Annotated in this window: 109 protein-coding genes (2 of these 109 only partly in view); 49 read left to right on the forward strand and 60 right to left on the reverse strand. The window is 63.0% G+C overall.

The window, feature by feature from the left end:
- Both xdhA and uraH read right to left on the reverse strand, forming a co-directional pair.
- Nucleotides 1-876, reverse strand: the 5' portion of a protein-coding gene (gene xdhA, locus KIT02_RS07750) for a xanthine dehydrogenase small subunit (protein ID WP_297584479.1). Its footprint begins 591 nt before the window's first position; the window shows 876 of its 1,467 coding nt (coding positions 1-876); the start codon lies at nt 874-876; its stop codon lies off the left edge, out of view.
- A 4-nt stretch (nt 877-880) separates the two neighbouring features.
- Entirely contained in the window at nt 881-1,231 is a 351-nt protein-coding gene (uraH, locus tag KIT02_RS07755; protein ID WP_297584483.1) for a hydroxyisourate hydrolase, read from the reverse strand.
- Nucleotides 1,232-1,386: 155 nt separating this feature from the next.
- Here uraH and puuE point away from each other — a divergent pair, with 155 nt between their 5' ends.
- Nucleotides 1,387-2,805: an allantoinase PuuE gene (puuE, locus tag KIT02_RS07760; RefSeq protein WP_297584486.1), complete on the forward strand. Its 1,419-nt coding sequence runs from the start codon at nt 1,387-1,389 to the stop codon at nt 2,803-2,805.
- On the opposite strand, the gene KIT02_RS07765 is transcribed toward puuE, so the two are convergent.
- From KIT02_RS07765 to KIT02_RS07775, 3 genes are read right to left on the reverse strand one after another with little or no spacing between them, the layout of a single operon-like run.
- Entirely contained in the window at nt 2,802-2,939 is a 138-nt protein-coding gene (locus KIT02_RS07765) for a hypothetical protein (protein WP_297584489.1), read from the reverse strand. The two genes, puuE and KIT02_RS07765, sit on opposite strands and share 4 nt — an antisense overlap.
- Before the next feature lie 40 nt (nt 2,940-2,979).
- Entirely contained in the window at nt 2,980-3,432 is a 453-nt protein-coding gene (locus tag KIT02_RS07770; protein WP_297584492.1) for an SRPBCC family protein, read from the reverse strand.
- Entirely contained in the window at nt 3,429-3,887 is a 459-nt protein-coding gene (locus KIT02_RS07775) for an SRPBCC domain-containing protein (RefSeq protein WP_297584495.1), read from the reverse strand. The genes KIT02_RS07770 and KIT02_RS07775 overlap by 4 nt, the downstream gene beginning before the upstream one ends.
- Nucleotides 3,888-3,937: 50 nt before the next feature.
- Between KIT02_RS07775 and KIT02_RS07780 the strand changes: the two genes are divergently transcribed.
- The 7 genes from KIT02_RS07780 (at nt 3,938) to KIT02_RS07810 (ending at nt 9,759) form a co-directional block, all read left to right on the forward strand.
- A complete protein-coding gene (locus KIT02_RS07780; RefSeq protein WP_297584498.1) occupies nt 3,938-4,270 on the forward strand; it encodes a metalloregulator ArsR/SmtB family transcription factor in 333 nt (110 codons plus the stop codon).
- A 69-nt stretch (nt 4,271-4,339) separates the two neighbouring features.
- Nucleotides 4,340-5,152: a bifunctional allantoicase/(S)-ureidoglycine aminohydrolase gene (locus KIT02_RS07785; RefSeq protein ID WP_297584545.1), complete on the forward strand. Its 813-nt coding sequence runs from the start codon at nt 4,340-4,342 to the stop codon at nt 5,150-5,152.
- A gap of 3 nt (nt 5,153-5,155) precedes the next feature.
- On the forward strand, nt 5,156-5,659 hold the full coding sequence (locus KIT02_RS07790; protein WP_297584547.1) for an ureidoglycolate lyase: 504 nt from the start codon (nt 5,156-5,158) through the stop codon (nt 5,657-5,659).
- A gap of 74 nt (nt 5,660-5,733) precedes the next feature.
- The gene (locus KIT02_RS07795; protein WP_297584550.1) at nt 5,734-6,528 is read left to right on the forward strand and encodes an META domain-containing protein; all 795 of its coding nucleotides are present in this window, start codon (nt 5,734-5,736) and stop codon (nt 6,526-6,528) included.
- Between the two features lie 60 nt (nt 6,529-6,588).
- On the forward strand, nt 6,589-7,152 hold the full coding sequence (locus tag KIT02_RS07800; RefSeq protein WP_297585154.1) for a nucleoside deaminase: 564 nt from the start codon (nt 6,589-6,591) through the stop codon (nt 7,150-7,152).
- Nucleotides 7,153-7,471: 319 nt separating this feature from the next.
- Complete coding sequence (otsB, locus tag KIT02_RS07805; RefSeq protein ID WP_297584552.1) at nt 7,472-8,266, forward strand: trehalose-phosphatase; 795 nt, start codon at nt 7,472-7,474, stop codon at nt 8,264-8,266.
- A gap of 77 nt (nt 8,267-8,343) precedes the next feature.
- Nucleotides 8,344-9,759, forward strand: coding sequence for a trehalose-6-phosphate synthase (locus KIT02_RS07810; RefSeq protein WP_297584556.1), 1,416 nt, complete (start codon nt 8,344-8,346; stop codon nt 9,757-9,759).
- A 146-nt stretch (nt 9,760-9,905) separates the two neighbouring features.
- On the opposite strand, the gene KIT02_RS07815 is transcribed toward KIT02_RS07810, so the two are convergent.
- From KIT02_RS07815 to KIT02_RS07835, 5 genes are all read right to left on the reverse strand, one after another.
- Entirely contained in the window at nt 9,906-10,799 is an 894-nt protein-coding gene (locus KIT02_RS07815; protein ID WP_297584560.1) for a 2-dehydropantoate 2-reductase, read from the reverse strand.
- Between the two features lie 187 nt (nt 10,800-10,986).
- Nucleotides 10,987-12,432 carry a DEAD/DEAH box helicase gene (locus KIT02_RS07820; protein ID WP_297584562.1) on the reverse strand — a complete coding sequence of 482 codons (1,446 nt, stop codon included), beginning with the start codon at nt 12,430-12,432 and terminating at the stop codon, nt 10,987-10,989.
- Between the two features lie 478 nt (nt 12,433-12,910).
- The gene (locus tag KIT02_RS07825) at nt 12,911-13,702 is read right to left on the reverse strand and encodes a molybdopterin-dependent oxidoreductase (RefSeq protein WP_297584566.1); all 792 of its coding nucleotides are present in this window, start codon (nt 13,700-13,702) and stop codon (nt 12,911-12,913) included.
- Complete coding sequence (locus KIT02_RS07830) at nt 13,699-14,547, reverse strand: cytochrome b/b6 domain-containing protein (protein WP_297584569.1); 849 nt, start codon at nt 14,545-14,547, stop codon at nt 13,699-13,701. The genes KIT02_RS07825 and KIT02_RS07830 overlap by 4 nt, the downstream gene beginning before the upstream one ends.
- An 80-nt stretch (nt 14,548-14,627) precedes the next feature.
- Nucleotides 14,628-14,999, reverse strand: a complete 372-nt coding sequence (locus KIT02_RS07835; protein WP_297584572.1) for a pentapeptide MXKDX repeat protein — start codon at nt 14,997-14,999, stop codon at nt 14,628-14,630.
- Between the two features lie 186 nt (nt 15,000-15,185).
- On the opposite strand from KIT02_RS07835, the gene KIT02_RS07840 reads away from it, so the two are divergent.
- Nucleotides 15,186-15,710, forward strand: coding sequence for a sigma-70 family RNA polymerase sigma factor (locus tag KIT02_RS07840; protein WP_297585158.1), 525 nt, complete (start codon nt 15,186-15,188; stop codon nt 15,708-15,710).
- The gene (locus tag KIT02_RS07845; RefSeq protein ID WP_297584574.1) at nt 15,707-16,345 is read left to right on the forward strand and encodes a DUF1109 domain-containing protein; all 639 of its coding nucleotides are present in this window, start codon (nt 15,707-15,709) and stop codon (nt 16,343-16,345) included. Before KIT02_RS07840 ends, KIT02_RS07845 begins: the two co-directional genes overlap by 4 nt.
- A gap of 3 nt (nt 16,346-16,348) precedes the next feature.
- Here KIT02_RS07845 and KIT02_RS07850 read toward each other — a convergent pair whose 3' ends face one another.
- The 3 genes from KIT02_RS07850 to KIT02_RS07860 form a co-directional block, all read right to left on the reverse strand.
- Nucleotides 16,349-16,996 carry a ThuA domain-containing protein gene (locus tag KIT02_RS07850; protein WP_297584577.1) on the reverse strand — a complete coding sequence of 216 codons (648 nt, stop codon included), beginning with the start codon at nt 16,994-16,996 and terminating at the stop codon, nt 16,349-16,351.
- Between the two features lie 121 nt (nt 16,997-17,117).
- Nucleotides 17,118-17,738, reverse strand: a complete 621-nt coding sequence (locus tag KIT02_RS07855) for a methyltransferase domain-containing protein (protein WP_297584580.1) — start codon at nt 17,736-17,738, stop codon at nt 17,118-17,120.
- Nucleotides 17,735-18,208, reverse strand: coding sequence for a GtrA family protein (locus tag KIT02_RS07860; RefSeq protein ID WP_297584583.1), 474 nt, complete (start codon nt 18,206-18,208; stop codon nt 17,735-17,737). Before KIT02_RS07860 ends, KIT02_RS07855 begins: the two co-directional genes overlap by 4 nt.
- Nucleotides 18,209-18,516: 308 nt before the next feature.
- Between KIT02_RS07860 and KIT02_RS07865 the strand changes: the two genes are divergently transcribed.
- Together KIT02_RS07865 and KIT02_RS07870 are read left to right on the forward strand one after the other, a co-directional pair.
- Nucleotides 18,517-20,118, forward strand: coding sequence for a bifunctional metallophosphatase/5'-nucleotidase (locus tag KIT02_RS07865; RefSeq protein ID WP_297584586.1), 1,602 nt, complete (start codon nt 18,517-18,519; stop codon nt 20,116-20,118).
- Between the two features lie 158 nt (nt 20,119-20,276).
- On the forward strand, nt 20,277-20,699 hold the full coding sequence (locus KIT02_RS07870) for a hypothetical protein (protein WP_297584589.1): 423 nt from the start codon (nt 20,277-20,279) through the stop codon (nt 20,697-20,699).
- Between the two features lie 87 nt (nt 20,700-20,786).
- On the opposite strand, the gene KIT02_RS07875 is transcribed toward KIT02_RS07870, so the two are convergent.
- Nucleotides 20,787-21,035, reverse strand: a complete 249-nt coding sequence (locus KIT02_RS07875) for a GlsB/YeaQ/YmgE family stress response membrane protein (protein WP_297584601.1) — start codon at nt 21,033-21,035, stop codon at nt 20,787-20,789.
- Nucleotides 21,036-21,200: 165 nt separating this feature from the next.
- On the opposite strand from KIT02_RS07875, the gene KIT02_RS07880 reads away from it, so the two are divergent.
- A complete protein-coding gene (locus tag KIT02_RS07880; RefSeq protein WP_297584604.1) occupies nt 21,201-21,701 on the forward strand; it encodes a hypothetical protein in 501 nt (166 codons plus the stop codon).
- Nucleotides 21,702-21,830: 129 nt separating this feature from the next.
- Here KIT02_RS07880 and KIT02_RS07885 read toward each other — a convergent pair whose 3' ends face one another.
- From KIT02_RS07885 to KIT02_RS07910, 6 genes are all read right to left on the reverse strand, one after another.
- The gene (locus KIT02_RS07885) at nt 21,831-22,877 is read right to left on the reverse strand and encodes a Gfo/Idh/MocA family oxidoreductase (protein ID WP_297584607.1); all 1,047 of its coding nucleotides are present in this window, start codon (nt 22,875-22,877) and stop codon (nt 21,831-21,833) included.
- A 175-nt stretch (nt 22,878-23,052) separates the two neighbouring features.
- A complete protein-coding gene (locus tag KIT02_RS07890; RefSeq protein WP_297584610.1) occupies nt 23,053-23,841 on the reverse strand; it encodes a ThuA domain-containing protein in 789 nt (262 codons plus the stop codon).
- Between the two features lie 169 nt (nt 23,842-24,010).
- Nucleotides 24,011-25,018 carry an ABC transporter ATP-binding protein gene (locus tag KIT02_RS07895; RefSeq protein WP_297584613.1) on the reverse strand — a complete coding sequence of 336 codons (1,008 nt, stop codon included), beginning with the start codon at nt 25,016-25,018 and terminating at the stop codon, nt 24,011-24,013.
- Between the two features lie 14 nt (nt 25,019-25,032).
- Nucleotides 25,033-25,878, reverse strand: a complete 846-nt coding sequence (locus KIT02_RS07900) for a carbohydrate ABC transporter permease (protein WP_297584616.1) — start codon at nt 25,876-25,878, stop codon at nt 25,033-25,035.
- Nucleotides 25,878-26,858 (reverse strand): sugar ABC transporter permease, encoded by a 981-nt coding sequence (locus KIT02_RS07905; protein WP_297584619.1) that lies wholly within the window; start codon nt 26,856-26,858, stop codon nt 25,878-25,880. Before KIT02_RS07905 ends, KIT02_RS07900 begins: the two co-directional genes overlap by 1 nt.
- A gap of 91 nt (nt 26,859-26,949) precedes the next feature.
- On the reverse strand, nt 26,950-28,218 hold the full coding sequence (locus tag KIT02_RS07910; protein WP_297584622.1) for an ABC transporter substrate-binding protein: 1,269 nt from the start codon (nt 28,216-28,218) through the stop codon (nt 26,950-26,952).
- Between the two features lie 494 nt (nt 28,219-28,712).
- On the opposite strand from KIT02_RS07910, the gene KIT02_RS07915 reads away from it, so the two are divergent.
- Together KIT02_RS07915 and sseA are read left to right on the forward strand one after the other, a co-directional pair.
- Complete coding sequence (locus KIT02_RS07915; protein WP_297584625.1) at nt 28,713-29,735, forward strand: substrate-binding domain-containing protein; 1,023 nt, start codon at nt 28,713-28,715, stop codon at nt 29,733-29,735.
- Between the two features lie 106 nt (nt 29,736-29,841).
- Entirely contained in the window at nt 29,842-30,675 is an 834-nt protein-coding gene (gene sseA / locus KIT02_RS07920; RefSeq protein ID WP_297584628.1) for a 3-mercaptopyruvate sulfurtransferase, read from the forward strand.
- 168 nt (nt 30,676-30,843) lie between these two features.
- On the opposite strand, the gene KIT02_RS07925 is transcribed toward sseA, so the two are convergent.
- Nucleotides 30,844-31,527 carry a class I SAM-dependent methyltransferase gene (locus KIT02_RS07925; protein ID WP_297584630.1) on the reverse strand — a complete coding sequence of 228 codons (684 nt, stop codon included), beginning with the start codon at nt 31,525-31,527 and terminating at the stop codon, nt 30,844-30,846.
- Nucleotides 31,528-31,633: 106 nt separating this feature from the next.
- Here KIT02_RS07925 and KIT02_RS07930 point away from each other — a divergent pair, with 106 nt between their 5' ends.
- The gene (locus tag KIT02_RS07930; protein WP_297584633.1) at nt 31,634-32,356 is read left to right on the forward strand and encodes a VWA domain-containing protein; all 723 of its coding nucleotides are present in this window, start codon (nt 31,634-31,636) and stop codon (nt 32,354-32,356) included.
- On the forward strand, nt 32,353-33,057 hold the full coding sequence (locus KIT02_RS07935; RefSeq protein ID WP_297584636.1) for a DnaJ domain-containing protein: 705 nt from the start codon (nt 32,353-32,355) through the stop codon (nt 33,055-33,057). Before KIT02_RS07930 ends, KIT02_RS07935 begins: the two co-directional genes overlap by 4 nt.
- Nucleotides 33,058-33,208: 151 nt before the next feature.
- On the opposite strand, the gene KIT02_RS07940 is transcribed toward KIT02_RS07935, so the two are convergent.
- Complete coding sequence (locus KIT02_RS07940; RefSeq protein ID WP_297584639.1) at nt 33,209-33,652, reverse strand: MarR family transcriptional regulator; 444 nt, start codon at nt 33,650-33,652, stop codon at nt 33,209-33,211.
- 65 nt (nt 33,653-33,717) lie between these two features.
- Between KIT02_RS07940 and KIT02_RS07945 the strand changes: the two genes are divergently transcribed.
- Both KIT02_RS07945 and KIT02_RS07950 read left to right on the forward strand, forming a co-directional pair.
- On the forward strand, nt 33,718-34,230 hold the full coding sequence (locus KIT02_RS07945) for an ester cyclase (RefSeq protein ID WP_297584642.1): 513 nt from the start codon (nt 33,718-33,720) through the stop codon (nt 34,228-34,230).
- A 178-nt stretch (nt 34,231-34,408) separates the two neighbouring features.
- Nucleotides 34,409-35,131, forward strand: coding sequence for a DNA helicase (locus KIT02_RS07950; RefSeq protein WP_297584645.1), 723 nt, complete (start codon nt 34,409-34,411; stop codon nt 35,129-35,131).
- 66 nt (nt 35,132-35,197) lie between these two features.
- Here the strand turns inward: KIT02_RS07950 and mmsB are convergent, their stop codons facing one another.
- The 3 genes from mmsB to chvE form a co-directional block, all read right to left on the reverse strand.
- Nucleotides 35,198-36,409, reverse strand: coding sequence for a multiple monosaccharide ABC transporter permease (gene mmsB, locus KIT02_RS07955; RefSeq protein WP_297585161.1), 1,212 nt, complete (start codon nt 36,407-36,409; stop codon nt 35,198-35,200).
- Nucleotides 36,410-36,468: 59 nt separating this feature from the next.
- Nucleotides 36,469-38,001 carry a multiple monosaccharide ABC transporter ATP-binding protein gene (gene mmsA / locus KIT02_RS07960; RefSeq protein ID WP_297584647.1) on the reverse strand — a complete coding sequence of 511 codons (1,533 nt, stop codon included), beginning with the start codon at nt 37,999-38,001 and terminating at the stop codon, nt 36,469-36,471.
- Nucleotides 38,002-38,189: 188 nt separating this feature from the next.
- Entirely contained in the window at nt 38,190-39,245 is a 1,056-nt protein-coding gene (chvE, locus tag KIT02_RS07965) for a multiple monosaccharide ABC transporter substrate-binding protein (protein WP_366520601.1), read from the reverse strand.
- A 405-nt stretch (nt 39,246-39,650) separates the two neighbouring features.
- Here chvE and KIT02_RS07970 point away from each other — a divergent pair, with 405 nt between their 5' ends.
- The 15 genes from KIT02_RS07970 (at nt 39,651) to KIT02_RS08040 (ending at nt 57,960) form a co-directional block, all read left to right on the forward strand.
- Nucleotides 39,651-40,409, forward strand: a complete 759-nt coding sequence (locus tag KIT02_RS07970; protein ID WP_297584653.1) for an FCD domain-containing protein — start codon at nt 39,651-39,653, stop codon at nt 40,407-40,409.
- 69 nt (nt 40,410-40,478) lie between these two features.
- Nucleotides 40,479-41,432, forward strand: coding sequence for a sugar-binding transcriptional regulator (locus KIT02_RS07975; protein WP_297584656.1), 954 nt, complete (start codon nt 40,479-40,481; stop codon nt 41,430-41,432).
- A gap of 211 nt (nt 41,433-41,643) precedes the next feature.
- Nucleotides 41,644-42,954 (forward strand): sugar ABC transporter substrate-binding protein, encoded by a 1,311-nt coding sequence (locus KIT02_RS07980; protein ID WP_297584659.1) that lies wholly within the window; start codon nt 41,644-41,646, stop codon nt 42,952-42,954.
- A gap of 220 nt (nt 42,955-43,174) precedes the next feature.
- A complete protein-coding gene (locus KIT02_RS07985; RefSeq protein ID WP_297584662.1) occupies nt 43,175-44,047 on the forward strand; it encodes a sugar ABC transporter permease in 873 nt (290 codons plus the stop codon).
- 185 nt (nt 44,048-44,232) lie between these two features.
- A complete protein-coding gene (locus tag KIT02_RS07990; protein ID WP_297584664.1) occupies nt 44,233-45,063 on the forward strand; it encodes a carbohydrate ABC transporter permease in 831 nt (276 codons plus the stop codon).
- 220 nt (nt 45,064-45,283) lie between these two features.
- The gene (locus tag KIT02_RS07995; protein WP_297584666.1) at nt 45,284-46,279 is read left to right on the forward strand and encodes an ABC transporter ATP-binding protein; all 996 of its coding nucleotides are present in this window, start codon (nt 45,284-45,286) and stop codon (nt 46,277-46,279) included.
- A 395-nt stretch (nt 46,280-46,674) separates the two neighbouring features.
- Nucleotides 46,675-48,147: a mannitol dehydrogenase family protein gene (locus KIT02_RS08000; RefSeq protein ID WP_297584668.1), complete on the forward strand. Its 1,473-nt coding sequence runs from the start codon at nt 46,675-46,677 to the stop codon at nt 48,145-48,147.
- Between the two features lie 54 nt (nt 48,148-48,201).
- Nucleotides 48,202-49,788 carry an FGGY-family carbohydrate kinase gene (locus KIT02_RS08005; RefSeq protein ID WP_297584670.1) on the forward strand — a complete coding sequence of 529 codons (1,587 nt, stop codon included), beginning with the start codon at nt 48,202-48,204 and terminating at the stop codon, nt 49,786-49,788.
- A gap of 126 nt (nt 49,789-49,914) precedes the next feature.
- Nucleotides 49,915-53,262, forward strand: coding sequence for a transglutaminase family protein (locus tag KIT02_RS08010; RefSeq protein WP_297584673.1), 3,348 nt, complete (start codon nt 49,915-49,917; stop codon nt 53,260-53,262).
- A gap of 3 nt (nt 53,263-53,265) precedes the next feature.
- On the forward strand, nt 53,266-55,677 hold the full coding sequence (locus KIT02_RS08015) for a circularly permuted type 2 ATP-grasp protein (protein ID WP_297584676.1): 2,412 nt from the start codon (nt 53,266-53,268) through the stop codon (nt 55,675-55,677).
- Between the two features lie 16 nt (nt 55,678-55,693).
- A complete protein-coding gene (locus KIT02_RS08020; RefSeq protein WP_297584679.1) occupies nt 55,694-56,572 on the forward strand; it encodes a transglutaminase family protein in 879 nt (292 codons plus the stop codon).
- 80 nt (nt 56,573-56,652) lie between these two features.
- Nucleotides 56,653-56,817, forward strand: coding sequence for a hypothetical protein (locus KIT02_RS08025; RefSeq protein WP_297584681.1), 165 nt, complete (start codon nt 56,653-56,655; stop codon nt 56,815-56,817).
- Between the two features lie 42 nt (nt 56,818-56,859).
- Complete coding sequence (locus KIT02_RS08030; RefSeq protein ID WP_297584684.1) at nt 56,860-57,018, forward strand: DUF3309 family protein; 159 nt, start codon at nt 56,860-56,862, stop codon at nt 57,016-57,018.
- Nucleotides 57,019-57,160: 142 nt separating this feature from the next.
- On the forward strand, nt 57,161-57,517 hold the full coding sequence (locus tag KIT02_RS08035) for a DNA gyrase subunit B (RefSeq protein ID WP_297584686.1): 357 nt from the start codon (nt 57,161-57,163) through the stop codon (nt 57,515-57,517).
- Nucleotides 57,518-57,519: 2 nt separating this feature from the next.
- Nucleotides 57,520-57,960: a hypothetical protein gene (locus tag KIT02_RS08040; protein ID WP_297584688.1), complete on the forward strand. Its 441-nt coding sequence runs from the start codon at nt 57,520-57,522 to the stop codon at nt 57,958-57,960.
- A 1-nt stretch (nt 57,961) separates the two neighbouring features.
- Here the strand turns inward: KIT02_RS08040 and KIT02_RS08045 are convergent, their stop codons facing one another.
- The 4 genes from KIT02_RS08045 to KIT02_RS08060 all read right to left on the reverse strand — a co-directional run bounded on the left by KIT02_RS08045 (nt 57,962) and on the right by KIT02_RS08060 (nt 62,710).
- Nucleotides 57,962-59,473, reverse strand: a complete 1,512-nt coding sequence (locus tag KIT02_RS08045) for an HWE histidine kinase domain-containing protein (RefSeq protein WP_297584690.1) — start codon at nt 59,471-59,473, stop codon at nt 57,962-57,964.
- Between the two features lie 49 nt (nt 59,474-59,522).
- Complete coding sequence (locus KIT02_RS08050) at nt 59,523-60,479, reverse strand: diacylglycerol kinase family protein (RefSeq protein WP_297584693.1); 957 nt, start codon at nt 60,477-60,479, stop codon at nt 59,523-59,525.
- On the reverse strand, nt 60,476-61,765 hold the full coding sequence (locus tag KIT02_RS08055) for a CHASE3 domain-containing protein (protein ID WP_297585163.1): 1,290 nt from the start codon (nt 61,763-61,765) through the stop codon (nt 60,476-60,478). Before KIT02_RS08055 ends, KIT02_RS08050 begins: the two co-directional genes overlap by 4 nt.
- 252 nt (nt 61,766-62,017) lie before the next feature.
- The gene (locus tag KIT02_RS08060; RefSeq protein WP_297585166.1) at nt 62,018-62,710 is read right to left on the reverse strand and encodes a Crp/Fnr family transcriptional regulator; all 693 of its coding nucleotides are present in this window, start codon (nt 62,708-62,710) and stop codon (nt 62,018-62,020) included.
- A gap of 139 nt (nt 62,711-62,849) precedes the next feature.
- Here KIT02_RS08060 and KIT02_RS08065 point away from each other — a divergent pair, with 139 nt between their 5' ends.
- Entirely contained in the window at nt 62,850-63,272 is a 423-nt protein-coding gene (locus tag KIT02_RS08065) for a hypothetical protein (protein WP_297584696.1), read from the forward strand.
- Here KIT02_RS08065 and KIT02_RS08070 read toward each other — a convergent pair.
- Together KIT02_RS08070 and KIT02_RS08075 are read right to left on the reverse strand one after the other, a co-directional pair.
- The gene (locus KIT02_RS08070; protein WP_297584698.1) at nt 63,269-63,820 is read right to left on the reverse strand and encodes an RNA polymerase sigma factor; all 552 of its coding nucleotides are present in this window, start codon (nt 63,818-63,820) and stop codon (nt 63,269-63,271) included. The two genes, KIT02_RS08065 and KIT02_RS08070, sit on opposite strands and share 4 nt — an antisense overlap.
- 3 nt (nt 63,821-63,823) lie before the next feature.
- Nucleotides 63,824-64,045, reverse strand: coding sequence for a NepR family anti-sigma factor (locus tag KIT02_RS08075; protein ID WP_297584702.1), 222 nt, complete (start codon nt 64,043-64,045; stop codon nt 63,824-63,826).
- A gap of 151 nt (nt 64,046-64,196) precedes the next feature.
- Here KIT02_RS08075 and KIT02_RS08080 point away from each other — a divergent pair, with 151 nt between their 5' ends.
- Together KIT02_RS08080 and KIT02_RS08085 are read left to right on the forward strand one after the other, a co-directional pair.
- A complete protein-coding gene (locus tag KIT02_RS08080) occupies nt 64,197-64,991 on the forward strand; it encodes a response regulator (RefSeq protein ID WP_297584705.1) in 795 nt (264 codons plus the stop codon).
- Nucleotides 64,992-65,104: 113 nt separating this feature from the next.
- Nucleotides 65,105-65,269, forward strand: a complete 165-nt coding sequence (locus KIT02_RS08085; RefSeq protein WP_035084044.1) for a DUF1328 domain-containing protein — start codon at nt 65,105-65,107, stop codon at nt 65,267-65,269.
- Nucleotides 65,270-65,318: 49 nt separating this feature from the next.
- On the opposite strand, the gene KIT02_RS08090 is transcribed toward KIT02_RS08085, so the two are convergent.
- The gene (locus tag KIT02_RS08090; protein WP_297584709.1) at nt 65,319-66,110 is read right to left on the reverse strand and encodes a YdcF family protein; all 792 of its coding nucleotides are present in this window, start codon (nt 66,108-66,110) and stop codon (nt 65,319-65,321) included.
- Between the two features lie 149 nt (nt 66,111-66,259).
- Between KIT02_RS08090 and KIT02_RS08095 the strand changes: the two genes are divergently transcribed.
- The 5 genes from KIT02_RS08095 to KIT02_RS08115 all read left to right on the forward strand — a co-directional run bounded on the left by KIT02_RS08095 (nt 66,260) and on the right by KIT02_RS08115 (nt 70,630).
- Nucleotides 66,260-67,057 carry an amino acid ABC transporter ATP-binding protein gene (locus KIT02_RS08095; RefSeq protein WP_297584711.1) on the forward strand — a complete coding sequence of 266 codons (798 nt, stop codon included), beginning with the start codon at nt 66,260-66,262 and terminating at the stop codon, nt 67,055-67,057.
- Nucleotides 67,058-67,123: 66 nt separating this feature from the next.
- Nucleotides 67,124-67,876 (forward strand): transporter substrate-binding domain-containing protein, encoded by a 753-nt coding sequence (locus KIT02_RS08100; protein WP_297584713.1) that lies wholly within the window; start codon nt 67,124-67,126, stop codon nt 67,874-67,876.
- 63 nt (nt 67,877-67,939) lie between these two features.
- Entirely contained in the window at nt 67,940-68,752 is an 813-nt protein-coding gene (locus KIT02_RS08105) for an ABC transporter permease subunit (protein WP_297584715.1), read from the forward strand.
- Nucleotides 68,752-69,486 carry an ABC transporter permease subunit gene (locus KIT02_RS08110; protein ID WP_297584718.1) on the forward strand — a complete coding sequence of 245 codons (735 nt, stop codon included), beginning with the start codon at nt 68,752-68,754 and terminating at the stop codon, nt 69,484-69,486. The genes KIT02_RS08105 and KIT02_RS08110 overlap by 1 nt, the downstream gene beginning before the upstream one ends.
- A gap of 4 nt (nt 69,487-69,490) precedes the next feature.
- The gene (locus tag KIT02_RS08115) at nt 69,491-70,630 is read left to right on the forward strand and encodes a succinylglutamate desuccinylase/aspartoacylase family protein (protein ID WP_297584720.1); all 1,140 of its coding nucleotides are present in this window, start codon (nt 69,491-69,493) and stop codon (nt 70,628-70,630) included.
- A 4-nt stretch (nt 70,631-70,634) separates the two neighbouring features.
- Here KIT02_RS08115 and KIT02_RS08120 read toward each other — a convergent pair whose 3' ends face one another.
- Nucleotides 70,635-72,995 carry a bifunctional diguanylate cyclase/phosphodiesterase gene (locus tag KIT02_RS08120; protein WP_297584723.1) on the reverse strand — a complete coding sequence of 787 codons (2,361 nt, stop codon included), beginning with the start codon at nt 72,993-72,995 and terminating at the stop codon, nt 70,635-70,637.
- Nucleotides 72,996-73,217: 222 nt separating this feature from the next.
- Here KIT02_RS08120 and KIT02_RS08125 point away from each other — a divergent pair, with 222 nt between their 5' ends.
- Together KIT02_RS08125 and KIT02_RS08130 are read left to right on the forward strand one after the other, a co-directional pair.
- Nucleotides 73,218-74,573 (forward strand): pyridoxal phosphate-dependent aminotransferase family protein, encoded by a 1,356-nt coding sequence (locus tag KIT02_RS08125; RefSeq protein WP_297584726.1) that lies wholly within the window; start codon nt 73,218-73,220, stop codon nt 74,571-74,573.
- Between the two features lie 8 nt (nt 74,574-74,581).
- Nucleotides 74,582-74,974: a response regulator gene (locus tag KIT02_RS08130; protein WP_297584729.1), complete on the forward strand. Its 393-nt coding sequence runs from the start codon at nt 74,582-74,584 to the stop codon at nt 74,972-74,974.
- Nucleotides 74,975-75,038: 64 nt separating this feature from the next.
- Here the strand turns inward: KIT02_RS08130 and KIT02_RS08135 are convergent, their stop codons facing one another.
- From KIT02_RS08135 to KIT02_RS08150, 4 genes are all read right to left on the reverse strand, one after another.
- Nucleotides 75,039-75,440 carry a response regulator gene (locus KIT02_RS08135; RefSeq protein WP_297584733.1) on the reverse strand — a complete coding sequence of 134 codons (402 nt, stop codon included), beginning with the start codon at nt 75,438-75,440 and terminating at the stop codon, nt 75,039-75,041.
- 13 nt (nt 75,441-75,453) lie between these two features.
- Complete coding sequence (locus tag KIT02_RS08140) at nt 75,454-77,370, reverse strand: ATP-binding protein (RefSeq protein ID WP_297584736.1); 1,917 nt, start codon at nt 77,368-77,370, stop codon at nt 75,454-75,456.
- Between the two features lie 66 nt (nt 77,371-77,436).
- Nucleotides 77,437-78,657: a mannonate dehydratase gene (uxuA, locus tag KIT02_RS08145; RefSeq protein WP_297584739.1), complete on the reverse strand. Its 1,221-nt coding sequence runs from the start codon at nt 78,655-78,657 to the stop codon at nt 77,437-77,439.
- A gap of 56 nt (nt 78,658-78,713) precedes the next feature.
- Nucleotides 78,714-79,331 carry a trimeric intracellular cation channel family protein gene (locus KIT02_RS08150; protein ID WP_297584742.1) on the reverse strand — a complete coding sequence of 206 codons (618 nt, stop codon included), beginning with the start codon at nt 79,329-79,331 and terminating at the stop codon, nt 78,714-78,716.
- An 88-nt stretch (nt 79,332-79,419) separates the two neighbouring features.
- On the opposite strand from KIT02_RS08150, the gene KIT02_RS08155 reads away from it, so the two are divergent.
- On the forward strand, nt 79,420-80,040 hold the full coding sequence (locus tag KIT02_RS08155) for a hypothetical protein (protein WP_297584745.1): 621 nt from the start codon (nt 79,420-79,422) through the stop codon (nt 80,038-80,040).
- Here KIT02_RS08155 and KIT02_RS08160 read toward each other — a convergent pair.
- From KIT02_RS08160 to KIT02_RS08260, 21 genes are all read right to left on the reverse strand, one after another.
- Nucleotides 80,037-80,372: a cupin domain-containing protein gene (locus KIT02_RS08160; RefSeq protein WP_297584748.1), complete on the reverse strand. Its 336-nt coding sequence runs from the start codon at nt 80,370-80,372 to the stop codon at nt 80,037-80,039. The two genes, KIT02_RS08155 and KIT02_RS08160, sit on opposite strands and share 4 nt — an antisense overlap.
- A gap of 4 nt (nt 80,373-80,376) precedes the next feature.
- Complete coding sequence (kduD, locus tag KIT02_RS08165) at nt 80,377-81,138, reverse strand: 2-dehydro-3-deoxy-D-gluconate 5-dehydrogenase KduD (RefSeq protein ID WP_297584751.1); 762 nt, start codon at nt 81,136-81,138, stop codon at nt 80,377-80,379.
- Nucleotides 81,138-81,968 carry a 5-dehydro-4-deoxy-D-glucuronate isomerase gene (gene kduI / locus KIT02_RS08170; protein ID WP_297584754.1) on the reverse strand — a complete coding sequence of 277 codons (831 nt, stop codon included), beginning with the start codon at nt 81,966-81,968 and terminating at the stop codon, nt 81,138-81,140. The genes kduD and kduI overlap by 1 nt, the downstream gene beginning before the upstream one ends.
- 2 nt (nt 81,969-81,970) lie before the next feature.
- Nucleotides 81,971-82,720, reverse strand: coding sequence for a FadR/GntR family transcriptional regulator (locus KIT02_RS08175; protein WP_297584758.1), 750 nt, complete (start codon nt 82,718-82,720; stop codon nt 81,971-81,973).
- A 4-nt stretch (nt 82,721-82,724) separates the two neighbouring features.
- Nucleotides 82,725-84,005, reverse strand: a complete 1,281-nt coding sequence (locus tag KIT02_RS08180; RefSeq protein WP_297584761.1) for a TRAP transporter large permease — start codon at nt 84,003-84,005, stop codon at nt 82,725-82,727.
- A gap of 5 nt (nt 84,006-84,010) precedes the next feature.
- Nucleotides 84,011-84,535, reverse strand: a complete 525-nt coding sequence (locus tag KIT02_RS08185) for a TRAP transporter small permease (RefSeq protein ID WP_297584764.1) — start codon at nt 84,533-84,535, stop codon at nt 84,011-84,013.
- A 67-nt stretch (nt 84,536-84,602) separates the two neighbouring features.
- A complete protein-coding gene (locus tag KIT02_RS08190; protein ID WP_297584767.1) occupies nt 84,603-85,583 on the reverse strand; it encodes a TRAP transporter substrate-binding protein in 981 nt (326 codons plus the stop codon).
- Nucleotides 85,584-85,925: 342 nt separating this feature from the next.
- Nucleotides 85,926-87,335 (reverse strand): dihydrolipoyl dehydrogenase, encoded by a 1,410-nt coding sequence (gene lpdA / locus KIT02_RS08195; protein WP_297584769.1) that lies wholly within the window; start codon nt 87,333-87,335, stop codon nt 85,926-85,928.
- Between the two features lie 22 nt (nt 87,336-87,357).
- On the reverse strand, nt 87,358-87,513 hold the full coding sequence (locus KIT02_RS08200; RefSeq protein WP_297584772.1) for a hypothetical protein: 156 nt from the start codon (nt 87,511-87,513) through the stop codon (nt 87,358-87,360).
- Between the two features lie 108 nt (nt 87,514-87,621).
- Entirely contained in the window at nt 87,622-88,011 is a 390-nt protein-coding gene (locus KIT02_RS08205) for an MAPEG family protein (protein WP_297584782.1), read from the reverse strand.
- A gap of 56 nt (nt 88,012-88,067) precedes the next feature.
- Nucleotides 88,068-88,562 (reverse strand): hypothetical protein, encoded by a 495-nt coding sequence (locus KIT02_RS08210; protein WP_297584792.1) that lies wholly within the window; start codon nt 88,560-88,562, stop codon nt 88,068-88,070.
- Nucleotides 88,563-88,633: 71 nt separating this feature from the next.
- Nucleotides 88,634-89,083 carry a hypothetical protein gene (locus tag KIT02_RS08215; protein WP_297584795.1) on the reverse strand — a complete coding sequence of 150 codons (450 nt, stop codon included), beginning with the start codon at nt 89,081-89,083 and terminating at the stop codon, nt 88,634-88,636.
- Between the two features lie 144 nt (nt 89,084-89,227).
- Nucleotides 89,228-90,502, reverse strand: a complete 1,275-nt coding sequence (odhB, locus tag KIT02_RS08220) for a 2-oxoglutarate dehydrogenase complex dihydrolipoyllysine-residue succinyltransferase (RefSeq protein ID WP_297584798.1) — start codon at nt 90,500-90,502, stop codon at nt 89,228-89,230.
- A gap of 80 nt (nt 90,503-90,582) precedes the next feature.
- Nucleotides 90,583-93,585 carry a 2-oxoglutarate dehydrogenase E1 component gene (locus tag KIT02_RS08225; protein ID WP_297584800.1) on the reverse strand — a complete coding sequence of 1,001 codons (3,003 nt, stop codon included), beginning with the start codon at nt 93,583-93,585 and terminating at the stop codon, nt 90,583-90,585.
- Between the two features lie 453 nt (nt 93,586-94,038).
- Entirely contained in the window at nt 94,039-94,944 is a 906-nt protein-coding gene (gene sucD, locus KIT02_RS08230; protein WP_297584802.1) for a succinate--CoA ligase subunit alpha, read from the reverse strand.
- 64 nt (nt 94,945-95,008) lie between these two features.
- Entirely contained in the window at nt 95,009-95,536 is a 528-nt protein-coding gene (locus KIT02_RS08235; protein ID WP_297584804.1) for a hypothetical protein, read from the reverse strand.
- Nucleotides 95,537-95,540: 4 nt separating this feature from the next.
- Nucleotides 95,541-96,734: an ADP-forming succinate--CoA ligase subunit beta gene (sucC, locus tag KIT02_RS08240; protein WP_297584806.1), complete on the reverse strand. Its 1,194-nt coding sequence runs from the start codon at nt 96,732-96,734 to the stop codon at nt 95,541-95,543.
- Nucleotides 96,735-96,875: 141 nt separating this feature from the next.
- Nucleotides 96,876-97,838 carry a malate dehydrogenase gene (gene mdh / locus KIT02_RS08245; protein WP_297584808.1) on the reverse strand — a complete coding sequence of 321 codons (963 nt, stop codon included), beginning with the start codon at nt 97,836-97,838 and terminating at the stop codon, nt 96,876-96,878.
- 326 nt (nt 97,839-98,164) lie between these two features.
- Nucleotides 98,165-99,361: a cell division protein ZapE gene (gene zapE, locus KIT02_RS08250; protein WP_297584810.1), complete on the reverse strand. Its 1,197-nt coding sequence runs from the start codon at nt 99,359-99,361 to the stop codon at nt 98,165-98,167.
- Between the two features lie 311 nt (nt 99,362-99,672).
- Nucleotides 99,673-100,263, reverse strand: a complete 591-nt coding sequence (locus tag KIT02_RS08255; protein WP_297584812.1) for an AprI/Inh family metalloprotease inhibitor — start codon at nt 100,261-100,263, stop codon at nt 99,673-99,675.
- Nucleotides 100,264-100,383: 120 nt separating this feature from the next.
- Nucleotides 100,384-100,623, reverse strand: coding sequence for a hypothetical protein (locus KIT02_RS08260; protein WP_297584814.1), 240 nt, complete (start codon nt 100,621-100,623; stop codon nt 100,384-100,386).
- Nucleotides 100,624-100,806: 183 nt separating this feature from the next.
- Between KIT02_RS08260 and KIT02_RS08265 the strand changes: the two genes are divergently transcribed.
- The 4 genes from KIT02_RS08265 to KIT02_RS08280 are packed head-to-tail and all read left to right on the forward strand — an operon-like array spanning nt 100,807 to nt 106,525.
- Nucleotides 100,807-101,895 (forward strand): microcin C ABC transporter permease YejB, encoded by a 1,089-nt coding sequence (locus KIT02_RS08265; RefSeq protein WP_297584816.1) that lies wholly within the window; start codon nt 100,807-100,809, stop codon nt 101,893-101,895.
- On the forward strand, nt 101,892-103,022 hold the full coding sequence (locus KIT02_RS08270) for an ABC transporter permease (protein ID WP_297584818.1): 1,131 nt from the start codon (nt 101,892-101,894) through the stop codon (nt 103,020-103,022). The genes KIT02_RS08265 and KIT02_RS08270 overlap by 4 nt, the downstream gene beginning before the upstream one ends.
- Nucleotides 103,019-104,638: an ABC transporter ATP-binding protein gene (locus KIT02_RS08275; RefSeq protein WP_297584820.1), complete on the forward strand. Its 1,620-nt coding sequence runs from the start codon at nt 103,019-103,021 to the stop codon at nt 104,636-104,638. Before KIT02_RS08270 ends, KIT02_RS08275 begins: the two co-directional genes overlap by 4 nt.
- A gap of 30 nt (nt 104,639-104,668) precedes the next feature.
- On the forward strand, nt 104,669-106,525 hold the full coding sequence (locus KIT02_RS08280) for an extracellular solute-binding protein (protein WP_297584823.1): 1,857 nt from the start codon (nt 104,669-104,671) through the stop codon (nt 106,523-106,525).
- A gap of 215 nt (nt 106,526-106,740) precedes the next feature.
- On the opposite strand, the gene KIT02_RS08285 is transcribed toward KIT02_RS08280, so the two are convergent.
- Entirely contained in the window at nt 106,741-111,084 is a 4,344-nt protein-coding gene (locus tag KIT02_RS08285) for a translocation/assembly module TamB domain-containing protein (RefSeq protein WP_297584825.1), read from the reverse strand.
- Nucleotides 111,084-112,386, reverse strand: the 3' portion of a protein-coding gene (locus KIT02_RS08290; protein ID WP_297584829.1) for an autotransporter assembly complex family protein. The gene runs 575 nt beyond the window's last position; the window shows 1,303 of its 1,878 coding nt (coding positions 576-1,878); the start codon falls outside the window, past its right edge; it ends in the stop codon at nt 111,084-111,086. The genes KIT02_RS08285 and KIT02_RS08290 overlap by 1 nt, the downstream gene beginning before the upstream one ends.

The raw sequence follows: 112,386 nt of genomic DNA on the forward strand, positions 1-112,386 counted from the left end.
CCGGTTCCAGAGCTCGCCCAATTGCGGGAAGTTCGCTTCGATGGCCGGCCGCGCTTCCGAATAGGTCACACCGGCATAAAGGCGCAACTCGCTGTCGTTTTCGGCAATGCGCTTCAATTCTTCCAGATGACCGATGAAGATCACCGGGCCGATGCTGCGCATGAATTTGGTGACCCACAGTCCCACATCGGTCGAACCAGCCACGATCCGCGCATCCGGATTGGCCTCATAAATGGCGGCAAAGTCGTCAAGGTTTGCGGGAATGAATATCCGGTTCTCACCCGAGCCAATTTCCACCCGCCGCCCATCCCGGATCGCCTTGATCTTGTCCTTGACGGCAATGCGCTCGGCCCAGAGCGGATCGCCCTGTGGTTGGCCATGTTCGGAAATCGACTGGCCTGCCCGGATGATCGGCGCGTAACCGGTGCAGCGGCAGAGATTGCCCTGTAGCGCTGTTTCGATGGCGGCGCGCGACGGATTGGGCTCGCGCATCCAAAGCCCATAGAGGCTCATCACGAAGCCCGGCGTGCAAAAGCCGCACTGCGAGCCGTGGTGGTCGACCATGGCCTGCTGCACCGGATGCAGCGCCCCGTTCTCGCCGCGCAAGTGCTCGATGGTCACCACATGGGTGCCATGGAGGCTCCCGACGAAGCGGATGCAGGCGGTCACCGAGTCATAAACGACGTCCTCGCCCATGAGCTTGCCCACCAGCACCGTGCAGGCCCCGCAATCGCCCTCGGCGCAGCCTTCCTTCGACCCCCGCAGCCGCCGCTCCAACCGCAACCAGTCGAGCAGCGTCAGGTCCGGCGCGACATCGGTGAGCGTCACCTCTTCGCCGTTGAGCAGGAACCGGATGGCATTGGTGATCTCGACCATCCGCTCAACTCCCCCGATAGGTCGAATAGGCGAACGGGCTCACCAGCAGCGGCACGTGATAGTGCTTGTCTTCGGAAATGGTGAAGCGGATCGGCACCACATCGAGAAACGGCGTCGAGATCTCGACGCCGACGCGCTCGAAATACTGCCCGACATGAAAGCGGATCTCGTATTCGCCGTGCTGGAATTCCTCGTCCAGCAAGGGCTGGTCCACGCGCCCATCCGCATTGGTGTAGCTATCGAGCAGGTGATGGGTGTGGTCGCCATGCACGAAGTGCAGTTCCAGCCGCATGCCGCGCGCCGGTGTGCCGTGCATGGTGTCGAGGACATGGGTGGTGAGGCGTCCGCCCGACATATGCTGCTCCGAATTCGTTCCCCTGAGGAATGAGACTATCGCAACACAGCCGGGGCGCAATGCACATTTTTTACCAACTGGTCCACTTTTGTGCATCTTGTGCGCGCTGGCCGGGCGGCTAAACTTCATCCGACAGGTTGAAAAAGGGCCCCGATATGAACCGCTATCCCCGTGACATGCATGGCTACGGCCAGACCCCGCCCCCGGCAAACTGGCCCGGCGGCGCGCATGTGGCGGTGCAGTTCGTGCTGAACTACGAAGAGGGCGGCGAGAACAATATCCTGCATGGCGATGCCGCTTCAGAGGCCTTCCTCGTCGATGTGCTCGGGGCCCAGCCCTGGCCGGACCAGCGTCATGCCAATGTGGAATCCATGTATGAATATGGTGCCCGCGCCGGTTTCTGGCGGCTGCATCGCCTGTTCACCGAGGCCGGCCTGCCGGTCACCGTCTATGGCGTCGCCACCGCCCTGATGCGCGCGCCGGCCCAGCTTGCGGCCATGCAGGAGGCAGGCTGGGAAATCGCCAGCCACGGCCTCAAATGGGTGCAGCACAAGGACATGCCCGCTTCCGAGGAGAGCGCCCAGATTGCCGAGGCCGTACGCCTGCACACCATCGCCACCGGCTCCCGCCCGCTGGGCTGGTACACCGGACGGTCCAGCCTCAACACCGTGGATCTGGTCGCCAACTATGGCGGCTTCGCCTATATTTCCGACACCTATGACGATGACCTGCCCTATTGGCGGCTCGTCGGCGGCAAGCCGCAACTGATCATCCCCTATACGCTCAGCGCCAACGACATGCGCTTCGTCACCGCGCCGGGTTTTGACAATGGCGAGGAATATTTCACCTTCCTCAAGGACAGTTTTGACTGCCTCTATGCCGAGGGCTTGGCCGGAAGCCCCAAGATGATGTCCATCGGCCTGCATTGCCGCCTGGTGGGCCAACCGGGCCGCTATCACGGGCTCAGAAAATTCGTCGATTACATCAGGGGTTTTGACAAAGTCTGGGTGCCGACACGCCTCGCCATTGCCGAGCACTGGGCCCAAGAACATCCCTATGTCGCCCCCGAAGTCATTCCCAGCCAGCTCGAGCGCGATGCTTTCGTCGCCCGCTATGGCTCGATCTTCGAGCACTCGCCATGGATCGCCGAGCGGGCCTGGGAAGCCGAAATGGGCCCGGCAAACGACACGGCCATCGGACTGCATTTCGCGCTGCGCAATCAGTTCCGCATGGCGAGCGAGGCCGAACGGCTGGGCGTCCTGCGCGCCCACCCCGACCTTGCCGGCAAGCTCGCGGCCGCAAAACGGCTCACCGCCGATTCCACGGCCGAGCAGGCCTCGGCCGGTCTCGACGCCCTCACCGACACCGAGCGCAATGACTTCACCGCGCTCAACAGCGCCTATGTCGAAAAGTTCGGCTTTCCGTTCATCATCGCCGTCCGCGACAATACCAAGGTTTCAATTCTGGAAGCCTTCCGTCACCGGCTCGACAACAGCGCCGATCAGGAATTTGCCACCGCCTGCGCCCAGGTCGAGCGCATCGCGCTATTGCGATTGCAGGCTGTGATGCCCTAACCGGTCTCGTCGCTATCGCGTTCGGCGGCGTCATCGGCCAGACCGAACAGGAGTGCGAGAACACCGAGCCACGGCAGGTGGTGTTGCATCCAATTGGGCCGCACGGCGCCGATACTCTGGAACAGGCTATTCATCCCGCCAGTATCGGCCCCAAAATGTTGAAATTCAGTAACCCTAACGCGGGCTTAAGGCCTGATCGATAGCCTCCAGCATCGAGGCCCAGGCCCGCCCTGTCTGCTCAAGATAGTCTGTCCATTCGTCACTCATCTCGTGACTGGCATAGACGATTGAGCCCGCGCCCTCCGGCTCGATACGCAGGGTCACGAGAGAATTGTCCTCCTGCTCCTCCGCCGGATCGACGAACCAGCTGAAGGCGATCCGGTGCGGTCTCTCCAGCTCCTTATAATAGCCCCAGGCCTCCGAGCCGTCGCGGCTATCGGCAAAGCAGTAGCGCCCGCCCACCACCGCATCGACCTGGATCCGGGTAACCTGCGCCTCGGGTTCAGTCTCGCGCAGGTGGACCACCATCCATTGTCGCAACAGCGCCGGGTCGGTCCAGGCTGCAAAGACCTGGTCCGGCGTCAGCGATGCAAACCTGTGTCTTGCCTCAGCGGTGACCGTGCTCACTTGTAAAAACCCTCGCGGAAGCGGATGCCGTGTTCCTTCCACACACGCATGGCGCAGAGCATCCCGGTCCAGCCCTCGCAATTGCCGAAAGACGCCTTGCGTCCGGCATCGCTCTCGCGAAAACCACCTTCATGGATGCGCACCAGCGTGCGGCCGTCATCCAGTCCCTCGAAGGTCATGGTCACCGTCGTCTGGTAGGTCCCCGCCGCGTCATCGTCCGGGGCCGCGTCCCAGCGCAGCACGATCCGGCTATCCGGCACCACCTCGACCACATGCACCGGAAAGGCGCCGGGAAAATCGTGAAAGTCCCAGCTTACGGTGGCGCCTGTTTCCAGCCGGCCCTTTGCGCCGCCCGTGGTGAAATAGGCCGACAACTCGCCCGGATCGGCGACGGCCTCGAACACCTCGTGCACCGGCTTGGCGATCCGCCCGCTCACTGTGAATTCATAGGCCATCTCGTGTCTCCTCGGTTGACCAGCCGCACAATATGTTATAGTTTCATAACATGTCAACCGACGACCACGACGACCTGATTTTCAAGGCTCTGGGGCACCGCGTCCGGCGCCGGATACTGGACGTTCTCAAAAAGGGGCCCGCCACGACCGGCGCCCTGTGCGAAAAATTCTCCGAGCTCGATCGCTGCACGGTCATGCAGCATCTCGGCGTCCTTGAAGACGCAGGCCTCGTCATCGCCGAAAGGCGTGGCCGCGAGCGCTGGAACCATCTCGACGCCCTGCCCGTCCACGCCATCCATGAACGCTGGATCGGTCCCTATGCCGCCTATGCGGCGACCATGCTGAGCCGCCTCAAGCACAGCGTCGAGACCGCGCAGAGCTGACGCTTAAGCCGTGACAAGTGCCAGTCACACCGACTAGCTTGGGTGACGTTTCGGGAACACAGGACCGCAATGCCCTACGCCACCCCCAAAGCCGGCCTGCCCGGACAGATGGACCTTCACACCGGCCGCGCCACCTTCACCGAGGCCTATGCCGTCATCCCGCACGGGGTCATGCGCGACATCGTGACCTCCTACCTGCCGCATTGGCGCGACACCCGGCTCTGGGTCATCGCCCGGCCGCTTTCCGGCTTTGCGGAAACCTTTTCCCAATACGTCGTGGAAGTGCAGCCCGGCGGCGGCAGCGAGCGTCCCGAGCCCAATGCCGAGGCCGAAGGGGTGATCTTTGTCGTATCCGGACAACTGACCCTGACGCTCGAGGGTAAGGCCCACCTGCTCGAAGAGGGCGGTTATGCCTTCCTGCCCCCCGGCTGCGTCTGGAGTCTTGTGAACAAGTCCACCGCGCCGGCCTCGTTTCACTGGGTGCGCAAGCGCTACGAGACGGTCGAGGGCATTTCTCCGCCCGAGGCCTTCGTCACCAACGAGAATGAAGTCGACATCCGCTGGATGCCGGGGACCAATGACACCTGGGGCACCACCCGCTTCGTCGAACCGGACGACCTGCGCCACGACATGCATGTCAATATCGTCACCCTCGAACCCGGTGCGGTCATTCCCTTCGAGGAAACTCATGTCATGGAGCACGGGCTCTATGTGCTTGAGGGCAAGGCCGTCTATCGGCTCAACCGCGATTGGGTCGAGGTGGAGGCCGGGGACTTCATGTGGTTGCGCGCTTTCTGCCCGCAGGCCTGTTATGCCGGCCCGCAACGGTTCCGCTACCTGCTCTACAAGGACGTCAACCGCCACGCGAAGCTGCCGTTCTGAGCCATGAGCGATCGCGCAATCACCATCGAGCCGCTGACCGCCGAGGCCTTTGCGCCCTTCGGACAGGTCATCGAAACCGCCGGGGCCCACCATTATCCCATCAATAACGGCAAGACTGAGCGCTATCACGACTTGGCCCGGGTCGAATTGGGTGGCGTCCATCCGCGCCCGCTGATTTCGATTTTTCGCGGCGAGCCCTATGCACTGCCGCTTTCCCTGAAACTCGTCGAGCGCCATCCGCTCGGCAGCCAGGCCTTCTACCCGCTGTCGAACACGCCCTGGCTGGTCATCGTTGCCGAGGACGCCGGGGGCACACCCACGAGCCTGCGCGCTTTCCGGCCTCAACCGGGTCAGGGCGTCAACATCGCCATGAACACCTGGCATGGTGTGCTGACCCCGCTCGAAATGCCGGCAGACTTTCTCGTCGTCGACCGCGGGGGCGACGGCAACAATCTCGAAGAACATCACTTCGACCGGCCCTATGTCATCTCCGCGCCGGCACAATAACCCTAAGTCGAAAGCGTGCTCGCCTGCCGCCTGACGCTGCGTTAATCTTCAGGTATCGGAAGGAGATCGCACTCATGTTCATGCGTCTGTTCTTGGGCCTGGCCATGCTCGCCCTGTCCGTCTTTCCCACCCTGGCGCAGCCGGTCTCGCTTTCCGGCACCGTAACCTATCGCGAGCGCATGGCCCTGCCGCCCGGCGCCAGCCTGACCATCGCCGTGGTCACCCTGGGCGGCAACAGCGTCATTGCCTCGGCTCATTCCGCTGTCGTTGCCGGCAGCCAGCCGCCGCTCGATTTCACCCTCAACCTGCGCAGCCAGTCGGTGCACAGCGCCGGAAAGGTCGGGTTGGTCGCCACCATCAGCCATGGCGGCACGCCGCTTTTCCGGAATGCCGTGCCGGTGCCGGTCGATCTCTCCCGCCCGGACGGCTATGCCATCATGGTGCAGCGCCTGCCCGCGCCGCCCCCGCCCGCCGAGCCGCCACCCGCACCGGAACCGGAACCGGAACCGGAGGATGACATGCCAATTGATGCGGAGCTTCTCGAAACCGTCTGGGTCGTCACCAGCATCGGCGGCCGGCCCGTATCCGCCGAACGGCCGGCCACGCTTTCTATTGCCCTTGATCGGCGTGCCGGCGGCACATCGGGCTGCAACAGCTATTTCTCCGAGGCCGTCATCGAAGCCGACACCATCGCCTTCAGCGCTGCAGCCGCGACACGCATGGCCTGCGCGCCCGAGTTGATGGAGCAGGAGAGCGCCTATTTCGCGGCTCTCGCCGCCGTCCGCTTCTACCAGGTCGAGGGCAACAGCCTGCGCCTGCTCGATGCTGCGCGCGTGCCCCTGGTGGGGCTGGTGCGACAGGAGCCCTGATTGGACAACCACAGCCTCATCACCCGCTTCTTCGACGTCATCGAGACCGACATCGCGGCCATGACGCAGGCAGGAGTCGGCAAGGGCAACAAGCTTTTCGGCGCCGCCATCCTGCGCAAGTCCGATCTGTCGGTGGTGATCGCCGAAACCAATAACGAAACCGAAAATCCGCTTTGGCATGGCGAAATGCACGCCATCAAGCGCTTCTACGAACTGCCCGCCGCGCAGCGGCCGGACCCACGGGACTGCCTGTTCCTGGCCACCCACGAACCCTGTTCGCTCTGCCTGTCGGGCATCACCTGGTCCGGCTTCGACAATTTCTATTATCTCTTCAGTTACGAGGACACGCGCGATAGCTTCGGCATCCCCCACGACATCGCTATCCTGCGCGAAGTCTATGCGGTTCCCGACCCTGATCGCTCCGCCGCGCCCGATGACCGGCCGCTCTACAACCGCTCCAACCGGTTCTGGACCAGCCATTCGATCATGGGCATGCTGGCCGGGCTCGACCGCAGCCATCGCGAAACGCTGCTGGCGCGTCTCGACGACATCAACGCCTTCTACAACGACGTGTCGGCCGCCTATCAGAGCAGCAAGGGGCACAAGGGCATTCCCCTGGCCTGAGGCCTATTCGGCCATGATCACAGCCGCCCGCTCGCTCCGCGGCACCTCCGCGAAAGAGGCAGCAAGGGCCAGAAAACTCAGCGAAAGCGCAAACAGCGCCGTAGTGAAAATCTGTGACATCGGAATCCCCCGATTGAATGACGCGCGGCCGATCTCTGTCAGCTCGCCATCCTTCTAATCCGGTCAGTTTGAACCCCGTGCGAATGCGCCGTTAAGATTTCGTTCATGTCCCGCTCAGCGCATGGCAGGCATGTGGGCAGAACCTTTTGGCTGCGGCTGCGTTGAAATCCCTATCCATCAATGCAACCAAGGAGCAGCCATGTCCGATCTGCTTGCTCATTCCGATGGCGCGGCGCCCCTGCTCGCCATCTTCACCGATTTCGACGGCACGCTTGTCGAGATCGCTGAGACCCCCGACGCCGTCGAGGTATCCTCCGCTCTCACCGATCAGCTCGATCGCGCGCTGGTCGATTTCGACCACGCCTTTGCCGTTCTGACCGGGCGCGAAATCGCCGATATCGACCGGTTTCTGGCGCCCTTGAACCTGCCGATTGCCGGCGCGCACGGTGCCGAACGCCGCCGCGCCGATGGCTCCATGGACCTGCCTGACGCAACGGTTGTCGAAAGCGCCAGGGATATCGCTGCCGCGCTCGAGCCGCTGGTGCAGTCGCATCCCGAGCTGTTGGTCGAGCCAAAACAGGCCGCCGTCGCGCTGCATTTCCGCCAGGCGCCCGATCTCGAAGGCGTCTGTCACCTGGCCGTGCAGGAAGCGGTGCTCCACCACGCCGATTTCACCCTGGTACCCGGCAAGATGGTGATCGAAGCCCGCCCGGCGGCCTTCGACAAGGGCGCTGCCCTCAAGGCCTTCATGCAGGAAGAACCCTTTGCCGGCCGCACGCCTATCTTCATCGGCGACGATCGCACCGATGAAGACGCCTTCCGCGCCGCCCAGGAACTGGGTGGCATGGGCATCAAGCTCGGGCCGGGCGAAACCAGTGCCCGCATGCGCATCGCCGATGTCAGCTCCGTCCATGCCCTGCTGCGCGGATTGGGCGACATGGCCACCCGCCAGCGCCCGGCAGAGCCGATCCTGGCCGATACGGTGGCACACTAAGCGCCTGGCGGAAAAGTGGACCCCGCTTTTCCGCCCGGAACAGCCGCCGCAAGATTGATCGAAGGAGAACGAACCAGATGAGCCGCATTGTCATTGTATCGAACCGCACCCCCGGCAAGGGCCCCGCAGCAGGCGGGCTGGCCGTGGCCCTGCGCAAGGTACTGGCCGATCGCGAGGGCTTCTGGTTCGGCTGGTCGGGCAAGCTGACCGATCAGCCCTCCACCGAGGCGCGGATCGAAGACATTGATGGCCTGGAGGTCGCCCAGATCGACCTCACCCGCGACGATCACCACGCCTACTATGCCGGTTTCTCCAATTCGATCCTGTGGCCCAGCTTTCACTTGCGGCTCGATCTCGCCACCATCGAAAGCCACTGGTACGAAGGCTATCGCCGCGTCAATGCACAGTTCGCCAAGGCCCTCGCGCCGCTGCTCAAGCCCGACGACATTGTCTGGGTGCACGATTATCACCTGATCCCCTTGGCACGCGAACTGCGCAATCTTGGCGCGAAAAACCGCATCGGCTTTTACCTCCACATTCCCTTCCCCACCGCCGATGCGCTCTACGCCATCCCGCACCACGAGGAACTCATGCGCGACCTGTCGCGCTATGACCTGGTTGGCTTCCAGGCCCGCCGCGACGTGGCGGCCTTCACCGAGTTTGCCGAGCACCAGGCGCCCTCGACCTTTGGTGGCCACAAGGCCAAGGCCATCGATTTCTCGGGCACCGCCGTCGAGGCCTTCCCCATCGGGTCGGACCCGGAGGCCTTTGCAAAGCTGTCGGTCAGCCCGGCCGCAACCAAGATGATCCATCGCATGCATCGTGCCCTGGGCGATCAGAGGCTCGTGCTCGGCGTCGACCGGCTCGACTATTCCAAGGGCCTGCCGCAGCGCGTTGAAGCCTATGAAAAGTTGTTGGCCAACAATTCCCGGCTGCGCAGGCAGGTGCACATGCTGCAGGTCGCCCCGCCCTCGCGCGATACGATCAAGGAATATCAGGAGACCAGCGACACGCTCGACGCCATTTGCGGGCGCGTCATGGGCCAGTTCGCCGAGCCGGACTGGCAGCCGCTGACCTATGTGAAACGCGCCTATGGACAGCCCAGCCTTGCCGGCCTCTACCGGCTCGCCCGTGTCTGCCTCGTCACACCCCTGCGCGATGGCATGAACCTGGTGGCGCACGAATTTATCGGCGCGCAGGATCCGGAAGATCCCGGCGTCCTGATCCTGTCGCGTTTTGCCGGCGCCGCCGAGATTTTCCCCGAGGCCCTGCTGGTCAACCCGTTCGACACCGATGAGACGGCCGAGGCCCTGCGCATCGCGCTGGACATGCCACTCGATGAGCGCCGCGACCGCTGGCGCGCCCTGATGGACGCCGCCATGGCCCATAATGTCGACGATTGGGCCGTGGAGTTTCTCGATGGCCTGGCCCCGGACGCCATGGCCGAAACCAGGCCCAGCCGCGACATGCTCTATCTCGCCTCGGTCGCCTAGGATTGGCCCAACGGTGAGTTAATGCACCGCCCTTCTATACCTCCCCCTGACCAGGGGGAGGTAGCGCCGCTAGGCCCGCAGGGCCGTAGCAAAGCTGGGTGGGGGTGGTTTCAGCCCAGGTCAAAACAAGAGCAGACTTGGCGCGGCTACGTGCCCCTGACCCACGGGCTTGCCGACGCCGCCAGCAATGTCACCAGCATGCGGTTGATCGGCGTGGGAATGCCGTGCTTTTCCCCCAGCCGCACGATGACGCCATTGCGCGCATCCACTTCCATGGGGTTTCCTGCCAGCCTGTCGGCATGAATAGACCCGCCAACCGCGCCTTCCGGCATGGACCGCAGGGTGTCGACGACCTTTTCCACCACGCTGTCCGGCACGTCTGCGCCCTCCGCCCGGCCGACCAGCGCGCATTCCTGCGCCAGGCCGCGCACCATGGCCTCGAGGTCCGCTGACCAGACCGGGCCTGTCGCTCGCAGGGTCAGCGAAGGAATGATCGAGCCGCAATTGCCGCAAAGCTTGACCCAGAGCTGGCTGAGGAAATCCTCATGCGTTGCCGCTTCGATCTCTGTATGGGCGAACAGGGCCACGAAATCATCGCCATCGGACCCGGCCGGCACGGCAATAATGCCATGGCCGCTCTGGACGATCCGGCCGGGCGCCTTCCGCGTCGCCGGCAGGTTGATCATGACCGGCAGGAGCCTGTCCGCTGGCACCAGATGTTCGAACAGCCTGACCTGTTCCACCCCGTTCTGCACGATGGCGACCCGGGTGCCCTCGCCCACCAGAAGGTCGAGCCAGGGCTTCGTATCGTCCGCAGAGTAGGTCTTGGTCGTGACCAGCACCCAGTCGACCACTTTCGCCTGGGCCGGGTCGGTCAGAACCTCGGGATTGGCGCTGATCGTGCCCAGTTGCGTCTCGATGACCAGGTCGGTCAGCGGCGAGCGCGCGCAAACGGCAATCTCGAGCGCCTCGTTCTGCGCCAGCCAGGCCGCAACAGTGCCCCCGATCGCGCCCGGTCCGACAATGGCAATTCTGGTCATGGCATGTCCCGACAAACTGGTTCCAGCCGTCTCTATAGCGTCGAACGGGTGAACTGATCCACCGGTTCAATCGTCCCCCCCGCCCCCCGTGGAGAGGGCCAGGGTGAGGGGTGGAATCGCCTTGAAAGTGGCACGACCAAGAAAAATGGGCGGCCCCAAGGCCGCCCATCTTCACATCTGGTTCGTCTTACGCGCTTGCCGAATTGCGACGGGCGCGCCCGGCATCGCGCTGGCCCTTGGTCCAGCGTGGCTTGCCCGACTTGCCGCCGGGCTTGCCCATAACCTTGCCGGTCTCGCCATCGCGACGCACGACCTTGCCCGCGCCGGTATTGACCCGCTCGCCGTTGGCCGGCGCCGCCGACTTGGTCCGCTCGCCACCGGGACGCGGCGAGTTGAACTTGCGCTGGCTATTGGCCTTTGGATTGCGCGGCGTGCGCGCGCCACCCGGCGCACCGGCCGCATTGCGCGGCTGGCGCGGGGCCGGTGCCACTTCCACCAGGTTCACATCGCCGGACACCGGCAGCGTGCGCCGGATCAGGCGCTCGACATCGCGCAGCTTGCTCTTTTCGGTGCCGTCGCACAGCGTGATGGCGATGCCAGAGGCGCCATTGCGGCCGGTCCGGCCGATGCGGTGCACATAGTTCTCCGGATCGTCCGGCAGTTCATAATTCACCACATGGGTGATGCCCTGCACGTCGATGCCGCGCGCCGCGATATCGGTCGCGACCAGGATGCGCACCGAACCGCTGGCAAAACCCTTGAGCGCCGCCTGGCGGGCATTCTGGCTCTTGTTGCCGTGAATGGCGGCAGCCTCGTGCCCGTCGATGGCCAGGTTCTTGGCCACGCGGTCGGCGCCATGCTTGGTGCGCGAAAAGATGATGACGCGCTCCATGCCTTCCTTCTCGTCGGCGAGCAGGTCGTTGAGAACGCCGCGCTTGGCCTTGGAGCCGGACATGATCACGCGCTGGTCGATCTTGACCACGGTGGAGCCCTGCGGCGCCGCCTCGACCTTGATCGGTTCCTTGAGCAGTGTCTTGGCCAGGTCTTCGACTTCTGCGGCCATGGTTGCCGAGAACAGCATGGTCTGGCGCCGCAGGCCGATGGCCTTGGCGATCGCCCGTACCGGGGCGATAAAGCCCATGTCGAGCATCCGGTCGGCCTCGTCCAGAACCAGCCAGCGCGTTTCGTTGAGGCGGATCTTGTTGTCGTCCAACAGGTCTTTCAGGCGTCCGGGGGTGGCGACGACCACGTCGACACCCTTGGCGATCTTCTGCACCTGGTGATAGCGCGACACCCCGCCCAGGACGAGCACGGTATCGAGCCTCATCTTGGACCCGGCGAACTTGCGCAGGTTTTCCTCGATCTGCACCGCCAGTTCACGCGTCGGCGCCAGGATCAGCGCGCGCGTCGTCATCGGCCGCGGGCGGCCGGTCAGGCCCATGATGCCGGCCAGGATCGGCAGGCCAAAGGCCGCCGTCTTGCCCGATCCGGTCTGGGCAATGCCCAGCATGTCCCGGCCTTCGAGCAGTTTCGGAATGGCCTGGTGCTGGATTTTCGTGGGCTCGGTGAAACCGCCCGCAGTCAGGCTGTCGGTGATCTGGGTCGGCAGACCGAGCGAAACAAAGTCGTTCAAATTCTTGTCTTTCATGGTGCGCGAAACCGCGCAGGCGCCCTGCCGCAAACACGACGAGCGCATCTTCAAATTGCAATCGGGCGATAGGGATATCGCGCGGGTGCTGGCTCAAACCCGGACCGATTGCCACTTGGCGATCTGGGTATCCGGGCTGACTTCGCCGCTCACCGCATGAGTAAGAAGAGAAGTCCATCAGCGGTCATTCTGCCGCGACGTGACGCTCATATGGGGGAGATGAGGGAAAAAGGCAAGCACGGGGAATGCAACCCTTCTCTGCACCGGCCTGTTCTTGGTGGCCTTCTCCCCTTGAGGGAGAAGAGCCTGCCCCCGGCTCGAACGGGGGTGCCCGAAGGGCGGATGAGGGGTGCCGCGCGGACCGCAAACCTAGAAGCTACTGGTTGGCGCAGCACCCCTCACCCGTCTCGGCCTTCGGCCGATCCACCCTCTCCCTCAAGGGGAGAGGGAGAAGCGCACCACATCAAATCCCGCCATACCAGTCATAGCCGGCGTCTTCCCAATACCCCCCCTTACCCTGGCCGAAGGGCGACAGGTCATCCACCAGTTCGATCGTGTGGAGATATTTGGGCTGCTTGTAGCCCAGCGCCCGTTCGACCCGCAGGCGGACCGGCGCCCCGTTACTGACCGGCAGGGTCTGATCGTTGAGCCCATAGGCAAGGATCGTCTGCGGGTGATAGGCATCCACGAGGTCCGAGCTGGTATAATAGAGAATGTCGCCGCTCAGCGTCCGCTGGATATTGTCGTAACAGTGATAGACCGCAAAGCGCGCGCCCGGCTTGACGCCGGCCTGGTCCAGCACGGGCCCAAGCGCAGTTCCGGTCCACTTGGCGATGCAGCTCCACCCTTCCACGCAATCGTGGCGGGTAATCTGCGTGCGGCTGGGCATATTGCGCAGTTCGGCCAGCGAGAAGCTGACTTCGCGCTCCACCATGCCCTTGATGGTCAGGCGATAGGGTTCAAAATTCATGCCGCGCAGGAACATGTATTCCGGCGTCGTCGGTTCGGTCGAGCCATTGGGCTTCATGCCCTGGCGGATTTCGCTCTCGGCATATTCGCGCGCCAGCACCTGGTCGCCGATCAGCGCGCGCTGCGCCTGATAGGTGAGCACATTGGCCTGTTCCATCGCATTGCGGATCGGATTGTCCCGCTGCCCGAGGAAATCGAAGGGCGAGCAACCCGACACCGCCAGACCAGAACCCACGGCAGCCGACCCGAGCAGGAAACGACGACGATTGACGATCAGCTTGCTCATGGCTTGTCGCCCTCCTGAGCTTCAGTGCCCGGGCTGGTGCGATACCAGCCGGTGATCATGGATCGCAATTCGTTCAGCGGTCCGGCCAGCAGCACCATGATGATGTGGACCACGAAGAACAGCACCAAAAGCACCATGACCACGAAATGGATGGTCCGCGCCGTCTGCCGCCCGCCGAAGACATCGAGCAGCCACGGCCAGGCCGCGTCCATGCCGGGGCTCATGGTCAGCCCGGTGAGGATGATCAGCGGAAATAGGATGAAGAACACCACGAAATAGCTGAGCTTCTGCAGCGGCGAATAGACCCGGCCATGGTGAAAGCGAAAGCGCGCATGGTCGACGATATCGCCGGGCAATCCGCGCACATCCTGACCCTTGGGCACGATATCGCGCCGCAGGTGCCCATTGATGAAGCTGGCCAGGAACCACACGAACAGCGCCCCGACGAATATCCAGCCAAAGAAGAAATGCACCACGCGCCCCGATGCCAGGTCGCGGAAGGAGGGGATGGTCACAGCGCCGGGAAAGGCCGTGTAGGTCGGGCTCGCTTCCGGGCCGCTCATGCCGAGCACGCCGGTCGTATCGAACGTGTTGCCGAACACCGTGGTGCGGCCGCGCGGTCCCTCAGGCGTGTTCACCGCACCGATGCGCAGCACCGCATTGTCGAACTCGAAGCCTGATTGCTGCCCCACATAGAGCGCCGGATGCGCGTTGAAAATCTGCAATCCCGACAGCAGCAGGAAGAACAGGCAGATCGCCCAGGTCCAGTGCGTCACGCGCGTCCAGATCGACTGGCGGTAGATCAACGGGCCCTTCTTGGAAGGCAGTCCCTCTTGTGTGCTCATGATTTTCCCCCGGCATCGGATCGACCATCTGCCCCTAACTACGGTAGCGCATCGGGCAGATGGTCGCCATCACGCTGATTTTACTGTTTGGGGGCCATGGCATCGCCGCCCATCGCATCGCCACCCATCGCATCCCCGCCCATCGCATCCCCGCCCATCGCATCGCCGCCCATGGCGTCGTGCCCGTTATGAACGTCATGGCAGGCCTGGGCGGCAACTTCGGCAACCGCCGGGAAGGTGATCGCCGCGGCCTGTTCGAGGCAGAGGGTCAGTTCGTCATCGCTCATCATCGGCGCCATGGCATCCATCGCCATGGAGTCGGTCGCCATCGAATCCGTTTCCATGGCATCGCCGCCCATTGCGTCGGTGGCCATGGCATCCTGGGCCTGCACCCCGGTCGCAAAGGCGAGAGCCAGGGCAGTGGCGGCGGACAGCACGAAAATCTTGGACATGGAAGTCTCCCTGTTTCGACCGCCACCCATGCGGCGGTTCGTGCCAGGCCATTCGCCGTGACCTTGCCGCGGGTTACCTGGTCACGCAGCCGTGATCATGGCTCGCTTTTTTGTCGCTGGTGTGTAACCTCCACCGGCCATCGGGCGAATGGAGACACAATGCAGGTGGATGCGACAGAGATGCGGCTGCGTGAGTTGATGCTCGCCGCGCTCGATGGCGATGCGGTGGCCTATCGGCGCCTGCTCGCCGATCTGACGCGCTATCTGCGGCCCTGGTTTGCCCGGCGGCTGGGCCCCGCCCATGCTTCGCAGGCGGAGGACCTCGTGCAGGAAACCCTGCTGGCCGTGCATACGCGGCGGATGACCTACGATCGGACAAGGCCGTTCACCGCTTGGCTTCATGCCGTGGCGCACCACAAGTATGTCGATTACGTCCGCCGCACTGCCATCCGCCCCACTGTGCCGCTCGAGGACGATGCCCCAATCTTCGCCACTGACGACAGCGCCAATGCCGCCGACCAGCTCGATGTGGCGGCCGTGCTGAGCGAAGTGCCGGATCGCACCGCAGATCTCATCCGCCAGACCCGCATCGAAGGCGCCAGCGTCGCCGAGGCCGCCCAGCGCCATGGCATGACCGAGACCGCCGCCAAGGTCTCCATCCATCGCGGCCTCAAATCGCTCATGGCCCGCTTTGCCGGGGGTGAAAAATGACCGACGACCTGATCACCCGCCTCAGTAGCGACCTCGCGCCGGTATCGCCGCGTGCCATGGAACGCCATATCGCTCTGGCCCTGGCCATCGGTGCCCTGATCACCCTGCCCTATGCCTGGCTGGTGCTCGATCTGTGGATCGGACGACCCTTCGTGCCCCTTTGGGGCGATGGCATGTTCGCCATGAAATTCGGCTACACGCTGGCCTTCGCGCTCTTCGGCTTCGCTGCCGTCCCGGCCCTGAGCCGCCCCGATGGCCGCATCCGCTGGCCACTGGTGGCGGCCGGCCTCGTCGTGCTGCTCGCACTCGGCCTCGGCACCATGAACTGGATGGGCGGCGATTGGGCCATGCCAATGCTGATGGGCCAGACGGCCATGGTCTGCCCTTGGCTCATCACCCTCACGGGCCTGCCGGTCCTGACAGTATTGCTCATCGCCATGCGTCGCCTGGCGCCGCGGTCCCCTTCCATGGCCGGGCTGGCCGCCGGGTTGCTGGCCGGCGGCTTCGGCGCCTGGGTCTATGCCTTCTTCTGCGGCGAAAACAGCATGATGTTCATCGCCGTCTGGTATTCGCTGGGCATTGCCCTTACCGCTCTTGCCGGCGCGGCACTTGGGCGTATCCTGTTGCGCTGGTAGGCGCTATTCGTCCCGCGCGGCCCAGTTCATGCCACGCCGCATGATGGTGGCCATATTGGGGTTCTCGAATTCCTTGGCGCGGTGACCCAGGGTCATGTGGAACACCTTGCCCTTGCCATGGCGGCGCTTCCACACCACGGGCATCACGACGCCGTCGATCCAATAGGCATGTTCGCCGGTAAAGGTGGTGGTCGCCAGCACCTCGTTGGAGGGGTCCACATGCATGTAATATTGCTCGGACGTGTAGGGGAACGACTTGATCCCCTCCATGATCGGGTCATCCGATTTGGCCACGTCCACGGTGTAGTCGATGATATTGCCCGGGTGGGCCACCCACTGCCCGCCGACCATGAACTGGTAATCGACCGAATCGCGGAAGGCGTCGCTCATGCCGCCATGGTGACCGGCCAGGCCAACCCCGTTCGCCACGGCCTTGGTGAGGTTCTCGACCTCTTCCTTGGCGATCTTGCTCATGGTGTAGATCGGCACGATCAGCGACAGATCATGGATCGAGGGATCGGCAAAGGCGCCGGTTTCAGTGGCCGTCCGCACCGAATAGCCGTCTTCATGCAGCCAGCGACGATAGATGGTGGCGCATTCTTCCGGGTCGTGACCATCCCAGCCACCATATACGATCAAAGCACTGCGCATGGAGAACCTCCGCAAATCAAACGGCGCGGAGAATACCCGACTGGGCCACTATTGAAAGCCCGTTACGCACGTTCCCGGTTCGCCGGGCGATTCACGAAATGCGGACGCCACGCTTCTGGCTCTACGACGATCGCTCCAGCCGGCTGACAAAATGCATCTGGCGTTCGAACACCCAATTGAGCGGAGGCGGATAAAGGCCGAGCTTCTCCCGGCGCGATTTTTCCGCGAGCCCGGCGACAGCGAAGGCCGCCTGCCATTGACCGCTATGGAGATAGTTATAGGGCAGCCGCACATCGTGGCCGCGATTGCCGACCCAATCCATCAGCCGCAACACCGGTCCCGCCAGAAACCCCTCGCGCAGGTGGTCCTTGATGATGATGCTGTCGCTGGCCACGCGCGCCGCCTCCGCGAGCACGGCGGCCGGATTGTCCGTGTGATGCAGCACGTCGACGAGACTCACATGCTCGAAGCTGGCATCGGCAAAGGGGAGCCTGGTGCCATCATATCGCGTCACCGGAATATGGGTGACGGGGCGCACCAGCACATCGGCTCCCTCAATTTCGAGGTCTGGACGCCGCCGCATCACCCCCAGCGCCACCTGCCCATCCCCACAGCCAAGGTCGAGTACGCGCGCCGGGCCGGGTGGGATCATCTCTGCAATGGCCCCGGCCAGCACCGCGACCCTGCGGTCAAAGATCAGTGCGCCATGGACGGCGTTGAGAACCCGTTTCCCGCCGTTCATCCGGCGCGGGCCACGATCGCGTTTGCATCGGGACGTGCAACCGCAAAGGCCCAGCTCTTGAGCACCACGAAATTGACGCCTGACGTCAGCGCCACGACGAGCAGCGCCGCCGGCAGGCTGGGCAGGGTCAGGGCGCCGTGAAAGACATAGCCGAAGGCGGCGGCCAGCAGCATGGCCATGGCCTGCACGCCGGCATATCGCGGCAGGGCCCGCGCGTGTTCGGCCTCTGAGGCGAAGCTGAAGCGGCGATGCAGCAGATAGACCGGCAGGATGAAAGCGCAATAGCAGGCAGCGCTGACGATCCAGGCGGCCTCCTGTGGCACAAGGCCGACCAGCAGGCCCGACACGATGACGAAGCCAATGGCGCCCCCCGCCCCGATTGCCAGGAACGACATGAGGCTCGCCGAACGGGGTGCGGGCGCCGGACCGGTCGTTGGCTGGCGCATCAGGCTTTGAAGGGCGATACTCATATGAGGGCGGTCCACGGGATGTTCATCCCACAAAGGCGCTCAATTCCTTGCCCCCGGGTTTACGCGTCCCTCCGCCGGTGCGGCACGATTGGCCATGGTAAATAAGGTGTGACGGTCCCCAGGGACGAAATTTGACCAAAAGGTCCACTTTCGCCCGTCATATTTTACTGGTTAACTGCCCGTCGACGCTGACCGTGTCACCCCGAACGGCTTCGCCAGGCCTGAACTGGCGGAACCACCTGGGGCGGCGCACCGGCCTGCCGGTTTCCGGCGACGTCGACCGAAAAAAAGCAAAAGGGACAACAGGGATGAAAAATCTATTGCTGGGCGCCACAGCGCTCACCCTCTGCGCTGGCTTTTCCAGTGCGGCGCATGCCGACTTCACGCTGAATATTCTGCATATCAACGATTTCCATTCCCGCTTCGACCCGATCACCGGGTCCGATTCCAACTGCGACGCCGAAACCGACGCCGCAGGTGAATGCTTCGGCGGCATTGCCCGTCTCAAGACCATCATCGACGACACGCGGGCAAAATATGAGGGCGGCAACTCGCTGCTTCTGTCGGCCGGCGACAATTTCCAGGGCTCGCTCTACTACACCACCTACAAGTCCAAGGTGGTCTCGGACTTCTTCAACCAGATGGGCTTCGATGTGGTCGCCACCGGCAATCACGAATTCGACGACGGCCCCGAGGAGTTCCTGAAATTCATCGAGGCGGCCGAATTCCCCATCATCGGCGGCAACTTTGACGTCACCCGCGACGAAAACCTGGCCGGCAAGATCAAGGGCTCCATCGTCCTCGATATCGGCGGGGAAAAGGTCGGCATCATCGGCGCGACCACCGAGGACACCCCCGATATTGCCTCGCCCGGCGATGCCGTCGAGTTCCACGACGTCATTCAGTATGTCCGCGGCGCTTCCGAGGCCCTTGATGCCGCCGGCGTCAACAAGATCATCCTGCTCAGCCACATCGGCTACACCATCGACATGGAAGTTGCCGCCGCGCTGCCGCTGGTCGACGTGATCGTGGGCGGGCACAGCCACTCCCTGCTTGGGTCCATGGAAGGCGCCGCCGGCCCCTACCCCACCATGGTCACAAATCCGGACGGCGTCGAAGTGCCCGTCGTCCAGGCCAATCAGTACGGCAAGTATCTGGGCGACATTGCCATCACCTGGGATGATGACGGCAAGGTCGTCAGCGCCGAAGGCGAACCCTTCCTCATCGACGCTTCGGTGGAAGGCAACGAGGACTTCAAGTCCCAACTGGCCGACCTCGCGGCCCCGATTGAGGAAGCCATGGGCGTCGTCATCGGCACCGCCACCGAGAATATCGAAAGTGCCCGCGAAGTCTGCCGCGCCATGGAATGCTCCATGGGCAACCTGGTTGCCGACGCCATGCTGGATCGCGTTGCCGATCAGGGCGTGACCATTGCCATCCAGAATGGCGGCGGTCTGCGCTCCTCCATCGATGCCGGCGAGATCACCATGGGCGAAGTCATCACCGTCCTGCCGTTCTCCAACACCCTGGCCACGGTGCAGATCTCCGGTGCCGACGTGATCGAAGCGCTCGAAAACGGTGTCAGCGACGTGGAAAATGGTGCGGGCCGCTTCCCGCAGGTTGCCGGTCTCAAATACAGCTTCACCCTCGCCAATCCGGCCGGTGAGCGCGTCAGCGAGGTCATGGTTGCCGACGGCGACACCTGGGCTCCGATCGATGAGGATGCCACCTACACCATTGTCACCAACAACTACATGCGTGGTGGCGGCGACGGCTATGGCACCTTTGCCGAAGGCGACAATCCGTATGACTTCGGCCCGCCGCTGGAGCAGGTTCTGGCCGACTACATCGCCAAGCAGGGTGGCGAATACACCCCCTATACCGATGGTCGCATCACTGTCGTCGAATAGGCCAAAGGTGACCGAATGACTGCGAAAGGGCGCCCTCCGGCGCCCTTTTTTGTGCCCGCCCCGGAATGACCCGCTTCCGGCCCCATCTTCGACACGATTGCTCGCAATGACCCTCACTATCCCGTGATCGGGATCAGCGAATTTGAAGGAAGCGTCGAATGAAGCCCCTAGCTATTGCTGCCGTTCTTGCGGCGACCTTGACCCTCACCGCCTGCGGTGGTGATGCCCCCCAGACTCCGGCCGAAACCACGACCACGCCGGCGGAAGAAACAGCCGCTCCGGCCGAAACCGAACCGACCGCTGAAGCTGAGCCGGCGGCCGAAGAGCCCATCGTCAATGTGGAAGTCAATGGCGATGCCACCGTGCCCGGCACGGACATGACCGTGGACGAGGCAGTTCAGAGCGTGCAGCAGCAGGTCGAGGACCTGCAGCTCAACGAGGCCGAAAAGCGTCAGGCCGTTGTCGACGCCCGCACCCAGGCCGAAGCCGCCGCCAAGGCCGCCGGCATGACCGACGAGCAGGTCAAGCAGGCCGGTGACGCCGCCGAGGCCGCCGCCAAGACCATGTTCGGCATCGAATAAGGCCTAGAGCGCCATCACTCGACATATACGACACGAAAAAAGGGGCGGCCTGGGCCGCCCCTTTGCATTTCCCGCGACAGCAGTGTCTCAGCGCCGCGCCAGCTGGCCCCAGGCCAAGAGGATGATGACGGCGCCGACGATCGCGCCGATGAAATTGGCGCCGTCGCCCGGGCCATACCAGCCGATCTGTTGACCGAGCCAGGTGGCCAGCACCGAGCCGACAATGCCCAGCACTGTCGTCAGGATGAAACCGGAGGGTTTGCGATCCCCCGGCGTGATCCATTTCGCGATGAGCCCGGCGAAGAAGCCGATGATGATGGCCCAGAGAATTTCCATAAAGACGCTCCCGTTTTCGTGTCCCTGCAACAAGTCGGAACCCTGTGGCCCAGTTGCAAGCCCGTTCACATTTTTCGATTTCATTCCGATTGCGCACAAAAGCGTGCAACCGATCTGGACCAGGGCCGTTTGTTGGCTGCGGGGCCTAAAAAACGGAGAAAAACAATGAAGAAAATTCTCACCGCAGTGTCCATCGCCACCCTTCTCGGCGCTGGTTCCTACGCAATTGCCCAGGATGCGGGCGTGACCCTCGACAGCGACACCGGCGTGTCCGTCGAAACCCCTTCGCTGGATGCTGATGCCGATGTCGGTGTCGATGCCAGCGTGGACGCCAGCGCCGGCGACATGGCCGACAACACCTATGGCGCCGTGATGGCCTCGATCTCCGGCTCGGCTGACGTCGACCTTTCGGCCGTCACCGAGGACGCCCAGGTTTCCCTGGTGCTGATCTCGACCCTGGAAGGCGATGCTGAAACGGAAGCTGCGGCTCTCGATGAAGCCCTTGCCGCCGATGCCGAAGCCCAGACGGCCCTTCAGGCCAATGTCGAAGGCAATGCCGCCATCAAGGCCAAGCTTGAAGCCGAAGGCTATGCCTCCAGCGATGTGGTTGCCGTCAAGAGCAACGCTGATGGTTCGGTTGTCGTTTTCGTCGACGACCGCGCCTAAAGCGTTTTCAAGAAAAGTGGAAACCACTTTTCTGGTTCGAAAACGCGACCAAAAAAGAACTAGGTCAGCCCTGCCTGATCAAACTAAAAGGCCCCGGCTCTGCCGGGGCCTTTCTCATATGCGCTGCGGTCAGTTGACCTTGTGCTCCATCCGGTCGCGATCGGTCACCGTCGCCAGGTCCAGCACCTTCTGGATATTGGTGGCGTGGCGGAAGCTCGGTTCCAGGTTTGTCTGCGTCCGGCAGGCATCGACGAAACGCTGGTAGTTGGTCGGCACCGGCTCGACCTCGACCTCGGTCCAGGTGCCGGTCTCGGCGTCGGCGCCCAGGCACGTGAAGAGTTTCGACCAGTCATGCCGGTGCTGCACTTCCACCGAGCCCAGTTCGCCATAGACGCGCAGGCGCAATTCGTTGAAGTGACCCGTCGCCCAGCGGCTGGCGTGAACCACGCCCAGAGCCCCATTTTCCAGCTGCGCCGTCATGGCAAAGCTGTCATTGGCGTCGAGATCATATTCGCCAATGACATTGCCCGGCGCCTTGTCGAAGGTTTCCAACCGGCAGAACACTTTCGAAAAGTCGCTGCCGGCCCCGTAGGCGGCAAAGTCGAGGATATGCACGCCGATATCGCCGAGCACGCCATTGGAGCCATGTTTCTTGGATAGCCGCCACAGCCACTGGCTCTCGGTGCGCCAGTCACCCCAGGCCTTGCTGACCAGCCAGCTCTGGAGGTAACTCGCCTCGAAATGCTTGACCGTGCCGACCTGCCCCGACATCACGATGTCGCGGGCTTTCTGCAGCTGGGCGACATTGCGATAGGTCAGGTTGACCATGTTGACCAGGCCCAGCCGCTCGGCCGTCTCGGTCATTTCCATGGCGCGTGCATGGTCGGTGGCCAGCGGCTTTTCGCAGAAGACGTGCTTGCCGCCCGCCAGGGCCGCCATGGTGGTGGGGTAGTGCACGCTGTCCGGCGTCACATTGGCCACGGCATCGAACTGCCCCCAGGCCAGCGCCGCATCGAGCGAGCCAAAGCCCCGCTCGATATTGTGCGCAGAACAAAACGCCTCGACCCGCATCGGATCGACGTCCACGCCGCCGGCCAGGGTCACCCCCTCGATGGCTGCAAAGTGCTTGGCATGCGTATTGGCCATGCCGCCGGTACCCAGGATGAGGATACGCATAGTCTTTGTTCCTTGTGCGGAGTCTGAAGTCCGCGAGCATAAATAGGCTCGATGCGGCAGAAGACCTCATCCTGAGCCTGTCGAAGGACGAGGTCGTGGCAGGCGCCATGTGACCGACCTCGTGGTTCGACAAGCTCACCATGAGGTCTCAGGGGCGGCGCCTGCCGCGTTCGGGTTACTTCTTCACTTCACCGGCATGATCGGCCGCCGACAGCTTGGCGCCGCGCTCTTCGATCTTTTCGATCGCCTCGCCCACCGGTGTGTTCGGTGCCTTCATCAGATGCGCATGGCGCTCGCCCGCATAGGCCCAGTTGACCGCATTGCGCAGCACCTTGCCGACATTGGCGTCGTGATAGGTCGGATAGGTTTCGTGGCCCGGACGGAAATAGAAGATATTGCCGGCGCCGCGACGATAGGTGAGGCCACTGCGGAACACTTCGCCACCCTGGAACCAGGAGACGAACACCGTTTCCAGCGGCTCGGGCACCGTGAAGGGCTCGCCGTACATTTCCTCGTATTCGAGCTCGAAATAGGGCGGCAGGCCCTTGGCGATCGGGTGTCCGGGATTGACCACCCACAGGCGCTCGCGCTCCCCGGCCTCGCGCCAGTGCAGATTGGCGGGCGAGCCCATCAGCCCCTTGAAGACCTTGGAGTGGTGCCCCGAATGCAGCACGATCAGGCCCATGCCCTGCCAGACATGCTCCATGACCCGCTTGACCACCACGTCGTCGACCTTGTCATGGGCCGCGTGACCCCACCAGATCAGCACGTCCGTATTGGCCAGCGCCTCTTCGGTGCAGCCGTGTTCGGGCTCCTGCAGGGTCGTGGTCTTGACCGAAATGTTCGGGTCCGATTCCAGCAGCATGGCTATGTGGTTGTGCATGCCCTTGGGATAGTTCTCGGCCACGACCTTGTTCTTCTGCTCGTGGACGTTCTCGCCCCAGACAAGGGTTCGGATCGGCATGATAGTCTCCTAGTGGAATACCGGCACCGGGCCGGGATAATCTGTTTCGTCTCTGCGTCATTCCCGTGCCAACGGGAACCCCGGTTTTCTCAACGGTGGTTCCCGTTTTTGGGGGAGCGCGCCTTTAGCACCAAAAGGTGGCGACCCTGTGCCGCCACCCATGCCCCGCCTATTGGCGGATCGGCTTGCCGGCTTCGTCGAAGCGGTGGACCTTGTCGGCAACCGGCGACACGCGAAGCACCGTGCCCGAGGGGTGTTCCTGCGCCCCTTCAAGGCGCACCACCACCGGCTCTTCCTGGCCCATTTCGAGATAGACATAGGTGTCCGCACCGAGGTTCTCGGTGTGGATCACCGTGCCTTCCCAAACACCATCCGGCGTCACCGTCATGTGTTCCCCGCGCACGCCCAGCGTGGCGCAGTCATGCTTGGCCGCCTTGTCGCCGGTGATGAAATTCATCTTGGGCGAACCGATGAAGCCGGCCACGAAAATGCTGTCGGGGCGCTCATAGAGTTCCATGGGCGTGCCGACCTGTTCCACCAGCCCATCCCGCAGCACGCAGATGCGATCGGCCAGCGTCATGGCCTCGACCTGGTCATGGGTCACGTAGATCATGGTCACATTGCCCATGTCCTCGTGCAGCTTGGCAATCTCGATGCGGGTCGCCACGCGCAGCGCGGCGTCGAGGTTGGACAGGGGCTCGTCGAACAGGAACACCTTGGGATCGCGGGTAATGGCGCGGCCGATGGCCACGCGCTGCCGCTGCCCGCCGGACAATTGCTTGGGCAGGCGGTCGAGGTACTGCCGGATCTGCAGCATGTCGGCAGCCTTTTCCACGCGCTTGCGGATTTCGTCCTTGCCATGGCTCTTTTCGAGCTTCAGCCCGAACGCCATGTTTTCATAGACGGTCATGTGCGGATAGAGCGCGTAGGACTGGAACACCATGGCGATGCCGCGCTTGGACGGCGTCAGGGCATTGACCACCTGGCCGTCGAACAGCATTTCGCCCGAGGTGATGTCCTCAAGTCCCGAGATCAGTCGCAGCAGGGTGGATTTGCCGCAGCCCGAAGGGCCGACAAACACCATGAACTCACCTTTTCGCACTTCGAGGTCGACGCCCTTGATGACGTTCACGGCGCCGAAGGACTTCTTGATATTGCGCAGCTCAATTGATGCCATTTGGCGTTACTCCTTTAGCCCTTGACGCCGCCGGCGGTCAGGCCGCTGACGATCTTGCGCTGGAAGATGAGCACCAGCACCACGAGCGGTACGGTGACGATGACCGATGCCGCCATGATGATGCCCCAGGGAATTTCGTATTGGGACCCGCCCGAAAGCAGGGCGATGGCCACCGGAACGGTGCGGGTCTGGTTCGAAACGGTAAAGGTCAGCGCGAACAGGAACTCGTTCCAGGCCGCGATGAAGGCCAATAGGCCCGTCGTCACCAACGCCGGCCACATCAGCGGCATGAACACCTGCGTGATGATGACCCAGGGCGTCGCTCCATCGACGATGGCGGCTTCCTCGATCTCGACAGGCAGGTCGCGCATGAAGGTGGTCAGCACCCACACGGTGAACGGCAGGGTAAAGATCGTATAGGCGAAGATCAGCGCCCAGGGCGTGTTGTAGATGCCCAGGAACCGGATCACCTCGAACAGGCCCGCCAGCACCGCGATCTGCGGGAACATGGAGACGGCCAGGATAGTCATCAGCAACAGGCCCCGCCCCCTGAACCGCACGCGGCTCAGCGCAAAGGATGCGGTGATGGCCAGGAACAGCGCCAGGATCACCGTGACACTGGCCACAAAGACCGAGTTCAGCAGGTTGCGCGGGAACTCGCCCTGCGTGAACACCTGCCGGAAGTTGTCGAGGCTGAACGAGGTCGGCCAATAGGTGACGCGGAACAGGTCGGTGCCCGATTTGAGGCTGGTCAGGATCGCGTAGTAGAACGGGAAGACCGACACCACCACGATGAAGATGACCAACAGGTAGAACAGCACCTGCTTGGTGAGCTTCCAGAAATCGAATGTCGCGTCCATCAGCGATCTCCCCCTTCGAAGTTCACTTTGCCTAGCCAGATATAGAGGATGGTGAAGATGGCGATCAGCAGGAACAGCAAGGTCGATTGCGTCGAGCCCTCGGCGAAATTGTTGAACTGGAACAGGTTCTCCTGCGCCAGAACCGACATCGTCTTGGTCGAGCGCGAATTGGGCGTCAGCACATAGATCAGGTCGAAGATGCGCAGCGCATCGAGCACGCGGAAGATGATCGCGACCATGAGCGCCGGACGCACCAGCGGCAGCGTGATCTTGAAGAACTGCTTGACCGGATGCACCCCGTCGATGGCGGCGGCTTCATAGATGTCCTTGGGGATCATCTGCAGGCCGGCCAGGATCAGCAGCGCCATGAATGGCGTGGTCTTCCAGATATCGACGATCAGAACCGCAGTCATGGCCGTATCGGCCGAGGCGGTCCAGGCCACCGGGGCAGCCAATAGGCCCAGCTTCATGCCAAGATCGTTGATGATGCCGAACTGGTCGTTCAGCATCCAGCTCCACATACGGGCCGAAACGATGGTCGGAATGGCCCAGGGAATGAGAATGGCGGCACGCACGATGCCCCGGCCCCGGAACTCGGCATTGAGCACCAGTGCCACGATCATGCCGAGCACCGTTTCCCACAGCACCGACCAGAAGGCGAAGCGCACGGTGTTCCACACCGCATTCCACCAGTCCGGATCGGCCAGCACGCCGCGATAGCGGACCGTACCGCTCTCCAGCACCTGCCAGCGCAGGTAATTGCCGAAGCCGACCCATTCGGCGCCGTAGAGATTGTTGAGCGTCGCGTCGGTGAAAGAAAAGTAGATCGACCGCAAGAGGGGCCAGCCGGCAACGATTGCCAGGGCAATCAGCATCGGCACCAGGAACCAGCGCGCGGCTCGCACCCGCTGCTGCATGAGTTCCGATTTTATCTTGGGTGTTGTGGCCGAGGCCACCGACCCCATCGTTTCCGTCGCCATGTCTTTTCCTCCCCCATTGTCGTCGATATTTGCGCGAAGCGGGCGGCGGGGGAAGCCCCACCGCCCGCTTTGCTAGGACAGCCGGGAGGACTTACCAGGCGTCGCCCTTGAGATCGGCGAGGTCGGCCTCGAGGATTTCGAGGTTTTCGGCCGCCGTACCATTGCCCGACAGGGTGTCATGCACGGCGCTCCAGAACAGCGACGACACTTCATTGTAGTCGGTCTTGGTCGGAGCGGACGGACGCGGCACGGCCTGCTCGAAGATCGCCTGCCAGTTCGCCATGAAGGGCGAAGCGGCCAGCACGTCGGCATCCGAATACAGGCTCGGAATGGTCGGCAGGTTGGACTGCTTGATGGCGCGTTCCTTCTGCACTTCTTCCGAAGCCAGGTACTTCACCAGCTCGATGGCGGCTTCCTGGTCGGGGGAGTACATGGAAACGGCCATGTTCCAGCCACCGAGGGTAGCAGCCGAACGCGCGCCTTCGCCGTCACCGGCCGGAAGCGGCGCCACGTCGAACTTGCCCTTCACCGAAGAGTCGTCGCCATTGCCCAGTGCATAGGCATAGGGCCAGTTGCGCATGAACACGGCATTGCCGAGCTGCCACACGCCGCGGCTTTCTTCTTCCATATAGGCCAGCACGCCATCGGGAGCGATGGTGCCAACCCAGCCGGCAGCCCGATCGATAGCGGCAGCAGCCTGCTCATTGTTGATCGAGACGGTACCGTCGGCCTCGACGATCTGGCCGCCGCCATTCGACATCACCCATTCAAGGGCGTCGCAGGTCAGGCCTTCATAGGCATTGCCCTGGAACACGAAGCCCCACAGCTCCGAGTTACCCTCGGCGCGTTCGGCATCCATGATTTCCTTGGCGGTGGCTTCCAGGTCAGCCCAGGTCGCCGGGACTTCCTTGCCATACTTCTCGAGCAGGTCGGTGCGGTAGTAGAGCGCCGGCGCGTCGGTGAAGGCCGGCAGGGCGACGAGCTTGCCGTCCACGGTCTGCGACTCGATGATCGAGGGGAAGTGGTTGCCCGAAATGTCGGAAGCGGCCTCGGTCAGGTCGACGAAGTGCTCGGCCAGCTGCGGGGCCCAGATCACGTCGGTCTGATAGACGTCGATATCGGCATTGCCGGCGGCGAGCCACAGGCGATACTGGCCGAACTGGTCGGTGGTGGACGAAGGCATCGGCACCACGGTGACGGTGTGGCCGGTATCGGCCTCGAACTTGTCCAGCTGGCTGCGCAGGAATGCCAGGCCATTGCCGGTATCGCCGGAAACGATGGACAGTTCAGCGGCCTGGGCAACACCGGCAACCAGGGTCACGCTCGCCATCATGCCGACGAACAAAGTCTTGAGTGTCATTGAGTTCCTCCCAAAGGAATCGAGTTGGCGGGAGGCACGGTCAACCAGCCGGACGCTCGGCGCGCTTGGCCAGTTCGCCCTCCCTCAAAAACACTTCGGTTCAAACCGTTCGAGCGGTAATTTCCAAAGCGCTTTGGGCAAATAGGAACCAGAGCGCCCCATCACTGTCAAGCGGCGAAACGCGCCCGACTCTGCGTTTTTTAAGACGTCGAAAATTTAATCTTGCAATTTCAATATCTTACGAAAGCAACCTGTTAATTCACAGGCTTCAGGGCCAATTCCCGGCTGATGTACGCACCTCAAAATTCGAAAACGTTTTCACCCTCTTGCCAATAAAATTGAAATCGCTTTGAATTGCCGGCGGAGGAGAAACGGGCGCCCACTTTTCAACAAGCGGCGTCTGCCCTATTGGCAGGATTGCGCCAGCCTGGCGCCGCCCCTGATCCGCTTCGGCTCGGGGGCGGAAGCGTCCTGACACATGGGTCACTGGCGAAATGAGACTGAAGGACCTGGCGGAACATCTCGGTCTGTCGCAAACCACGGTGAGCCGCGCACTCAACGGCTATCCCGAGGTGAAGGAAGCGACACGCCGGCGCGTGGCCGATGCGGCCACCGCATTGGGCTATCGGCCCAATGCCAGCGCCCTGCGCCTCGCCACCGGCCGCGCCGGCGCCGTGGGCCTCGTCCTGCGCGGCGCCGACGAACTTGGTCCGCACATGTCCGAGTTCCTGTCCGGCGTGGGCAGCTACATGGCCAGTCAGGAAATCGACATGCTGGTGACCACCGTCGCCAGCCACCAGGAAGAACTCGCCGCCTACCGGCGCCTGGCGGCCAGCCAGAAGGTCGATGCGGTTATCCTGCATTCCCCCACCATCCGGGACGAACGGGCCGAACTGCTCACCAGCCTAAACATTCCCTTCATCCTCCATGGCCGCACGGAGATCGGCCGCCCCCTGGCCTGGCTCGATATCGACAACACCAGGGCGCTCGAACGCGCTACCAGTCACCTCTTGGATCTGGGGCACCAGCGCATCGCCCTGCTGAACGGGGTGCGCGGCCGCACCTTTGCCGAACATCGCGAAGCCGGCTATCGCGCCGCGCTCGGCGCCCGGGGGATCAAGGTCGATCCGGCCCTGATCGGCAATTCACCCTTCACCGACGAAATCGCCTTCCGCCTGGCCCAGTCCATGCTCGAATTACGCCCGCGCCCGACGGCATTCCTCGCCGGCTCGATGATGACCGCCCTCGGCGTGTTCCGCGCCATTCGCCAGGCGGGCCTGGAATTGGGAACCGACGTTTCCATGATCGCCCATGATGACGTGTTTCCCTATCTCAATGCGGACAACATGTATCCCACCATGTCCACCACCCGCTCCTCGATCCGCCAGGCCGGTATGCGCATCGCCGAGCTGATTACCCAGGTGCTGGCGGGCAAGCCGGCCGGCAATGTGCAGGAACTATGGCCCGTTGAATTGGTTTTACGTCAGAGCTCCGGACCTGCGCCGGCCAGGCGCTGAGTGAGAGAACCCTTGCGGCGCATGGATTGGCGAGGCTAGCTACGCGTCCATGACGGGCACCGGCATTGAACCTAAGCGCCCGGGCGCAGCGGCATAGGAGTGCGACATGACCTCCCCTTTCGTCACCACGGCATGGCTGGCTGATCACCTGAGCGATCCGGGCCTTGTCGTCGTCGACGCCTCCTGGCACCTGCCCAATACGGCCCGCAACGCCCAGGCCGAATACCTGGCCGGCCATATTCCCGGCGCCGTATTCTTCGACATCGACGGCATTGCCGATACCGCGACCAACCTGCCCCATATGCTGCCGGCCCCGGCCGATTTTGCCCGCGCCGTCGGCGCCCTGGGCATCGCCGATGACATGACGATCGTCGTCTATGACGAGGTGGGCCTGTTCAGTGCGCCCCGCGCCTGGTGGACGTTTCGCGCCTTTGGCGCCAGCAAGGTCTTCATGCTCGAAGGCGGAGGCCCCAAATGGCGTTCGGAGCGCCGCCATATCGAGGCGGGGCTCGTCCGCCGCAATCGGGCTGTGTTCCAGCCCCGGTTCAATACCCATGCCGTTGTCGGATTCGATACGGTCCGCGATCACGCGCAGAACAGTTCGCGGCAGATCGTCGATGCCCGCCCGGCACCCCGCTTTCACGGCGAAGCGCCCGAGCCGCGCGCCGGTCTCAGATCCGGCCACATTCCCAACAGCACCAATGTCCCCGTGAGCCTGCTCACCGAACAGGGCAGGCTCAAGCCTGTGGACCAGCTGCAAACGCTGTTTGCCGATCGGGGCATCGACCTGACGCAGCCAATCATCACCTCCTGCGGCTCCGGCATCACCGCCGTCACCCTGGCCCTGGCCCTCGAACAGGCCGGCGCCCGGGACGTGGCCGTCTATGATGGCTCCTGGGCCGAATGGGGCGCCCACAAGGATGCGGAAGTGGAAAGCTGAGGACCCCAAGCCGCGCGCCACGCATCGCTTCGCCACACCCCAGCCAGACCAGAAATGCTCCCATAGGCAATTGCACTGAGCCACCAGCTCCATCGTCCCCTCGCCCCTCTGGGGAGAGGGCCGGGGTGAGGGGTGAAAACCTATCGGCTAGCACACAGGCGAAGAAACCTACCCCGCATAGGCCACCCACCCCCGGAAATCGAAGCCCGCATAGAACAGGCTGATATCGGCAAAGCCTGCTTCAGCCAGCATCGCCTCCTCGTCCTCCGGCGCCATCAGGTGCAGGCGCTCCAGCATCGCCCTGCGCCCCGATTCTGCATGTGCGGGGTCGACACCATTGGAGACGGCGAAGGCCGCGTGGCGCCGCATCCAAACCTCGCGGCTGGCCTCATCCTGCGGGAAGCTCATATGCGCCAGCACCAGCGGCGCGCCTGTCACCAGCCTTTGCCGCAAACCCCTCAGTGTCCGAAGCCGCTCGGCCAGCGGCACGAAATGAAAGACCAATAGGCACGTCGCGGCGTCGAATGGCCCCTCGGGTGCCACCGCGATCGTTCCGGTATGCAGCCGGATCCGGTCAGCATGGGCCCTGGTCACCTGCCGCGCTGTGTCCAGCATGGCGTCGGACGGGTCGACACCATCGAATGTCCATTCGGCGTGCGCAGACGCAAGAACATCGAGTTCGATCCCGCCCCCGGCGCCCAGCACCAGCACGCGCCCGGCCCCCGGCACCCGCTCGCCGAGCAGCAATTGCGTCATGCGGTGCAGGCCCGCAAGGCCGGGCACCTGCCTGAAGGCATTGTCGGCATAGGTGCTGCCCTGTCCGGGCAGTGTCTGAACGTGATCAGTTTTCATGTAACTTCTATTATTACATCTAGGAAATCCTGGCAACAGGCTCCACTCAGCAAAGCGTGCGCGACCAAGGCTTGCAGCCGCCCGCGAGCGCCCACATATTCGATCTATGAAAGACATCAAACGCTCGACATCGCGCGACGGCCATATCCAGGCGCAACCGGGCGTCCGGGATGAGGTTGCCGCCTTTGTGCAAAAGGTTGGGCAACTCGCGCGCCCCAACACCGCTGAAGATGGCCGCCTGCTCTTTGCCATGGACGCCACCATGAGCCGCCAGCCCACCTGGGACATGGCGCTGACGCTGCAGGCCGGCATGTTCGAAGCGCTGCCGCGCGACGCTGCGCTCCAGGTGCAACTGCTCTATTTCCGCGGCATGGGCGAATGCCGCGCCTCCAAATGGGTGCTGGATGCCAAGGCTCTGGCCCGGCTGATGAGCGGCATCGTCTGCCAGGGGGGCAATACCCAGATCGGCAAGGTCTTTGCCCATGCCCGCGACGAGAGCCGGAAGCGGCGCATCAATGCCGTGGTCTTTGTCGGCGACGCTATCGAGGAAAATGTCGACAGCCTCGCGGCCAAGGCTGGCGAGCTCGGCCTGATGGGCCTGCCGCTATTCCTCTTCCAGGAGGGGCATGACAGCCGGGTGGAGGCCGCCTTCCGCGAATTTGCCCGCCTCAGCAAGGGTGCCTATGCCCGTTTCGACAGTTCTGCGCCCCAGCAACTGGCCGAATTGCTCAAGGCCGTGGCCGCCTATGCCAGCGGCGGCCGGGCCCATCTCAAATTGCAATCGAGCCAGGCCGCACGGGCCCTGCTGACGCAGATCGAGGGACGATGAGCTGGATTTTTCTCGCCGCCCTGGGCGTGCTGGCCGCGCTGTGGCTGATCACGGCGCTGCGCACCATGGATCGCCGCCTCGTCATGCGCGCCCTGCGGTGGATCGTGGGGGGCCTCGCCGCACTCGTCGCCATCGGCGCCCTGGTGTTCCGGCGCATCGACATTGCCATGCTGGTGGGTGCAGTGGCAGCCTCGGTGCTGCTGCGCGGCCGGCTGGGCCAGTTTTCCTTCGACAGCGTCACCGGCGGTGGCGGCAATACCTCCAAGGTCAATAGCCGCTTCCTCGCCATGCAGCTCGATCACGACACCGGCGAACTCTCTGGCCGGGTCGTCGACGGGCAATTCGCCGGCTGGGATCTTCTCGACCTCGGCCCCGAGGAAACCCGCGCCCTGATCGAGGAAGTCGGCGGCGACGCAGAAAGCGTCAGCCTCTTGGAAAGCTGGCTCGACACCAATCGCGCCGGCTGGCGCGAATATTTCGCCGAACACGACACGGGACAGGGTACGGCAAGCGGCGCGACCACCGGCCGGGACCCGGTCGCCGAGGCCTATGCCGTTCTGGGCCTAAAACCCGGCGCCACGGACGATCAGATCAAAGCTGCCCATCGCGAACTGATGAAAGGCGTCCACCCCGATCACGGCGGCTCCGAATTCCTTGCCGCCAAGATCAACGAAGCCCGCGACCTGCTTCTGGGCCGCTAGGCACACTTTTGTTCGCCAATCCACGACGTCATCCCGGCGCAGGCCGGGATCCAGGTCCGCATCTGGGAATGGCCCGCCGAACACCATCCTCGGGCGCACAGCGCCGCACAGACCGAAGTCCCAGCACCAAGCTGCTCAGCGATATTGCCGCTCACCTGCCAGTCTGATCCCCTTCTGCCAGGGCGCTGAGCTTGCCCACGATCGCGTGCAACTCCGTCCGCAACCCGGCCAGCCGCTCCGGGCTGACATCGCCGAGCAGCAGCGTCGCGAACTGTTCCTGTCCGGCCTGGAACTGCCTGAACTGCCCGGCACCGCTTGCCGTAAGGAACAGTTGGATTGCCCGGCGATCCTGGGGATGAGCCTTTCGCTCGACCAGGCCCAGACCTTCCAGCGCGTCCACGAGCCCGGTCACGTTGCGCGGCGTCACGCCCAGCCGGTCCGCCAGCATTTTCTGCGTCATGCCCGGCGCGCCGCCAATTTCCCACAGCACCTGAGCCCGCGCCATGGTCAACCCGGCCGGGCCCAGCCCCCGCTCCATATCGGCATTCATCAGCTTGGTGACCATCATCAGGGTGCCAAGGACATCACGTCGCATTTCCGCGCTGTCACTTTCGTGTATCATATTCACTATATGGCTAATTCACCATCAGGATGAAAGCCATGTCCGCGACACCAGCCCACAATATCGACCTGATGAAAGCCGCCTTCGCTGCCCTCAACCGCCGCGACATCGCGGCCTGCATCGCCATGCTGACGCCCGACTTTCAAATCCACGTTGCCGGTGCGCCGCCGCGCACCGGGCAGGCCGCCTGGCGCAGCAATACCGGCATCATGTTCACCGCTTTTCCGGACGCCCAGGTCCATGTCGAGGACATGTTTGCCACCGAGGACAAGGTCGCCGTCCGGGCCAGGATTACCGGCACGCATACCGGCAATTTCCTCGGCCAGCCGGCCACCGGCAATGCCATTGCCTATGACAGCATCGAAATCTACCAGATCCGCGACGGCAGGATTGCCGCCGAATGGATCTGCTCGGACACATTGACCATGATGACCCAGGCCGGCATTCACAAGAAGGGGGCGCTCCTGGCGCTTTGGCTCGGCAGCTTCAAGGTCTGGATCGCCGCAGCGCTGGGTATTGCCGTGGGTGCACTGGTCTTTGCCTGGCTGTGAATTTGAAGCGCGTCGCCAAAACACGCGAACAGGATTATGATCCGATTCTGGCGCGGTCCACGCCTCCCCCCCTCCACCGGGTAAGCAGCTCACCTGTCGGATCACCGAACGTCATCATTGCCCCGTCGTGCGACGGCAAAGGAGGGATTGCCTGAGCCAGAACGACTGGAGCATTTCGATGACGCTTTCCGCGCCCATCCACCGCCTGAAGCGCGCTGCCCGGGAACAGGCCCGCGCCAGATCCATCCCGCTGCACGCCGCGCTTGACGCCGTCGCTGCAACCCAGGGCTATGCCAGCTGGAGCCTGCTCTCGGCGCACAATCCCGCCACCATGGCGGGCCCCGAGAGCCTCTATGCCAGCCTCCTGCCCGGCGACATGGCGCTCGTCGCCGCGCGCCCGCGGCAGGGTAAGACCATCCTGGCCATCCAGCTGGCCCTCGCGGCAATCGCTTCGGGCAAGGCCGGGCATATCTTCTCGCTCGATTACACGCCCGCCGATATCGCTGCACACCTGGCCGCCATGTCCGGGCCGTTGGCGCTCCATGCCGGCAGCCTCGCCATCGACTGCGCCGACACCATTGCCGCCGATCACATCATCGCCCGCCTGGCGACGGCGCCGGCCGGCACCCTGGCCGTCGTCGATTATCTGCAATTGCTCGACCAGCGGCGGACGAACCCGCCGTTGCAGGCCCAGATCGAGACCCTGGCGCATTTCGCCCGGGCGCGCGGCGTGATCCTGGTCTTCATCTGCCAGATCGATCGCAGCTATGACCCCGCCCGCGCCAACCTGCCGGGCCCCGCCGATATCCGCCTGCCCAATCCCCTCGATCTCGGCCTCTTCAACCGCGCCTGGTTCCTGCACGACGGAAAGCTGGCAGAACTCGATCGCCCCCTCGCCTGATCCCCTCAGGCAAAAAAAAGAGGCCGCCGGGATGTCCCGACGGCCCCAATTTTCAATCAGCCCCGGTCAGGCCGAACGGTTCTTGTTGTAGAGATCGAAGAACACCGCTGCCAGCAGCACCACGCCCTTGATCATCTGCTGCCAGTCGATATTGACGCCCATGATCGACATGCCGTTGTTCATCACGCCCATGATGAAGGCGCCGATCACCGCACCCGCCACCTGGCCGACACCGCCCAGCGCCGACGCACCGCCGATGAACACGGCCGCGATCACGTCCAGTTCCAGCCCCTGCCCGGCCTTGGGCGTCGCCGAATTGAGCCGCGCCGCATAGATCATGCCGGCCAGAGCCGCCAGCGCCCCCATGATGGCGAAGATGTAGAAGGTCGTGCGTTCCGTCTTGATACCCGACAGCGCCGCCGCCTTGAGATTGCCGCCGATGGCATAGATGCGGCGGCCGAAGGTCATGCGCTTGGTGAGGAACACGAAGCCGGCGATCAGCACGCCCATCACCACCAGCACATTGGGCAGTCCGCGATAGGAGGCCAGCATATAGGCGAAGAACAGCACAATGGCCGAAATGATGACATTCTTGATGACGAAGAGGCTGAACGGCTCCACGTCATAGCCGCGCGCCTTGCGGCGGGCCCGCGTGCGGATGGCAAAGAAGATCATGCCGACAATGGCCAGGATGGCGATGACCATGGTGGTCGTGTGCAGCACCACGTTCTGCCCGTTTTCGGCCAGCCAGGGCATGGTGGTCGGCCCGACGATGTCGGGAATGAAGCCCGCCGACAGCAGCTGGAATTCGGCCGGGAAGGGCCCCACCGACTTGCCGGCGAGAATGGCCAGCGACAGCCCCTTGAAGATCAGCATCCCGGCCAGCGTCACGATAAAGGCCGGAACGCGGTGATAGGCGATGATATAGCCCTGCGCCGCCCCGATCGCCGCACCGGCAACCAGGCAGATCGCCCCGGCAATGATCGGGTTGGCCAGAAAGGCCAGTTCGGGCGGAAAGTCCCAGCCCACCATCAGCATGGCCGCCAGCGCCCCGACAAAGCCCGAGACCGAGCCGACGCTGAGGTCGATATGACCGGCCACGATCACCAGCAGCATGCCCAGCGCCATCACGATGATGTAGGAGTTCTGCAGGATGATATTGGTCAGGTTCACCGGCTTGAACAGCACGCCATTGGTGAAATACTGGAAGAACAGCATGATCAGGATCAGCGCCAGCAGCAGGCCATAGTCCCGCATATTGGCGCGCAGCGCGTCCATCAGCCCAAGCTGGTGCGACTGCGCGGCAGAAGCGGTTCCGGTCGGAGCGGTTTCGGTTGTCATGATGCCTTTCCTTCGGCGCGCACGATGGCACGCATGATCTTTTCCTGGCTCGCTTCGCTGGTGGGCATTTCGCCTACGATGCGGCCTTCGTTCATTACATAGAGACGGTCGGTGATGCCCAGCAGTTCGGGCATTTCCGAAGAGATCACCAGGATGGCCTTGCCCTGCGAGGCCAGCTTGTTGATGATCGTGTAGATTTCGTATTTGGCGCCCACGTCGATGCCGCGCGTCGGCTCATCCAGGATCAGCACGTCCGGATTGGCGAACAGCCACTTGCTGAGCACCACCTTCTGCTGGTTGCCGCCCGACAGGTTTCCAGTCACCTGATAGACGCTGGACGAGCGGATATTGGTGCGCTTGCGATAATCGTTGGCCGCATCGAGCTCGGACAGATCGTCGATCACGCCAAAGCGCGACACGCCCCTGAGATTGGCGATGGTGGTGTTGTTCTTGATGTGGTCGATGAGGTTCAGCCCGAAGGTCTTGCGGTCCTCGGTGGCATAGGCAATGCCGTGCCGGATGGCCTTGTCGACGCTCGACGTATCCACCTTCTGGCCATTAACGAACACCTCGCCGCTGATCTTCTGGCCATAGGCCTTGCCGAAGACGCTCATGGCAAATTCGGTCCGCCCGGATCCCATCAGCCCGGCAATGCCGACGACCTCGCCCTTGCGCAGCTCGATGCTCACATCCTTGATCACCTGCCGTTCGCGATGCTGGGGATGGAACACGTTCCAGTTCTTCACCGCAAAGATCACCTCGCCGACATTGGGCGTGCGGGCGGGGTAGCGGTCCTCCAGCGAGCGGCCGACCATGGAGGTGATGATCCGGTCCTCGGTGATGTGTTCGGTATCCATCGTTTCGATGGTCTTGCCGTCGCGGATCACGGTCACGCGGTCGGCAATGCGGGAAATCTCGTTCAGCTTGTGGCTGATGATGATCGAGGTAATGCCCTGCTTCTTGAATTCCTGCAGCAGGTCGAGCAGCGCCTGGCTGTCCTTCTCCGAGAGCGACGCCGTCGGCTCGTCGAGGATCAGCAACTGCACCTGCTTGCTCAGCGCCTTGGCGATTTCCACCAGCTGCTGCTTACCCACGCCGATATTGGTGACCAGCGTGTCCGGGTCCTCGCGCAGGCCCACCATGGACAAAAGCTTGCGCGCCCCGTCGCGGGTTTCGTCCCAGTCGATGATGCCGGCCTGCGCCTGCTCATTGCCCAGGAAGATGTTTTCGGCGATCGACAGCAGCGGCACCAGGGCGAGTTCCTGGTGGATGATGACAATACCCTTGTGTTCGCTGTCGCGGATGGAGCGGAAATGCTGCTCTTCACCCTTGTAGATGACCTGCCCGTCATAGGTTCCGTGCGGATAGACCCCGCTCAGCACCTTCATCAGCGTCGACTTTCCGGCCCCGTTCTCGCCGCAGATGGCGTGGATTTCGCCCGCGCGCACATCCAGGTTGACGTCGGACAAGGCCTTCACGCCGGGAAAGGTCTTGGTGATGCTGCGCATCTCGAGAATAGTGTCGGTCATACTGGTCCTAACCTCGATAGACCTGGGCTTCCCTTCACCGGGTCATTCCCGCGAAAGCGGGAACCCCCGTTGCAAGAGCGGCGCCTCAAACAGAGGTTCCCGCTTTCGCGGGAATGACTCTGCGGCACGAAATGCCCCAAACTCCAGTAAGGGCCCCGCCACCGGCGAGGCCCCATTCTTATAGCAGCTTACTGCAGTTCTTCGGCCTTGATGTAGCCGCTGTCGATGACGCGGGCTTCATAGTTGGTCAGGTCGACTTCATAGGGGGTCAGCAGGATGGACGGCACGACCTTGACGCCATTGTCATAGGTGGTGGTGTCCAGGCCCGCCGGCGTCCCGCCGGTCAGCACGGTGTCAACCAGTTCGGCCGTGATATTGGCCAGTTCGCGCGTGTCCTTGAACACGGTCGAATACTGCTCGCCGGCAATGATCGCCTTGACCGAGGGGACCTCGGCGTCCTGGCCCGAAATGATCGGCCAGGGCTGGTCGGCAGAGCCGTAGCCGACGCCGCGCAGCGACGAGATGATACCGCGGCTGAGGCCGTCATAGGGCGACAGAACCGCATCGACGCGCGAGCCGTCCGAGTAGTTGGCCGACAGCAGGTTGTCCATGCGGGCCTGGGCGACAGCACCGTCCCAACGCAGGGTACCGACGGTTTCCATGCCCATCTGGCCGGACTTGACCACCAGCACGCCTTCATCGATCAGCGGCTGGAACACGCTCATGGCGCCGTCATAGAAGAAGAAGGCATTGTTGTCGTCGGGCGAACCGCCGAACAGCTCGATGTTCCACGGGCCCTTCTGGTCCGGATAGCCGAGACCCTTGAGGATCGAGGAGGCCTGGAGCACGCCCACTTCGAAGTTGTCGAAGGTGGTGTAGTAGTCGACATTGGCCGAGTCACGGATCAGGCGGTCATAGGCGACGACCTGGATACCGGCATCGGCGGCCTGCTGCAGCACGGCGCTGAGCGTGGTGCCGTCGATGGAGGCGATCACCAGGGCCTTGACGCCCTTGGTCACCATGTTCTCGATCTGGGCAAGCTGGTTGGGGATATCGTCTTCTGCATACTGCAGGTCGACGGTGTAGCCCTTGGCTTCCAGAGCCGCCTTCAGCTCGTTGCCGTCCGAAATCCAGCGCAGCGACGACTGGGTCGGCATGGCAATGCCGATCTGGCCCTTGTCCTGGGCGAAGGCACCGGTTGCGGCGGTGACCAGAACGGCACCAGCGGCGAACAGCGTCGTCATTGTTTTGAGCAGCTTCACGTCTCGACTCCCTTTGATATTCGAGATGGTTCTTGCAGTGGAAATTGGGACACGGATCAGGTCGTCGAGGCGTGACGAACAGCCAGATTGCAGCAGGCCAACGGCGTTGGTCGCAAGGCCTTTCGATGCTGCATCATTTCCTCCGTCTGAGGCGGCTTTCCGCCGCCCCGGACCTTCCCGGTCCATGGCCGGAACCTAGGATAATCAGATAGGTCTGTAAAGCGCCGCGGCCCGTTCTGCGCAATTTTTTCGAGAATAGAAGAATTTATTATTCCCGGTTGCAGGCGATCTTTGTCATCGATAACCTCACTTCAACAGCATATTTCGTCCTGCCAGTTGACCGAAAGAGTCATATCAGGACACAAAGGTATCAGATACCTTTTGGGAGTGAGGGCCATCAGAACACCGGAAACCCGCGCCGATCAGCCGAGCGCCGCCAACGCGGTTGCTGATGATCTGGCCCGGCTGATCCTGACAGGAATGCCACCCGGATCGAGCCTGCCGAGCGAGGCCGATCTGGCGGCGCAATATGCGGTGAGCCGCCTGACCATCCGCGAGGCGGTCAAGCTGCTCGCCGGGCGCGGCCTGGTCGAACTGGCCCGCGGCCGGCGCGCCATGGTGCGCGAGCCCGATGGCTCGGCCTTTGCCGATTTCCTCACCTCCATGCTGCACAATGAGTCGCGCGGCATTTTCGATCTCATCGAGGTGCGCATGTCGCTGGAAGTGCAGTCGGCAACCCTGGCTGCCAAGCGCGCCAGCCGCGCCGCCATCGCCGCCATCGAAAGTGCCTTGCAGGGCATGCGGGACGCCGAAGCCTCTGCGGATGCCGAGGCTGAGGAGCGGTTCCACACCTTCGACGTCGGCTTTCACGAGGCTGTCGCCCTCGCCAGCGGCAATCGCATTCTGGGCTATTTGTTCGAAGCCATGGCTGAGCCGCTGCGGCAAGGCATCCGCACCAGCCGGCGCGGCCACGCCAATCGCGGCCACACCCTGGCCGATACCATCGCCGCCCATCAGCGCATTCTCGACGCCATCCGCGCTGGCTCGTCCCGCGCCGCCGCCGAGGCCATGCGCCTGCACCTCAAGGACACCGAGCGCGACATCCACAACGCCCTCAATCATCCCGCGCAGCCCGCTTCGCCTTGATCGGGCTTGAGAGCTTGGGCATGATCCGAAAAATCGGAAGCAGCCCGATCGCGGAGGAACTGGCAGTACATGAGCGCGCGGCACGACAATGGCACCACGCGGCTGGACGACGCCGCCCGCGCTGGCTGGCTCTACTATGTGGCCGGCAATACGCAGGAAGAAATCGCCACCAAGATGGGCATTTCCCGCCAGTCCGCGCAGCGCCTTGTGTCGCTCTCTGTCAGCGAGGGCCTGATCAAGGTCCGCCTTGATCACCCCATCGGCCATTGCCTTGATCTTGCTGCCCGCCTGCAATCGCGCTTCGCGCTCGACCATTGCGAGGTCGTGCCATCCGATCCGACCAGTCAGTCCTCGACCATCGGCGTTGCCGAGGCCGCGGCTGCCGAGATCGAACGCTGCCTGCGCGCCACCGATCCCATCGTCATGGCCGTGGGCACCGGCCGCACGCTCAAGGCCGCCATCGAGCAGATCCAGCCCATGGAGTGCCCGCACCACAAGATCGTTTCCCTCACCGGCAATATCGCCCCCGATGGCTCTGCCGCCTTTTACAACGTCATCTTCAACGTGGCCGACACCGTCAAGGCGCGCTCCTTCCCCATGCCGCTACCGGTGTTCGCCTCCTCCGCCCGCGAGCGCGAGCTGCTCCACGCCCAGCCCATGATCAGCGCCACCCTGGCCCTTGCGGCCGAGGCCAATACCACCTTTGTCGGCATTGGCGATCTCAGCCCCGAGGCGCCGCTCCTGCTCGACGGCTTCATTTCCGAGGCCGACCAGAAGGCCCTGCAAAAGGCCGGCGCCGTCGGCGAAATCTGCGGCTGGTGCTTTGACGCTGAAGGCCGGCTGATCGACGGCCTCGTCAATGACCGCGTCGCCTCCGCCCCCATTCCCTCTCGCGAGCAGGGCCGCGTCATCGCCATTGCCATGGGCGCCCGCAAGGCCGCCGCGATCCGCGCCGCCCTCACAAGGCGCCTCACCAATGGCCTGATCACCAACGAGCATACAGCCACCCTGCTCCTGGCCTGAAACCCACCTGGATTGCCGGGCACTCCCCGCCCCATTCATACTTTTGCCCACCCCTCGACATCACCGGTCCTGGCCGGTTTCCAGCATTTCCCAGCCCTTTGAGGCACGTAAGCCAGCAATTGCAGCGCAACGCCGCTTGACTCACATGTGCAATTTGTGAACATTTGCCCACATACGAAGCAATTGCCCGCTTCGCATTGGGAGGAAATTGATGAAACTTGCACCCGTTCTCGTGGGCGCGACCCTGCTCGCCCTCACCGCCTCGGCTTCGGCCCAGACGCTCACCATTGCCACGGTGAACAATGGCGACATGATCCGCATGCAAGGCCTGTCCGGCGCCTTCACCGAGGAGACCGGCATTGAGCTCAACTGGGTGGTTCTGGAAGAAAACACCCTGCGCCAGAACGTCACCACCGACATCGCCACCAATGGCGGCCAGTACGACATCATGACCATCGGCACCTACGAGGCCCCGATCTGGGCCAAGCAGGGCTGGCTGAAGCCCCTTGATGGCCTCGCCGCCGATGCCGAATACGACATCGACGACCTGCTGCCCCCGATCCGCGGCGGCCTCAGCGTCGATGGCAAGCTCTATGCCGCGCCCTTCTATGGCGAGAGCTCCTTCATCATGTATCGCACCGATCTGATGGAAAAAGCCGGCCTCGAAATGCCCGAGGCGCCCACCTGGGAATTCATCGGCGAGGCCGCCCGCGCCATGACCGATCGCGCCAATGACATCAACGGCGTGTGCCTGCGCGGCAAGGCCGGTTGGGGCGAGAACATGGCCTTCCTCACCGCCATGTCGAACTCGTTCGGCGCCCGCTGGTTCGATGAAAACTGGGTTCCCCAGTTCGATCAGCCGCAGTGGAAGGAAACGCTGGACACCTATCTCTCGCTCATGGCCGATGCCGGTCCCTCGGGCGCCTCGTCCAACGGCTTCAACGAAAACCTGACCCTGTTCCAGCAGGGCAAGTGCGGCATGTGGATCGACGCCACGGTCGCCGCGTCCTTCGTCACCAATCCCAATGACTCGACCGTCGCCGACAAGGTCGGCTTCGCTCTGGCTCCCGATACCGGATTGGGCAAGCGCGGCAACTGGCTCTGGGCTTGGTCCCTGGCCATCCCGGCCTCCTCGCAGAATGCCGATGCGGCCGAGCAGTTCATCAACTGGGCGACCGGCAAGGCCTATCTCGAAATGGTGGCCGAGCAAGATGGCTGGGCCAATGTGCCCCCCGGCACCCGTATCTCGCTCTACGAGAACCCGGACTACCAGGCCGCCGCGCCCTTTGCGGAAATGACCCTGGGCTCGATCTATGCTGCCGACCCGACCCACCCGACCGTTGACCCGGTGCCCTATGTCGGCGTGCAGTTCGTGGCCATCCCGGAATTTGCCGGCATCGCCACCAATGTCGGCCAGCTGTTCTCGGCGGCTCTCGCCGGGCAGATGTCCGCCGACGACGCCCTCGCCCAGGCGCAGGAAGCCACCACCCGCGACATGACGCGCGCTGGTTATATCAAGTAGGACCTCCTCCCGCGACGTGCCCGGCCGGGCGATCCCCTCTCCTGGCCGGGCGAACTTTCCAACACTCTACCCGCGACCACCAGGCTGCCCTCGGGCTTGACCCGAGGGCCACCACCCACCCGGTGAGCGTTGAGAGTGGTCCTCGGATCAAGTCCGAGGACAACACGGTGACTGTGATGAGGATGGTGCACTTCAGTGCGCCGGCAGGAAGTCGAAAGCTATGGCCACCAAACAGACCCGCACCCTGGCGCGCACCATGATGGCCCCGGCCGTCATCGTCCTCTTCATCTGGATGATCGTGCCGCTGCTGATGACCCTGTGGTTCTCGTTCCAGAACTACAATCTGATGAACCCGATGATGCAGGGCTTTGCCGGCTGGGGGAACTACACCTATGTCATCGGCGATCCCAGCTTCACCCAGGCGCTCGTAAACACCCTGCTGCTCGTGGGCGGCGTGCTGCTCATCACCATCATCGGCGGCACGCTCCTGGCGCTGCTGCTCGATCAGCCCATCTGGGGCCAGGGCATCCTGCGCATTCTGGTTATCTCGCCCTTCTTCGTCATGCCGCCGGTCGCGGCGCTGATCTGGAAGAATGGCTTCATGCATCCCGGCTATGGCATGCTCGGCCACCTCTGGAAGGCCTTTGGCCTGCAGCCGGTTGACTGGTTCAACCAGTATCCGCTGTTTTCCGTCATCGTCATCGTCGCCTGGCAATGGCTGCCCTTTGCGACCCTGATCCTGTTGACCGCCCTGCAATCCTTGTCCGAAGAGCAGCGCGAGGCCGCCGAGATGGACGGCGCCAACGCCCTCAACCGCTTCCGGTACATCATCCTGCCGCATATGGCCCGGGCGATCACCATCGTCATTCTCATCCAGACCATATTCCTTCTCGGCATCTTCGCCGAAATCCGCGTCACCACCGGCGGCGGCCCGGGCTATGCCTCCACCAATATCGCCTTCCTCGTCTTCCGCACCGGCATCCTCAGCAATGACATCGGCGCCGGTTCCGCCGGCGGCGTCGTCGCCGTCATCATCGCCAACGTGGTCGCCATCTTCCTGATGCGCGCAGTGGGGAAGAACCTCGATGCTTGAGTTCGCCCATACCCCCACCCTCATTCCCTCCCCACAAGGGGGAGGGACGCGCAAGCCTCAGGCCTCCCGGCTCCATCTCCTCCCTCCCCCTTGTGGGGAGGGTAGCGAAGCTCGGCCACTCGGCCGTAGCGCAGCTAGGGTGGGGGTGACTTCTTCATCTCAGCAATCGGCGGAGAATAAGTAAAATGGCCCGTCGCGTCCCCATGCAAAACCGCATCGGCTTCACCATCCTCGCCTGGGCAGTGGCCCTGCTGCTGTTCTCGCCAATCCTGTGGACCCTGCTCACCGCCTTCAAGACCGAGGCCGAGGCGATCGCCTCGCCGCCCACCTTCCTGCCGCAGACCTTCACCATCGAGAATTTCGGCGCCGTGCAGGATCGGTCCGACTACATCAAGCACGCCACCAATTCGATCGTGGTCTCGGTCGGCTCTACCCTGCTGGGCCTGCTGATTGCCATCCCCGCCGCCTGGTCCATGGCCTTTGCGCCGACTAAGCGCACCAAGGACATCCTGATGTGGATGCTCTCCACCAAGATGATGCCGGCAGTTGGCGTCCTGATCCCAATCTACCTGATCTTCCGCGACCTGCGCCTGCTCGATACCCTGCATGGGCTGACACTGATCATGACCCTGATCAACCTGCCCATCATCATCTGGATGCTCTACACCTACTTCAAGGAAATCCCGGTCGACATCCTCGAGGCCGCGCGCATGGACGGAGCCGAGCTCTGGAATGAGATCACCCATGTTCTCGTCCCCATGGCCATTCCCGGCATCGCCTCCACCCTGTTGCTCAACGTCATCCTCGCCTGGAACGAGGCCTTCTGGACCATCACCCTCACCTCCGGCCGCGCCGGCACGCTGACGGCCTTCATCTCCTCGTTCAGTTCCCCCCAGGGCCTCTTCCTCGCCAAACTCTCCGCCGCCTCGCTCCTCGCCATCGCCCCCATCCTGCTGCTCGGCTGGTTCAGTCAGAAGCAACTGGTCCGCGGTCTGACATTTGGAGCGGTGAAGTGATGCGCCGCAGCGCCCTCGCCCCTGCGCCCCCTCGCCCCTCAGGGGAGAGGGTAGCGACGCCGGGAGCGCAGCGACCTGGCAGAGCTGGGGTGAGGGGTGAAGACCCCTCGGCAAGAACCGCAGCGCTGAACCCCTCACCCGGCGCTCTGCGCCGACCTCTCCCCTCGAGGGGAGAGGTGAACACCCTCACACGCGACCTCCCAGCGAAGGACCTGTAGCCATGGGCTCCATCACCCTCGAACACGTCAACAAGTCCTTCGGTGAAGTCGAGATCATCCCGGACATTTCCCTCGACATCCACGATGGCGAATTTGTTGTCTTTGTCGGCCCCTCGGGCTGCGGCAAGTCCACATTGCTGCGCCTCATTGCCGGCCTCGAAGACACCACCTCGGGCCATATCAAGCTCGATGGCCAGGACGTCACCGACGCTCCACCGGCGCGACGGGGTCTCGCCATGGTGTTCCAGTCCTACGCGCTCTATCCTCATATGAGCGTGCGCGACAACATCGCCTTCCCGCTCAAGATGGCCAAGGTTCCCCAGGCCGAGATCGACAGGAAGGTCGATTACGCCGCGCGGACCCTCAACCTCGCCTCCTATCTCGACAGAAAACCGCGCGCCCTCTCCGGCGGCCAGCGCCAGCGCGTCGCCATCGGCCGCGCCATCGTGCGCGAACCCAAGGCCTTCCTCTTCGACGAGCCCCTGTCCAATCTCGACGCGGCCCTGCGCGTCAACATGCGCCTCGAAATCACCGAACTGCACCAGCAGCTCAAGACCACGATGATCTATGTCACCCACGACCAGGTCGAAGCCATGACCATGGCCGACCGCATCGTCGTGCTCAATGCCGGCAATGTCGAACAGTTCGGCTCCCCGCTCGAACTCTACAAGAAACCGGCCAACCGTTTCGTCGCCGGCTTTATCGGCTCGCCCAAGATGAACTTCGTCGACGGCACCGAAGCCGCCAGGCACAATGCCCATGCCATCGGCATACGCCCCGAACATTTCCGCCTATCGACCACCGAAGGCGCCTGGAAGGGCACGGTCAATGTCGCCGAGCAGTTGGGCTCCGACACCTTCCTCCACATCCAGTCCGATTTCGGCCTCCTGACCGTCCGCACCGACGGCGACCAGGCCTTTGCCCACGGCGATACCGTCTGGCTGACCCCCGACCCCAACCGCATCTACAAATTCGATGCGGCCGGCAAGGCCATCTAGATGTCGCAAGGCACCCAACCATCGGCTCTGCCCACCCTCCCCCTTGAGGGGAGGGTAGCGACGCTAGGCCCAACGGGCCCTGGCAAAGCTGGGGAGGGGGAAATACCGGCTCTCATCCTCCCTCCCCTTGAGGGGGAGGGTAGCGACGCTTGGGCCGACCAGGCCCTGGCAAAGCTGGGTGGGGTGACTTCTCACGGGGCCTCGGCCGCACAACCCCGGCTTGTCCCGGCGATCCGTCGTGCCAAATTCTGGATTGCCGGGACAGGCCGGGCAATGTCGGCGAATGGGAACGTCGCGTCTCACCCTCAATGTCATTCCCGCGAAAGCGGGAACCCCTGTTTCCCTGCAACGGAGGTTCCCGCTTTCGCGGGAATGACTCCGAGGTTTATCTCCACATGACCAAGCTCTCCCTCGCCACTCTGCCCGCCATCACCACGGCATCGACCCCGGGTTACACCCGCGCCGATCTCACCCCCGGCATCGTCCACTTCGGCGTGGGCAATTTTCATCGCGCCCATCAGGCAGTTTATCTCGACGCCCTGTTCAATACCGGCGAGGGTCACGACTGGGCCATCATCGGCGCCGGCACCCGTGCCTCGGACGCCGCCATGCGCGACGCCCTGCGTCAGCAGGATTGGCTCACCACCGTCGTGGAACAGGAAGCGGAAAGCGCGTCCGCCAGCATCACCGGCGTCATGGTCGATTATCTCGAGCCCGGCGACTGCCAATCGGTCATTGCGGCTCTCACCGACCCGGCCATTCGCATTGTCTCGCTGACCATCACCGAGGGCGGCTATTACATTGACCCCGCCAGCCAGCAATTCGACCCGGCCCATCCAGACATTGCCTATGACGCGGCGCACCTCGACGCGCCGAAAACTGCCTTCGGCCTCATCCTCGCCGGCCTCGTGGCGCGGAAAAACGCCGGGCTGCAGCCCTTCACCGTCATGAGTTGCGACAACATTCCCGGCAATGGCCACGTCACCGAAAACGCCATCGCCGGCCTTGCCGCACTCATCGATCCGGCCCTGGCCGAGTGGGTAAAATCATCGGTGGCCTTCCCCAATGGCATGGTCGACCGCATCACCCCCGCCACCTCCGATCGCGAGAAAAAGCTTCTCGCCGACCAGTTCGGCATCGAAGACGCCTGGCCGGTCTTCTGCGAGAGTTTCAAGCAATGGGTGCTGGAAGACAATTTCCCCGCCGGCCGTCCGGCGCTTGAAAAAGTCGGCGTCCAGTTCGTGCCCGATGTTGCTCCCTATGAGCACATGAAGATCCGCATCCTCAACGGTGGTCATGCCACCATCGCCTACCCGGCCGGGCTGCTCGACATCCATTTCGTCCATGAGGCCATGGAGCACCCCCTCGTCGCCGCTTTCCTCAGGAAGGTTGAGACCGACGAGATCATTCCGGTGGTACCGCCGGTGCCCGATACCGATCTTCACGCATACTTCGCAATGTGTGAGAAAAGGTTCTCAAACCCCAAAATCGGCGACACCGTCCGGCGCCTTGCTCTGGACGGGTCAAATCGCCAGCCGAAGTTCATCATCCCGTCCGCGCTCGATCGCGCAAATGCTAACAGTGTGCTAACCGGATTGGCCCTCGTGTCAGCCCTCTGGTGCCGCTATTGCTTCGGCACGACCGATAGCGGCGCCGTCATCGAACCAAACGATCCCAACTGGGATCGCCTCACTGCCCAGGCACGAAGGGCCAAGGAAAATCCTGCAGCCTGGCTCGAGATGGGCGACATCTATGGCGACCTCGCAACCAGTCCCGCCTTTGCGGCAGAGTTTACCAAGTGTCTGAATTTCCTTTGGAAAAACGGCACGGCCGCCACACTTGAGGCCTATCTCGGCGACCGCCTCTAGCCCGCCCCGTTGCCATCGGCTATGGTCCGCGCCGGACCGAAAAGAGAGGCCGGCGTGGCGCAAGACCTCCTGGTGGGAGTGGATGTTGGAACCGGCAGCGCCCGCGCCGGCGTGTTCACGCCATCCGGTAAACTATTGGCGCGTCACGAAAAACCAATATCCATGCGCCGCAGCGACGCCAATCATGCCGAGCATGACAGCGCCCAGATATGGACCGCCGTCTGCGCCGCGGTGCGTCAGGCTGTTTCCGACGCCGGCGCCAATCCACAAGACATAGTGGGCATCGCCTTCGACGCGACGTGCTCGCTGGTGGTTCGGGGCCGGGATGGCGAGCCTGTGGCCGTGTCGCGCAACGGAGAAAACCGTTGGGATACAATCGTTTGGCTCGATCATCGGGCACTTGAAGAAGCTGACGAATGCACCCGGACGGGCCACGAGGTTCTGCACTATGTTGGCGGCGTCATGTCGCCCGAGATGGAAGTGCCCAAGCTCATGTGGCTCAAGCGCCACCTGCCACAGAGCTGGGAGCGGGCAGCGCAAATCTTTGATCTGGCAGATTTTTTGTCCTGGCAGGCCACCGGATCGCTGGCGCGGTCGCAATCGACGCTGACCTGCAAGTGGACCTACCTTGCCCATGCCGAGCAGAAGTGGCGCCGCGATTTCCTCGCCGAAGTCGGCCTGGACGATCTGCTCGACAAGGCCGCTTTGCCTGCCGTGGCCAGCCCCGTCGGTTCAGACCTCGGCCCGCTGACGGAAAAAGCTGCGCACGATCTTGGACTTAGCACGAATTGCCGCGTTGGGGCCGGTCTCATCGATGCCCATGCCGGTGCGCTTGGCGTGCTCGGCGCCTTTACCGCTGACATCGCCACGATAGACCGCCATCTGGCCCTGATCGCCGGCACCTCGAGCTGCGTCATGGCCCTGTCTGCCGAGGACCGTCCGACCAGCGGCGTCTGGGGTCCCTATTTCGGCGCTGTGCTGCCAGGCGTCTGGCTCAACGAAGGCGGGCAATCCGCCACCGGCGCCCTGCTCGATCACGTCATCCGCCTGCACGGCGCCGGCGGCGATCCGACGCCCGAAACCCACGCCGCCATCGTGCGCCGGGTGATGGAACTGCGGCAGGCCGAAGGCACCGAATTCGCTAAGCGCTTGCACGTCCTGCCGGATTTTCACGGCAACCGCTCACCACTGGCCGATCCCTTTGCCCTGGGCGTGATTTCCGGCCTCACCCTCGACAGCGATTTCGACAGTCTTTGCCGGCTCTATTGGCGCACCTGCGTCGCCATTGCGCTGGGCGTGCGCCATATCCTCGAGACGCTCAATACGCGCGGCTACTCCATCGACACCCTGCACATCACCGGCGGCCACACCAAGAACCCGCTGCTCATGGAACTCTACGCCGATGCCACCCTGTGCACGGTTGTCGAACCCTCGGCTCCTGACGCCACGCTGCTCGGCATGGCCATGGTCGCAGCCAATGCGGCCGGGCTCTATTCCAGTCTCGATCAGGCCTGCATCGCCATGCAGCAGGGCGGCACCGCCCGGGCCCCCAATCCGGCGGCGCGGGCGCAGTATGACCGGGATTACCGCATCTTCCTCGAAATGCTCCGGCACAGGCAGACAATCGACAACATTGCCTGACATCTCGCGCATGGCCGATCTGTTTCCCATGCGGGCGGCATCTGCCTGTTCAGGTCGCATAAAGCTCGCTAAGCTCTTTGCCGGGAAGCCGAATTTCGTGGCCACAAAGCGAGCGACGTAAGGTCCATGTCGATCAAAGCCGCCATCTATCACCTGACGCATTACAAATATGATCGTCCGGTCGTCCTGCAGCCTCAGATCATCCGGCTGCAACCAGCGCCACACTCCAAGACCAAGGTGATCAGCCATTCGCTGCGGGTCGGGCCGGCCAATCACTTCGTCAACGTGCAGCAGGATCCTTACGGCAACTACATGAGCCGGTTCGTCTTTCCCGAACCGGTGATGGAACTCAAGATCGAGGTCGATCTCGTCGCCGATATGACGGTCTATAATCCGTTCGACTTTTTCGTCGAGGAGAGCGCGGAAACCTGGCCCTTCGACTATCCCGAAGACCTCAGCGCGGACCTCTCGATCTACCGCCAGACAGAGCCCGCAGGTCCCCGGCTGCAGCAATTCCTCGACGGGGTCGACAAACGCCCGCAAAACACCGTCAATTTCGTCACCGGTCTCAATTCCAGCATCCAGCAGGCGGTAAGCTATATCGTGCGGATGGAGCCTGGCGTCTGGTCGCCCGAAGAAACGCTTGGCAATGGCAGGGGCTCGTGCCGGGATTCCAGCTGGCTGCTCGTCAATGCCCTGCGCCACCTGGGCTTTGCCGCCCGTTTCGTCTCCGGATACCTCATCCAGCTCAAGCCTGATCTGGTCTCGCTCGACGGCCCGGCGGGCACCGATCACGACTTCACCGACCTGCATGCCTGGTGCGAAGTCTATCTGCCGGGCGCCGGCTGGGTCGGCCTCGACCCCACTTCCGGCCTGCTGACCGGGGAAAGCCACGTCCCGCTGTCGGCTACGCCGCACTATCGCAACGCGGCGCCAATCTCCGGCTTTGCCTCCTTCGCAGAGGTTGATTTCTCCTTTGACATGAAGGTGACGCGCGTCGCCGAACATCCGCGCATTACCAAGCCCTTCTCCGATGAAAGCTGGGATCGGCTGAACCAGCTTGGGCATCAGGTGGATGCGACTCTCAACGAACAGGATGTGCGGCTGACAATGGGGGGTGAGCCCACCTTTGTGTCGATCGACGATTTCGAAGCCGACGAATGGAACGCTGGCGCCGTTGGACCAACCAAGCGCGCCCTGGCTGACGGGCTGATCCGTCGCCTGCGGCAACGCTTCGCCCCCAATGGCCTGCTGCATCATGGCCAGGGCAAGTGGTATCCCGGCGAATCCCTGCCGCGCTGGACCTTTTCACTATACTGGCGCACGGACGGCAAACCCGTCTGGTCCGATGAAGGCCTGATCGCCCGCGAGGGGCAAGAGTATGACGTGACGCCCGCCGATGCCGAGACCCTGGCTTCAGCCATCGCGGAACGTCTCGGGGTTGCCGGCGACAATGTCTTGCCCGCCTTCGAGGACCCCGCCGACTGGATTCTCAAGGAATCCCGGCTTCCCGACAATGTCGATCCATCCAATTCCAGGCTCGCCGACCCCGAGGAACGCGCCCGCATCGCGACCGTGTTCGCGCGGGGACTGACCAGCCCGACGGGCTACGTGCTGCCGGTTCAGCGGTGGAATGCCCAGGCCGCGGGCCAGCGCTGGATATCCGAACGCTGGAAGACCCGGCGCGGCAAGCTGTTCCTGGCGCCAGGAGACAGCGCCGCGGGTTATCGCCTGCCCCTGGCCAGTTTGAAGCACCTGACGGCGACCAGTTATCCGCATATCGTGCCGATGGACCCCGCCATCCCACGTCCGCCACTCCCGGAGCCCGGCGCCATCCTTGCCGGCGGCATCACTGCCCCGGCTGACATTCGCCCCCAGGCGACGGCCAGCTTTACGGCTGCCAGCGAAGGTCAGGTGATCAACGAGCAGGTCCTCGATGAAATCGATTCTTCTGTGCGCACGGCGATCACAGTGGAAGTTCGCGATGGCCGCCTCTGTGTCTTCCTGCCGCCCGTTGCGGCCCTCGAAGACTATCTCGAACTGATCGCGGCGACCGAAGCCGGTGCACGGCACATCGGCAAACCCGTGCATGTCGAGGGCTATGCACCGCCGCACGATCCGCGCCTCAACGTCATTCGGGTTGCGCCCGATCCAGGCGTCATCGAAGTCAACATACACCCGGCCTCGACCTGGGACGACTGCGTGGCTACCACCAATGCGGTTTACGAGGAGGCGCGCGACAGCCGCCTCGGGGCCGACAAGTTCATGATCGATGGCCGCCATACCGGCACGGGTGGCGGCAACCACGTGGTTGTGGGCGGCGCGACCCCCAATGACAGCCCCTTCCTGCGCCGGCCAGACCTGCTCAAGTCGTTGATCCTGCACTGGCAGCGCCACCCCTCGATGAGCTACCTGTTCTCGGGATTGTTCATCGGGCCGACCAGTCAGGCGCCGCGGTTCGACGAAGCGCGTCATGACAGCCTCTATGAGCTGGAAATCGCCATGGCCCAGGTCCCGTTGCCCGGCGAGGGCGAGGCGCCCCTGCCCTGGCTGACAGACCGCCTGTTCCGCAATCTTTTGGTCGACGTCACCGGCAATACCCACCGCTCGGAAATCTGCATCGACAAGCTTTACTCTCCGGACGGTCCCACCGGCCGACTCGGGCTGGTCGAATTCCGCGGCTTCGAGATGCCGCCCAATGCGCGGATGTCGCTGGCCCAGCAATTGCTCATCCGCGCCCTGATCGCCCGGTACTGGAGCAAGCCACTCACCGGCGATCTGGTCCGTTGGGGCACGAGCCTGCACGACCGGTTCATGCTCGGCGCCCATGTCTGGCGCGATTTCACCGAAGTGCTCGACGACCTGCGCACGCACGGCTTCGACTTCGACCCGACCTGGTTTGAGGCCCAGCTCGAATTCCGCTTCCCGTTCTGCGGCGAGGTCGAGGCTGACGGCGTGAAGCTGGAACTGCGGCAAGCGCTTGAACCCTGGCACGTCATGGGTGAACAGGGCGCCATCGGTGGCACGGTCCGCTATGTGGATAGTTCCGTCGAGCGGGTCCAGGTGAGCCTTCAGACGCCCAATCCCGACCGCTATGGGGTGACCTGCAATCAGCGCCCGGTGCCCCTGTCACGCTTCGGGGTGACCGATACCAGCGTGGCCGGTGTGCGCTTCAAGGCCTGGCAACCCGCATCGGGCATGCATCCGACCATGCCCGTTCACACGCCACTGGTCTTCGACATCTATGATCGCTGGACGGGCCGCGCGATCGGCGGATGCACCTATCATGTGGCCCATCCCGGCGGGCGCAATTACGAAACCTTCCCGGTCAATGGCAATGAGGCCGAGGCGCGGCGGCTGGCTCGCTTCGTTCCCCACAATTACACGCCGGGCCCCTACACCGTCCGCCCCGAAAAGCCTGCGGATGAATTTCCGCTGACGCTTGACCTCAGGCGGCCGCCACGGTTCACGTAGGCCATGAATTCGCGGAATCAGCAATCCCGCGGCAAGCCCCCGGCCGGACCCAGCATCATCGCTGATTACCGGCTGCTCCCCGGCGTGCCGGACGAAATGATCGACCCGTCCGGCACCATTCGTCCGGGCTGGGACAAGCTCATGTCCGCATTCGATGCGCTGGGAGCCGAGGAACTCGCAGCCCGCTTCGAGCGCGCCGATCAATATCTGCGCGATGCCGGCGTCTTTTACCGCAAGTATGATGGCGCCGAGGGCAAGGAGCGCGCCTGGCCGCTGGCGCATATACCCCTGCTGATCAACCGGGAAGACTGGGTGTCCATCTCAAGCGGCCTGCGGCAGCGCGCCGAACTGCTCGAGAGCATCGTTGCGGACATCTACGGAGACAACCGCCTGGTCCAGGAAGGGCTGCTGCCGCCGGAACTGGTGGCGCGCAACGGCGAATTCCTGCGTCCCCTCAGCGGTATCCGGCCGGTAAACGGACACTTCCTCCACTTCTGCGCTTTTGAGCTCGGACGCGGACCGGACGGCGCCTGGTGGGTCCTGGGCGACCGCACGCAAGCCCCATCCGGGGCCGGGTTTGCGCTGGAGAACCGGGTGGCCACCACCAGGGCCCTGTCTGACGTCTATGCCGGCATGAATATCGAGCGGCTGGCCGGGTTCTTCCGTGATTTCCGAAACACCTTGTTTGCCCAGGCTCGCCGCGACGGCGGACGGGTCGGCATCCTGACGCCAGGACAGCTCAACGAAACCTATTTCGAGCACGCCTATATCGCCCGCTATCTCGGCATGATGCTGCTCGAAGGGGAAGATCTGGTCGTCGAAGACGGCCGGGTCATGGTGCGCACGGTTGCGGGCCTCAAGCCGGTCAGCGTGCTCTGGCGCCGTGTCGACGCGAGCTTCGTTGACCCGCTCGAACTGCGCTACGACAGCCATATCGGCACCCCCGGCATGGTCGAGGCGCTGCGGACCGGCTCCATCGCGATGATCAACGCCCTGGGCTCCGGCATCATGGAAACGCGCGCGCTGGCCGCCTTCATGCCGCGCCTGTGCAAGCATCTGCTGGGCACGGGTCTCGAATTGCCCGAGATCGCCACATGGTGGTGCGGCCAGGGCGCCGAACGCGAGTTCGTCCTCGACAATTTCGACAGCCTGATGATCGGCCCGGCCTTTTCCACCGCCCTGCCCTTCGACGATCTCAAGGGCACCGCACTCGGCGCAAGCATGACGGCCGAGCAAAAGCTGCAACTCAAGGACCGCATCGCCAGCCATGGTGGCGACTATGTCGGCCAGGAGCCGGTTCAGCTATCGACGGCTCCGGTCTATGTCGAAGGCAGGCTGGAACCCCGCCCCATCACCCTGCGTGTCTATGCGGCCCGCACTGAGGAGGGCTGGACCATCATGCCGGGTGGCTTTGCCCGCGTCGGCTCGACAAGCGACACCAGCGCCATTGCCATGCAGCGCGGCGGACAGGCCGCGGACGTCTGGGTCTTGTCCTCCGGCCCGGTGGAACAGGTGTCCCTGTTGCCGCGCGAGGGCCAGAAGCTGGTGCGCAATTCGCCCGGCAGCCTGCCCAGCCGCGCCGCCGACAATCTGATCTGGCTCGGGCGCTATGCCGAGCGCTGCGAGGCCACGGTCCGCATCCTGCGCGCCTACAATGCCCGGCTGGCGGAACTGTCCCGCCCCGAACTGCCGATCCTGACGCATTGCGCACAGTTCCTGGAAACCATCGATGTGGACGTGACCGAGGCCATGCCCCAGGGGCTGCTGGCTTCGATCGACAGCGCCGTCCACAGCGCCGGGCAAATTCGCGACCGCTTTTCCCCGGATGGCTGGCTCGCCCTCACGGACCTGCAGAAAACGGCGCGGCGGTTCTCGACCCGCATCAATGTGGGCGACGACGCAACGCGGGCCATGACGGTTCTGTTGCGCAAGCTCGCAGGCTTTTCGGGCCTCGTGCACGAAAACATGTATCGATTTGCCGGCTGGCGGTTCCTCGAACTGGGGCGCCGGCTCGAGCGCGCCGTGCAACTGGCGCGCGTGACCGGCTGGTTGACCCAGCCCGACGCGCCCGATGGGTCGCTGGAAATGCTGCTCGAGATCGGCGACAGCGTCATGTCGCATCGGCGGCGGTACTCGGTCAGCGCCGGCACACAAAGCGTCGTCGACCTTCTGGTCCTCGATCCGCTCAATCCGCGTTCCGTGCTCTTCCAGATGAGTGAATTGCGCAACCAGGTGGAGATGCTGCCCGGCGGCATCGATGATGGCCAGCTTTCGCCTGCTGCCAGGGCCGCCCTGCAACTGCACACCGATCTGGTCATCGCCGAGCCGGCCGAGATGACGCCGGAGAGATTGGAAATGCTCTCCGGTGAAATCGGCATTCTGGCGAGCCTCATCGCCAGCGCCTATTTCACCTGACAGGCGGATCGTCCCGATGCTCTACGATATTCGCCTGACCCTCGAATATGACTATGATGCCCCCGTTCACGGAGGCCGCCATCACATTCGCGTCGCGCCTGCGAGCGTGCCGGGCATACAGCGTGTCGTGGCGTCCTCTCTGTCCTTCTCGCCCAAGCCGCACCGGCAATCGGCGTTCACAGACTTCTTTGGCAATGCGGTCACCGCCATCACCATGACCGAGCCGCACGACAAGCTCGAGGTCCGCCTGACCGCGCGTGTGCAGGTGGAAGACCTCAGCCCGCCTGCCGACCTGTCGCCAAACCTCGATCAACTGGCCCTCGACATCAGCCGCTACTGGTCCGTGGAGGCCACAAGCCCGCAGCATTTTCTTGCGGCGTCTCCGCGGGCGCAGATTGTGCCGGCCATTAGCGATTATGTGCGGGAGACCACAGCCGGGCACACCTCGGTCCTTGGGATCGCCACTGCGCTTTGCATGGCGATCAACCGCGACTTTGAGTACGACCCCAAGGCAACCGACGTAGAGACCCGCCCGGCGGAAGCCTTCGCGCTGCGCAAAGGTGTCTGCCAGGACTTTGCTCATGTGATGATCGCCGGACTTCGGGGGCTCGGCATTCCGGCAGGCTATGTATCGGGTTTTCTGCGCACCAATCCGCCCCCCGGCAAGCCACGCCTTGAGGGCGCGGATGCCATGCATGCCTGGGTGCGCGCCTGGTGTGGCCAGCACCTGGGTTGGGTGGAGTTCGACCCGACCAATGCGATGATCGCCGGCCCCGACCACATCTCCATCGGCCATGGGCGGGACTATGCCGACATTTCCCCCATCGTGGGCGTTCTGCGAACGCACGGTTCGCACGAAACCAAGCAGTCCGTCGACGTGCTGAGGGTCGAGTAGCGCCCAACAGTCCCGCTGCTGGAACCAAAACACGGGGTGGCCGTTCTTCTGTCACGTAGCCTATGGCGCAGGAGAACGAAATGAGCGGTTTTCAGATCAAGAGCGTCGACCATGCCGGTCGTACCCATGTGTGGAACGAAGACTACTTCGACCATCATCCGCGCCTTGGCGACCTTGCCGTGGCCCTGGTTCCCGCTTCTCTCATTCTGGCCGCTGCTGCAGCACTCCTCGTCGCGCTTCTCTAGGGTCGACGACGCGCGACGACTATTCCGTCATTGGAGGGTTCTATGACACTCGGCACAATTCTCATCATCATCCTCATACTCCTGCTCATCGGCGCCCTGCCGAACTGGGGGTATTCGCGAGGATTTGGCTATTTCCCCTCGGGTATTCTCGGCGTGGTCCTGGTGATCGTGCTGATCCTGGTACTGATGGGACGCATCTAACCCTCTTCGGGCCGATACCTGCCCCCAAACTATCGGTCCGCCAGAAGCCCGAAGCTGCCCGCTTCGGGCTTCTTTTTTCACCGGTGCCGGAACCACTGGCACGCCCATCCGTTTGATCCACAACACTATTCTGGAGCGTCTTATGGCTACCACATCCGACATGGCCCCCACCCGCCGCAAGGCACCTGCACGCCGCGCGGCCGCCAAAACCCGCGAACAGGAACTCGAGGCGCAGGTCGCCCAGTTGCAATCGGACCTCAAGGACATTTCCGATACCCTGCGCAAGCTGACCGAGCAGAAGGTCGGCGAGGCCCGTAGCCTGGCCGCCACCGAGTTCAAGCAGATCAAGGCCCGCGGCCAGGATCTGATCGATGAAGCTCAGGACCAGTTCTCTGACGCCGAAAAGCAACTCAAGGACACAATCCGCGAAAAGCCGCTGACCGCCGTGGCCAGTGCGCTGGGCATCGGATTCGTTCTGGCGCTGCTGACCCGGCACTGACCATGAACCTGCTCGCCCCCCTTGCCGCTCTGTTCGGCATCGAGGTCGAACGGACGGTTCATCAGGCCAAGACCCTGGCCCTGATCTACGGCTTGATCGGCCTTTCATTCGCGATCGCGTTCGGCTTCCTTGTGGCGGCCGGATACATCGCCACCGCACAGTACCTCGGACCTATCCAGGCCGCCCTGATCTTTGCCGGGGGGTTCGTGGTGCTCGGCGGTGTTTTCCTGCTCGGCCTCGGCATTGGTAACGGCCGCCGCCGGCAGCAGATCGCACGCAAGCGCCGGTCGAGCGAGACGGGGGCCCTGATCACCACCGCCGCCTTGACCGCGCTGCCGGCCGTGCTCAAGTCTCCGGCAATCGTGAAGCTGGGGATTCCGGCGGCGGCAATCGCCGCATTCGCCCTCCTCCGCGATAGCGATGACGCAAAGCCGGACGACTAGTTCAGGCTTCGGGCAGCGGAAGCCAAACCGCTGCCCGCACCCCGCCGGGGTGCATGTCCAGTTGCACCTGGCTGCCCAGGACCTTGGTCAGGCCGCGCTCGATGAGCTGGCGGCCCAATCCACGTTCGGCCGTCACGTCAACCTTGGGACCGCCGGTCTCGAGCCAATCCAGCCGGAGCCCCGGCACCGGATCGGATTCCACCCGCCAATCCACGCTGACCTCACCGCTCGGGACCGAACTGGCGCCGTGGTGGCGCGCATTCGTCGCCATTTCATGCAAGAGGATTCCGAGGCCGACAGCATGGTCGGGCGGCAACAGCACATCTGGTCCGCTGACCTTTAGCCCGGGCCCCGTGCGGTCGAGGTCGCCGCCCAGTTGGGCTTCCAGAATCTGGCGCAAATGGACCCCTGACCAATCCTGATCGGCAAGGAGGACGTGAATTTCCGAAATGGTTCGGAGGCGGCCTGAAAATGCGTCGATGAAATCCTGCGGATCGGCATGTTGCCGCAATGTTTGCCGCGCCACCGACTGGATCATCGCAAGGGTGTTCTTGACCCGATGGTTGAGCTCCCGCAACAGCGACCGGGTCTGTTCCGCGCTCCTGCGGCTCTCGGTTATGTCGACCGCAACGCCCATCATGACCAGAGGCTTTCCGGCATCGTCCCGCTGGTAGATGCGCCCGCGCATGGCCAGCCAGTGTCCATTACTCGATACGCGGCCCTCGGCCTCGTAGTCCGACCCGTCGACAAGACTGGAGGCCAGGGCGGCCGCAACCGCTTCCCTGCCCTTTTCGTCCCAGGCATCCAGCACATCGGACATCTGGATCGCCGCGCCGGGTCCGAAGTCGTTCATGCGCCGGAATGCATCATTGCAGGTCAGCCGGCGTGTGGGAATGTCGAGCATCCAGCTTCCGACATTGCCGGCTTCGAGCGTGAAGGCATGGCGCCACTCTTCACGGAGCAGCGCAGCACTCGTTCGTGCCCGGTTGCGAGCTTCATCCTTGAGGGAGAGCAGGGAAGCGGCGGTGGCAGCCAGGTCGCGCAGCAACGCCATCGTCTCTTCGGCGGGTGCCTCGCGAGGCGTCGGATCGAGGACGCAGATGGTGCCTATGCGCTCGCCGCGCACCACAATCGGAACGCCGGCATAGAACCGGATACCAGGCCAACCGGTCACGAACGGGTTTTCGGCAAAATCGGGATGCTGACTGGCATCGCAGACCACCAGCTCCTCGCCCGGTGCGGCGATCGTATAGGCACAGAAAGACTGTTCCGCGGGGGTTTCGCTCAGCCCCTCGACCCCGAAACAGGCCCGGTACCACTGGCGATTGGCATTGAGCAGCGTGACCTGGGAAAAACTGGCGTTGAACAGCGCTGCGGCCATCCGCGCCAGTCGATCAAAATCCCGATCCGGTGGCGTGTCGAGCACGTCCAACTCTTCAAGGACCGCCAGACGTTGCGGATCTTCAAGGGCCCTGCGGACATAATCTGGCAGGGTGGGATCGGATTTCGTCACTTCACTTTCCTAACGCCTCCAGCGCAAGGCGGGAGGTGGACAAGTCGGCTCAACTCCTGAAGCGCGAATTGGTTCCGACATTTTTTTCTGATGCCCCAACTTTTTGCTCTCTTGGCCGAAAGACGGCAAGGCCGCCGGGACGAACCTCGAGTTCGACGTGCTGATCCAGGCTGATCAGTTCCCCGTCAATGACCGCGTGATTGCCACGCCGGCGGCGCGGAAAGTGCAGATGCAGGCGGGGAACCTCGGCCTCGCTGACCAGCGCATTCGTGCGCCAGCGCGCCGTGGCCAGGTCCATCACGAGACCCGCCAGTTCGGCGGTCGTCAACTGGTCAGCCAGATAGACCCCCAGCCGCCCCGAATCCAGCGTCCGGGCAACAGGCACCGAACTATCGTCCAGAGGATTATTGGATACCGCAATGCCGGATACCGTACGCTTGACCTTGCCACCGGGTCCGTTCAATTCCACCTCGAAACGAGGCGGATTGACTGCGGCCGCAGCGACGGAGCGCAGGCTGGCCATCATCTTGCCGACCCGGCTGCGGTACACCATGCCATCGCGAATGCGCACGAGCCGCGCGTGGATGCCGACGCCAAACTGATGCACGAAAGGCCGCCCATTGGCGGTGGCGATGTCAACCTGCTCGATCGTGCCCCCGGCAATTGCCGCCAAGGCCGCATCGAGATCCAGCGGCATGCCCAGGGCCCGGGCGAACAGGTTCATGGTGCCCGCCGGGAGGACGCCCAGCGGCTTTCCCGACTTGAAGGCCTGGGCCGCGGCGGCCGACACCGTGCCATCGCCACCGCCAATGACGATCGCCTCGACCTTTGGATCATTACCGGCCTCTGTCAGGGTCGCCTCGACCTCGTCGCGGCTCACGATCCGGCAGTCCAGCTTGTGACCACCGGCCTCGAATATGTCCACGGCACGGGCGCAAAGGGCCTCGACATCCATCGTGCGCAGCGTGCCGCCATCACGATTGAAAATGGCTCGAATTTGCATCATGCCTCCGATGCATCATGACGGTCGAGGGATACCAATTGGATCCTGACCGTAAGACCCTTGCCCGCAGTGCTTTCATACGCGGGCTGCCCGCCAAACTGACCGGCAAGCTGGCGCACAATCACCGAACCGAGGCCACCATCTTCCTCGCCGGCCTCGGCGGACAGACCAACCCCGTCATCGGCAACTTCGAGAACCGGAACCTGGTCCGCATCGCGCTTCAGCGACACCACGATCTCGCCCTTAGTCTTGTCGGGAAAAGCATGCTTGAGCGCATTGGTCACGAGTTCGCCAACGAGAATACCAAGCGTCGTGGCATCGCGCGCGCCCATGACGATGGGGTCGATTTCGCTTCGGATGGCGATGTTCTGGCCATCGACTTGGGTCTTGGCAATATCCTCCAAGACCGCTGACAGAAACTCGTCGGCGCTGGCGGAGTCGAGATCGCCACCCAGCCGCAACCGGCGGTGTGACGAGGCAATGGCATGAACCCGCAGGCGCGCCGCCTCAAGGGCCGACCTGACGTCTTCGGACGAAGACCGTATGCTTTGAAGCGCCAGGAGCGAAGAAACCGTGGCCAGCGAATTGCCGATCCGATGGTTGGCATCCTGGAGCAGCGTCTCGACCCGTTCGCGCTCATGCTCGGCATGAGCACGTGCTTCCTCGATGTCGCGGGTCCGCGCCGCGATTTCTTCCTCGAGAGCCTCATTCTGGCTCAATAGGCCCCGGCGCTGCCTTGCGAGGTCGGAAACCTGGCGCTGTGTGCGGGTCAGCAGTGCATAGGCCAGTGTCACGGCCGCAGCCATGGCGGCGATCAGGGCGATCACCAGCGCCGTTCGCGTCTGGTCCATATCCAGATTGCGGCGGCTGAGCTTGTCGTCTTCCTCGGCGATAAAGGCCTCAAGCGTGGTTGTCACCTCGGCCATCAGGCGGGCACCCATGCCGGTCTCGGTCAATGTCTGGGCTTCCTCCACCCGCTCGGTGCTCGCCAGTTCCACGGCCCGCGACATTTCGGCCATCTTGCCGACTATGTCGGTCCTGATGCTGTCCACGCGCACCGCCTGGAGCGGGTCTCCCGCGGTCATCTCGACCAGGGTCTGTACCCGATTGTCCAGACCGGTCACGGCATCTGCATAAGGCGCGAGGAACCGGCGGTCCCCGGTGAGCAGGAATCCACGTTGATTGGCTTCGGCCTGATTGAGCGCATTGGTCAACTCGCGCGCCGCGTTGCGCACCTGATAGCTCTTGGTGACGTCGGTGATTTGCCGTTCGATGCCCTGGAGCAGCATCAAGGCGGCAACGGCGGCAAGACAAATGAGCGTCAGCGAACTCCAGATCGCCACCCTGCGCCAGCTGATCATCCTGCCGGTGCTCGACCTCGTCATCAGCAAGTCAACTCCGTCGGACATGTGATCCCGCCAGTAGCCAGAGTGCGCCTATCAGCACACAAGTGTAAGTGCGCAATGGCCATTTTGAGGCCAAGGCACCGTATTGGGACATTGTGAATGGTCCATGCATCCGCCAGTGTGCATCCTGCCCCCCTAGATCAGTGGCCGCTGCAGATCTTTCGGCCGATCCCAGCCTGCCAACCCTTCCAGCCCGGCTGGATCGAGAATTTCGCAACTGCGCTCAAGCCAGCGAATGAGACCCTGATTGCTGAGTTTTCTCAGGGTCTTGTTGGTGTGGACGATGGACAAACCCAATGTGTCCGCGACGTGCTGCTGCGTCAGGGGAAGGATCGCCTTGCCGTTCTTTCCCAGCCCCACCGATGCCGCACGGTCATTGAGGAAAGCCAGGAGATAGGCCGCGCGTTCAATCGCCGTGCGCCGGCCGACGCTGAGCAGGTGATCGTCCAGCATGCGCTCTTCGCGCGCGGCCAGCCAGGTCACGTCATAGGACAGGCCCGGGTGATTCCTGAACAACTCGAACAAGCGGTCGCGCTGGAATACGCACAGCACAAGCTGCGACAATGCCTCCACCGAATGATCAAGTTCGCCGATCATCGATCCCTGCAGACCCACGAGGTCGCCGGGCAAGAGGTAATTGAGGATTTGCCGCCGGCCATCTTCCAGGGTCTTGAACCGAAAAGCCCAGCCGGAGAGCACGGTGAACATATGAGCACTATGCGTACCCTCGGTCACGATGCTGGCGCCCGCTTCAGCCGTCATCTCCCCGGTCTTGAAGCTGGAAATGAATTTGAGCTCAGGTGCGGCAAAATTGCGGAACTTCGGCATTGCCCTGAGCGGGCACTCTTCGCATGGGACCCGACGGCCCACATTTGGCAGGACTAAGCTCACAGAAAATGTCGACGCTCCGGTGTGATCTTGAGCTTCAACGCCCGGATCGGCCGCTTGTTCCACATGTCAAACTTAAATGACGACTCCGCGCGCCTGGGCCATCAGTGCCCGCATCGGGGACAGGAAAAACATGCTTTCAGGCCGCGCGGCGCTCATCGTCGAGTCAGAATACATTATCGGCATGGATGTGCAGGCCCTGCTACAGGGGCTGGGCGCCGAGCCGGTCTACATTGTGCGGACGTCGGCGGAGGCGGCGGAGGTACTGCAACGCGACATCAGCGTCTCTCTTGCGGTCATCGAAGCCGAAACCCACAAACCCGAACTGATCGACCTGGTGCTTCGCCTGACCGGCCTGGGCATTACCGTGATCTGCACGACAGCTGATCGGCAGCTTGCCCATGATCGCCCCGAGTTGACCGGCCATACCCTTCTGGTCAAGCCGGTCCCCGAGGATGATCTGCTCGCGGCAATTACCGCGGTCTTCGGCAGCGAGCGCTAGATGTGGCCGCTGCCCGCCGTCACCTGGGACGAAACCGCATCCGGGCCATAGTCGGATTCGCCGTTCACCTTGAGCAGGTCGGCCAGGCGCGTGCGCGCACGGCTGACGCGGCTCTTCATCGTACCCACGGCACAATCACAGATGTCGGCCGCTTCCTCATAGGAGAACCCGGAGGCGCCGATCAGGATGATCGCCTCGCGCTGATCGTCCGGCAATTGCGACAGAGCCTTTTTGAAGTCTTCCATATCCATCGAGCCATACTGGGATGGATGAACCGACAGCCGCTCGGTGAAAATTCCGTCGGTGTCCTGAACCTCGCGACCGCGCTTGCGCATCTGGCTGTAGAATTCGTTGCGGAGGATGGTGAAAAGCCAGGCCTTGATATTGGTGCCCATCTCAAAGCTGGACTGTTTGGCCCAGGCCTTCATCACCGTGTCCTGAACAAGATCATCCGCCTTGTCGTGCTTGCCGGTCAGCGAGACCGCAAAGGCGCGAAGACTGGGGAGCGTTGCAAGCATTTCCCGCTTGAAGGAGGTACCCTCGCTCATGAACTACTTCCCATCAGCGATGCGCTTGCCCGGAGATTGCGCCTCTTCGGCACTGTCGAGCCTTTCCAGCAGGTCCAGCAATTGACCCGGCACGCCTTCGTCCTGCACCGCGCCGTAAAGCGCACGCAGGCGCGAGCCGATATCGCTGTTCGGGCCAAGGCCCTCTTCCACCCGGCCAGCCTTGGCGCCGTGGCGCGACTGGGTCAGATTGCTGTCTTTAACCATACTGAGGGAACCGTTCCGTCATTATTGCCCGTATTGTGCGGTAGGAATGCGCCGAACCGAAAAAAGTTCCACTTGTGCGGAACTTTTCTTTGTCACACCCGTTGAGGGGGTTCGTGAGCACACGAATAAGCGTCACTGGGAGTCCAACTTAATGTCTTTGTCCACGCGGATCGCGCCGCATCTTCCCTATCTGCGTCGATTTTCCCGGGCCGTCACCGGATCGCAAACTTCGGGAGATGCCTATGTTGCGGCCACTCTCGAAGCGTTGATTGCGGACATTTCTCTGTTCCCTGAAGCGTCTAGCGACCGGATTGCCCTTTACCGGCTGTTCTCTACGCTTTTCACCAGTTCTGCCGTTCGCATACCCGAACCTGTTTCCAATTTCGCCTGGGAACAGCGTGCTGCGTCCAACCTGGCAAACCTAGCTCCGCGGCCGCGCCAGGCCTTTCTCCTGGTGGCCGTAGAGGGCTTTACCCACGCCCAGGCAGCCGAAGTGCTGGATCTCGACGAAGACGAATTCGGAACCCTACTGGACGAGGCCTCGCACGAGATTTCCCGCCAGGTTGCAACGGAAATCATGATCATCGAGGACGAACCGCTGATCGCGATGGACATCGAACAGATGGTCGAGAGCCTGGGCCACAAGGTCGTCAGCATCGCCCGCACCCATAAGGAAGCGGTCAATCTGTTCAATCAGACGCAGCCGCGCATGATCCTGGCCGACATTCAATTGGCCGATGGCAGCTCGGGCATCGATGCAGTCAACGACATCCTGACATCTCACTCGGTACCGGTGATCTTCATCACCGCCTTCCCCGAGCGGTTGTTGACCGGAGAGCGTCCGGAGCCGACTTTCCTCGTGACCAAGCCGTTCAATCCGGACATGGTCAAGGCCCTGATCAGCCAGGCCCTGTTCTTCTCGGAAGACTCGCGCGCCGCAGCCTGATAGACACCAAAACCGCATCTAGAGCCCGCCATTTGGCGGGCTTTTTGTTTTAAGATCCGGAACTTCTGTTTGGCGCAATCGTTGATTGAGCAAGATAAAACATGGAGGCTCCCATGCTCTACTATGCTCTCGTCTTTCTGGTGATTGCGCTCATTGCCGGCGTTCTTGGCTTCGGCGGCATTGCCGGCGCATCTGCCGGTATTGCGCAAATCCTGTTCTTCCTGTTCCTGGCTTTTCTGGTTGTGTCCCTGGTCATCGGACTGTTCCGCCGGACTTAGCAGGAGCGAAGCGTAAGACACGCAGCGGCGCCCATCGGGCGCCGCTTTTTTATGGCGCCGGCAGGAATTCGCTTGTCCGGCCCGTCCAGTGATAGGCGAGCAATCCAATCCATTCCCGCATGGCAATCGTCGCCGTTTCCAGGTTCTGATTTGGATTGGCAATGTCGATTGCCATGCCCTGGTCTCCGGCGCTGCGATAGTCTGTCGGCCACGCAAGGACTTCAATACCTTGCTGGCGAAAAATGCCGACAGAGCGCGGCATGTGGAAGGCGGACGTCACCAGCACGACCACCCCGTCCTCTTCATTCAGGGCCGCCCGGCTGAGGCTGGCATTTTCTGCGGTATTTCGCGATTCCTCTTCGAGGATAAGCCGGTCTTCGGCCACGCCGAGATTGGTCAGGAAACGGGCCATGGTTTCCGCCTCGCTCTCCGTTTCGCCCATCAGAAATCCGCCGCCCCTGCTCAGCATCACCTTCGCCTCGGGATACTGGCGGGCCAACCAAAGCGTTGTCGCCAGGCGATCGCCGGCCTGGTTGAGCTCGGCAATGCCGCGGGCCGTGCTTGGCCGCGCCATGGTAGCACCCCCAAGGACGATGATTGTGCCCACAGTTTCCGGTGCGGTGCTCGGAACCTGAAAGCGGTTCTCGAGCGGCTGGATGATCACATAGCCCAGGCTGGTGAAGCCAACCAGAAACTGAATGATGGCCGCGATGGCCAGCGCCGCAAGGCCCGTGCGGCGACGCCGCCAGAACACCAGAGCCAAACCGCCCAGGACCAGCAGCAGCACCAGGCTCGTCGGCTGCACCAGAAGCCAAAACAGTTTCGATAGGGAAAAGAACATCTGGCAACCACTCCCGGTCCGCAGGATAACCGCTTTTTTGCTTGCTATCTCACCGGCTTCTGGTTTTCTACCAACTGGTCAAGATTGCCAGGTCAACAATTAGGCAGTCGCCCGGTCAGGAAGGCCCCTCCAACGGGTCCAAGGTGAGCATGACGCAAGCTGAACCCGTCGTCGCGGGGGCATCGCCGGTTGTCGAATTGCGCAATCTGCACAAGTCCTTTGGCGCCCTCGAGGTCCTCAAGGGTATTTCCTTCACCGCACGGGAAGGTCAGGTCGTCTCCCTCATTGGCTCATCCGGCTCCGGCAAATCCACCTTGCTGCGCTGCGTCAACATGCTGGAAATTCCCGATAGCGGCGACGTGATGATCGACGGTGAAGCCATCCGCCTTGGAGGCGCGGGCCAGCGCCGCCATATCGCCGACGAACACCAGGTGCGCCGTATCCGCTCGGAACTGGGCATGGTGTTTCAATCATTCAATCTCTGGGCCCACATGACCATTCTGGAGAATGTCATGGAGGCGCCGCTTGTCGTGCAGAAGCGTCAGCGCGACGAGGTCGAGCGCGAGGCGCGCGAGATGTTGGACAAGGTGGGAATTGGCGCCAAGGCCGATGCCTATCCGGCACAACTCTCCGGCGGCCAGCAGCAGCGGGCCGCCATAGCGCGAGCCCTGTGCATCAACCCACGGGTGATGCTGTTCGACGAACCCACATCGGCGCTGGACCCGGAACTCGAAGTCGAGGTGCTGCGCGTCATCAAGCTCCTGGCAGACGAAGGGCGCACCATGATCCTGGTCACCCATGACATGGACTTTGCCCGATCCGTATCGGACCGCGTGATCTTCCTGCACCAGGGGATGATCGAAGAGGAGGGTTCGCCCGATGAAGTCTTCGGCGCCACCCGATCCGCCCGTCTCAAGCAATTCCTCAATGCCGCCAGCCATGCCTGACGGATGCTGAGGTGCGACCCGGCTCAACCGGGCGAATAGAACGAAAAACAGTCAAGGAGAACATCAATGAAGACAATCCTTCTGACCGCAGCTGCGGTCCTGGCGCTGGGCACCCCCGCCTTCGCGCAGGAAACGGTCCGCATCGCCACCGAAGGCGCCTATGCCCCCTGGAATTTCCTCAATGACGCTGGCGAACCTGCCGGTTTCGAAATCGATCTGGGCAACGCCATCTGCGAGAAGGCCGAATTGAGCTGCGAGTGGATCATCAACGATTGGGACTCGATTATTCCCAATCTTCTGGCGGGCAACTACGATCTGATCATGGCGGGCATGTCGATCACCGACGAACGCCTTGAAACCATCGACTTCACCCAGAACTACTTCCCGCCCGATCCGTCCAAGTATGTCGCCGCCGCTGGCGCCAACCTGGATTTTGCCGCGCTTTCGGGCGCGCGTGTCGGCGTTCAGGGTGGCACCATCCAGGCCGCATACGCTGAGGAAAACCTGGGCGGCGCCAACACCATCGTCACCTTCTCCACCGCCGATCAGGCCATGGCTGACCTGGCCGCAGGCAATCTCGACACCATCCTGGCCGACGGCGCCTATCTCGAACCCGTCGTGACCGCATCCAGCGGCGCGCTCGAGTTCGTTGGCGAAGACGTCATGATCGGTGGCGGTGTCGGCGCCGGCGTGCGCAAGGAAGATGCTGACCTCAAGGCCAAGGTTGACGAGGCCCTGACCGCCCTCAAGGCAGATGGCACCGTTGACGGGCTGATCGCCCAGTGGTTCGACGGCAAGGGTCCGTACTTCGCCGAATGATCGGTATCTGATTAAGTCGATCCCTCCCGCCCCCGGGAGGGATCACCAGCGCAAGGACGCGGGATGCCCGAGGATATCGCCTTCTGGGTCGGCTACCTGACCAATGGCAAGCACCTGACCTGGTATGCGAGTTTCCAGTTCACCGTCTATGCGGCCCTGCTCGGTGGATTGTTGGCCGTGGTTTTCGGCCTGACCGGCGCCACCCTGAAAAACTCGCGATTTGCCGTCCTTCGTCTCATCGGCACGGTCTATTCTTCGATCGTTCGGGGCGTACCCGACGTCCTGTTCTTCCTGTTCTTTCCCCTGGCCTTCGAGCAAGCGGTCGAATGGTTCGTGTCCACGCAGGTGTGCACGCCCGAATCCATTGCCGCCCAGACCTCGCCGTGGCCGCCCTGCAGGGAGGCCAACTGGTTCCTGGGCACGGCCGAATATCTGCTCCTCGCCAGCGTTTCGCTCGGCCTCGTCTATGGAGCCTTTGCAACCAATGTCATTCACGGCGCCATGCGGGCCGTACCGCAGGGTCAACTCGAGGCCGCCCGCGCCTATGGCATGTCGGCGACACAGGTGCTCTGGCGCGTCCACATCCGCCAGATGTGGGTCTATGCCCTACCCGGCCTGTCCAATGTCTGGATGCTGATCGTCAAGGCCACGTCCCTCCTGTCTCTGCTCCAGATCGCCGACATCGTGCTCTGGGCCGACCGGCTCGGCGCACCGAACTTCCTGCCGGCGGTGGGACTGGTTCATGACGACTGGCGCTGGCGGTATTACCTCGTGCTGTTCGTCTTCTACATCCTCGTCACCTGGCTCTCCGAAAAAGCCTTCGATGCCATCATGCGGCGCGCGGGGCGCGGCATTCTGAGCGAGGCACACGGCTGATGCAGGCAATACTGAACGATCTCGCGATCATGGCCCCGGCGGTGCTGTTCAACATCTACTTCGCCGCCGCTTCCATCCCGATCGGCTTCGTGCTCGCCATTTTCCTGGCCCTCGGCAAGGCGTCCGACAACCCGGTCCTGAACCGGCTCTCGCGTGGCTACATCTATGCCTTTCGCGGGTCTCCGCTCTTCATCCAGTTCTTCATGTTCTATTCGCTCGCGCTGTCCCTCAATCTCACGCTGTGGCGGCCTCTGGGCATTTCCGGCTTCGTGCTGCATCCCCTGTTCATGGGCCCGCTGGTGCTGATCCTGAACACCGCCGCCTATACGGCAGAAATTTTCTATGGCGCCCTGCGCGCCGTGCCCCGTGGCGCCGTGGAAGCGGCCCGCGCCTATGGCATGAGCCGCAGCCAGCAGTTCCGCCGTGTCATCTGGCCCAACCTCATCCGGCTCGCCTGGCCCGCCTACACCAACGAAGTGGTGTTCCTGTTCCACGCGACCGCCATCGTCTATTTCGCGCTGCCGGTCGTTGGCGCGCAGGCCGACCTGATGACAACGGCGAAGTCGCTGTTCGAGCGCGACTTCAATGCTTTCCTGCACTTCTCGGTAGCTGCCCTCTACTTCCTCATCGTATCGCTGGTGGTGTTTTTCTTTTTCGGCCTCATCTATCAGCGCCTGATGCGGCACCTGCCTGCCCAACCCCGTATGCGTTTTGCGCCGAAATGGCTTCGCTAGTCCCATGAGCTTTCAGCACCACACGACCACATTGACCGGTGACGCGCCGGGTCACTCCACCACGCTGCACTGGTTCACAGCCGGCCCCGCCGATGGGGTCAAGAAGGTGCATCTGCAGGCTGCGCTTCATGCCGATGAACAACCGGGCACCATGGTGCTGCACCACCTCTTGCCCATGCTGAAAGAGGCCGATCAAGCCGGTTTGCTGAACGCCAGGTTTGCGGTTTTCCCCTCGGTCAATCCCTTGGCCTTGGGGACGCGGGTGCTGCGCCGCCACATCGGGCGCTACGATCTCTCGACCGGCATCAACTTCAATCGCCGGTGGCCCGACCTCTATCCGCTGGTCGCAGACCGGATTGCCGGAAAACTCAGCGACGACGCAGGCGCCAATGTCGCGATCATCCGCGCGGCCGTCGGGGACTGGCTGGCGCAGCAAACGCACTCCGGCGCAGCCCAGACCCTCCGGCATCTGGTCATGACGTCCGCCCATGATGCCGACATCGTCCTGGACCTGCATTGCGACGACGACAGTCTCATGCACATTTTCACCTCGCCCGAGCTCATGCCCGGGCTGCAGGATCTGGCCGGGCACATGGGTGTCGCCGCAACTCTGACCGCCGAAGACAGCGGCGGCGGCTCGTTCGACGAAGTCCTGCCCTCCCTGTTCCGCAAGGCAGGCCGGGCCAATCCGGGCTTCCCCATTCCCGCCGCCGCTGAAACGGCGACGCTCGAATATCGCGGACAGGCCGATGTCGAGGATGCTCTGGGCGTCGGCGATGCAAGGGCACTGTTCAACGTATTCGTTGGACGCGGCCTGATCCGCGGTGAGCCGGTTCCGCCTCCCGCTGCGCCGGAGCCAACGCCGTTCGAGGCCACGGAAGTGCTTCGCGCGCCTGGGCCGGGCCTTCTGGCCTATAGGGTCAAGCTTGGCGATCGGGTGCGCAGGGGCGATGTCGTCGCCGACCTCATCAGCATGGATGGGCCGGAGGCATTTTTCGAGCGTCTGCCGATTTTGGCAGGTACGGACGGATTCATCCTGTCACGGGCCAGCGCCAGGCTGGCCGAACGCGGCAGTGCCGTCGCCAAGATCGTGGGCACCGAAATCCTGCCGGCGCGAGCCGGTGGATACCTCTTGGAAGACTGAGCCGCTAGGACCCGATCAGGGCCTTTTCTGCCTCGGCCTTGACCGCCGATGCCTGAGTGGGAACCATCGAAAGCAGGTAGTGCGGCAGGTCAATGCTGTCGAGGGGGCGGGCGAAATGGAAGCCCTGCAATTGGTGGCAGGCAATTTCGGACAGGAAGGCGGCCTGCTCCGCCGTCTCGACACCCTCGGCGGTAATCTTGAGCTTGAGCGTTCTGCCCAGCGAGGTAATGGCGCGCAGGATGTCGCGGGCCACCTCATCGCTGGCAGAGGCCTCCACGAAAGACCGGTCGATCTTGATCTTGTCGAATGGGAATTTTAGCAGGTAGCCGAGGGATGAATAGCCTGTGCCGAAGTCATCCATGGCGATGGTGACGCCGAGATCACGGATGCCGGACAGCTTGTCGATGACATCATCCGGGTCCTCGATCAGCAGGCCCTCGGTGATCTCGATTTCGAGGCGATGCGGTGCAAGTCCGGACCGCGTCAGGGCCTTTTGCAGCACCGACTTGATGTCCGACCGGCGGAAATGCTTGGCCGACAGATTGACCGCCACAGTGAGGTGATCGGGCCAGTCCGCTGCCGCAAGGCATGCGGTTTCGATGGTCCAGTCGCCGATATCGACGATCAGGCTGGATTGCTCGGCGACAGGGATGAACTCGGCAGGCGGCACCAGCCCGCGAATGGGGTGGTCCCATCGGATCAGGGCTTCGAAGCCCATGGGCTGCTCGTTCTCGGCATCGACCAGCGGCTGATAGTGCAGCACCAGTTCGCCATTGCCGATCGCATCGCGAAGCTCGGCCTCGAGAAGCCGCTTTTCCCTCGCTTCTGAATCCATCTGGCTCTCGAAGAAGCGGAACACCGAGCGACCGTCGGCCTTGGCACGGTAGAGCGCCAGGTCGGCATTGCGGAGCAACTGGTCCGGGCGCGTGCCGTTTATGGGTGCCATGGCAATGCCGATACTCGCCCCAATCGAAAGGTGCTCATCCTCGATGACCACTGGATCGCGGATGGCCTCGATCAGGCGATAGGCGAGGTCAGCCAGGCCATCCCGGTTCGCATCATTGGGCAATAGAATGGCGAACTCATCGCCGCCGAGCCGGGCGACGAGATCGGTTTCGCGAACCTGTTCCTCGATGCGCCGCGCGATCTGCACGAGCAGGCGGTCGCCGACCATGTGCCCGCGTGTGTCGTTGACGGCCTTGAACTGGTCGAGATCGAGGAAAATGACCGAAAAGGGAGTGCCATACCGCTCGAGCCGGGCGACGGACAGGCTGAGCTGTTCGGTGAACTTGCCGCGATTGAGGAGCCCGGTCATCGAGTCATGATGGGCGAGCAGGGTGATGCGGCGCTCGGCGACCTTGCGCTCGGTAATGTCCGAGCCCGTCCCGAGATAGCCAAGATAGGCACCGGCCTCGTCGAATACCGGCTTACCCGTCAATGTCCACCAGCAGGTCTGGCCATCGGCCGTAACGAGCAGTTCGATATCCTGAAAGGTTGCACGCCTTTGCACATGCTCTTCAATCTGGTTGACCAGCGGATCATCCGGCGGCGTGATGCAGCGAAGGAAATAGACGAAGTCAGCGCCAACCAGCGCCTCCTCGGTCACACCGGTTGCTTGGGTGAAGCCGTCCGAAATGCGGTTGAGATCGCCGGCCTCGTCGAAGCCCCAGATCCAGTCAGATGACGTGCGCTCGAATTCTCGCAGCAACAGTCCGATGATCTCGCTTTTCTCCTGAACCAGCAGTTCTGATACGCGCCGCGCTACAAAGGACGCGGCATGATTGAGGGAAATCACGGCGACGATGAAGGTAAAGCCGGTGAGCAGCAGGGCGAGGCCGAACAGGTTGTCAATATTGCCCAGGCTATCCAGCCCGCTGAGCAGGCCAACCGCCATTGGAATGACAAAAGCGGCCATGGCCTGGGGGTAGATCAGCAGCGCCAGGATCGAGATGCAAAAGAGCCCGCCGCCGCTCACCAGAACCGCACCGTGAACGGACTCCGTCAGCCCCGCCTGCACGAAATTCATCAGCACGGCCCACAGGCATCCCGCCAATGCCGCGTGCAAGACGGTCATGCAGGCGCGGGTGTTCACATTGCCCGCGTCAGGGCGCAGAACGGCCCAATAAGCACCATGCGCATGGAGAAAATTGATCGGCACCAGAATGGCGAGCGCGACCGGAAAGACCGGCGTTCCCAGGGCCAGAAGAAGAAAGACGATGGAGACGATCAGGGATGCTGCGAAAAGGTAGGGGGCAGACCGGCTGACAGTTTCCAATTGCTGCGCCATGAGTTTTTCGCGCACAGCCGTGCCCAGTCCGTCCGCGCCGATGGCGCGGTCGACGAATTGGTTGCCGAGCGTGATCATTCGCCTGACGAGCATCATGGCCCCACACTGCGCTGAGGCCGCTTAATTTTGTGTGAGATCGGAACGCAAATGGCCCCGCTTCCTTGAGCATTCACGGGAAATTAATGCCGTTTTCGATGTCTGGCGCGTTAGGGAAAATAAACCGATCCGATTAAGCTCGATTTCAGCGAGCAATTTTAGCCTAAGTGCAAATACGGCCAGAAGGGCCAGCATGGAGTGCGCATGGAAAAGACATTTGAATCCGTTCCAGAAGGAGCGCTGACTGGCAGCCTGCGGGACTATCGTGCGCCTGAGGGCGCAGACCTGGTCGGTCGCGTGGGGGCCTTCTACGAATGGCAGAACCTGCGCCGCGAGCACGGTCTCTGGCCCTATGCGCGTTCCACTGAAACGGCGCCCCAAGCCCGCTGCGAGGCTCGCACGGATTCGGGGCAGACCTTTGCTGGCATCAACTTCGCCAGCCAGGATTATCTCAGCCTGTCATCGCATCCGGCGGTCAAGCAGGCCGCCATCGACGCCATCGCCGAATATGGCGTGCACAGCGCCGGCTCGGCCGCCCTGCTGGGCAATACGGCAAACTCGCTCAAGCTCGAGCAGGGCCTGTCAGAGTTTCTCGGCGGCCGCGAGATCGTGCTCTACCCCACCGGCTGGGCAGCCGGATACGGTTCGATCCAGGGCTTCGTGCGCACCAATGATCACGTCGTGATGGACATTCTGGCCCATTCCTGCCTGCAGGAAGGCGCCAAGGCGGCCACGCAGAACATCCACTATCATGGCCACATCAACCTTGATGCCCTGGCTCGCAAGCTTGAGCGCATTCGCAACAACGACGCTCAGAATGGCATCATGGTCGTGACCGAAAGCCTGTTCTCCATGCATTCGGACACACCGGATCTGGGCGCCATGCGCGCCCTGTGTGACCGGTTCAACGCCACGCTTCTGGTGGATTGCGCGCACGACCTCGGTTCGATCGGTGATGATGGCCTCGGCCACCTTGGCCTCCAGAACATGCTCGATGGGGCCGATATCATCATCGGATCGTTCTCCAAGACCTTCGCGTCCAATGGTGGTTTCATCGCCGTTCGGGATCGCGCCACGGCCGAGTATCTCAAATATTACAGTGCCACCCATACCTTCTCGAACGCATTGTCCCCGGTTCAGGCCGCGAGCGTGCTCACGGCACTGAACATCGTGCGGTCCGAGGAAGGCCGGCAGTTGCGTCGCAAGCTCATGGACAACATCCTCTATCTGCGCGCCGAAATGACCAAGGCTGGCCTCGAAACCCTAGGCGATCCATCGCCGATCGTGCCTGTCCGGCTGGGGCTGGAAGGCGTCGGGCGCTTCGCGTCCCGCCACCTTTCGGCGCTGGGCGGCATCGCAAACCTGGTCGAGTATCCGGCCGTTCCCCAGGGCGGCGCCCGGTTCCGCTTCCAGGTCATGGCCTCCCACTCCTTCGAGGACATCGATCAGGTTGTCGAAATCCTGGCCAGGTCCATGCGCGACGCCGACCTTGAATACCGGGTCAGCCACGAAGGCCAGGCGGCCGAACCGCGCCGGGCCGGCCGGACCGGCGCCGCCTGAGGACGCCAGTGGCCCCGCCCCTCAAACTGCTCGCCGTGGACGACGATGCGTCCTCGGCCGAACTGGTGGTCCGGATTGCCGAGCGCTGCGGCCTCGAGGGGTTTGCAACAACCGACTCCCGCGGCGTGATCAATCTCGTCGCGGCACTCTCTCCCGATATTCTCGCCGTCGACGTCTCCATGCCGCATCTCGATGTATTCGAGCTTTTCGGCCTGTTGTCGCAGGAGGGGTATCAGGGGGACATTATCGTGGTCAGCGGCCAGGACCCGGTGATGCTGGAAATGACCGCCAAGGCGGCCGATGCCCTCAACCTGCGCCGGCCAATGCTGCACCAGAAGCCGCTGGATCTGGCGGCGCTGCGTGAGACATTCGCCACCCTCAGGGCCGGAAGAGGCGCCTAAGACGTCTCCGCATGGCGGCGCCGTGACTCAACAGCACTGATCGAAACGGCCCCGCGGTTTTCCCTCAAGGAAGATTGATACTCATCGCCGCCGGCGGCGTTTTCGGGCCGAGCACGGCCTCGATCTTGCCGAGCAGTCGCGGCAGATCGACCGGCTTGGTATCGAAGTCGATACAGCCCGCGGCCAGTGCATTGGCCCGGTCGCTTTCAAAGGCACTCGCCGTCAGAGCGATGATCGGCAGGGCCGCCGTTTCCGGATCGGCGCGAATGCGGCGGGTCGCCTCACAGCCATCCATTTCCCCGAGACCGATATCCATCAGGATGACATCGGGCATCAGCGACTTGGCCGCAGCGATGCCGCTTGGACCATCCTCGGCGAAGCGGATCGAAAAGCCGCGGCGTTCCAGTCGGCGCCCCAGCACATCCCGATTGATCGGGTTGTCTTCCACTATCAGCACCATCGCCATTGCGTTTTCCTTCTTAGAAGCTGGTGGCCTTCGCGGCGCGACCCCGTACCGACCTTACCCCCGCCATCGCGGCCTTGACCTTGGAGGTATCGAGCGGCTTGACCACAATGCCATCCGCACCGGCAGCCTGCGCCTTGGCCCGTTCGCCCAGGATTGAGATCATGAACACTGGGATATCGGCTGTGCTGGGATCGGCCTTGAGCGCGGCCAATACGTCCCACCCGTCAAAGCCTGGCATCAGAATATCGAGGAAGATGGCCGCCGGACGCACTGCCCGTGCCATCTGCAGTGCCGACTGCGGCGCATCCGTACACACCGGCACAAACCCTTCCTTGCGGAACAGCCGCTCGGCCAGTTCGAGGAAGTTGCGATCATCGTCCACGATCAGCAGGCGCGCCCGCTTGTCGTGATCCTGATCGTGTCCGTTCATGGCCGCGTAGCCGTCGCCACGCTCGACGAGTTCCGCCTCCAGATCCTCGATCAGGTCCTGATCGTCGGTGACCACGGCTTCGGCTATTTCAGACCGTCCCGGCTCAGACGGCGACGTCGTCTGCTGCGCGCTGGGATCGGCCGGCAGGAAAATGGCAAACCGGGACCCTTTGCCCAGTTCGCTCTGGAGTTCGATGCGCCCGCCCATCAGCCGGCACAGGTTTTGCGAAAGCGCCAGGCCAAGACCCGTCCCGCCATAGACGGCGGCGATCTTTGAATTGGCCTGGCTGAAATTGTTGAACAGGGCCTTCTGCTGCTCGGGTGAAATGCCGATGCCGGTATCGGCGACCCCGATCTCCACCCAGTCCTGCCCATCCAGTTGATGGCGCACGGCATCAAGGGTGATCTGCCCGTTCTGGGTAAACTTGCTGGCATTGGAGAGCAGGTTGAATATTGCCTGCCGCAGCTTGGTGGCATCGGACTTGATCGTGCCCAGCGCACTGCGCCGATCCACCACAAAGCTGTTTGTATTCTTGGCCGCCAGCGGACGCGCGGTGGATTCGACTTCGTCCACCAGCTTGTCGAGATCCACGCTTTCCAGATGCAGCGCCATCTTGCCGGCCTCGATCTTGGAGATGTCGAGGATATCATTGACCATGGACAACAGGTGCTTGCCGGCGGCGCTGATCTTCTGGAGATCGGCAATCTGCTCGCCGCGGCCGTCGAGCTCAGCGTCTTCGAGCAATATTTCCGAATAGCCAAGAACCGCATTGAGCGGCGTGCGCAGTTCATGGCTCATCTTGGCGAGGAATTCGGATTTGGCGCCATTGGCGCGTTCGGCCTCTTCCTTGGCAACGGTCAGCGCCTGCAGCGTATCCTGATGGCGCTCGATTTCCCTGATCAGCTCGGACTGGCTATCCACCACGCTCGAGTAGTAGGCAGCCATCATGAACACATAGATGTTCGCGCCCAATGCCGACAGCACGCCGGCCACCACCATGTTCTCGACCGGAATGTGGATGGGAAAAGCGCCATAGAGGTAGAACGCATAGAGCGCCGCCATGCCGCCGGATATCAGGGAGAACACGAAGATGCGGGCGGTCCAGGTGGAGCCGAGATACATGAAGGCCAGCAGCGGGATGAGCACCAGCCAGACCAGGAATGGCGAGCTCGTGCCGCCATAATTGTAGGTGCCCCAGAGCACGCAGAAGGTCAGGTTCACGACCGATGCCATGGCCAGCGGCACATAGGCGCGGGGCATGAGCTTGAACAGGGCGAGAAATGGCCAAAAACCCCAGATGGAGGCGGCCAGGATGGCGACATGCGGATTGGGACTCGGGTCCGCCAGCCACAGAAACACCGGGATGGGCGTTGCGATGATGGGCCCGAAAATGTGGCTGATGATGAACATCTGCACCCGCTTGCGCCGGTGCAGATCGTCCTTCAGGTCGTCGGGCGTGAACCACGCGACCAGGCGCTGCAGCGCCACCAAAGCATCCATCGAGATCGCCTCTTGTGCGCGAAATTCTCCTGCAATACTGGCGCCAACCCTTTGAAAAGTCGTAAACTACCGCTTTCCAATACCATGCTGGCCATGCTCGAGTGCCGTCATCACGCCACGCAACTCGGCCAGACCCTTCATGCGTCCGATGGTCGGATAGCCAGGCTGGGACCGCCGTCCCAGGTCATCGAGTATATCCTGTCCATGGTCCGGGCGCATCGGGATTTCCCAATCTTTGCGTCCCTCCGCCTTCCGCCGCCTCTCTTCGGTAATGATCGCTGCAATCAGGGCCACCATATCGGTGTCGCCGCCCAGATGCTCGGCCTCGAAGAACGACCCGGCTATGTCACCGCCATCGCGCTTGACGTTGCGCAGGTGAAGGAAATGCACCTTGGGCCCAAATCGCGCCATCATGGCCGGCAGGTCATTGTCCGGCCGTGCCCCCAGCGAGCCGGAACACAGCGTCATGCCGTTTGCCGGGCTGTCCACGGCATCCATGATGTAGGCGTAGTCATCTTCCGTCGACATGATCCGCGGCAGACCGAGAAGCGGGAACGGCGGATCATCGGGATGACAGCACAGCCGTAGTCCAAGGTCTTCTGCCACGGGCACGACTTCTTCCAGAAAAGCCACGAAATGATTGCGCAGTTGATCGCGGCTGATGCTGCCATACTCGTCCAGATGCGCCTGCACATCCTCCAGCGACATGGATTCGGTTGATCCGGGCAGGCCCATGGTCACGTTGCGGGCAAGCTGTCGCTTGTCATCTTCGTTCATTGTCTCGTGGCGGCGGGCCGCCTCGTCGGCAATGGCATTGGTGAAGTCGGTCGCTGCGCCCGGCCGCTTGAGGATGTGGATATCGAATGCCGCAAAATCGTTGATATCGAAACGCATGCACGATCCGCCATTGGGCACCGTCCAACGCAGATCGGTGCGGGTCCAATCCAGCACCGGCATGAAATTATAGCAGATGGTCTCGATGCCGCTTTCCGCCAGATTGCGCATCGAAACCTTGTAATTGGCGACGTGGTCCCGCCATGCCCCCTTCTGCTTCTTGATGTCCTCGCTGACCGGCAGGCTCTCCACGACATCCCAGGTCAGGCCGGACGCCGAGCCATCCTTGCGCGTCGCGATCTCGTTGTGGCGCCTGGCAATCTCCTCTGCCGTCCAGACCACGCCATTGGGTACATGGTGCAACGCGCTGACAACACCGGCCGCTCCAGCCTGGGTGATGTCGTCGATACTGGTCAGGTCTTTGGGGCCGAACCACCGCCAGGTCTGTCGCAACTTTCAAGTCTCCATCAAACAGAGGAATACAATAACGGCGCTGCCGGGGACTGGCCTCATTTGCGCATCTCCCGGTCGAAGACGAATTTGGGCATTTCCCACTTGAAGACCAGGGCAACCGTCCGCAGCGTGAACCCGAGCGCGATGGCGAGAACCACCATCAGGTCCACCGGGGCTCCTGCCAAAAGTCCCACGAAATAGAAAATGCCGGTGATCATCGACACGGTGGCATAGAGTTCGCCCTGAAAGATCAGCGGCACGTCGTTGCACAGCACATCGCGCAGAATGCCGCCAGCCGTTCCCGTCACCATGCCTGCGACGATGACTATGATCGGGTGTACCCCCGCCTCGATGCCGATATTGCAGCCGATGACCGTGAACACCACGAGGCCCAGCGCATCGAGCAGAAGAAATGGCCATTTGAGGCGATCCACCAGCCGCGCCAGCGGTATGGTGGCAAGGGCCGCTGCGCAGACCAGGAGGAGCACATAGGGATTCTGCACCCAGACCAGCGGATAGTGGTCGAGCAGAATATCGCGCAAGGTGCCCCCGCCCAATGCAGTGACGCAGGCGATCAGGCATACACCAAACCAGTCCATGTTGCGGCGGCCGGCGGCAAGGGCCGCCGTCATCGCCTCGACCGAAATGGCGATGTAAAAGGCGATGAGCAACATGGCGTGTCTCCGTTGCGTCGAAACCGGGTCGCCCGGCCAACCTTGTGCCACCATCATCTGCCCGCCACCGGCAATGGAAACAAGCCCCATGCGCAAGCCAAAATCCGTTCGAGCTCTCGAAGCATTCGGCCGCGTTCGCCTGTCCGAGAGCTTCTTCATGCGCGATTTTCTCTTTTCGGAGATCGCGACCATCCACGGCATCGGGAACATCCCCACCGATCCGGATCTCGCAATCGCCGCCGGAAAGCGCCTGTGCGAGGAATTGCTCGAGCCACTCCAGGCCCGGTTTGGACGTATCTCCGTTCGCTCGTCTTATCGCTCGCCCGAAGTCAACCGGTTCGGCAACGAGAACAAACTCAATTGCGGTAGCAACGAAGCCAATTTCGCCGGGCATATCTGGGACCGTCGCGACAGCGCAGGCCGGATGGGGGCCACGGCCTGCATCGTCGTGAACCGGTTTATTCCATACTACGAACGAACCGGCGATTGGGAGGCGATAGCCTGGTGGGTGCATGATCACTTGCCCTACTCCGATATGGAGTTTTTCCCCAACCTTGCCGCCTTCAATCTGCAATGGCGGGAAGAACCCATATGCAGCATTTATAGCTTCATCCCGCCAAGACGCGGCCGCCTTACGGAGCCCGGCAAGGCGAACTGGGCCGGTACACACGAAGCCGCCTATGCCACCATGCTGGCGGAAATCGGCTAAAGGAAATCCGCCCGGTGGGGCGTGAACACGTCGATCAGCCGCCCCTTTTCGAGGGCAACCACGCCGTGAACAAGGCCCGAGGGCACAATGAAACTGCCGCCCTGCCCGACCACCTCGGTCTTGCCATCAATCGTCACCTCGAAGCTGCCTTCGGCAACATAGCTGACCTGAATGTGCGGGTGGCTATGCAGAGCGCCAACGGCACCCTTGTCGAAGCCGAACTCGACCTGCATCAACTCAGGCGTATGAATGAGCACCCGGCGCGTATTGCCGGGGGCCAGTTCGGTCCACGCGGCCTGGTCCGGCTGCGCAAAAAACATCTGATCGGTCATAGTTCTACCTCGCGAGCCAGCCGCCATCGACCGGGATGACGGCGCCGTGCATGTAATTGGAAGCCGGGGCCAAAAGAAAAACTGCCGCGTCGCCGATGTCGGACGGCACGCCCCAGCGCCCGGCCGGAATTCGGCCCAATATGGCAGCGGAACGATCCGGATCGTTGCGCAGGGCCTCGGTATTGTTGGTCTCGATATAGCCAGGAGCGACGGCGTTGACGTTGATGCCCCTGGCAGCCCATTCGTTGGCAAGCAGGCGCGTGATGCCCAGAACGCCGCTCTTGGAAGCCGTGTAGCTGGCCACGCGAATACCGCCCTGAAAACTCAGCATCGAGGCGATGTTGACCACCCGCGCAGCGCGCCCGGCAGCTATGGCCTGCTTGCCGATCGATTGGCTGAGGAAGAACATCGTCTTGAGATTGATGTCCATCACGCTATCCCAGTCATCTTCGGTGAAATCGACCGCGTCGACCCGCTTGATGATACCGGCATTGTTGACGAGCCCGTCGATGGGACCATGCGCGCTCCAGGCACGGGCAAACATCGCCTGGGCCTCTGCCACCGATCCGAGGTCAGCGCGTTCCTCGACGAACTCGGCGCCGATCTCGGCCATTCGGGACGCCGTTTCCTGCATCGATGAGCGGCCGACGCCAATGACCTTGCCTCCGGCCCGGCCAATGCTGAGCGCGATGCCCTGGCCAATGCCGGTATTGGCACCGGTGACCATGACCGTTCGGTCTGCAAGGCTGAATGCACCCAAGTCCATCAGCGCAGGTCCGCCATCTCGACCTTTTCGACGTCGGTATAGTCGACATTGTCGCCGGCCATCGCCCAGATGAACGTATAGGCGCCCGTGCCGGCACCGCAGTGAATGGACCAGGGCGGAGACAGGATGGCCTGCTCGTTGCGCACGATGAGATGCCGGCTCTCGTCTGGCTCGCCCATCAGATGCACCACGAAGGCATCCGGCTTGAGGTCGAAATAGAGATAGGCCTCCATGCGCCGGTCGTGAATATGGGCCGGCATGGTGTTCCACACCGAGCCGGGCGCAAATTGGGTAAGGCCCACAACCAACTGGCAGGTCTTGACGCTGTCGGCGTTCACATACTGAAAAATCGAGCGCTCATTGGCGGTCTCGCCGCTGCCCAGGTCGAGGCGCTTGGCATTGGCCTGCTGCAGCAGTGTCGTTGGGTGAGCCGCGTGCGCCGGCGCGCTCAGGAGGTAAAATTTCGCACCGGAACCGGCGAAGGTCACGGTCTGGGACCCCATGCCGACATAGAGCATGTCGCGCGGCCCCACGGCATGGTCCGTGCCATCGACGGAAATCGTGCCGGCTGCGCCGATATTGACCGCAATCAGTTCGCGCCTGTCCAGAAACGCGGCCGTACCGGTGGGCTTGATGGCATCGAGGCCGATCGGTGACGCGCCGGGTACGGCGCCGCCAACAGCCATGCGGTCATAATGGGTATAGGTCCAACGCACCTGCCCCTCGGCGAACAGGTCGTCGATCAGGAAGTTCTCCCGAAGCTCGCCCGTGCCCATTCCTGCAGCGCTGATCGGGTCGATCGCGAAACGGATGTCGAATTCGGTGGTCATGGTCAGGTCCTGGATGGTTTGGAGTTCTCAGTCAGGCGGCTGCGATAGCGCTCCTGGCTGCGGGACAGGTGTTCGCGCATTGCATTGCGAGCACCCTCGGCATCTTGCGCGGAAATCGCCGACAGGATCCGGCCATGTTCCTCATGCAGACCGACCTGATATTCGTAGGTCAATATGCTGTCGGTGCCCCAGGGTGAGGCGACGTCGCAAGGGATGGTGCGGCTGCCCAGGGCGTCCAGCACCTCGATGTAGAATGGATTGTTGGTCGCCGCCGCTATCGCGCGGTGAAAGGCAAAATCGGTCTTGCCGGTGGGATTGCCCAGTTCCAGCAACCGGCCGAAATCGTTCCAGGCCTCCTGGATGGCGGCGTCCTGACTGGTGCTGCGGCGCTGCGCCGCCAGACCTGCCGACTCGATCTCGATGCCGATGCGCACTTCGAGCACATTGAGCGCCACCGAAATCTTGTTCGAGCGCTCCCCGGCAATGGTGCTGAAGGCAGAACGTGCCTGCGGCAGCACGAAGACCCCAGCGCCCTGCCGCGGCTGCACCATGCCATCGGCCGCCAGCGCCGCCATGGCCTCGCGGACCACGGTCCGGCTGACGCCGAAATGGGTCGACAACTGGCTTTCGGTGGGCAGCTTGGTGCCCGGCTCGAACTCGCCGGCAACCAGACGCTTGCGAAGCGTCTCGACCACCATTTCGGCGAGTTTGGGCTTTCGTGCCGGTGCCTGGCCCGTATCCATCAGCGACATTGCATCACCGGAATAGGCTCGGCAGCCACAGGGACAGCGCCGGAATATAGGTGACCAGGCCCAGGACGATGATACCGGCCAGATAGAACGGCCATACGCTGCGCATTGCCGTCCATATCGATATCTTGCCCACGGCAGCCGCGACGAACTGCACCGGACCAAGGGGCGGCGTATTGAGACCGATACCCAGGTTCAGGATCATGATCACACCGAAATGCACAGGGTCGACCCCATAGGCCTGCACCATCGGCAGGAAGATCGGTGTCGTGATGATGATCAACGGCCCCATGTCCATGAACGTGCCGAGCACCAGCAGCAGCACATTGATGAGCAGCAGAACCATCAGCGGATCGCTGGTCAACTGTCCGACGGCTTCGGTGAGAATCGGCGCGACCTTGAGATAGGCCATGAGCCAGCCAAACGACGCGGCGGCACCAATGATGAACAGCACCATCGCGGTGGTCCGCACGGCCCCCAACACGCAGTGGACGAATGTCGACCAGGTCATGGTGCGATAGACCAGCAGCGTCACGAGGAAGGCATAGATCACGGCAATGCAGGAGCTCTCCGTGGCCGTGAAGATACCTGATCGCACGCCACCGAAGATGATCGCAATCAGCAGGAGGCCGGGAATGGAGACGATGAAGAACTGCACCGCCTTGGAGAAGCCGGGAAAGGGCTCGGTCGGATAGCCACGCCTGCGGGCCACGACATAGGCGGTGATCATCAATGCCAGGGCGAGCAGCAGGCCGGGAATAACACCTGCGGTGAACAGATCCGCGATCGAGATGCGACCGCCGCCCGAAAGCGAATAGATGATCATGTTGTGGCTGGGCGGCAGCAGCAGCGCGATCAGGGCGGCCATCGAGGTAACGTTGACCGCATAATCGGCGCCATAGCCGCGCGCCTTCATCTGCGGGATCATGATGCCGCCAACGGCAGCTGCCTCGGCGACCGCGGATCCGGAAATACCGCCAAAAAGGGTCGAGGCCACCACATTGACCTGGCCGAGCCCGCCGCGAATGTGCCCGACGACGGCACCGGCAAAGGCGATGATCCGCGCCGCGATACCGCCGCGCATCATCAGGTCACCGGCAAAGATGAAAAAGGGAATGGCGAGCAGCGTGAAGGGCGACACGCCCGATGTCAGCTGCTGGAACACCACCACCGGCGGGCGGCCCAGATAGACAATGGTGGCAAAGCTGGCAATGCCGAGCGAGAAGGCGATGGGCGTGCCGACAACCATGAGCCCGCCGAATACGCCAAAGAGAATCCAGTATTCCATAGTCGTCAGGCCTCGTTCACGCTGGATTCGATCGTGTCGTTGTCAACCGGTTCGCCAGCCAGGCGCAAAGCCATGCGCTCGAGGATGAAGAGGCAAATCAGGACACCCGAAACCACGATCGGGAGATAGGTAAAGGTCTGCGGCAGGCCCAGAACGGGAATGCGGACACCCGCGCCGCGGATGGCCAGCTCGCCGCCATACCAGATCATGCCAAAGGCAAAGGCGAAGATCGCAATATCGCTGATGCTGCGCAGGAAGGGTCGCGCCTTGGGGATGGCGTAGAGCAGCACATCGAAGCCCATATGAAACTTTTCGCGCACGCCCACGGCGGCGCCCAGGAAGATGAACCAGCTCATGATCATGATGGATGCGCCTTCCGTCCAGGGCGGCGACGCATTGACCACGTAGCGCATATAGACCTGGTAGGCGACCAGAACGGTCATGGCGACGAGGCCAACGCCCGCCACCCACATGGCGGCCGTAGAAAGCGCGTGAAACACGCGGCTGAGCGCTAGAAGCCGGCTCTTCATTTATCCAGTCTCCCCAAAAATCCGGGCCGGCGCTTTGGCCGGCCCGGACTATTCGTCAAGCTTATGCTTAGCCTTCAGTGGCCTGGATGCGAGCGACCAGGTCCTGCAGTTCCGGATCGGTGACATACTTGTCATAGACCGGCTTCATCGCGTCGATGAAGGGCTGCTTGTCGACTTCATTGATCTGCACACCGAGCGCTTCGACCTTGGCCTTGGATTCGACTTCCTTGGCGGTCCAGAGTTCACGCTGGTAGGTGACGGATTCCTTGGCGGCTTCACGCATCGCTGCCTGAACTTCCGGGGACAGGCCGTCCCAGACGATCTTGGAGACCACGAGGACTTCGGGCACCATCAAGTGCTCGTCGAGCGAATAGAACTGGGCCACTTCGGCGTGACCGGCAGTGTCATAGCTCGGATAGTTGTTTTCAGCACCGTCGATAACGCCGGTCTGAATGCTCGAATAGACTTCGCCATAGGGCATCGGCGTGGCATTGCCACCCAGGGCGCCAACCATGTCCACGAAGATATCCGAACCCATGACGCGGAACTTCAGGCCTTCCATGTCGGCAGGCGAAGTGATCGGCTTCTGGCTGTTGTAGAAGGACCGGGCGCCGCCGTCATAGTAGGCGAGAGCCACGACGTCCACGGCATCGAATGCCGCCAGGATTTCCTCGCCGATCGGACCATCGAGCACGGCATGGAAGTGATCAGCGGAACGGAAGATGAAGGGAAGCTGGGTGACGGTGGCTTTCGGAACCTGGGTACCGAAGGCGCCGATGGAGATACGGTTGAGATCGATCACGCCGAACTGGGTTTGCTCGATCGTGTCGGCTTCCTGGCCCAGCTGTGCCGAGTGGAACACCTCGACCGAATATTCACCGCCGGTCTTCTCGGACAGAAGTTCGCCGAACTTCTTGACGGCTTCAACGGTGGGATAGCCATCGGGATGGGTGTCGGAAGAGCGCAGCACTGTCTGGGCGCTGACGCCCGACACCATGAATGTAGTGGCGACGACGGCCGCAGCCGCCATCTTTGGCAGATGAAACATGTAAGTCCTCCCAGAATGTCCTCAAGCGGCCCGCCTTCAGGCTGCAACCGCCGCAGGGCTGATACCCCGCACCGGCTTTTTCTGATGCCAGATCGTGGCCGGTTGAAAACTGGTATGGAAGATTGAGAGACAAGTCAACATACAATAATTGGCATGTTGTATGATGACTTTTGATGACGTCCAGCCAACAGAAAGGGCCCCGGACTGCGTCCGGGGCCCCTCAATAGTTGTCGTCACATCCCCATGCCTTCTCGCTCAATCCTAGCGGGAACGCGGGCCCTAAGGCCTTGCGTGGGCGTACCTTTTGGCGAGGAAGCTGGTAACCCTCCCCCGGCGACGCCTCTAGATGTGGATGGCGCCATCGCCCAGCGACAGCGCCGCCTCGCGAATGGCTTCCGACAGGGTCGGGTGCGCATGGGTGGTGCGTGCAAGGTCTTCCGAGGCGCCAGAGAATTCCATCAGCGTCACGAGTTCATGGATCATCTCACCGGCATTCTTGCCGACAATATGGGCGCCAAGAACGCGGTCGGTCTCCACATCGGCCAGGATCTTCACAAAGCCCTGCGTCGCCAGCATGGCCTTGGCACGGCCGTTGGCGGTGAACGGGAACTTGCCGATCTTGTAGTCGATGCCATCGGCCTTGAGTTCATCCTCGGTCTTGCCGACCGAGGCGACTTCCGGATTGGTATAGACCACCGAGGGAATGGCGGCGTAATTCACATGACCCGCCTGGCCGGCAAGGATTTCGGCGACGGCAATGCCCTCGTCTTCCGCCTTGTGCGCCAGCATCGGGCCGGCAATCACGTCACCGATAGCGTAGATGCCATCCACCGAGCTCTTGTAGTGGCCATCCACCCGCACGCGGCCCCGCTCGTCAAGGGCAACGCCGGCAAGGTCGAGACCCAGGCCTTCGGTGAACGGCTTGCGGCCGATGGCGACAAGGGCAATGTCGGCACCGATGGTTTCCACATCGCCGCCCTTCGCGGGCTCGACACGAACCGACAGCGAACCGTCTTCCTGCTTGTCGATGCCGGAAACCTTGCTCGAAAGCTTGAATTCCATACCCTGCTTCTGCAGCATGCGCTGGAACTGACGGGCAACTTCGCTGTCCATGCCGGGCAGGATGCGATCGAGATATTCGACCACCGTGACCTGTGCCCCAAGGCGCAGCCAGACCGAACCCAGTTCAAGTCCAATAACACCCGCACCGATGACAACAAGATGGTTCGGCACCTTTTCGAGGGCAATCGCGCCCGTCGAGGTGACAACCGTCTTTTCGTCGATATCGATGCCCGGCAGCGAAGCCGACACCGACCCCGTGGCAACAACGATATTCTTGGTGGCAATCTCAGTCTGGGACCCGCTTTGCGGCGTCACCAGCACCTTGCCGGCAGAAGGAATGGAGCCGATCCCCCGGAACACGGTGATCTTGTTCTTCTTGAACAGGTAATCGACGCCGCCGACATTGGACGCCACCGTCTCGCTCTTGTGGGTCATCATCTGCGGAAGGTTCAGCTGCGGCGCCGGAATGTCGATGCCCAGCGCCTTGAAGCCGTGTCCGGCTTCCTCGAACAGTTCGGATGCATGCAGCAGCGCCTTGGACGGGATGCAGCCGATATTGAGGCATGTGCCGCCCAGGGTGGACCATTTTTCGACTACGGCCACCTTCAGACCCAGCTGCGCGGCCCGGATGGCGCATACATAGCCGCCGGGGCCCGAGCCGATAATGGTGAGGTCAAATTGGTCTGCCATGGTCGTAAGCCCCAGAGAATGATCAGCGATGCTGTGCATTGCGCACGGCGAGCGCCAGGAATGTAATGCCGGTGACGCGATTAGACCACCGGCCGAAGCGGAAAAAGCCCTGTCGCGACGACGGGTTGGTAGACAATATCGACACCAATGCCAACCGCGCAAAAAGCATGATGGTCATGCTGCCGCACTGCCGCACCGTGAAGATGGCGCAGCGTTACACCAGAAGGATTGGGTCGGCAACGAAACGCGCCCCCAACCTCCCCTGCCCGTTCGGCAAGACCAGGTATCAGGCGACGACGCCCGCGAACATCAACAGCAGGCCAACCAGGGATACAGTCCAGACGCCGGAGCGCAGGAACTTCAGGTCGATGAAGTAGCAGGGCAGATAGACGAGGCGAGCCCAGAACCAGAGATGTGCGCCCCAAAAGGTCAGGCTGTCCGAGCGGCCGGAGAACTCGATAGCGACCACCAGAGCCACAAATAGCGGATATGTCTCGAGAAAATTGGCGAGGGCGCGTTGGCCGCGCACCGTCCATCGGTTCGGCGCCCGCTCGTGGTCGCGCTGACTGCCGGCAAATTCCACGCCATAATCGAGGCGATAGAGCGTGGATTGGACGCAGAGGTAAAGGGCGCCGAGGGCGACGCTCCAGATGAGATAGGTCAGTTCCAGGCTCAAGTCAGAAGGCCCCTATTGTCTCGTCGCCATTGATACGCGGGGACCGCCTGAATGGATCACTCGCACCCCACAAGCTTGAACGCGTCGCCCGGTTCGAGGTCGTCGACCCACTCGCTTTGCCGGTAGTTGGAGTACCACAGACTCACGGCGAGTTGCGGCAGGATGATCTGATCCGGCGCGGCCGAACCCCGCTCGATATCGAGGAAACGCACCTCGCCATCATACACGCCATAGACCGCAGGATGCTGATATTCCTCAAGAAAACCGCACTCCTCGGTGCCGCCCGCCGTACATGGCCCCGTGACCGACCACAGCGGCGAGCCGAAGCCATTGGGGACATGAACGGCGCCCTGCATGGTCACGTCGGAATTGGGCATCTCAAAGTAGAACGCCGCTGTCTGGTTCGGGGCCGAGACTTGCGGGACCTGGGTAAAGGTGATCCACCAGGGGGCGCCGGGCTGTTTATAGCGCGCATTGTAGAGCGTGCATTCGGACGCCAGCACGGGGCCGGCCACCAGGCTTGTGATCGTGAGCAACAGCACCAAACGCATCGCTATCCTCCTGAAATTTCAGGAAGTATGGCAAGGCTTCATCGTCCGCGGCAACCCGCGATGAGGGGTGGTCAGGAGGCGGAAATGTCCTGAGCGCGCTTGAGGACTTCGGGCAGTTGCTTGTCGATATCCAGGGTGCCGCTATCGACCTGCTCGAGGAAGGCCTTGCAGAAAACCTTCTTGTCACCGGCCTGGTTATAGGCGGTCATGATCTGACTGCCGCCATAGGTTTCGGCCGCCTTGACCTCTTCAGGCGAGCCCCCGCCCAGCCGCGAAATCACCCGGTCAGCCAGGTCCAAGTAACTGATATTCCTCAGATACCAATTCGCAGCGGCGTCCTTGAAGGCATTGTCGAGGCCGGTGGTTTCATAGCAATGGGTGCTCATGACATCGACAATGGCCTTGGAGCCATGAAACGCCATCAGTTCCCCCACCAGGGCCGCGTCGTCCTGGGCATGGCCCTGCCCGGTGAGCCCGAATACGGCGACGACAATGAGCGGAACGCGCTTCAATTTACTCATTCTCCACACCGGCCAGACCCTTGGCATAAACCGGCTAAATGCTAACAGACTGTTATCGTTTGCGGGCACGCCGCACACCATTTGGTGAGCGCACGAAAAAGGCCCGCCGAAGCGGGCCCTTCTAGAGACGAAAAGTGGCAAGACCTAGAGGTCGAGCACCAGGCGCTCGGGTGCCTCGAGGCTTTCCTTGACGCGGACGAGGAAGGTCACCGCTTCCTTGCCGTCGACGATGCGGTGATCGTAGGAGAGCGCGAGATACATCATCGGGCGGATGACGATCTGGCCGCCGACGACGACGGGACGCTCCTGGATCTTGTGCATGCCCAGAATGCCCGACTGCGGGGCATTGAGGATGGGCGTGGACATGAGCGAGCCATAGACGCCGCCATTGGAGATGGTGAAGGTGCCGCCCTGCATGTCGGCCATGGACAGCTGGCCATCGCGGGCCTTCTTGCCCAGATTGCCGATTTCCTTCTCGATCTCGGCAATGCCCATCTGGTCGGCATTGCGCACAACCGGGACGACGAGGCCCTTGTCGGTGCCCACGGCCACGCCGATATGGGCGTACTGCTTGTAGATCAGGTCATCGCCATCGATCTCGGCATTGACGGCCGGGATTTCCTTGAGGGCGTGAACGACTGCCTTGGTGAAGAAGCCCATGAAGCCCAGCTTGACGCCATGCTTCTTCTCGAAGAGCTCCTTGTAGGAATTGCGCAGGTCCATGACCGGCTTCATGTCCACCTCGTTGAAGGTGGTCAGCATGGCGGCAGTGTTCTGCGCATCCTTGAGGCGGCGGGCGATGGTCTGACGCAGACGCGTCATCTTCACGCGTTCCTCGCGATCCGCATCGTCGGCCGAGACCGGAGCGCGCGGCGCGGCCGGCTTGGACGGCGCCTCGGCCTTGGCGGCCGGAGCCGGGGCGGCAGCGGGCTTTGCCAGCGCGGCCAGCACGTCTTCCTTGAGCACCTGGCCGGCCTTGCCGGAACCGGCAATATTGGCGGCGTCGAGACCCTTTTCGTTGATCATCTTCTGGGCCGAGGGCGCCGGTGCGCGATCGGTACCAGCAGCGGCCGGTGCGGCGGCGGCAGGCTCGGGCTTGATTTCTTCGGGACCAGCCGGCTTGGCGGCGGGCACTTCGGCCGGTTTGGCCTCGGCCTTGGGCGCGGCGGCGGCAGCACCCGAACCGGCGGCGATGGCACCCAAGAGGGCCCCGACATCGACCGTGTCGCCGGGATTGGCGGCGATGGCTTCCAAGACGCCAGCAGCGGGAGCCGGCACTTCGATGGTCACCTTGTCGGTTTCCAGTTCCACCAGCGGTTCGTCGGCTGCAACGCTGTCACCGACTTTCTTGTACCACTGACCGATGGTCGCCTCGGTGACGCTTTCGCCCAAGGTCGGCACGCGGATTTCAGTCGACATGAAGTTTGTCCTTCTATTTCGGGCCAGAGCGCCACTGTCCTAGGGACGAATGTGGCGCTCTTTATGTCTTGTCACAAGGCTTAAGAGCCGAACGCGTCGTCCAGGAATTCCTGGAGCTGGGCAAGGTGCGTGCGCATCAGGCCGGTCGCCGGGGAGGCAGCGGCCTTGCGGCCGACATAGCGGACGCGCTGTCCGCCACGACCCATCTGGTCGAGCACCCATTCGACATAGGGCTGGATGAAGGTCCAGGCACCCATATTGCGCGGCTCTTCCTGACACCAGACCACTTCCGCATTGGGGAAGCGGTTGAGTTCATCGAGCAGGGCCTTGGCCGGGAACGGATAGAGCTGTTCGACGCGCAGCAGATAGACGTCGTTGATGCCCTTCTTCTCGCGGTCTTCCAGCAGGTCGTAATAAACCTTGCCCGTGCACAGCACGACGCGACGGATCTTGTCGTCGCTGGCCAGCTTGATCGTGGTCTTGGGCAGACCGGGTGCCTCGGCATCGTCCCACAGCAGGCGATGGAACACGCTGTCCGGACCCAGTTCGACAAGGCCGGAAACGGCGCGCTTGTGGCGCAGCAGGCTCTTGGGCGTCATCAGGATCAGCGGCTTGCGGAAGTCGCGCTTGAGCTGCCGGCGCAGCGCATGGAAGTAGTTGGCCGGCGTGGTGCAGTTGGCAACCTGCATATTGTCTTCGGCACAGAGCTGCAGGAAGCGCTCGGGGCGGGCAGACGAGTGCTCGGGGCCCTGCCCCTCATAGCCATGCGGCAGCAGCATCACCAGGCCCGACATACGGAACCACTTGCGTTCACCCGAGGAGATGAACTGGTCGATGACCACCTGGGCGCCGTTCACGAAGTCGCCGAACTGGGCTTCCCACAGGGTCAGCGCCTTGGGATCGGCCAGCGAATACCCGTATTCGAAGCCCAGCACCGCCTCTTCGGACAGCATGGAGTTGATGACTTCATACCGCGCCTGGTCGGGCGAGAGATTGTTGAGCGGGGTATAGGTCTTGTTCTCGACCTGCTGGTCATTGAGCACCGAGTGGCGCTGGCTGAACGTGCCGCGTTCACAATCCTGGCCGCTGAGGCGAACCGGGCTGCCTTCGGTCACCAGGGTGCCGAAGGCCAGAGCCTCGGCCGTGGCCCAATCGATGCCCTCGCCGGACTCGATGGCGGCCAGGCGATTGTCCATGAAGCGCTTGACGGTCTTGTGGACGTTGAAATCCGCCGGGACATTGGTGAGCTTGGTGCCGATCTCGACCAGGGTCTCGATGGCAACGCCGGTATCGCCGCGGCGCGGGCCCTCGTCGTCGGCGGGCTTGTAGTTCTTCCAGGCGCCATCGAGCCAGTCGGCCTTGTTCGGGCGATAGTCCTGGCCGGACTCGAATTCACCTTCGAGCTTGGCGCGCCAGTCTGCCTTGAGCTTTTCGACATCCGCCTCGGTCAGCAGGCCTTCGGCGATCAGCTTTTCCGAATAGAGCTCGAGCGTCGTCTTGTGACCCCGGATCTTGGAGTACATGAGCGGCTGGGTGAAGCTGGGCTCGTCGCCTTCATTGTGGCCGAAGCGGCGGTAGCAGAACATGTCGATGACGACAGGACGGCCGAACTGCTGGCGATATTCGACAGCCACCTTGGCCGCGAACACCACCGCTTCCGGATCGTCGCCATTCACATGCAGAACCGGCGCCTCGATCATCTTGGCGACGTCGGTCGGATAGGGCGAAGACCGCGAATAGATCGGCGAGGTGGTGAAGCCGATCTGGTTGTTGATGACGAAATGGATCGAACCGCCGGTGCGGTGACCCTTGAGGCCCGACAGGCCCAGACATTCGGCAACCACGCCCTGGCCGGCAAAGGCAGCATCGCCATGGATGAGCAGGGGCAGGACCATGGAACGGTCCGGCTTGCCCTCGGCGACGATGTCGACCAGCTTGCCTTCGGGCGAAATGAACTGGTCCTGCTTGGCGCGGGCCTTGCCCAAAACCACCGGATCAACGATTTCGAGATGGCTGGGATTGGCCGTCAGCGACAGGTGAACCTTGTTGCCGTCGAACTCGCGGTCGGATGACGCACCAAGGTGATACTTCACGTCGCCCGAACCCTCGACATCGTCGGGGTAGAAGGCGCCGCCCTTGAATTCGTGGAACAGGGCGCGGTGCGGCTTGGCCAGTACCTGGGTCAAAACGTTGAGGCGGCCGCGGTGGGCCATGCCCAGGACAATGTCCTTGATGCCCAGGGCCCCGCCGCGCTTGATGATCTGCTCGAGCGCCGGGATCGTCGCTTCGCTGCCATCAAGACCAAAACGCTTGGTGCCGGTATATTTGACGTCGAGGAACTTCTCGAAGCCCTCAGCCTCAACCAGCTTGTTGAGGATGGCCTTCTTGCCCTCGGGAGTGAAGGAAATTTCCTTGTCCGGCCCCTCGATGCGCTCCTGAATCCACTGCTTGGCTTCGGGATCGGAGATATGCATGAACTCGATGCCGAGCGTGCCGCAATAGGTGCGCTTGAGGATCGCCAGCATTTCCGGGATCGTGGCGTATTCGAGTCCGAGATAATTGTCGATGAAGATGCGGCGGGAGAAATCCGCCTCGGTGAACCCATAGCTCTTGGGATCGAGCTCGGGCGCGGATTCGTCGGACTTGAGACGCAGCGGATCGAGATCGGCATGCAGATGCCCGCGCATGCGATAGGCCCGGATCATCATGATGGCGCGGATGGAATCGCGGGTGGCCTGCAGCACGTCTTCGGCAGTCGGCGCCGGCTTGCCCTCGGCCGCGGCCTTCCTGGCGGTGGCCTTTTCGGTCTTTACGGCGATTTCGCCCCAATTGCCGTCGAGGGCATTGACCAGTTCGCCGCCTGCCGTCTGCGGCCAGTCTGCCCGGCCCCAGCTGGGACCGTCGGCATTCTTCTTGGCCTCGGCCTGGCTGTCGTCGAGCCGGGAGAAGAAGCTCGACCAGGTCGGATCGACGCTGGAGGGATCGGTTTTGAAGCGGGCGTAAAGTTGTTCGATGTAGTCGGCGTTCCCCCCATAGAGGAACGAGGTCAGCAAGAACGTGTCGTTCTTTTCCTGTCGTGTCATCGCTTGTGTGGCAGGACCTTGCGCCCTGCGATCCTTCTCAACGAACCGGCAGCAGCCGGTCTCATGCGGTCCCTAATTTTGCGCGGATACTGACCGCTTATCCTTAGTATCCTGTTAAGTGTAGCGCCCCCTGAGCAGGGACGCGGCTCAATTCCGGTTTACCCCAAACGGGGTAACACCAATCCGTGTCCGAAGCGCGACCGACATTGGTCGCAGATGGACGGTTTTGCCCCCTGCCCTATCCTCACTGGGGAGGGTGGAGGGGGTGTGTGGCGAAGTGGTGCCACCCATTCGATGTCACCTTCCCCCTTGAGGGGAAGGCAAGCAAAGCTTGGCCGAAGGCCTAGCGACGCTCGGAAGGGGGGACCTTCCTGCCCGCCATTCGAGCATAGCTCTCATGGCCTGCTCGCCTCAAATCGCTCCACCGGAGCGATTTGCCCTTCGGGACGGCTCTCAGCCCCGCAGCACGTCCGCCAGCGTCGCGCCGATGCGCGCCGGGGAGGCCGATACCTTGATGCCGGCCGCTTCCATGGCCGCGATCTTTTCTTCGGCGCCGCCCTTACCGCCCGAAATTACGGCACCAGCATGACCCATGGTGCGGCCCGGAGGCGCGGTGCGACCGGCAATGAAGCCGGCCATGGGCTTCTTGCGGCCCTTCTTGGCCTCGTCGATGAGGAACTGGGCCGCTTCTTCTTCGGCCGAACCGCCGATTTCGCCGATCATGATGATCGACTTGGTGGCTTCGTCGGCCAGGAACATCTCGAGCACGTCGATGAACTCGGTGCCCTTGACCGGGTCGCCGCCGATGCCCACGGCCGTGGTCTGGCCCAGGCCTTCATTGGTGGTCTGGAACACGGCTTCATAGGTAAGCGTGCCGCTTCGGGAAACAATGCCCACCGAGCCCTTGGAGAAGATCGAGCCCGGCATGATGCCGATCTTGCATTCTTCCGGCGTCAGGACGCCAGGGCAGTTCGGGCCGATGAGGCGCGACTTGGACTTTTCGAGCTTTGCCTTGACGCGGACCATGTCCATGACCGGCACGCCCTCGGTGATGCAGACGATCAGCTCGATTTCCGCATCAATGGCTTCCTCGATGGCGGCAGCGGCGCCCGGAGGCGGCACGTAGATGACCGAGGCATTGGCGCCCGTCTTGTCCTTGCCCTCGGCAACCGAGGCAAAGATCGGCAATTCGGTGCCGTCGACACCGGACGACCACACTTCGCCACCCTTCTTGGGATGGGTGCCACCCACCATCTTGGTGCCGAAATAGGCCAGGGCCTGCTCCGTGTGGAACGTGCCGGTCTTGCCGGTCAGGCCCTGCACGAGAACCTTGGTGTCTTTGTTGACGAGAATGGACATCCTGTTTCTCTTCCGTCTTGCGGCGCGCGGCGCCCTGTTCGTGCCCGCCGAGGCGGGGCAGTGATTATTCGCCCGACTGGGCCCGTGGCGAGATGATGGTGAGCTGGACGACAAAACCGATGTCATCCCAATGGGTCAGCAGCATGGTCTCGGTGCTGCCGGTGCCGGTGAGGCTGGCATAGGTGCCAGTGTCGGCCTCCTGCACCTCGCCATCGTAGCGATCGAGCGCGGCGATGGCCTCGATGACGCCCTGGGCATTGCCCCGGGTCTCGGCGGCATCGATGCGGCAATAGCCGAGTACGCGGTCGGGATAGGTCTCGACCAGCGCGAACATCTCGACCCAGCCCAGGCCGTGCAGATCGATGGTGGCGTCGTAGGAGCGGACATAGGGGCTTTCGCCCTCATTGTCATAGGCATCCCAGCCGGCTGCAACAGCGTCGTCCAATGCCAGAACGTCACCGGTGGCAAAGGCCTCGCATGTCTCGAGCACCCCGATCGCCTCATCGGCCGGAGCGGTCTTGGTCTTGCCCTGGGCGAGGGCGGGCTGAGCCGCCAGCGCCAGGATCGCGATCAGTGCAAGGGCCCTGTGCATCGGGTCAGGCCCCGATGGCCTTGACGATCTTCTGGGCTGCATCGTCCAGGTCGTCGGCCGAAATGACGTCGAGGCCGGAATTGTCGAGGATTTCCTTGCCTTCCTTGACGCGGGTGCCTTCGAGACGGACCACCAGCGGCACCTTGAGGCCGACTTCCTTGACCGCGGCAATGACGCCCTCGGCGATCACGTCGCAGCGCATGATGCCGCCGAAGATGTTGACCAGAATGCCCTTCACCGCCGGATCGGCCGTGATGATCTTGAAGGCTGCGGTCACCTTCTCCTTGGAGGCGCCACCGCCCACGTCGAGGAAGTTGGCCGGCTCTGCGCCATAGAGCTTGATGATGTCCATGGTGGACATGGCCAGGCCCGCGCCATTGACCATGCAGCCGATATTGCCGTCGAGGGCAACATAGGCCAGGTCGTACTTGGACGCCTCGATCTCCTTGGCGTCCTCTTCGGTGAGGTCGCGGAGGGGCTTGAGCTCTTCATGGCGGAAGGAGGCGTTGTTGTCGAAGCTGACCTTGGCGTCGAGCACGCGCAGGTGGCCGTCGGTCATGACGATCAGCGGGTTCACCTCGAGCAGGCTCATGTCCTTTTCGGTGAAGGCCTTGTACAGGATCGGGAAGAGGCTCTTGCCGTCTTCGGCGGCCGCACCGTCGAGCTTGAGCGCTTCGTTGATCTTGGCCACGTCACCGGCGGTGACCCCGGCGACGGGATCGATGGCGACGGTGATGATCTTCTCGGGGGTGTGCTCGGCAACCGCCTCGATGTCCATGCCGCCTTCGGTGGAGACAACGAAGCTGACCTTGGAGGAAGCGCGGTCGACCAGCAGCGAGCAGTAGAGTTCGCGGGCGATATCGGCGCCGTCTTCGATATAGAGGCGGTTGACCTGCTTGCCGTTTTCGCCGGTCTGCTTGGTCACCAGGGTGTTGCCCAGCATTTCCCTGGCATTGGCGATAACATCCTCGACCGACTTGGCCAGACGCACGCCGCCCTTGGCATCGGGGCCCAGCTCCTTGAACTTGCCCTTGCCGCGCCCGCCGGCATGAATCTGCGACTTGACCACATAGAGCGGGCCCGGCAGCGACTTCGCGGCGGCCTCGGCTTCATCGGCCGAGTAGATGGCAACGCCATCGGCAACGGGCGCGCCATAGTCCTTGAGCAGCGCCTTGGCCTGGTGTTCGTGGATGTTCATATCTGGTCCCCTATGGGTGGGTCACTCGTTGCGGTCACGGAGCCTCAACCCCCACCGCGTCATTCCCGCGAAAGCGGGAATCTCGCTTCGGCGCCTCCCAAAGGGAGATCCCCGCTTTCGCGGGGATGACACCGATTTCGTTTACGCCAGCTTCGGCGCGATCTTCTTGCAGGCTTCGATCAGGCCTTCCACGGCAGCGACCGACTTGTCGAAGGCCTTCTGCTCGGCGGAATTGAGGGAAATCTCGACGACCTTCTCGGCGCCACCGGCACCGATGACCACCGGCACGCCGACATAGGTGCCCTTGACCCCGTATTCGCCGCCAAGCTGCACCGCACAGGGCAGCACGCGCTTCTTGTCCTTGAGATAGCTCTCGGCCATGGCAATAGCGGAGGCGGCCGGAGCGTAGAAGGCCGAACCGGTCTTGAGCAGGCCGACGATCTCGGCGCCACCGTCGCGGGTGCGCTGGACGATGGAATCGAGCTTGTCTTTGCTCATCCAGCCCATCTTGACGATGTCGGTCAGCGGAATGCCGGCAACGGTCGAATAGCGGGTGAGCGGCACCATGGTGTCGCCGTGGCCACCCAGCACGAAGGCGTTGACGTCCTGGATGGAGACGCCCAGCTCTTCGGCGATGAAGTGGCAGAAGCGCGAGCTGTCGAGCACGCCGGCCATGCCGATCACCTTGTTGGCGGGCAGGCCGGAGAACTTCTGCAGCGCCCAGACCATGGCATCGAGCGGGTTGGTGATGCAGACGACGAAAGCGTCGGGCGCATATTTGGCAATGCCCGCACCCACCTGCTCCATCACTTTGAGGTTGATTTCAAGCAGGTCGTCGCGGCTCATGCCGGGCTTGCGCGGAACGCCGGCGGTGACGATCACCACATCGGCGCCGGCAATATCCTTGTATTCGGACGTGCCCTTGAGGGTCGAGTCGAAGCCCTGAGCCGGAGCCGACTGGGCGATGTCGAGGGCCTTGCCCTGCGGTACGCCGTCGACCACGTCGAACAGAACAACGTCACCGAGTTCCTTCTGCGCAGACAGCAGGGCCAGCGTCCCGCCAATCTGTCCAGCACCGATAAGGGCAATTTTCTTGCGCGCCATAAGTCCTCATCCCAGACTGCGTTGAATTGGCGCACCTCTTAACCCTGTCAGCAATCCCCGGCAAGTGAACCCTTCGTCGTAAAGAGCGAATGTGCCTTGCTCATGGGTGATGGGGGAGTGCCGGATGGGCATTGGTGAAATGCATCGCAGACACGTGCGACATTTTTTGACCCACCGCGCGTCACCCTCGGGCTTGACCCGAGGGGACTGTACTTTCCTAGGAAGCAGCAAGTTCAAAGCCCTCGGGTCAGGCCCGAGGGTGACGCTCCGAGAGCGGGGCGTCTTCAGCGCTCACGCCTGACGCCGCGTCGCGCAGAAAGAATCCCTCATCCGTCTCGCGCTGCGCGCGATCCACCCTCTCCCTCAAGGGGAGAGGGAAACTCAGTGCTCGCAGCCGCATCCCTTAGGCCTTTCCCCAGATACTCCTCCGACTGCATTTCGGTCAGCCGCGACAGGGTACGCTGGAATTCGAAGGCGGTTTTGTCGTCGGCGCCAAGCTGCTCCAGCGGCACGGCAAAACTGGCGGCGAGCTTGACGCCCCGGTCGTAGAGCGAGTCGATCAGGAGAATGAAGCGCTTGGCCGCGTCCGACTTCGTCCGGTCCATCTGTGGAACATTGTCGATGACGATGGAGTCGAAGTGGTGGGCGATACGCACGAAATCGCGGGTGCCCAGCGGCTTCTGGCACAGGTCGGCAAAACCGAAACGGGCGGCGCCCATGGCCATGAGCGGCACGGCAATCTGCCGGCCAATCGACTCTATGCTGCCCGGCGCGCCCGGCTCGCCGCCGGTCATGCGCAGCCAGAGCCTGTCCATCGGGTCCTGCACCTCGGTCCCGGCGCCAAAGGCGAAAACATGCTGGCCTGCAAACTTGAGCCGGCGGTAATCCTGGGCGCTGGGCAGGCCCGCCACCACGCATTTCTGCTTGAGCAGCGCGATGAAGGGCAGGAACAACTGGCGATTGAGTCCATCCTTGTAAAGCCCGTCCGGCACCACGTTGGAGGTTGAAACCAGCGTCACCCCGCCGGCAAACAGTTTGCCGAACAGGCGATCGAGCAGCATGGCATTGGTGATGTCATGGACGTGGAATTCGTCGAGACACAGAAGGCGCAGGCCCGACTTGAGGATCGGCTTGACCACGGCCTCGACCGGATCGGCATCCTCGCCCTGCCCCCTGGCGCTTTTGCGGAAGGCCGAAATGCCGACATGCACCTCGTCCATGAATTCATGGAAGTGCAGGCGGCGTTTTTCGCCGAAAGGCACGGCGGCATAGAAGAGGTCCATGAGCATGGTCTTGCCCCGCCCGACCTCACCATGAAGATAGAGCCCGCGGACCTCATGGGACTTTTCAAACAGCCCGAACAGCCCCCGGCTCCTGGGTTTGAGCAGGTCGGCGAGGACGCGATCAAGTTCGCCGGTGGCTTCGACCTGGGCCGGATCGGGCATCAATGCGCCGCGGGCGACGAGATCATCATAGGCAGCGCGAACCGAACCGCTTGCCGCTGTGGGGGAACTGGACGCCATGCACACTAACCGCTGCTGCCCTCGGGCCCGACCCGGGGCCCACTCGGCCCCGTCATTGCGTTGATAATGGCCCCCGGGTCAAGCCCGGGGGCAGCGCGGAGACGGGTGGAGCCCCCTCCAAAACAAGAAAGCCGACCCCTGAGGACCACCCGCCGTGTCATTCCCGCGAAAGCGGGAATCCCGGCGCATTGAAACAGAGGCCCCCGCTTTCGCGGGGGTGACACAGTGGTGGACACCAAGAAGTCGGCGTCGACAGGGCACAACAAAAAAGCCGGCCCCAGAGGACCGGCTTTCGGGATCACCTGATGGTCTTAGCGCGACATCGACACGGCCTGGCCGCCGCTCATCGTGCCGATATAGCGGCCGGAACTGGGGGCGAGGAAGGCGGCGATGTTGCCGTTTTCATCATAGAGTTGAAGCTGGCTGCCGACCTGCTGCCACCCGGTGACGCTGGCAATCTGCGGCAGCGTGCAGCCGGGCGAGGAGGCGCGGTAGTAATTGGTGCCGGTCTTGGCGGTCATCGGCAGGTTGAGCCGGCAGGTCTGGCCTGCGGCGACCACATTCCAGGTGCCTTCAGGGCCGCTGGAGACGCCGGTGGTCATGGGTGCGCCGAGCGTGGTGACCGAACCCGCGCCGGTGCCGGCGACCTGGGTCGTGGTCGTGGTCTGGCCGCCCAGAACCGGGGTGCCCGAAAGGCCGGGGGCCGGGGTGCCGGTGGCGCCAATGGCAGGCAGCGTATTCTGCTGCACGGTCGACTGTTGAACCGGCTGGGCGTTCTGCGGTGCGCCGATCACGTTGAGATTGGCTGTGTTGGTCCGGCTGCTCGGGGAACACGCCGCCGCGAGAAGGGCGATGGCTGCGAGGCCGGCAATGGACAGCGCGCCGCGTTTCCAATCCGTCATGGGTAACTCCTGCCGCAAGGCTTAAGCATTGTTAACACTTGTGGCGGCTTATAGCGAAAGCCCCCACGTCATTCAATTGCCCAACCGCACCAACCCGGTTAGGGCGCCAATGTGGCGGATTTACGGGACCTGCCCCGGTTCGGCCATATCCTTCAACAGGTCCTGGGCGAGAAGAGTTGCATCTTCGGCCTCATCCTCGGGCACTTCGATCACATAGCCTTCGGGTCCGAACAGCGCCGGAACACCCGGCAGGCCGCCCTCGCGCGGCTCCAGCGGGTGAAACCCATGCGCGCGCAGAGCCACGAGGATGATCCTGGCCACGGACTGGCTTTTCACCTGGACGATCGGCTGGAAACGCATGGCTTGCTCCTCTGTGCGGCAATGGTGCCTGTGGGCACAAAAGTGATCAAGCCATTATCCACCCCAGTGATTGCCAAGCCGGGCCCGAAGTGCAGAATTGCCCTGTCTTTCACCGCAAGGTGATTTGCCCGCTCGCCGAGTGGTGTCAGTCTCCGAGCATGACGTGGCTTTGCCGGAGCAGGCATGGGCGCCTATATCATTCGCCGCCTCCTACTGATGATACCGACCGTCTTCGGCATCATGGCGGTCAGCTTCCTGATCACCCAGTTCGCCCCCGGCGGGCCTGTCGAGCAGGCGCTTGCCAATCTCTCCGGCCAGAATGCGAGCCTGGCCGAACGGATCACCGGCAGCGAGGGCGGCGATTTTGCCGCCGAGCCGGGACAGGGCGGCAGTTATCGGGGCAGCCAGGGCCTGCCGCCGGAACTGGTGGAGCGGATCGAACGCCAGTTCGGCTTCGACAAGCCGCCGCTCGAGCGCTTCACAACCATGATCTGGAACTATCTGCGGTTCGATTTCGGCGAGAGCTACTATCGCGACATTTCGGTGATCGACCTGATCCTCGAGAAAATGCCCGTCTCCATCTCGCTCGGCCTGTGGATGACGCTCCTGGCCTATGGCATTTCCATTCCGCTGGGCATCGCCAAGGCCGTGCGCGACGGCTCGCGCTTTGATGTGTGGAGCTCCACCATCGTCATCATCGGCTATGCGATCCCCGGCTTTCTCATCGCCATCGCCCTGATCGTGCTGTTTGCCGGCGGCTCGTTCTGGTCGATTTTTCCGCTGCGCGGCCTCACCTCGCCCGGATGGGAGAACTTCCCCTGGTGGCGGCAGGTTCTCGACTATTTCTGGCACCTGGTGCTGCCGATCATCGCCATGGGGCTCGGCGCCTTTGCCACGGGGACGCTCTTGATCAAGAACTCCTTCATGGACGAGATCGGCAAGCAATATGTGGTGACCGCAAGAGCCAAGGGGCTGACCGAGAACCAGGTGCTCTATGGCCACGTTTTCCGCAATGCCATGATGCTGATCATCGCTGGCTTCCCCAGCGCCTTTGTCGGCATCTTCTTCGGCGGATCGCTTCTGATCGAAACCATCTTCACGCTCGACGGGCTGGGGCTGCTGGGCTTTCAGTCAGTGGCCAATCGAGACTATCCGGTGGTCTTTGCCACGCTCTACATCTTCTCGCTGCTCGGGCTGATCATTAGCCTCATTTCAGACCTCGCCTATATGTGGGTCGATCCGCGGCTCGATTTCGAAAGCCGCGACGTATGACGGCGCTGTCCGAACCGATTGCCCCGGCCCCCTCGCGCCTGTCGCCGATCAACCAGCGGCGGCTCGCCAATTTCCGCGCCAACCGGCGGGGCTGGTGGAGCCTGTGGATTTTCCTCGTGCTGTTCATCCTGACGCTGGGGGCCGAGTTCATCGCCAATGACCGGCCAATCCTGGTGTCCTACAAGGGCGAATTGCTGGTGCCGGCCTTTGCCGAATATCCGGGCGAAAAGTTCGGCAGTTTTCTGCCCGCCACCAATTATCGGCTCTCCGCCATTGCCCGGGAAATCGAGGGCAATGGCTGGGCCATCTGGCCGCCGATCCGCTTTTCCTATGCAACCGTGGATTCATCCATCGCCTTCCCCGGCGCCAATCCGCCAAGCTGGATGATGAGTTGGGAGACATTCTGCCAGCGCTATCGCGGCGGCGTGGAGGACGCCAATTGCCATCTGGGCAATTACCACTGGCTGGGCACGGACGATCGCGGTCGCGATGTGCTGGCCCGGCTGATCCACGGGTTCCGCATTTCCATCCTGTTCGGGCTGGCGCTGACGGTGCTGTCTTCGGTGATCGGCGTGGGTGCCGGTGCCGTGCAGGGATTTTTTGGCGGCTGGGTCGATCTCATCGCCCAGCGGCTCATCGAAATCTGGACCTCGGTGCCAGCGCTCTACCTGCTCCTGATCATCTCCTCGGTGATTGCGCCCAGCTTCTGGGTGTTGCTGGGCATTTTGCTCCTGTTCTCATGGGTAACACTGGTTGGCATCGTGCGGGCCGAATTCCTGCGGGCCCGCAATTTCGAATATATCAACGCGGCGCGGGCCCTGGGGGTATCGAACCTGGTGATCATGTGGCGGCATATGCTGCCCAATGCCATGGTGGCGACGCTGACCTTCATGCCCTTTATCCTCTCCGGCTCGGTGGCAACCCTGACCTCGCTCGATTTCCTCGGCTTCGGCCTGCCGCCCGGCTCCCCGTCGCTCGGGGAACTCCTGGCGCAGGGCAAGAACAACCTGCAGGCCCCCTGGCTGGGCCTCACCGGGTTCTTCACCATCGCCGTGATGATGACGCTGCTGGTGTTTATCGGCGAAGCCGTGCGCGACGCGTTCGATCCGCGAAAGACCTTCGCATGAACGCCCCCCTGCTCTCGGTCCGCGACCTGACCATCAGCTTCAAGGGGCAAGAGGCGGCGCGCCGTGTCGCCTTCGACATTGCGCCGGGCGAGACACTCGGTCTTGTCGGCGAAAGCGGCTCGGGCAAGTCGGTGACCGCCCTGTCCGTCCTCAAGCTTCTGCCCGCGACAGCCCGCATGACCGGCGAGGTCCGCTTCGATGGCACCGATCTGGTCGCAGCGCCCGATGCGCATCTGCGCAGCCTGCGCGGCAATGACATCGGCATGATCTTCCAGGAGCCGATGTCATCGCTCAATCCGCTGCACACCATTGGCCGCCAGATCGCCGAAAGTCTCGGCGTGCATCGCGGCCTGCGGGGCAACGCCGCTCGCGCCCGCGTGCTCGAATTGCTCGACCAGGTGGGCATTCCCGACCCGCAGAGCCGATATGACGATTATCCGCATCAATTGTCGGGCGGGCAGCGCCAGCGGGTGATGATCGCCATGGCCCTGGCCAACGATCCCAAACTGCTCATCGCGGACGAGCCGACCACTGCGCTCGATGTCACCGTCCAGGCGCAGATTCTCGACCTGCTCAAACGCCTGCAGCAGCAGAACGGCATGGCCATGCTGTTCATCACCCATGACCTGTCGGTGGTGCGCCGGGTGGCCGACCGGGTCTGCGTGATGACCCAGGGCGAAGTGGTGGAATCCGGCCCGGTGGAGACCGTCTTTACCCAGCCGCAGCACGCCTATACCCGGCATCTCTTGTCGGCTGCACCGCGCGGCGATGGCATCGCCCCGGCCGAGGATGCGCCCAAGGTTGTCGAGGTCAGTGACCTCAAAGTCTGGTTCCCGATCAAGCGCGGTCTATTGCGGCGCACCGTGGGTCACATCAGGGCCGTCGATGGCGTCGACATCACCATCCGCAAGGGCGAGACCCTGGGCGTGGTCGGCGAAAGCGGCTCGGGCAAATCATCGCTCGGCTATGCCATGCTCAGGCTGATCGGCTCGGAAGGCCGCATCGTGGTCATGGGGGAGCAGGTCAGCGGCAAATCCTGGCGTGCCCTGCGGCCGCTGCGCCGGCAGATGCAGATCGTGTTCCAGGATCCGTTCGGGTCGCTCAGCCCCCGCATGTCGGTGAACCAGATTGTCGAAGAGGGCTTGTCGGTGCATATGCCGGCGCTGTCGGCTGCCGAGCGTGCCGGCAAGGTCGCCGCTGCGCTGACCGAAGTTGGCCTCGACCCCGCCATTGCCGGACGCTATCCGCATGAATTTTCCGGCGGGCAGCGGCAGCGCATCGCCATTGCCCGGGCCCTGGTGCTGGAGCCCGATTTCCTGGTGCTCGACGAGCCGACCTCGGCGCTCGACGTATCGATCCAGACCCAGGTCATCGACCTGTTGCGCCGGGTGCAGGAAAAACGCGGCCTCACCTATCTGTTCATCAGCCATGACCTCAGGGTCGTCCGCGCCCTGGCGCATCGCCTCGTCGTCATGCGGCACGGCAAAGTGGTCGAATCCGGACTTGCGGCCGATATCTTTGCCGATCCGCAGGACGCCTATACGCGCCAGTTGCTGGCAGCGGCGCTGGATGCCGACCCTGCCCCATCCTTGCCCAACAACCCTTCCAATGCCTAAGGTGTGCCAACCATGCACGGAGCCGCAACCATGACGCTCTCCAAACTTCTCGCCGCCGCCACGCTCGCCCTGTCCCTCGCCGTTCCGGCGATGGCGCAGACGCCGACGGGCGTCTGGGTCCATGCGGACTCGCTGACGGAACAGCCGAAATATCCCGAGGGATTTGCCCATTTCGACTATGTCAATGTCGATGCCCCCAAGGGCGGCACGGTGCGGCTGGGCGACATGGGCGGGTTCGACACGTTCAATCCCATCCTGCCCAAGGGCGAGGCCGTGGGCGGGCTGGGGCTGATCTATGAAACCCTGATGACCCCGTCCATGGACGAGGTGAACACCTCCTATGGGCTGTTGGCCGAGGCCATGATGGTCGCCGATGATTATGGCTCGGTGACCTTCCGCATGGACCCCGATGCCCGCTGGCACGATGGCGAGCCGGTGACGGCCGAAGACGTGGTCTGGTCCTTTAACAAGCAGGCCGAGCTCAATCCGAATATCGCCCAATATTATGCCAATGTGACCGAGGTTGCCGTCACGGCGCCCGGCGAGGTGACCTTCACCTTTGATGTCACCGGCAATCGCGAACTGCCCCATATCCTGGGCCAGGTCATGGTGCTGCCCCAGCACTGGTGGGAGGGCACCGACGCCGAAGGCGCAACCCGGAATATCGGGGAATCGACGCTTGAGTCGCCCCTCGGCTCCGGACCCTACCGGCTTGCCAGCTTCGATGCCGGGCGCTCGGTGACTTATGAGCGCGTGGAAGACTATTGGGGCAATGACCATCCGACACGCATCGGCACCAACAATTTCGACCGCTACCAGATCGAATATTTCCTCGACCTGACGGTGCAGTTCGAGGCCTTCAAGGGCGACCAGTTCGACTGGTGGGTTGAAAACACGGCGCGCCGCTGGGCGACCGCCTATGACTTTCCTGCCGTTCAGGATGGCCGGGTCATCCAGGAATTGTTCGAGCAGGACTATAACGGCTCGGGCGTCATGGTCGGATTTGTCATGAACCTGCGCCGGGACAAGTTTGCGGACCCGCTGGTGCGCGAGGCGCTAAACTACGCCTTCGACTTCGAGGAACTGAGCAATACGCTGTTCTATGGCCAATATGAGCGCATCGACAGCTTCTTCTTCGGCCTGCCCTTCCGCTCGTCCGGCCTCCCGGAAGGCGAAGAACTGGAAATCCTTGAAGGCGTACGCGACCTCGTGCCCGAAAAGGTCTTCACCCAGCCCTATACCAACCCGGTGAGCGGCGACGAGGAAAGGCTTTACGAGAACCTCTCCATCGCCACCGAAATGCTGCTCGAAGCCGGCTACCAGCGCGACGGCACGCGGCTTGTCGACGAGAATGGCGAACAGTTGGCCTTTGAAATCCTGCTCAATGGCCCGACCATCGAGCCGGTGGCACAGAACCTGGTGACCAACCTGGCGCAGATCGGCGTCGCCGCCACGCTCCGCACGGTCGACAGCCCGCAATATATCAACCGCCTGCGCAGCCGCGACTATGACGTGATCTATTCGGGCTGGTCGCAGTCCTTCTCGCCGGGCAATGAACAGCGCTTCTTCTTCGGTTCCGGCAGCGCCGACCAGGAAGGCTCACAGAACTATGCCGGCCTGGCCGATCCGGGCGTTGACGCCCTCATCGACCTGCTGATTGCCGCCGATGATCGCGAAACACAGGAAGCCGCCGTCAAGGCGCTCGACCGGGTGCTGCTGGCCCAGCACATCCTGGTGCCCAGCTACTCCCTGCGCACCACCCGCTCGGCCCGCTGGGACCGCTTCAGCCGCCCGGAAAGCCTGCCCGAATTCTCCTCGGGCTTCCCGACCATCTGGTGGTGGGACGCCGACAAGGCGGCCAAGACCGGCGGCGCCAGCGCGCAATAGGTTGCTGCGCGTTTGAGTTGAATGGCGCGTTTCAGTTGTGAACTGGGCCTTCGCCTTCATCTCCCCCTCTCCCCTCAGGGGAGAGGGATGGGGTGAGGGGTGAAAGCCTCTCGGCAAGAACGAAAGTCTGAACCCCTCATCCGGCGCTTCGCGCCACCTTCTCCCCTCAGGGGAGAAGGGAAAGGCTCCATCGCTTCAGTCCTATCGTGAACCGCTTAGTAATCCTGCTCGTAGAACACGCCCAGGCTGGAATTGCCGTCCTGGCCGGCCGCGCCCTTGATGGTCAGTTCATCGGTGACATCGAGATTGATGGTCACGCGGGATTGGCCATTGGCACCGGCGGTGACGCCCAGATAGACATTGTCCTGGATATAGGTGCCGGCCTGCACGCCAACATTGCCCGAGGCATCGGTGACCACATCAAGATCGGCGAGCCCCGCGGCGCTGCGCAGGCTGTCGAGCGGACCACCGCCGCCGCCGCCATTGACCAGCTGGGCCGCTGCGGCCGCCAGTTGCGCCAGTTGCAGCGGCGACAATTCACCCATGGAGCGCTTGAACAGCAGTCGGCTCAGAACCTCGTCTTCCGGCAATTGCGGGGTCGAGGACAGGCCGATCTGCAGGTCTGAGGCCCGGCCCGAAACGGTGACGACCACGGTGAAATCGCTATCGCCGGTACGTGCCTGGAAGAATAGCTGCGGATCGAGGTCGCCAACCAGGGTGACATTGCCGGTTTCAAAGGTGATGCGCTGGCCGAGTAGATCCAGCCGGCCCCGCTCGAGCGAGAAGGCGCCGACCGGCTGAATGGCGCTAACCGGGCCAGTAAGCCGCACCGAACCACCCACTTCCGCATCGAGACCACGCCCGCGAATGAAGATCTGGTTCGGGGCATTTACGGTGACATCGAGCAGGAGGCCGGGCGGGCGGCTCTGCGGCGCCGTCACGCCATTGCTGAAGACCTTGGCGCGCTCAAGCGTCGCCTGCACTTGGGCCGGGGTGGACTTGTGGCGCACATCGATCACGTCGCCCGGCCCGCCGAAGTTGTCCGGCACGGTGACATGGGCTTCCTCGACCAGCACATTGCCAGACAGGAGCGGCGTGCCGGTGAGATTGCCGCTGAGATTGAGGCCGCCGGACACGGTGGCGAGGATCACCTCGCCATCTGTATAGCGGGCCGAATTGATGCTGACGGCAATATTGGCCGGCATGGCGCCGGTGAGCCCCACCGAGCCCGAAGCCGAAACGCTGCCGCCGGTCGCCAGGTTGGCGGACAGGCTTTCGATGGTGGCGCTGGTGCCCGAAAGGCCGACCTGGCCGGAAATATTGGTCAGGCGCAGGTTGAGTTCGGGGTCGATATAACCCGAACCGGCGGTGGAGACGCTGCCGGAAATCTGCGGATTGGTGAGGCTGCCGCCGACGCGCGCGCCGAAATTGACCGTTCCCGAAAACTGCCCGCCGCGATCAGCAACGAACTGGTTGGCCAGTTGCAGCGGCGCCGAACCATCGGCGCGAATATCGAGCCCGGCACCGGCAAGGGGCACCCGACCCGAGCCGGTCACCGTGAGGCCGCCATTGCCATTGGCCGTGAGGGAATCGAGGGCAACGACCTCATCGGCATAGGTGCCGGATGCTGTCAGGCTCAGCGGCGCAATGCCGAAGGGGGCGATGGCGCTGGCGCCGATGCCCGCCGCACGCGCCTCGAACAGGACGTTCGGGTCGCTGGCGGCTCCTGAAATCGTCGCGCGGCCATTGAGCGTGCCCGAGAGGCCGAGATCGGGCGCAACCGCATTGGCAATGTTGAGCGGCAGTTCGGAAATATCGACGACCATGTCGAGCGCCGTGCCCGCGGTGCCGGTGGCGGTGATGCTGCCCGTGCCGACATCGAAGCGCACGGCGTCGAGGGCCACGCTGTCACCCCGCACGACAAGCGCCGTGGGATTGGCCAAACGGGCCGACAGCGATCCCTGCTCCAGATTGGCGCGATCCAGCGCCAGGCGGTAGCCGTCACCCAAGGGGCTCAACGAGCCGGCCAGATCGACATCGGTTCCGGTCTGCAGCGCCGCCTGGGCATCAAAACTGGTGGTGTCGCCCGATTGGGTGGCGCGGGCCGTCAAGGTGTCGACGACCGTGCCGCCCGCCGCAATGGCCGAGGCCGTCACAGACCCGTTGACCGCCGGCACGCCGAACAGATCCGCAATGCTGGCAGTGATGTCGGCGCGGCCGACGGCAATGTCATTGACCCTGAGATTTGCGGCATTGGCGGTGACGCCGGCAGACTGCTGCCCATTGTCGGGACTGAGGACCACGGCGGCATTGACCGCGCCGGATGCTTCGGCCAGCAGCAGCGCGGCGGCCAGCGAGACGTCGCTGGAAGCCAGGTCGATCCGCCCGTCGAGCAGACCACTTTCGGTCATGCGCGACAGATCGCCGGTGAGCCGAGTGCCGGCAATCTGGAATTCGAGGCCGGACAGCCGCTGCTGCTCGGCACCCGCGTCAAAGGCGCCCGAGAGGCTGGCCAGATGCCCGTCGAGCATGGCCGAGCCGGTGACATCGCCGGTGGCCACGGCATCCTGCACGGTGGCGGCGATGCCCAGCTTGGCATCGCGCAAGCTATAGCGGTCCAGGGTGCCGCTGGGGACCTGCGCATCGAGAACGAGCACGAGCGGCGCGTCAACCGCGCTCGACCGGGCCGAGCCACGCACGGCCAGCGCGCCGCTGGCGGTGTCGGACAACAGGGCAAGATCGGACAGGTCGAGGGCGATGTCGAAGTCGGCGGTTTCGCTGGCATAGGTACCGTCGGCGGTGAACTGCACCTGGTCGTTGGCGACAGTGAACGCATCGGCGACGATACCGGCTTCGGTCCGGGCCAGGCGCCCGGAGAGATCAACCGTGCCTTCGAGCAGGGCATCGGCAGTCGGATCGTCTATGCGCAACTGGTTGGCAGTGCCATCGAAAACGAGGTCGAACCCACCCGACAAGGGCAGGATACGGCCATCGGCCACGAGGCTGACGCCGCCGCTAAGCGACCGGCCGGCCATGGCCGAGAAGGGAGCAATACTCCCGGCGTCGAGCTGGATGCGTCCGTCGAAATCGGTGCCGTCGATCATGCCGGAGAGGCCAGCCGTCAGCGCCGCGCCAACGACCCGCAGTTCGGCGAGCTGGATGGGCTCCCCGGCGTTCCAGAGGCCGGCAAGGCCCAGGCCGACATTGTCGCCCAAGGCAGCCTCTACGCCAGGATCGGCGCTGATGCCGGACACGGCGCCATCGCCATTGAAGGTCACCATGCGGCTGGCCGGATCGCTGAGATTGCGCGCCACCCCGTTCATCGAGAAATCAAGGCGCTCGGCGGCGACGCCGTCCGTCGAAAACCCTTCGATGCCCAGTTCCATGCCCCAGTTGTCGCTGCCCTCGGCGCCGAAATCGACCGCCAGCTGGGCAGAGCGGACGCGCGTGGCATTGCCGGCGACCGGCAGGGTGACCATTTCGCCGGCCGGATCGGCAACGGTGGCGGTCAGATCGAGGAAGGACAGGAAATTGTCCGCCGTGGTCGTGGCGCTCGCCGTCAGGCCCAGTTGGCCGCCCGACAGGCTTAGCTGCGTCAGCTCGACCCCACCGGAACTGGGCACGAGCGCGCGCGCGGAAAGCCGCGTGTCGGCGCCGAAGAAGTCACGATAAGGCTCGGCGATGAGGGTGGAGAGCGGGCCACCCAGATCGGCCGTAATGGCCATGCCCTCGGCCTGCTGGGCGATGGTTGCGGTGCCGGCGAGCGCGGTCTGGCCGTCGGCCAGCACCTGCATCTGCGCCACGAGATCATTGATCGGCCCCTGCCCCTCCAGCGTCAGCTGCATGGCCGGCCGGCCTTCGATGTTGAGCAGATTGGCCAGGACGCCATCTGCGGGTTCGGTCAGGTCGAGCCCGAGGTCAACGACGCTGTCGGCGCGCTGATAGTTGACATCGAGGTCGAGCGTACCGCCAGGCCCGTCGAGGCGGACAATGTCGAGTGCGGCATCGAGATTGCCGCCCTCGAGGGTCATCGACCCGGCCAGCGATATTTCCGATCCGAGGCCGAAAACCGTTTCGCCGAACGTAACGCTGGGCACGGCCAGTTCGCCCAGCTGGATCGCTACCGGAAATTCCGGGATCTGCAGCGACCCGGCTTCCGGCGGCGGCAGATCGACGGCGCCCTCGGCGGGAATGGCATTGCGGATATATTCGATGGAATCGGCGCGCAGCGAACGCACCTCGAGCCGCCCCGTGAACAGGGCCGCCTGGTTCCAGTTGAGGCTGGCATTATTGACGCGCAGCCAGACGCCTTCCTGGTCGGAGATGGTGATCTGGCGGATGGACACATCCGAGCCCAGAGCCCCATCGATATTGGAGAGGCGGATCTGCCGCTCAGGGGTGGACAGCCGGTCCTGCACGAAATTGGTGAGCCAGTCCTTCTGCTCCTCGCTGTCCATGGTCAGCACGTCCTGCGCCACCAGGGCCGCCGGGGCGGCCAGACCGGCCATGAGCAGGGCAATAGCGGCAATCCGCCGCTTGCTGGGACGCGACCGGGCCATCAGAACGCCTGCCCGATGCCCGCATAGATGGCATAGTTGGCGTCGCCCGGACGCTTGTTCAATGGAATGGCCAGATCGAGCCGCAGGGGCCCGAGGCCCGTATAGTAGCGGACCCCGACACCGGCTCCGAGCCTGAGGTCGGCGAGGCCCGGGAAGGTGTCGGCGGCGACATAGCCGCCATCCACGAAGCCCACGACACCGATATCCTCAGTGACCTTGGCCCGCACTTCGAGCGAGCCTTCGAGCAGGTAGCGGCCGCCGGTGATGACGCCAGAACCATCGTCCACGCCGATGGATTTGAAGCCATATCCACGCACCGAACCGCCACCGCCCGCGAAGAACAGCTTGTCGGGCGGGATTTCGGACAGGGCCGGCCCCACCAGCGCGCCGGCCTTGATACGGCCCGCGAGGATGAAGGCATCCTGCTCGGAAAAGCCGAAATAGGTGCGCCCCTCGATGACGATGCGCCCGGCCGGATTGCCATAGATGAAATCGTAGAACGGCTCGATATTGGCGGCGGCGTAAAAGCCCTCGGTCGGATCGATCGAGCTGTCGCGCCCGTCATAGATGATCCCGGCATCGAGACCCGCGATGGCAAAGTCGCGGGTGCCGAAATCGTCCTCGAACCGCGAGCGCTCGAAGGAAGCGCCACCCTCGAAGGTGATCTCGTCCGAGAAGAACCAGGTGAGCCCAACCCGGCCCTGGGCCGAGATTTCGGTGTAATTGGGGTTCACCGTGCGCTCGGCGGAAACAGCGGCCACCAGGTCCACATCGGGATGGTAGAAGCCCGGCTTGGTGAAGGTGCCGCCAAGGAAATAGTCGAACTCGGCCGTGTCGACCGGGAAACCGATGCTGGCCACCCTGGCGTCGAGCCGCAGACGCTCGGCCTGCCCGAACAGGTTGCGCCAGAGATGATAGCCTTCCACACCCAGCCCATCGACGGTGGAATAGGTCGCGCCAAGGCCGAAGCGGCGGCCCGGCAGCTCGTCGACCATCAGTTCATAGGGCAGGAGCCCGTCCGAGCCGATCGAGTCCGCTGCGCGCAATCGCGCCGAGCGGAACACTTCCAGCCGGTCGAGGCGCTTCTGCGCCCGCTCCAGCTCGTCGGGGTCATATTCCTCCCCGACCGCGAGCCCGGTCTGCTCGCGCACGAAATCGGGGTTCATATAGGTCGTACCGGTCACCTGGACTGGCCCGAAGGCGGCCAGGCGCCCCGGATTGACCGTGATGATGCTGTCCACGGTATTGGTCGCGTGGTCGGCGACAACCTCGCGCGACACGATCTCGGCCTTGGCATAGCCC

The organism is Devosia sp. (genome assembly GCF_025809055.1).
GTDB lineage: Bacteria > Pseudomonadota > Alphaproteobacteria > Rhizobiales > Devosiaceae > Devosia.

What these genes read in the sequence shown, in the direction of transcription:
- KIT02_RS07815 (WP_297584560.1), bottom strand. Translation starts at nt 10,799, where the DNA reads ATGACCAGAATTGCCATTGTCGGACCGGGCGCGATCGGGGGCACTGTT.
- KIT02_RS08080 (WP_297584705.1), top strand. Translation starts at nt 64,197, where the DNA reads ATGTCTTTGTCCACGCGGATCGCGCCGCATCTTCCCTATCTGCGTCGA.
- otsB (WP_297584552.1), top strand. Translation starts at nt 7,472, where the DNA reads ATGTCCGATCTGCTTGCTCATTCCGATGGCGCGGCGCCCCTGCTCGCC.
- mdh (WP_297584808.1), bottom strand. Translation starts at nt 97,838, where the DNA reads ATGGCGCGCAAGAAAATTGCCCTTATCGGTGCTGGACAGATTGGCGGG.
- KIT02_RS08100 (WP_297584713.1), top strand. Translation starts at nt 67,124, where the DNA reads ATGAAGACAATCCTTCTGACCGCAGCTGCGGTCCTGGCGCTGGGCACC.
- KIT02_RS08150 (WP_297584742.1), bottom strand. Translation starts at nt 79,331, where the DNA reads ATGTTGCTCATCGCCTTTTACATCGCCATTTCGGTCGAGGCGATGACG.
- KIT02_RS07830 (WP_297584569.1), bottom strand. Translation starts at nt 14,547, where the DNA reads ATGAGCACACAAGAGGGACTGCCTTCCAAGAAGGGCCCGTTGATCTAC.
- kduD (WP_297584751.1), bottom strand. Translation starts at nt 81,138, where the DNA reads ATGGACTTGGGTGCATTCAGCCTTGCAGACCGAACGGTCATGGTCACC.
- KIT02_RS08085 (WP_035084044.1), top strand. Translation starts at nt 65,105, where the DNA reads ATGCTCTACTATGCTCTCGTCTTTCTGGTGATTGCGCTCATTGCCGGC.
- KIT02_RS08235 (WP_297584804.1), bottom strand. Translation starts at nt 95,536, where the DNA reads ATGCACAGGGCCCTTGCACTGATCGCGATCCTGGCGCTGGCGGCTCAG.
- KIT02_RS08140 (WP_297584736.1), bottom strand. Translation starts at nt 77,370, where the DNA reads ATGGATGCTTTGGTGGCGCTGCAGCGCCTGGTCGCGTGGTTCACGCCC.
- KIT02_RS08225 (WP_297584800.1), bottom strand. Translation starts at nt 93,585, where the DNA reads ATGACACGACAGGAAAAGAACGACACGTTCTTGCTGACCTCGTTCCTC.
- KIT02_RS07800 (WP_297585154.1), top strand. Translation starts at nt 6,589, where the DNA reads ATGACGCAGGCAGGAGTCGGCAAGGGCAACAAGCTTTTCGGCGCCGCC.
- mmsB (WP_297585161.1), bottom strand. Translation starts at nt 36,409, where the DNA reads ATGGACGCGCTGCGCGCCAATATGCGGGACTATGGCCTGCTGCTGGCG.
- KIT02_RS08175 (WP_297584758.1), bottom strand. Translation starts at nt 82,720, where the DNA reads ATGTCGCTGATGGATACGGGCCAGGCACCGGCACGAAAGCCCAAACTC.
- KIT02_RS08020 (WP_297584679.1), top strand. Translation starts at nt 55,694, where the DNA reads ATGCTCTACGATATTCGCCTGACCCTCGAATATGACTATGATGCCCCC.
- zapE (WP_297584810.1), bottom strand. Translation starts at nt 99,361, where the DNA reads ATGGCGTCCAGTTCCCCCACAGCGGCAAGCGGTTCGGTTCGCGCTGCC.
- KIT02_RS07850 (WP_297584577.1), bottom strand. Translation starts at nt 16,996, where the DNA reads ATGCGCAGTGCTTTGATCGTATATGGTGGCTGGGATGGTCACGACCCG.
- KIT02_RS08055 (WP_297585163.1), bottom strand. Translation starts at nt 61,765, where the DNA reads ATGCTGCTCCAGGGCATCGAACGGCAAATCACCGACGTCACCAAGAGC.
- KIT02_RS08065 (WP_297584696.1), top strand. Translation starts at nt 62,850, where the DNA reads ATGACGACTCCGCGCGCCTGGGCCATCAGTGCCCGCATCGGGGACAGG.
- KIT02_RS08265 (WP_297584816.1), top strand. Translation starts at nt 100,807, where the DNA reads ATGGGCGCCTATATCATTCGCCGCCTCCTACTGATGATACCGACCGTC.
- KIT02_RS07895 (WP_297584613.1), bottom strand. Translation starts at nt 25,018, where the DNA reads ATGGCATCAATTGAGCTGCGCAATATCAAGAAGTCCTTCGGCGCCGTG.
- KIT02_RS08200 (WP_297584772.1), bottom strand. Translation starts at nt 87,513, where the DNA reads ATGACCATCATGCTTTTTGCGCGGTTGGCATTGGTGTCGATATTGTCT.
- KIT02_RS08050 (WP_297584693.1), bottom strand. Translation starts at nt 60,479, where the DNA reads ATGATGCAAATTCGAGCCATTTTCAATCGTGATGGCGGCACGCTGCGC.
- sucC (WP_297584806.1), bottom strand. Translation starts at nt 96,734, where the DNA reads ATGAACATCCACGAACACCAGGCCAAGGCGCTGCTCAAGGACTATGGC.
- KIT02_RS08030 (WP_297584684.1), top strand. Translation starts at nt 56,860, where the DNA reads ATGACACTCGGCACAATTCTCATCATCATCCTCATACTCCTGCTCATC.
- KIT02_RS07910 (WP_297584622.1), bottom strand. Translation starts at nt 28,218, where the DNA reads ATGACACTCAAGACTTTGTTCGTCGGCATGATGGCGAGCGTGACCCTG.
- KIT02_RS07950 (WP_297584645.1), top strand. Translation starts at nt 34,409, where the DNA reads ATGACGCTTTCCGCGCCCATCCACCGCCTGAAGCGCGCTGCCCGGGAA.
- KIT02_RS07780 (WP_297584498.1), top strand. Translation starts at nt 3,938, where the DNA reads ATGTCAACCGACGACCACGACGACCTGATTTTCAAGGCTCTGGGGCAC.
- KIT02_RS07905 (WP_297584619.1), bottom strand. Translation starts at nt 26,858, where the DNA reads ATGGCGACGGAAACGATGGGGTCGGTGGCCTCGGCCACAACACCCAAG.
- KIT02_RS08280 (WP_297584823.1), top strand. Translation starts at nt 104,669, where the DNA reads ATGACGCTCTCCAAACTTCTCGCCGCCGCCACGCTCGCCCTGTCCCTC.
- KIT02_RS08025 (WP_297584681.1), top strand. Translation starts at nt 56,653, where the DNA reads ATGAGCGGTTTTCAGATCAAGAGCGTCGACCATGCCGGTCGTACCCAT.
- KIT02_RS07765 (WP_297584489.1), bottom strand. Translation starts at nt 2,939, where the DNA reads ATGAATAGCCTGTTCCAGAGTATCGGCGCCGTGCGGCCCAATTGGATG.
- KIT02_RS08210 (WP_297584792.1), bottom strand. Translation starts at nt 88,562, where the DNA reads ATGCGTTTGGTGCTGTTGCTCACGATCACAAGCCTGGTGGCCGGCCCC.
- odhB (WP_297584798.1), bottom strand. Translation starts at nt 90,502, where the DNA reads ATGTCGACTGAAATCCGCGTGCCGACCTTGGGCGAAAGCGTCACCGAG.
- KIT02_RS07775 (WP_297584495.1), bottom strand. Translation starts at nt 3,887, where the DNA reads ATGGCCTATGAATTCACAGTGAGCGGGCGGATCGCCAAGCCGGTGCAC.
- KIT02_RS08000 (WP_297584668.1), top strand. Translation starts at nt 46,675, where the DNA reads ATGACCAAGCTCTCCCTCGCCACTCTGCCCGCCATCACCACGGCATCG.
- KIT02_RS07845 (WP_297584574.1), top strand. Translation starts at nt 15,707, where the DNA reads ATGACCGACGACCTGATCACCCGCCTCAGTAGCGACCTCGCGCCGGTA.
- KIT02_RS08015 (WP_297584676.1), top strand. Translation starts at nt 53,266, where the DNA reads ATGAATTCGCGGAATCAGCAATCCCGCGGCAAGCCCCCGGCCGGACCC.
- KIT02_RS08040 (WP_297584688.1), top strand. Translation starts at nt 57,520, where the DNA reads ATGAACCTGCTCGCCCCCCTTGCCGCTCTGTTCGGCATCGAGGTCGAA.
- KIT02_RS08070 (WP_297584698.1), bottom strand. Translation starts at nt 63,820, where the DNA reads ATGAGCGAGGGTACCTCCTTCAAGCGGGAAATGCTTGCAACGCTCCCC.
- KIT02_RS07790 (WP_297584547.1), top strand. Translation starts at nt 5,156, where the DNA reads ATGAGCGATCGCGCAATCACCATCGAGCCGCTGACCGCCGAGGCCTTT.
- chvE (WP_366520601.1), bottom strand. Translation starts at nt 39,245, where the DNA reads ATGACGACGCTGTTCGCCGCTGGTGCCGTTCTGGTCACCGCCGCAACC.
- kduI (WP_297584754.1), bottom strand. Translation starts at nt 81,968, where the DNA reads ATGACCACCGAATTCGACATCCGTTTCGCGATCGACCCGATCAGCGCT.
- KIT02_RS07835 (WP_297584572.1), bottom strand. Translation starts at nt 14,999, where the DNA reads ATGTCCAAGATTTTCGTGCTGTCCGCCGCCACTGCCCTGGCTCTCGCC.
- KIT02_RS08180 (WP_297584761.1), bottom strand. Translation starts at nt 84,005, where the DNA reads ATGGAATACTGGATTCTCTTTGGCGTATTCGGCGGGCTCATGGTTGTC.
- KIT02_RS07915 (WP_297584625.1), top strand. Translation starts at nt 28,713, where the DNA reads ATGAGACTGAAGGACCTGGCGGAACATCTCGGTCTGTCGCAAACCACG.
- KIT02_RS07990 (WP_297584664.1), top strand. Translation starts at nt 44,233, where the DNA reads ATGGCCCGTCGCGTCCCCATGCAAAACCGCATCGGCTTCACCATCCTC.
- KIT02_RS07980 (WP_297584659.1), top strand. Translation starts at nt 41,644, where the DNA reads ATGAAACTTGCACCCGTTCTCGTGGGCGCGACCCTGCTCGCCCTCACC.
- KIT02_RS08105 (WP_297584715.1), top strand. Translation starts at nt 67,940, where the DNA reads ATGCCCGAGGATATCGCCTTCTGGGTCGGCTACCTGACCAATGGCAAG.
- KIT02_RS08190 (WP_297584767.1), bottom strand. Translation starts at nt 85,583, where the DNA reads ATGTTTCATCTGCCAAAGATGGCGGCTGCGGCCGTCGTCGCCACTACA.
- KIT02_RS08035 (WP_297584686.1), top strand. Translation starts at nt 57,161, where the DNA reads ATGGCTACCACATCCGACATGGCCCCCACCCGCCGCAAGGCACCTGCA.
- lpdA (WP_297584769.1), bottom strand. Translation starts at nt 87,335, where the DNA reads ATGGCAGACCAATTTGACCTCACCATTATCGGCTCGGGCCCCGGCGGC.
- KIT02_RS07885 (WP_297584607.1), bottom strand. Translation starts at nt 22,877, where the DNA reads ATGCGTATCCTCATCCTGGGTACCGGCGGCATGGCCAATACGCATGCC.
- mmsA (WP_297584647.1), bottom strand. Translation starts at nt 38,001, where the DNA reads ATGACCGACACTATTCTCGAGATGCGCAGCATCACCAAGACCTTTCCC.
- KIT02_RS07865 (WP_297584586.1), top strand. Translation starts at nt 18,517, where the DNA reads ATGAAAAATCTATTGCTGGGCGCCACAGCGCTCACCCTCTGCGCTGGC.
- KIT02_RS07985 (WP_297584662.1), top strand. Translation starts at nt 43,175, where the DNA reads ATGGCCACCAAACAGACCCGCACCCTGGCGCGCACCATGATGGCCCCG.
- KIT02_RS07880 (WP_297584604.1), top strand. Translation starts at nt 21,201, where the DNA reads ATGAAGAAAATTCTCACCGCAGTGTCCATCGCCACCCTTCTCGGCGCT.
- KIT02_RS08095 (WP_297584711.1), top strand. Translation starts at nt 66,260, where the DNA reads ATGACGCAAGCTGAACCCGTCGTCGCGGGGGCATCGCCGGTTGTCGAA.
- KIT02_RS08160 (WP_297584748.1), bottom strand. Translation starts at nt 80,372, where the DNA reads ATGACCGATCAGATGTTTTTTGCGCAGCCGGACCAGGCCGCGTGGACC.
- KIT02_RS07930 (WP_297584633.1), top strand. Translation starts at nt 31,634, where the DNA reads ATGAAAGACATCAAACGCTCGACATCGCGCGACGGCCATATCCAGGCG.
- KIT02_RS07995 (WP_297584666.1), top strand. Translation starts at nt 45,284, where the DNA reads ATGGGCTCCATCACCCTCGAACACGTCAACAAGTCCTTCGGTGAAGTC.
- KIT02_RS07795 (WP_297584550.1), top strand. Translation starts at nt 5,734, where the DNA reads ATGTTCATGCGTCTGTTCTTGGGCCTGGCCATGCTCGCCCTGTCCGTC.
- KIT02_RS08010 (WP_297584673.1), top strand. Translation starts at nt 49,915, where the DNA reads ATGTCGATCAAAGCCGCCATCTATCACCTGACGCATTACAAATATGAT.
- KIT02_RS07785 (WP_297584545.1), top strand. Translation starts at nt 4,340, where the DNA reads ATGCCCTACGCCACCCCCAAAGCCGGCCTGCCCGGACAGATGGACCTT.
- puuE (WP_297584486.1), top strand. Translation starts at nt 1,387, where the DNA reads ATGAACCGCTATCCCCGTGACATGCATGGCTACGGCCAGACCCCGCCC.
- KIT02_RS08115 (WP_297584720.1), top strand. Translation starts at nt 69,491, where the DNA reads ATGAGCTTTCAGCACCACACGACCACATTGACCGGTGACGCGCCGGGT.
- KIT02_RS08185 (WP_297584764.1), bottom strand. Translation starts at nt 84,535, where the DNA reads ATGAAGAGCCGGCTTCTAGCGCTCAGCCGCGTGTTTCACGCGCTTTCT.
- KIT02_RS08135 (WP_297584733.1), bottom strand. Translation starts at nt 75,440, where the DNA reads ATGGCGATGGTGCTGATAGTGGAAGACAACCCGATCAATCGGGATGTG.
- KIT02_RS08120 (WP_297584723.1), bottom strand. Translation starts at nt 72,995, where the DNA reads ATGATCACGCTCGGCAACCAATTCGTCGACCGCGCCATCGGCGCGGAC.
- KIT02_RS07860 (WP_297584583.1), bottom strand. Translation starts at nt 18,208, where the DNA reads ATGAGTATCGCCCTTCAAAGCCTGATGCGCCAGCCAACGACCGGTCCG.
- KIT02_RS08285 (WP_297584825.1), bottom strand. Translation starts at nt 111,084, where the DNA reads ATGGCCCGGTCGCGTCCCAGCAAGCGGCGGATTGCCGCTATTGCCCTG.
- KIT02_RS07975 (WP_297584656.1), top strand. Translation starts at nt 40,479, where the DNA reads ATGAGCGCGCGGCACGACAATGGCACCACGCGGCTGGACGACGCCGCC.
- KIT02_RS08275 (WP_297584820.1), top strand. Translation starts at nt 103,019, where the DNA reads ATGAACGCCCCCCTGCTCTCGGTCCGCGACCTGACCATCAGCTTCAAG.
- KIT02_RS08125 (WP_297584726.1), top strand. Translation starts at nt 73,218, where the DNA reads ATGGAAAAGACATTTGAATCCGTTCCAGAAGGAGCGCTGACTGGCAGC.
- KIT02_RS08060 (WP_297585166.1), bottom strand. Translation starts at nt 62,710, where the DNA reads ATGCCGAAGTTCCGCAATTTTGCCGCACCTGAGCTCAAATTCATTTCC.
- KIT02_RS07855 (WP_297584580.1), bottom strand. Translation starts at nt 17,738, where the DNA reads ATGAACGGCGGGAAACGGGTTCTCAACGCCGTCCATGGCGCACTGATC.
- KIT02_RS08090 (WP_297584709.1), bottom strand. Translation starts at nt 66,110, where the DNA reads ATGTTCTTTTCCCTATCGAAACTGTTTTGGCTTCTGGTGCAGCCGACG.
- KIT02_RS07810 (WP_297584556.1), top strand. Translation starts at nt 8,344, where the DNA reads ATGAGCCGCATTGTCATTGTATCGAACCGCACCCCCGGCAAGGGCCCC.
- KIT02_RS08255 (WP_297584812.1), bottom strand. Translation starts at nt 100,263, where the DNA reads ATGACGGATTGGAAACGCGGCGCGCTGTCCATTGCCGGCCTCGCAGCC.
- KIT02_RS08075 (WP_297584702.1), bottom strand. Translation starts at nt 64,045, where the DNA reads ATGGTTAAAGACAGCAATCTGACCCAGTCGCGCCACGGCGCCAAGGCT.
- KIT02_RS07870 (WP_297584589.1), top strand. Translation starts at nt 20,277, where the DNA reads ATGAAGCCCCTAGCTATTGCTGCCGTTCTTGCGGCGACCTTGACCCTC.
- uraH (WP_297584483.1), bottom strand. Translation starts at nt 1,231, where the DNA reads ATGTCGGGCGGACGCCTCACCACCCATGTCCTCGACACCATGCACGGC.
- KIT02_RS08215 (WP_297584795.1), bottom strand. Translation starts at nt 89,083, where the DNA reads ATGAGTAAATTGAAGCGCGTTCCGCTCATTGTCGTCGCCGTATTCGGG.
- KIT02_RS07925 (WP_297584630.1), bottom strand. Translation starts at nt 31,527, where the DNA reads ATGAAAACTGATCACGTTCAGACACTGCCCGGACAGGGCAGCACCTAT.
- KIT02_RS07945 (WP_297584642.1), top strand. Translation starts at nt 33,718, where the DNA reads ATGTCCGCGACACCAGCCCACAATATCGACCTGATGAAAGCCGCCTTC.
- KIT02_RS07825 (WP_297584566.1), bottom strand. Translation starts at nt 13,702, where the DNA reads ATGAGCAAGCTGATCGTCAATCGTCGTCGTTTCCTGCTCGGGTCGGCT.
- KIT02_RS07935 (WP_297584636.1), top strand. Translation starts at nt 32,353, where the DNA reads ATGAGCTGGATTTTTCTCGCCGCCCTGGGCGTGCTGGCCGCGCTGTGG.
- KIT02_RS07875 (WP_297584601.1), bottom strand. Translation starts at nt 21,035, where the DNA reads ATGGAAATTCTCTGGGCCATCATCATCGGCTTCTTCGCCGGGCTCATC.
- KIT02_RS08270 (WP_297584818.1), top strand. Translation starts at nt 101,892, where the DNA reads ATGACGGCGCTGTCCGAACCGATTGCCCCGGCCCCCTCGCGCCTGTCG.
- KIT02_RS08110 (WP_297584718.1), top strand. Translation starts at nt 68,752, where the DNA reads ATGCAGGCAATACTGAACGATCTCGCGATCATGGCCCCGGCGGTGCTG.
- sucD (WP_297584802.1), bottom strand. Translation starts at nt 94,944, where the DNA reads ATGTCCATTCTCGTCAACAAAGACACCAAGGTTCTCGTGCAGGGCCTG.
- sseA (WP_297584628.1), top strand. Translation starts at nt 29,842, where the DNA reads ATGACCTCCCCTTTCGTCACCACGGCATGGCTGGCTGATCACCTGAGC.
- KIT02_RS07940 (WP_297584639.1), bottom strand. Translation starts at nt 33,652, where the DNA reads ATGCGACGTGATGTCCTTGGCACCCTGATGATGGTCACCAAGCTGATG.
- KIT02_RS07900 (WP_297584616.1), bottom strand. Translation starts at nt 25,878, where the DNA reads ATGGACGCGACATTCGATTTCTGGAAGCTCACCAAGCAGGTGCTGTTC.
- KIT02_RS08155 (WP_297584745.1), top strand. Translation starts at nt 79,420, where the DNA reads ATGCGCAAGCCAAAATCCGTTCGAGCTCTCGAAGCATTCGGCCGCGTT.
- KIT02_RS08260 (WP_297584814.1), bottom strand. Translation starts at nt 100,623, where the DNA reads ATGCGTTTCCAGCCGATCGTCCAGGTGAAAAGCCAGTCCGTGGCCAGG.
- KIT02_RS07890 (WP_297584610.1), bottom strand. Translation starts at nt 23,841, where the DNA reads ATGCCGATCCGAACCCTTGTCTGGGGCGAGAACGTCCACGAGCAGAAG.